Genomic DNA, 115,343 nt, shown 5'->3' on the forward strand with positions numbered 1-115,343 from the left:
AGAACGTCTCGGTGACGATGCCCTGGCTCAGGCAGACCAGTTCGGCCCAGCTGCGGAGTTCTTCGGGCAGGTCTTCGACGGTGAAGAGATTGTTGGGGTCGGGGAAGAGTGGATCGTACAGATCTGGTCCTTGGCTGAAGAGGCTTTCGTCGGAGCCGAAGGGAATGCGCCAGTCTTCGCGGAAGGTGGTCAGGTAGAGGTCGCGTTCGAGTGGGTTGTTCAGGACTGTGCCGTCCTGCAGGCGCAGGTCGTTGGAGGGGTTGCCGTCGGCGTCGCCCAGGAGGCCGATGAGGTGGCCCCGCCGAAAACCACTGACCAACACCCGGTAGTCCAGGATGCTGCCGCGGCGACGGACGGTCAGCGCCGAGCCGTCCTTCCAGGAAATAATCACCTGTGTGCCCTGGGCCACGACGCTACCTCCTCCGCTGAGCGGCTGCGTAAAGTGGGCCCCCTGCATGCGCTGGCCGTTGATCCAGATGGCCAGGAGGTTTGTGGCCGAGTCGGGGTAGACCTCCACGCGGTGGCCGTCGACGTTGGCGGCCAGGGCGGCGTTGACCGAGACGCGGTTGCTGTTGGCCCAGGGTTTATGGCGGACCTGGATTTCGAACAGGTCGCCGGGCAGCGTTGAGCGCACGGCCAGGTAGTCGCCAATGGCATGGAAGTCGTAGCCCAGGCGGTCGAAGGTGGTGATGTGCGGATCGCCCCAACTGCCACCGCGGGCCGGCGGACGATCACCCGCAATGGGTGGATTGTCGTTGGGATTGTCTGCGTCCTGGCAGGAGAGCGACAGCGAGAGTGTGCGTTGGACCTGTTTGGCGTCAGTGGTGAAGGTGAACGTAGCGCTGCCGGTCAGGCGCTGGCCGAGGCGCTCGTCGGTGCACGCGGTCTGGACGGTGAAGGTGGCGGCAGAATCTGGAGGGGTGATGGTGGCCTGTGTGGGGGTGAGGGTAAACGGTCCCTGCGTGTTAGAGACCGAGACGGTTACGGTGCCGGCGTCTTTGGCGATGGCCCGTACGGTCTGTTGCAGGCGGTCGCCTTTTTGGCCGATGAATTCAAGATGAGAAGGCTGAATGCTGAACTCCGGATTACACAAATCCACCTCTCCCAGATAGGAGAAGCCGAGCGGTAAGCGCAGGGAGAGCACGGGAATGTCGACCGAACTTACCAGGTGGGCTTTGCCGCCGTCAGGTGTGCTACAGTCAAGCTGGGCTGGATCGTAAGATACCTGAAACGTCTTGCCCCGGGGAGCGGCTTCGCCTAGCTTGTATAACTGATTGCTTTGCAGCTGGTAGAGCAAGATGGCTTCCGCCCATCGGTAGTAGCCTTTGAGCGTTCCAGAGACCAGATGCCGGGTGCGATCCACATAGGCCGGTTGCTCAAGTGCAATGTCGCCGATGTTTGTCTGCCAGAATTTGAAATCTTTTAGATCAATTTTGCCATTTTTGATTATATTCTGAAGTTTTGAAATCAGGTCTGACGAAGGCATCTGTTCGAGGATTTTTGAGACAAAGTCGACCAGTTCGCCCTGAAATACCAGTTCGGCAGAGGTACCCGTATTTACCGCAATACGACTTTTCGTGAGGTCCTGCTTTCCACCGATTGTGTTGACAATGGTGCCGTAGTCGGTAACGCCTTGGGGCGATATGGTCAGATAGGGGCGTAATCCTAAGCCCAGAAGGAATAGCACTTTGGTTTCTTCCGCGAAAAGCGGCGCAATGGTCGATCGTCTGGTCTGGACGAAGCCTAGGATGGGGCCGATGGTAAAGGGTGAGAGTTTGAAGTTGGCTTTGTAGTAGTTCAGAACATCTGTTTCAGCTTGATAGGAGATCAGGTCGAGCACCTTCATAGAGAAGGATCCTGAAATGTCTGCCTGTACAGCATCGCTCTGTAAGCGGATAAGCTTACCAATATTTGCGGAAGTATTCAGCGCGGCTTTTAGCTCGGCCGATAGTATTTCAAGGGTTTTAGATGATTGAGAGGGGGAGCTTCCAAGAATTTCTTCCTTGATGCCATCAAGAATACCATCAATGATGGTTATTCTGATAGCCAGTCCGACAGTATAAGTAAACAGTTGATGTGAATAGATCCCTAATCCGATGGGAATCAAATAAGTAGGTCCTTTTGTGGGCAGGTCAAGCTGGTAGGCTATTGAGACGCTGCCTTTTGCGTTAGCCGCAATGCCTGAGTTGAATTGAACTTTTTCGAGTAGCTGCGACAGGGTGTTGTAATCCAGGGTAACAAGCGCACGATAGAAATCCTGGGAATCTTTTACGATGTCCCATTGAGAGACATGCAGGGCTCCAGAGATATCGAGAGAGAATTCAGCTTCGATACTTCCTCCTGTTGCTTTCCATTCACACGTTACCTCAAAGGTATATCCCAGGCCTATTGTGCCGCTTCCGATGCCCGGGCGTTCCAGTTTACCGCTTAGCTTGCCGCTCAGCTTAACTTTGTAGTTGCACGGGGCTTTTTGAGGTTCACCGGTTTTGAACAGTTGCTCTTTTAGCTCGTCAGGCCAGATTGTGCGCATTGCATTGGGATTCACAGGGGAGATACCCTTGCGGGCGAGTTGTATCAGATCGGGGAAGGGATAGCTTACGTAGAGGGCTTCCAGGGGGAGCAGGCGAACGCCTAGCAGGACATAGCCATTTCGCCGGGCAATGACGTGTTCAATCTGTCCGCCGAGGCTAAAGCCTTCGCCTTTGCTGACAATTTTCTGCCCCGCCTGATACTGGCCCAGAGTGTCTTCCTGGAGGGCTACACCGATCATGAGGCCAGGTGGATCGAGCAGGGGACGTTCTGCCTGGTTCCATTCAAGATCTGTGAAGAGACTGCGTCGCCGGGCGATTGCTTCCGCGTGTAGCGGATAATTTACTGGCCAGACCACCTTTTCTTCCGGTACGACCACCACATCTGAACGGACCTGCACCAGGCGTATCAGGGCCTGCCCTGCATAGTAGGTGCTGTCTGGAAGCAACCGCGACCGCACTTCAAGGACCAGGAGACTGTCTTCGACGGCATGAGCAGCTGGGGCCTCTATATGTAGTTTACCGGTCCCTGCCCACTGCACCGACCAGCCCGATCCGACAGTGACCAGCTCCAGATAATCGGAGCTGCCGGCAAAGCGATTTCCTCTGGTATCTTCAACCCATACGTCCAGCGTGCGCACCTCGCCCGGTTCCATCGTCAGTTCCTGCGGGGCGATGATAATCGCTACAGCTCCGTCATGCTCAACCAGCGTCTGGCCCTGCAGCGGAGGGCCCAGCTTGATCGGTTGACGGGGCAGGTCGCCCCCGCTGCGCGGGCCTTCGGCCTGATAGGGCGAGGCCTGTGGTACCGCCGTTACTTCGTTGGACTCGCGCGACTCGCCGCGCACTCCTACGGCGGTTACGACAAAGTAGTAGGTCCGGTCGTTTTGCAGACCTGTGATGACCAGGGGCGAATTGACTGCCTCTAACTTGCGGCCTTCGAGCTTATTCTGCCAATTGTCTTTGTTGACGCCGGCTTCGGCTGCCAGATAGACATTGTAGGAGACGGCTCCACGAGCAGCAGCCCAGGTCAACACGACCGAACCGTCGCCGGGTACAGCAGCCACTTGGGTGGGAATCTCGGCAGTCAGCGGCCAGAGAAAACAGAGGGCCTCCTGGGAGACAGAAAGTCCCAGGCAGATCTCAGGAGGAGCGCCTACTTCCGCATTAAAGTACAGAGCAGTGGTCAGGGGACGTTGAGCGATCCTGCGTTCAAGCGTGTCGGTAGCAATTGTTTTGCCTAGGGCGTCCAGGCGTCGGAGCACATAGCGTGTGCTGTCGAAGCGTTGTAGCTCGAAGCGGACCGCCTCCCCTAACCGGCGTCCGGGATACTTGCGAGCGGCGATAAGAACGGCAAAAGAGACTCCCTGCCGAAGCGCTTCGTCTGTGAGGAGATCAAGGCCAGGTTCAAGCGCTCCAGCCAGCACAACGTTATCGGTCGAGACAATCAGCGTACGCGTGGTGTCAATCTGAGGGCTCAGTCGGCGTAATTGAGCAACGGTTTGCAATAAAGCCCGGCGAGAGAGCGCTTCGATGGTATCAGCCTGCGTAGTAGAAGGTGCTGTAGCAGCACGTGGAATGTGAAAGCGTAATAGACGATCATTTCCCAGACGGATCATTAGCTCAAGGGCGTCCCTGGAGGCAACAAGACCGACCCGAAGGGCAGCATCATCGGGACTAGGCGGGCGCGTAGTGTCCAGCGTGGCTGGTACGCTCAGGCTATGGCCCTTATTGTCGTCAAGTTCAACGGTTAACGTTGTGTTATCCGAAAAAACTCGGAGTCGATACCATCCGGGGGGTAATTCAGGATTGAGCCCCTGGGGAGTGCCCTGTTGGTCGTATTGGGTCACATAAAGTAAGCCAAGGGTTGCTGGATGAGCGAAGTTGTCAGGGAGGGGATCGATGGGGGCAAAGAGAGTGGTCAGTCTGGGGTCAAGATAGAGGACTATGGAAGCGGTATCGATGGCAACCTGAAGTTGGGCGGCCGCTTGCTGCAACAGCGCACTGCGTTGAGCAAGTGCTAGCGAGCAGGTGCTCCACAGAGCTATCCAGAGGAACGACTGCACCAGAAAAGTTCTGCGTTCTGCACGCATTCCTGGAGACAGCCGCACCATCATTGGTTTCAGACGAATGACTGACCGTACAGAGCAGATGCTCTTATTCTATAGGGAGGCTCGAATCGACACAATCACCCGCTTGGGGGATTTTGCAGGAGGCGGCTGACGGCTTCGGCGCGGTTGCGCGCCTGGAGCTTGCGATAGATATGGCGAATGTGCGTGCGGACGGTTTCCACGCTGATGTGCAAGCGATCCGCAATTTCTGCGTTCGACAGGCCCTGAGCCAACAGGTGCAGGATTTCGCGCTCTCGGGGCGTGAGCGTCTGTAATCCAGCAGCCGGGGCAAGCTGACGCCGGAACAGTTCTAAGGCGCGGCGGGCCACACCGGCCGACATCCAGGAGCCGCCCTGGTGCACAGTGCGAAGAGCAGTAATGAGATGTTCAGGTAAATCGCGCTTAACCAGATAGCCCGATGCACCGGCCTGAATGGCTTCTACAATGTGCTGATCATCGTCAAACACCGTTAGCACCAGGAATTCGGTGCGCGGTAACTGGGGGCGCACCGTACGAATCAGGGCAAGACCGGACTCGTCCGGTAACCCAATATCAACCAGCACAATATCGGGATGGAGCCGCCCAAGGGATTGACGAGCTTCTTCGACGTTGGCAAAGCTGCCAACCAGCACCAGGTCGTCGGTAGCTTCCAGGAGAAAGGATACTGTATCACGGACAATTGCTTCGTCTTCGACCAGGGCGATGCGAATCATAGCAACACGAAGCTGCTCAAAAAACATGCTACGTTGTTTGTAGGGCTTCGTCAATCCCCCGATCGGGGGAAAGCGGTAGCCGTAATTCCAGGCAGGTACCCCGGCCCGCAACGGAGTGGATCTGGAGCTGTCCCTGCAGGCGGGCGGCCCGCTCTTCCATAAAGCGCAGTCCGCGGCGCTGCACGGTTTGCGGATCGAACCCTTTGCCATCGTCGCAGAGGCGGAGGTGCAGGAAGTTATCCTTCAGTTGGACCTGCAGGGTAACGGTGGTAGCCTGCGCGTGTTGAAGCACATTACGCAGTCCTTCTTTGACAATGCGCACGACATGCAGGCGGCGTTCTGCGTCGATGGCCCGTTCGGGAATAGATTCCGGCAGGTCGAATCGGGCCTGTAGCCCACCGGCTTCGGCCATCTGGCGCACGGTTTCGCGCAGGTAGCCAAGCAGGATGGGTAGCTGGTCGTTGGCAGGATCAGTAGACCATAGCAGGAGCCGGAGTTGATCGAGCGCTGTGCGTGCCAGTTCGGCTGCCTGACGCAGGCGTTGCGTCAGTGCTTCTGGGGTGGGCAACTGACGCAGCGAAGTGGTGAGCAGAAAGTAGATGCTGGTCAGGGTAGCGCCTACTTCGTCGTGCAGGTCGCGGCTCAGGCGACGCCGTTCCTGTTCGAGTACCTGACGGGCCAGTAGCAGCCGTCGATATCGCTCTGAGAGTACAAAAAAGACCAGGCCGGCCGTCAACGCCAGGGCCAGCACCAACACGGCCAACCGAAAGCCATCGGTTTCCCATAGATAGGGCTGAAGCGTAAAGCGGACCGGTTGCGGCAAGCGGCCTGGCTGCCCATCAGGGCCAATCACCTCCAGGTAGAGTCGATACGTGCCAGGTTGAAGGCCGCTGAGCAGCAGTTGAGGGCTTGCGCCCAGATCGATCACCTCACGTCGTTTGCCTTCGAGGGTAACCCGGTAGCGCACGCCCTGCGGATAGGAAAGAAACAGGCCCCGAAAGACAAAGCCCAGCGTGCGCTCGGAAGGGGGAAGCACCAGGGGCTCTCCATAGTAAGGAAGCTCTTTCAGGCGCAGACTGCGGAGGCGCAGCACCGAGAGCACCACCGGACGTGGCGCAAACGGGTAGGGACGAATAGCCTGGGGATCGAACCAGACCAGTCCGTGGGTGCCTCCAAAATACACGTGGCCTTCGGTATCGGTGGCATAAGCGCCGCGGTTGAACTCGGTCATCCCAACGCCTTCTGCAGCGCTGTACACTCTAAAATGTACATGCGGCAGACTGTCGAGCGCAGCGCGCACGAGGCCTCGGTTGGTACTGAGCCAGAGATGGTTGTCGGTGCGGACAAGGCCGTAAACGGTACGAGAGGGCAGACCGTCCGATTCGTCCCAGCGGTCCCACTGGCCTGCATGGTGGCGCCAGAGTCCCTGGTTGGTACCCAGCCAGTGACCGTCTGCATCGTAATGCTGCCCCCATACGGCAAGTCGGGTAGGAAGCGGTACCGGATGCGCTTCGCGGATCTGGCCGCGCGCATCAAGATGCAGGCGAAAAAGCCCCTGTCCAGTCCCTACCCAGAGCGTGTCGCCAGCGCGCAGCAAGCTTCGGATGGGCGCATCGATCTGATAACGAGGCTGGAGAGCGCGGTCCTGCGCCTCCACGTAATAGAGCGTGCCATCGTAGCTACCGGCCCAAAGCCCTGCACCGTCCCGTAGCAGCGCTGTAAACGTATTTGGACCGGGAGTGCGGGAGGATGAAGGGAGGGGCAGCAATAGCTGCGGGCAGTCCACACAAACCAGGCCGTAGTCTGTGCCGGCCCAGATCTGGCCATTCGGATCTTCGGCGAGGGCCCAGACAAACGCGTTGGCAAGCGGAATGGTGCGTTCCAGGTGCCAGTCTTCATCCTGCCAGCGAAACTGATAGAGACCGCCGCCAATGGTCCCCACCCATAACCGACCGACGCGGTCTCGTAGAATGGCAGATACGTAGCCGCTGGTTAGCCCCTGGTTTCGATCAAGCAGGCGGAAATCAGGACGCCAGGGGTCCCATACATACACGCCGCCAAGCGTTCCGATCCAGATCCGCCCCTGTGCGTCGGCGGTAAGCGACAGGACGTAGCGCGTAAGCTGGGTTCGATAGGGAAAAGGAACGGTGAGCTGCTGAATCTTTCCGTCTGGTGTAATAATCCAGGCTCCCTCTTCCGTAGCAACCCATAGGCGCTGGGCATGATCGAGCGCCATTCCCCGGATCGGGGCGGGAAGAGGATAAGCACCCAGTGGATAGATCCGACAGAAAGCTGCCGTGCGATAGACATGGAGGCGCCCCTGGTAATACAGCCAGAGACGATGGTGGCGGTCTAGATGAAGGTAGGTAGCGCCCGGCGCGCTCATCAGCGCCAGCGCCGTAGTGTCGGGAGGGCGGCACCAGAGCGTATCCGTCTGTACCCACCAGATGGTGCCGTCAGAGGCGACCTGCCAGGCCTCCGAGGCAGGTGGTGCCGTGGTATCGGAGCAGGGAAAAGGGGTATTCGGTCGGTAGAGACGCGGACCGCAAGCCGTCCAGATCCAGGCTTCCCCATTGGGCGCTACCTTCAGCGAATAGGAGGCGAGCGCCCGAAACGTGTCGGCATCCGCGGGCTTTACCAGCAGGTGAGCGCCCAGACGGGCCCATATTCGTTGATAGCGGTCAACGTATAGCGCTGGAGCAAAGACCAGTGGCTGCAACGTGCCATCGGGTAGGCGGTATTCCTTCCAGGTTCGAACCGTTATGCCATCCCAGCGCGCAACGCCGTCCAGGGTACCCATCCAGAGAAAGCCCGTGCTGTCGGCTGCGAGTCCGTAAACCGAAAGCTGCGGCAACAGGCCTTCTAATGGCACCTCGCGAAGGCGGAGCGTATCGCCTGCTGCCAGCAGCCAGCCTGCCAGCACTAATAACCAGACCCCCATTACACTAACACGTAACGATGTAAGGTTTTACCCCACATAAGAATCAGGGACTTGCCGCAACGGAAAATATAACCTTCCTGTCGCGATCTCTCTGTCTTTTTTGCGTATATCTCGGTAGAACTAACGGAAAGTCAACGATGGAGGGCGCCATGCTGGAGATTCGACGCATCTTGTTTGCTGATGACTTTTCAGCGTGCGCAGAGAAAGCGCTGCCTATTGCACTGGCACTGGCCCGGGAACATGAGGCAGCGTTGCATCTGCTGCATGTGGTGGTCCCTTATGAGGATGCGCGTGGCCTTTCTGCATTGACCGACGAGCAGGAAGCGCAGCTCAAGCAGCAGTTGCAGGAGCGGCTGGCTGTTGCCCGTAAAGGGCAATCCCAGGAAGCAGCAGGAGCCCTGAAAACTGTCGTGGCCATTGAACGAGACATCGCACCGGCACCTGGAATTCTGGGATATGCTGAAGACCATGATATCGACGTGATTGTGATGGGGACGCACGGCCGCCGCGGCTTTCGCCACTTCCTGATGGGCAGCGTCGCGGAGGAGGTCGTGCGCCTGGCCCGGTGTCCTGTGATTACCACGCGCCAGCAGGTAGATCCGTGGCACGTGCATCCTCCACGCCGCATCCTGGTACCGGTAGATTTCTCTGAGCATAGCCGCACAGCGCTGCGCTATGGCCGGGAGCTAGCTGCGGCTTTTGGGGGGCAGATCACTGTGCTTTATGTGATTGAGGAGATCCTGCATCCCGCTTTCTATAACACAGGCGTCTTCTCCATTTACGATGTCATGCCCGACATTGAGGAGCGCTCGAAGAAGGCGCTGGAAGAGTTTGTCGTGCGCACCGACGGGCCGGAGGTGTCGGTCAGCTATCGGGTGGTGCATGGCCGGGCTGTGCGGGAGATTCTGCACGAAGCCGAACGCGAACCGGCGGATCTGATTGTGATGTCAACGCACGGGCTGACCGGCCTGCAACACCTGTTGCTGGGCAGCGTGACGGAACGGGTTATCCGGCAGGCGCCCTGCCCGGTGTTCGTTGTCAAGGCTTTTGGCAAGTCGTTGCTGCGCCCGGCTCAGGCCGCAGCTCCTGAAAAAGTAAAGACCACAACCTGACCTGCAGGCTTCAGAAGAAGCCGGGAGGTGGGCCATGACAGCACGTGTTCAGAACAAATGGCGGGTATCCCGGTCGCGATCCGAGCGGACGGCCCCCGTCGCAAAGGAGCCAGAGCGCCTGCGGCGCCGGGCTCCTTACAAGCTGCCTGAGGCAGATCTGCGGCCGTACTACCGGCTCTTCATCATGCTGGGGTTGACGCTCGCGCTTGCCCTGCTGATTGTACTGTTCCACATTCCATGGCGGCCCGAAACGGAAGTGGCGCTGGCTGTTACTGAACAGGAGGTGGTCCAACTGGAGGAAATCGTACAGACGCGTCAGGAGCTGCCTCCACCGCCTCCGCCACGTCCTGCTGTTCCGATAGCCGTGCCTGACGAGACCATCCTGGAAGAAGAGCAGGTAAGCTTTGACGTGTCGCTGGACATTAATGAGGCGATTACGGAGCTGCCGCCGCCTCCGCCGCCTCCTGAGCCTGAAAAAGAGCAGCCTGCTGAGGAAGAGCAAGAGATCTTTGTGGTGGTGGAAGAGATGCCCGAACTCATCGGGGGCATTGAACGGCTTTATGAATTGCTGGAGTATCCAGAGCTGGCGCGGAAAGCCGGCATGGAGGGACTGGTGGTGGTTCAGTTTGTCGTGGAGCCTGATGGAAGCGTGAGCAACATCCAGGTAGTGCGCTCAGCCGGGCGATTGCTGGACGAGGCCGCTGTCCGGGCCGTCAGGCAACTGCGCTTCAAGCCCGGGCGGCAACGGGGGCGCCCCGTGCGCGTCCGGTACGCCCTGCCCATCCGGTTCAGGTTGAAGGAGGCGCAGTCGTAACAACCCATGAATAGCAAAGCAATGTGGCGTAACATCCTGGTTCCTACAGACTTTTCGGGAGCCGCACGACAGGCGCTGCAACTGGCGGTGCGGCTGGCCGCACCAGACTGCACGGTCCATGTGATGCATGTGATCACACCGACCGAAAGCGATCCGTATAGCCCAGTGCGACTGCGGCCCGAAGAGCAAGCGCGGCAGCGGCTTCCGGAAGAAGTTACCGACGAGCTGTTACAACAGCTCATTCAGGATGTGGCGTCGGAGCATGCCTCAATCGCTCGCGCCTGGCGGCGCGCTTCGGATGTGGTGGGCGCTATTCTGGATTATGCCGATACGGTGGAGGCCGAACTGATCGTGCTGGGAACGCACGGCCGGCGAGGACTGCGGCGTTTTCTCTTAGGAAGCGTGGCAGAGGCTATCCTGCGTCGGGCTTCTGTGCCGGTACTGACCGTGCGCGAACAGGCCCGCGTTCCGGAAGGCATTCGGCATATTCTGGTGCCTACTGACTTTTCCAATGATGCTCGCATGGTGTTGCGCGAGGCGGCCCGCTGGGCTGCCCATTTTCAGGCACGGTTGACCTTGCTGCACGTGCTGGCCCCAGCCGTTGTGCCGGTCTCGGTTACTGAAGTAGCTGCTGTCTATGAGGTAATGCCAGGGTTGCAGCAGCGACTGGAGGAAGAGCTGGCGCGCTGGCTTGAGGTAGAAGTGCCCCCTTCGGTGCAGGCTGACTATCGAGTAGAGGAAGGACCGGTGGACCTGACGATCCTGGAACAGGCCCGTCAGCAACAGACCGATCTGATTGCCATTGCCACGCATGGACGTTCCGGCGTGGCTCGTTGGCTGCTGGGGAGTGTGACCGAACGGGTGCTGCGCCAGGCCCCTTGCCCGGTCCTTACCCTGCGCCATCAACCTGTGCCTGCAACGTCTGCCATGTACTAGAGCGCCGATCGTTTTAGCATTGTAGGGGAATCCCCTACAACTGCGGTCAGGAATTTACGTCAGGGGGGATGGTTTTTTGCTGATAGCCAGGCGGCTCGTACGCTCCTAGACTAGGAAGGCCTCCCATTGCGCCCGCATGGACGACAGAACAAGCGTAATCGCAGCAGCACTTGGCAGATACGGGTAGACGCAAACGGCATATGACAACGGCCTGGAAGGAGGACCCGTGGCAGGTGGTTGAGCATGATTTTCCGCGCTACGCCACGTCCGAAGTACAGTTACGTTTTCTGCTAAACTATGCCGTACTGGCGCCTTCGGTCCATAACACACAGCCCTGGCGGTTTCGCATTGTGGGCAGCGAAGTGGAACTCTATGCCGACCGCACCCGTGCGCTGGCTGTTGCCGATCCTGAAGATCGCCAGCTCATTATCAGTTGCGGGGCTGCGCTGTTTCATCTGCAGGTAGCCATACGACACTTTGGCTATCAACCCCAGGTGCGGCTGCTGCCCGATCCTGACGATCCAGATCTGCTGGCTTTCATTCAGCTAGGTCCCCCTGAGCCTGCCACGCTTCTGGATCACCGACTATTTCAGGCTATCAAAAAGCGGCACACGAACCGCCTGCCCTTTGAAGACCGCCCCGTGCCTGAAGCGGAACTACGCGCGCTGGAGCGAGCGGTTGAACAAGAAGGGGGGCATTTGATGGTGGTGCAGCAAAAGGAAAAACGCTATGAACTGGCCGAATTGATCGCCGAAGCAGATCGAAAACAGATCTCAGATCCCCGCTTCCGTCGTGAGCTAGCCGCCTGGACGCACCCTGCGCGTCGTGAGAGTAAGGATGGTCTTCCCCTTACAGCTAGAGGATTGCATGAATGGTTGGGACCTGCCGGACCGCTCGTGCTGCGCACTTTTCTATGGGCACGTGGCCAGGTAGCCCGCGACCGACAACTGGCTGAGGGCTCTCCCGTACTCCTGGTGTTGCTGACCGACCAGGACGATCCTCGGGCCTGGCTGCAGGCCGGACAGGCACTGGACCGACTGCTGCTGCAGGCCGCCGATTATGGGCTTTCAGCCTCTTTTCTGAATCAACCCATTGAAGTCCCTGAGGTGCGGGAGAAGCTGCGCACCTGGCTCTCCACCCAGGCGTGGCCGCAGACCATCCTTCGGCTGGGGTACGGTCCGCCGGTTCCCCCTACACCCCGACGGCCCGTCCACGAAGTGCTGCTCCAGAGTCGCTACGTTTAAGCAGGCGGCAACAAAGCGCTGCCGTCCGGGTACATGCTTCTAACAGATGGCCTTGTGGCATCTCAACACGTCAGGAATGGCCCGCACAGTATCATCGGTTTCCTCCGAAACCATTCAGGGCGACGGGCGCCCGCTGGAGCAGTCTATGTTTGTCATTCCGCAGGCAACTCGTCCGCGCCCCGTTCCACCGGGCCGCCCGTTAGACGATCCACGTCTGTATTTCAACCGAGAGCTGAGCTGGATCGATTTCAACTGGCGCGTACTGTATCAGGCGCTTGATCCACGCGTTCCGCTGTTGGAGCGCGTGCGCTTTCTGGCCATTACGTCGTCAAACCTTGATGAGTTTTTTCGCAAACGCTACGGTGGACTGAAACGGCAAGAAGCCGCAGGGGTGCGCCAGCTCTCGCCTGACGGACGCACGCCGACCGAGCAGCTTCGGCTGATTCGAGAAGCACTTCGGCCGATGTACACCTGCATGTACCGCCTGTGGTGCGAAGAACTGCGACCTCTGCTGGCCCGGGAGGCTGGAGTGCACGTGCTCGACTATGCGCAGCTCACCAGAGCCCAGCGTCGCTACCTGGCCCGCTACTTCGAAGAACAGATCTTTCCGGTACTTACGCCGCTCGCTGTTGATCCAGGGCATCCGTTTCCGCTTATCTCGAACCTGAGCCTGTCGCTGGCCGTGCTGCTGCGCCATCCCAAACAGGGGGGCGAACACTTCGCCCGCGTCAAAGTGCCTACAGATCGGGGACGCTGGGTACCGCTTCCGCAGCCCCTGCACTTTGTGCCTCTTGAAGAAGTCGTGCGGCACCATCTGCCTGAGGTGTTTCGCGGCATGGAAGTGCAGGGCGCCTGGGCTTTTCGCATCACGCGCAACGCCGACGTGCGTCGCGCCGAGGAGGAGGCCGAGGACCTGATTGCCATGATTGCGGAGGAGCTGCGCGAGCGGCGTTTTGCACCGGTTGTGCGCATGGAGGTCGAACGCAGCATGCCCGAGCGGGTGCGAAAGCTCCTGATGGAAGAGCTGGAACTTGACCCGGACGATCTGTTCGAGGTCGATGGTCCGATTGATCTCAGCGACTGCCTGGCGCTGGCTGCTCTGGATCTGCCGGCCTTCCGCTATGAACCCTGGGAACCTGTCATTCCGCCGGCACTCGCGCATGAGGGCGAAACGCAGGATCAACGCACGATCTTTGACATCCTGCGACAGCGCGATGTGCTCGTGCACCATCCCTACGAGTCGTTCGCGGCCAGCGTGCAACGCTTCCTGGAGGAAGCTGCCGACGATCCGCATGTGCTGGCCATCAAACAAACGCTCTACCGCACCTCCAGCGACTCGCCCATCATGAAAGCGCTCATGCGGGCGGCCGAACATGGCAAACAGGTCGCCGTGCTCGTGGAAGTTAAAGCGCGCTTTGATGAGGAAAACAATATCGAATGGGGACAGCAACTGGAACGGGCCGGGGTGCACGTCACGTACGGACTGGTGGGGTTGAAGACGCACGCTAAAGTAACCCTGGTGGTGCGTGAAGAAGACGGACGGCTGCGCACCTACGGCCACATTGGAACGGGCAACTATAACCCCGAAACTGCGCGCCAGTATGCCGATCTAGGACTGCTGACAGGGCGCGAAGACATTGGCCGCGACCTTGTCAACCTGTTCCATTTTCTAACAGGCTATGCACCTGAGCAGCAATATGAAAAATTACTGGTAGCACCGCGCGATCTGCGGCCAGCTCTGGTGCAGCTCATCCGTCAGGAAGTGCGCCACCACCAGCAGCACGGTAACGGCCGCATTATCGCTAAAATGAACGGTCTTGACGATGTAGGCATTATTCAAGAACTCTATCGCGCGTCGCAGGCAGGCGTGCGCATTGATCTGATCGTGCGCGGCCCCTGCCGGCTACGACCCGGGCTCAAGGGGTACAGCGAAACCATCCGGGTGCTCAGCATTGTCGGCCGTTTTCTGGAACACAGTCGCGTCTATTACTTTCACAACAACGGAAATCCGCTCGTCTATATCGGCAGCGCCGATTGGATGCGGCGCAATCTAGATGATCGGGTCGAAGTACTGGTGCCTGTCGAAGAGCCGCGGCTTCGGCAGCGGTTGATACATATCCTGCAACTGGCGTTGGAAGATTATCGAACGGCCTGGGAGCTTCAACCCGACGGTCGATACGTGCTGCGGACGCCCCGAAGCGAACAGGAAGCTCAGGGCTTTCAAGAACGCCTGATGGAGCTGGCCCGAAGCCGCGCCCGGACCTGATCAGTAGGAATGGCTTTTGCTAAATCGCTGACAAATTGATAGGATATAAGTAAACGCTGTATGGAAGTGCACGAGGCGCCGGCTCTGAAGCAGGAGGCGTTGTACCGGGCCCTGTTCGAGACCACCCAGGACGCCGTTCTGATTGCAGACGCTAAGACCGGCCAGATTCTGGAGGCCAATCCAGCAGCCGAACGGCTTTTTGGCTACGACCGCGCCAGGCTCTGCCGGATGCACCAGACCGAGCTGCATCCGGCCGAACTTGCCACCTCCTATCGAAAAAAATTCCGGCGTTTTGTAGAAGCCGGTGCCTTTCGGGAGCGTGGCCTGATCGTGCAGCACGCCGACGGCAGTTGGATCCCTGTGGAACTCTCCGGACAGGTACTGGAAGTAGGCGGCAGAAAATTACTCCAGAGCGTCTTTCGTGACCTGCGTGAACTGCAACGTCTGACAGAAACCGAAGCGCTCTATCGCACGCTTTTCGAAACCAGCCTGGCCGGCATCTACCTGCTGCAGGACGGACGCATCGTGGTGGCCAACCCGCAGGCAGCAGCCATCTTTGGCTACACGCCAGAGGAAATTATCGGGTTGCCTGTTGCAGCCGTTGTGGCCGAAGAAGATCGGGAGCTGGTAGCTGAAAACATTCGCCGTCGAATGACCGGCGAAGTGGAGGAGATTCGTTACCGGTTCCGAGGGCGACGCAAAGATGGCAGCCGGTTCTGGGTGGAAGTGCGGGGGCGACGCATCCTCTACAATGGGCGTCCGGCTATTCTGGGGACGGTGCTGGACGTCGATGAACAGGTGCGCACAATGGAACAACTGGCCCAGAGCGAAGCCCGCTATCGCCGGTTGTTCGAACATCACGTGGCTGGCTTTTATCGGACCACTGTCGATGGAAAAATCCTGCGCGTCAATCCGGCGCTGGCCCATATGCTGGGCTACGACGATCCCGCTGAGCTGGAAGGGCAGCCGGCCAGCATGCTTTATATGGAAGAAGCAGATCGGGTGCAGTTTCTGGAGGCGTTGCGTCGAGAAGGGCGACTTGTCAACTATGAAGTCCGCCTGCGGCGAAAGGATGGCCGCGTGCTCTGGGGCCTCGAAAACGTGCTGCTGGTCCAAGAGCCGGATGGCACAGAGTGCGTTGAAGGCACGCTGATCAACCTGACCGAGCTGCTGGAGCAGCGCCGGCGCTATCTGGGCTTGTATGAACATACAGAAGATGCCATTTTCTGGGTGCGGGTCACCGAAGACGGACAATTTTTAATTGAGGCAACCAACCCATCGCATCAGCGCAAAACCGGGCTGACGCCCGAGCAGCTCTGGAATCGCCCGCTGGATGAGGTCTTGCCTCCCGACATTGTGGCTCACGTAACCGGTAACTATCGCCGTTGCCTGGAAGCCGGGCATCCTATTGAATACGAAGAGACCCTGGATTTACCTGCAGGCCGTCGCACCTGGCTCACGCAGCTTGTACCCATCCCCGATCCCGATGGCCGCATCCGGCTGATTGCTGGCATTGCACGGGACATTACCGAACTGCGACGGCTGCAGGCATTGCTGGAGGAAGAAGGACTGTTTCTGGAACAGTTTGTCTCGGGCGCTTCTCGCAAAACCCTCTGCGTGCGGCTCTGTCGCGTAGCTGAACGATTCATTGAAGGGGCCCGCGCCTCGGTATGGCAATATGCGGAAGGTAGACTGCATCTATGTGCTGCCCCAGCACTGCCCGAAGCGTTTCAGACGCTCTTTGATGGACAACTCATTGGGTCCAATCAAGGATCGCTGGGCGCAGCCGCCTTCAGTAGACAGCCCGTCTGGGTTTCCGACATTGCGAAGGATCCCCGATGGAGTGCCTTCCGCGAGCAGGCGCTGGCCCAGGGACTGCGTGCCTGCTGGGGGGTGCCTTTCTTTGGACGACAGGGAGAACTGCTGGGCGTGTTGGGGCTGTGCTTCGATCAAGTGCGCGCTCCGACGCCTGATGAACAGGCCGTTGTAGCCCGTCTGGCCCATCTGGCCGGCGTAGGGCTGGCTAAAGTCCAACTGCAGGAAGAACGGGAACGGCTGGCCCGTGTTGTGGCGCAGATTTCCGAAGGCGTAGTGCTGACCGACACCGTAGGTACGGTAGTATGGATCAACGAAGCCTTCACCCGCCTGACCGGATACCGGCCTGATGAAGTGCTGGGCAAAAACATTGAACAGCTTCTGCACGGCCCGGAAACCGACCGCGACACGCTCCGACGCATGCGGCTGCGTCTGCTACGCGGGCGACCAGCGCATGCTCGTCTCTACCATTATCGAAAGGATCGATCGGGCTTCTGGGATGAGGTGCACATTGATCTGCTCTATGACGAGCATGGGCAGCATATCGGCTACATCGGGCTCATGGCCGATGTTACCGAACTGGTAGAAGCCGAGCAGCAACTGAAAACGGCGAAAGAGCGGGCAGAAGAAGCCAGTCGGCTGAAGTCGGCATTTCTGGCCAACATGAGCCATGAAATTCGCACGCCCTTGACCGGCATCCTGGGGTTCGCTGAATTGCTCGATGAAGAGCTGGGAGCACGCAAGCAAGAAGACTTGCGTGAGTTTACGCAGATCATCGACCGCTCCGCTCGGCGCCTGCTGACGCTATTGAATGACTTGCTGGACCTGAGCAAGATCGAAGCCAACCGCCTGGAACTGCAGTTGCAAGCCACCGATGTGGTAGAGGTTGCCCGGCAGGCCGTGCAGCTTATGCAACCGCTGGCCGAGGAAAAGGGCGTGCAGTTAAAACTGCAGGTCAGGCGCCCGCCATTAGCCTGGGCTGATCCCAACCGGGTGCATCAGATCCTGGTTAATCTCCTCTCCAATGCGATCAAGTTTACCGACGAAGGCCACGTGCAGGTGCAAATAGGACGAAAGCAAGGACGAGTGTGGCTAGCGGTCGAAGATACCGGCTGTGGTATCAATCCCTCGTTTTTGCCCCATCTGTTCGAGCCATTCCGGCAGGAACACGAAGGGCTGACGCAGACGCATCATGGCGTGGGGCTGGGACTGGCTATCGTGAAACGATTGGTCGATCTGATGGACGGCCAGATTGCGGTGCACTCTACGCCGGGGCAGGGAACATGCTTCGAAGTGCTCCTGCCACGCGCCCCTGACCAGGCATGCCACAGCTCATCCCGGTAATAGGGACAGCGCAACACCAGCATGCGTACCGAACCGGCATACTTAATGCGGACCGACCACCAGGGTGCGACGCACAACATGAGACTGCTGCTGCAACTCTAAGTAATAGCGACCCGCCGCCAGCGTTGGAAGATGCAGGCGTAGTTGCTGCCAGCCCTGTCCTATCAAGCGCGTCTCTTGCCAGACAAGACGGCCCAGCAGATCATATACCCGGATGTGCAGGGGAGCAGCGGTAGGACTCCCCAGACGCAGTATCAATCGTTGGCGCGAGGGCTGCGGATACAGGGTTGCTAAGGTCAGCGAAGTGGGCAGCGGCCGCACCGCTTCTGCGTTCGTAAACGCCTGGCGCACCTCAATGGCTACCGAGTCGTAGGCGACGGCCCCCCAGGCGTCCACCACAGCCAGCCAGACTGTGTAGCGGCCAGGAGTCTGGAAGGTGTGACGGGTGCGCTGACCGCTGCCGGTCGTCCCATCGCCAAACTCCCAGTAAAAGTTCAGGGCATCGCCATCAGGATCGGAAGAAGCAGACGCATCGAACGTGACTGTCAGCGGGGCCAGCCCCACGGTAGTGTCCACGCGCAGCGAAGCAACCGGAGGACGGTTTTGACGCGCTTCGCCCAACTGGCCCAGCCAGACCCCATTGAATGGCACGCCACCAAACATCTGAATAATATTGGCAAACGTCAGTTGCTGGCCATCATCAAACACGAGCCATCCATTTTGAGGGCTGGTTACCATGAGCTGCGTCCCATCCGGAGAAAAGACCGGTCGCAAAGGATCCAGCACCTGGCCTCCCGTACGCTCCGGAATACCCGCAGCAACCAGGCGTCCCTCCTCATAGTCAACTATGACAACATCTGTGGTGTCGTTTACCACCAGATTAAAGGCCACGATATCTGGATTCGTCGGGAAATAGATGGGATTGCCAATACTGACCTGAGGGGTCTGGGCTGGAATGAGGCTGTAAATTTCGAAGTTTTTCGCAAAGTCTACCTCGTATGCTGACCAGTAACGGAACTGTTGACCACCCAGTTGGATGCGGTTGAGTGCGTCGAACACAATGCGCGGGACGGCCGGATTGGGTGACCAGTTCACTACATCGGGAAACGCTATGGTTTTGATCTTCACGTACATTGTGCTGGTTGGCTCCAGCGGAAGCTGGTAAACCTGCTCGCCGTCCCAGAAGTACAGCGTGGCGTCATTTTTATAAGCCGAAACAATAGCGGCCACGCTACCGTCCGGGCTGATCGAAGCGTTCCAGAGGTCACCGGGCTGGTTCAGATAAAAATCAAAACGGTAAAGCTGACCGCTTCCAAGGTCTATAGCGGTCAGATACCCCTCAGCATCCACAAACCAGAGCGACCGTCCATCACGCGTACCCGAAAGCTGCGCTACATCTAAACGACCATCCTCGTATTGCGTAAAGCGTGCCCGGACCGTGTTGATCAGGGTGGCCTGCACGTTACTGGGATCCGTAACGTCCAGCACGCCTATTTCGCCGGCATACTGAGCGTACCACGGATCCCATAGCACGAAGAAAATTGCAGAAGCCTGCACTTGAGGAGCAGGAATGTCGTTTCCTTGATCGCTTCCCTGACCAACGGTCGGGCTGATGCCTACCGCGTCAAATGCCTGTTCTACCGCCTGCAACTCAGCTCCTTCACCGTAGAGGTCGCGTGCAGATTGTTCAAGGGCCTGCCGCAGGTCGCCAAACTGACTATTACGCGTCAGGTACTGGCTCAGCGCGCGGTAGTAGATCTGGCCGGCTTTTTCTGCACCAATCTGTTCGATAAGCAATGCTGCCGCTCGGTTAGGAATGCCGCTGTTGATATGCACGCCGCCATTGTCCGTGGTAATATCCAGGGTGCGGTACTCGGACATATGAGCTGGTTGCGGAGCCAGCACGTGGTTGCCGCCGGGGTTTTTCAGGTCGCGCAGCGCCTGTTTGCCGGTTTCCGGGCGGACAATGCCTTCGCCGATTTGAAAGTCACCGGTTGCCAGCACCGCAAAAACGTCGGCAAAAGACTCATTGAGCGCTCCTGGCTGAAATTGATAGACCAGATTCGCCGTGTGCTCGATGACGCCGTGGGCCATTTCATGTACGCCCACGTCCGGATTGCCGGCCAGTGGCAGGAAATCCCGCGCACCATCTCCGTAGGCCATAACTCGGCCGTTCCAAAACGCATTGTCTATGGGACGGCCATTTTCCGTTACGTGGATTACCGATAAAATCGTGCTGCCCTGATTATCGATAGCGTTTCGGTTAAACTGGGTATGGAAGAAGGTGAAGGCCAGATAATGATTCCAGTGCGCTGAGACAGCCACAGGATCGCGCCAGACATTGTCGGCCGACGAAACCAGCAGCACACTGGTGTTGCGGCTAAGGTCTTGCTGCTGCGCGTCTAGCACTACTGCGCCGCCCTGGGGTTCATAGGGAAGACGCGAACGGCTGAGGTCCAGCGAAGGAAGGTCCCAGATCATGTAGTAGCCAGAAGCTGGATCATGGTAGACCCGCAGGGTGCGGCTGTTGCCGCGCAGATCCTGCGCCCGGGCGTCTACAAAGTTACCCTGAAGGGGAGACAGGGCCGGAGATGCAAGGATTGGTTCATCTGGGATGGCCCCGGGTTCAACCGGCTTCAGCGAACAATGGGTGGCAAAGGCATGCAAAAGCGTGCCCGTCTGAGCGTCCACCAGGTAGGTGTACCGCTCGATCCAGTTAGGTCGAATGTCCACCTCATAAGCAAGCCGCCACCCGAGCTGCTCATGGCGAAACAGTACGAGCCGGGGAGACTGCTCGTCGAGTTTGAGCACGTTGCGCAGGAACGGACCAGGTGGTTGCCAGCGTCCCTGCTTACGCAGATCCTGAGCAGCCCGCTCATAGGCGTCGGTGGCTGTCAGACGAGGCGTAAGATCGGCAAGATCGGCAGGCGTTGGTTCATAGCTGCCGTTCAGAGCGTAGATTCGCCCGGCGTTATCTAGGTGCACACGTAGCTCTGCGGCCCAGACGGGATAGCCCTGGTACTGCTGCGCGTAGCGCAGGTGCGTGTATCCCAGAGCGTCTCGGCTGATTTTGACCAGCCGAAGTTCTTCCCGAGGGTTGTCCAACTGCAGCAGCCGGCGATTGCGATAGAGAAAATCGGCTACCTGATGGGCCAGGTCCTGGGGACGTTTGCCGGCTACCTGTTCCAGCTGGCCGATCAGCCATCGAACCGTTCCGTTGGGGGCCCGGTAAAGCCGGGGACTTTCTAACTCCTGCAACCGCAGTGGTTTTTTAAAGAGGAGCGGGGTGCGTGCCAGTTCTCCTACGGGACGACCATAGCGCAGCAGGGATCCGTGTCGTTGGCGGAACGCCTGCGAAAGCGCCTGAGGCGTTTTCAGAATGGGAAAATTCAGGCGCTTGGAAAGCGACGGAAGTGGTCGGCGGTCTTCGGGTGCTTTGAGCGATTGTGCCTGCAGGGGAAGCGCAAGTGTACCGATCAGGACACCTATCAGGAAAAGTCTCCGGCGGAGGCGCATCATGGCCGTTGAAGCTTCTGGTTAAGGGTTTCATACAGCGTTTGAAGCGCCCGAGCCGTCGCGTGCGTGTCAGCTACACCCCAGGCCCAGCGCAGCGTGTCGCGCGACGCGTACAGCACGATAAAGCGGGTATAGTTGGCGGGAGAGGTATAGGCAGGTAGCCCCTGCAACTGCTGGTAGACGGTTTCCAGGAATTGCTGCTGGGAGGCGTTCAGCTTCCATCGTCGTTGCAGGTGACGCGCCTGGCCGGGACGTTGCGCCCATGCTTCGACGGTACCGTTGGTATAGACGGTATATCCATGCTGCGCTCCGGTAAAGCCACCCCCTTCGCCCCAACTGAGCCAGGGCGCGTGGGAACGACAACGAACGCCGGTTAACAGCAACGCCAGACTGAAATAGTACATGAACTTCATCGCCAGACCACGCTGTGGACGATCTGCTGTCCGTCAAACTGCATGCGTAGTAGATAAAGACCAGAGGGCCAGCTGCCGCGTGGAACCATCCAGAACGAAACACCGGCTGGCGCCTGAACGGTCTGGCGCCAGCACAGACGGCCCAGCAGGTCGTAAAGGGTAAGGGTAACGGCCGTAGCCCGCGGAAGAGTTAGCTGCACGATCAACCGCTCTTGAGCCGGTCGGGGGTAGAGCGCTAGCTCTGGTCGAGGGAGCGTGGAGGCTTCACGAGACACCAGACCAATAAGGTTGCCCTGCGCTTCTACCTGTACCACAAAAACATACAGGTAGGGAATGGCGTCCGTGCGATAGGCTACGTATTTCAGGGTGCCATCTGGATGATAGGCGACCAGAAAAAAAGCATTGTCTCCGTAAAGATAGGTATAGCCCTTTTCCCCCTCAACACCATCCTGGTCCAGGTCTACGTCAATAATGGTAGGTTGCAGGAAAAACGGCTGGCCTCCTCCAAGATAAGCCCAGAACCCGTTTTCGCGTTGTGGATCGTAAGGACAGGTCGCCAGGTGGACGCTGGGGTCGTTCACAAATCGGCAGTAGGGATCAATCAGGGCGGTGCTGCCGTCTGCCAGCGTTGTCTGGTAGGCCGTTCCCTGCCACTCCAATTGCAAAAAAGTCTGAGCTGGAAGGGAGCGGCATTCGCCAGATCGGAGATCGCAGGTATAGCTGCCTTCTACCTGCCGGATCAGATAGCGCTCACGGTTTAGCGGAAGCTGGGCTTGGCTGGAGACGATCAGAAACAGCGCGTGCACTAGCAGCACGCTGATCCATCGAACGCCCCGCATGACCGGCCTGTGGCGTGGATTATTGATACCACCCTAACAGTAGGGTGAGAAGGCGAAGGATACAATCCCCCGTCCGGGGGATTTTGGAAACAGACAAACGAGCCGGACGGGCAAGAATAAAGCAGAATCTACCCGGACATAGCCTGCGGGGACACCTCTCGCAATAAAGAAAGGCAGCAATGCCGGGGTGCCTGAGACCAGAGAACAATCCCGGGTAGGGGATAGCTCTGGGGCTGGCAAACAATGCGGCCGAGAACATTGAACGAAGCCGTCTAACACCAGCACTGGACCGGCGATGCATTTTTAATTGTTCGTTCATGTTGCAATGCATACCATCCAGGGTCCTCTTCAGAGTAAGGAGCTTCTCTTTAACGCAAACCTGGAAAGAGCCATGAAGACCTCTCTGGTTGCTACGGTTACGCTGCTCGTCCTCCTGGTACCCTCCGTTCAGGCCCAGAAGACACAGGATGCCACGCAATGGGGGCTGGGGGTTAGCCTGATCGGTGGGGGAGTAGCCGCCAGCAGTGTCGTCAGTGAGGCGACCGATCTGTTTGTGCCCGTCGGTATTTATGTGCCTATTTATACGGCGCAATTACGGGTGGAGCCAGAAATCGGACTGCAACGCATCAAGGTCACTTCCGGTGAGACCGTTACCTACACCGTATGGCAGCTTGGCATTGGCATTTTTCAGCCCCAGTTGCCTGCCTCAGGAGTTCGCATCTATTGGGGCGGCCGCGTTGGCCTGTCTCTGGTTTCTTCTTCCGTTGAGCGTGGAGGGTTGCGTTCCAGCGCTTCGGGCACGGGCCTCATTGCCGGACCGGCGACAGGTGGAGAGTATTTTTTCTCGCCGCAATTTTCGCTGGGCGGGGAGCTGCAGTTGATGTACGTGCGCATCAGTATGGAAGGCGAGACGCTGACTTCACTGCGCACGCGTCCGCTGTTTTTTGTGCGGTGGTATTTTTAGCGGGTAATCCGCCCGCCAATCGCTTGCTTTTGGCGCTGTAACTTGCGTTTTTTGCGCAGTCAGGCACCAAGCAAGCGATTGATTCGTGAATACAGGCGGGTACCGCCCGCGTGTTGTCTGGGCGTGGGCGCTGTATGACTTTGCAAATTCAGCGTTTACGACGCTGGTTGTTACCTTCGTCTATGCGGCCTTTTTTACCCAGGCCATTGCGCCAGATCCTGTCTCGGGAACGGCCCTCTGGTCGCGGGCGGTGACAGCCAGTGGGATCATTGTTGCGCTGCTGTCGCCATACCTGGGAGCGCTGGCCGATCAGGGGGGATATCGCAAACGATTTCTCCTGGCCGTCACGGTGCTCTGCGTGCTGGCGACCGCAGCGCTGTATTTTCCACTGCCCGGGCAGGTAATGACCGCGCTGGTGCTGTTCACGGTGGCCAATGTTGCCTTTGAGCTGGGCAATGTGTTCTACAATGCGTTTTTGCCCGACCTTGCGCCGCCGCATCGGATTGGCCGCATTTCGGGATATGGGTGGGCGCTTGGGTATGTGGGGGGATTGCTCTGCCTGGTTGTAGCCCTGGTGGCGTTTATTCAGCCCGAGGTGCCTCTGTTCGGGTTTTCGCGGGACGATTATGCCAACGTTCGTGCCACTAATCTGCTGGTCGCGCTCTGGTATGGCCTGTTTAGCCTGCCCCTGTTTTTCTGGGTACCAGAGCAGCGTCCAGCGGTTCGTCCCGCAGTGCGCACCATCTTTCAACAGGCGACGCGCCAACTTGTCGGCACATTTCGCGAAGTGCGGCGCTATCGGCAAGTGATGCGGCTGCTACTGGCCCGGCTGCTGTATAATGATGGTCTCCTGACCATTTTTGCTTTTGGGGGGATTTATGCGGCTGGGACGTTCGGGTTTGAGGCTGACGAGCTCATTGTGTTTGGGATCGTAATCAATGTGGCGGCTGGCCTGGGGGCCTGGCTGTTTGGATTTGTGGATGATTGGCTGGGAGGAAAACGGACCCTTATGCTGAGCTTGCTGGGGCTTTCGGCAGCCTGCCTGTTGGCTGTGCTGACCACCAGCCGCACCCTTTTCTGGATCGCCGCACTGCTTATAGGCATCTGCGCCGGCCCGAATCAGTCGGCCAGTCGCTCGCTACTGGGCCGCTTTACGCCGTCTCGCAAGTGCAACGAGTTTTATGGCTTTTTTGCCTTTTCCGGTAAGGCTATTGCTTTTCTTGGACCGTTACTGCTGGGACTGGTTACCGACTGGACGGGAAGTCAGCGGGTGGGCGTCAGCACGGTGCTCCTGTTTTTTGGAGCAGGAATGGTGCTGCTGGCTCGCGTCGATGAAACCGAAGGCATGCAGTCTGCCCAAGAGACGGCACCGAACGGAACCTGACCGCGGAACCTGGCAAACAAGCTGCACGCTGTAAACGACAGACCACAGAGGACTATGACGAAGGTCTATCCGACTATTCGTGAAATTGCAGAAGCGCTGGAAGCCTGGGCACCGCCGGGCTCTGCCCAATCTTACGACAATGTCGGGCTGCAGGTGGGCGATCCGGAACAAACCGTACAGCGGGCCTTGCTGGCGCTTGATCTGACGCCGCCTGTGCTGGAGGAGGCTCGCGCTGTGAAGGCCGATCTTATCATCACCCATCATCCTTTGCTATTTCGACCACTTCGCCAGCTAACGCCAGGCAGCATGGTTTCGGCGCTGGCGCTTCGGCTGGCCGCCTCGGGCATTGCGTTGTATAGCATCCACACCAACCTGGATGCAGCGCCCGGCGGCGTATCGTTTGCGCTGGCTACGCATCTGGGGCTGCAGGAGGTACAATTCCTGGCAAAAATGGAGCAGGCGCTGTACAAGCTGGTGACCTTTGTCCCCGCGTCCCATTTCGACCAGGTGCGTGAGGCGTTGGCCCGGGCAGGAGCCGGACGCATCGGCAACTACGAAGCGTGTGCGTTTGCTGCGCCAGGGACCGGCTATTTTCGACCCGGGGATATGGCGCGGCCGTTTATTGGGGAGCCCGGCAAGCTGGAGTCGGCCGAGGAATTCCGCCTGGAAGTGGAAGTGGCCCGCTGGGACCTACCCCGGGTGGTAGCAGCCATGCGGGCGGCCCATCCCTACGAGGAGGTAGCCTACGACGTATATCCCGTTGAGCAACCGTATACGCGCGCTGGCCTGGGCGCTATTGGACAGCTTGATAAACCGGAGCCGCTGCGTGATTTTCTGCGTCGCGTTGCGGAGCGGCTGCATGCTGAAAGTCTGCGGTACGTTGGCGATCCGGAGGCGCCTGTCCAGAAGGTAGCAGTCTGCGGAGGAGCGGGCGCGGATCTGATCGGTCGCGCGCTGGCAGCCGGAGCCGATGCGTACGTAACCGCTGATCTGAGCTACCATCGCTTTTTTGAAGTGCTGGACAACGAAGGGCGTCCGCGCATGGCCTTGATTGATGCCGGCCACTACGAAACCGAAGCGCTGACGGAAACGCTGTTGCAGCATTGGCTGCAACAACACTTTCCGGCCGTTGAGTGGCGACGCACTACCGTGCGCACTTCGCCCGTGCGCACCTTTATTGCGACCAACGTGAGCAAGAAGTTTGCGTAAAGTCCACCAAACTTTAGCTTGGCGCCAGCGTTTCTTACCAGACAGGGTAACAGAGCCACTAAGCCTGGAGATCGCTTATGCCCACCACGATGCAGGAGTCGGCCACCATTGCCGAGCAATTGCGGGCGCTGGTTCGGCTGCAATTGATCGACACCCGGATTGATCAATTGGAGAAGTTGCGGGGTGATTTGCCCGATGAAATCCGGGACCTGGAAGATGAGCAGGCCGGGCTGGAGACGCGTCTGGAAAAGTACAAGCGAGAACTTAAAGAGTATGAGGTTGAGCGTCGGCGGGCTCGGCTGGACATTGAAGAAGCCGAGATGCTGATCAAACGCTACGAAGAGCAGCAGCTCCACGTGCGCAACAACCGAGAGTACGATGCGCTGACTAAAGAAATTGAAGCGCAGCGCCAGCGCATCGAAGCAGCCAGAGCCCGCCTGGAAGAATTGGAGCGGCTTTCGGAAGAACGCACTGCAGCGATTCAGGAGGCAGAGGTGCGGATGAAAGAGCTGGAGGAGTTACTGAAAAGCAAGCGAGCCGAGTTGCAAGAAGTGTTGGAGGATACCAAGCACGAGATGGAAGCGCTGCAGGCTAAGCGGGCTGAAGCGGAAAAGGCAGTCGAGCCGCGCTACCTGCGCGCTTACAGGCGGTTGCGGGCTCGCTATCGGGATGGCCGGGCGGTGGTGCCGCTGGAGCGTGGCGCAGCCGCCGGCTATGCCGTACCTCCGCAGCAACAGGTGGAGATCCGGCAGCGCAAGCGCATCATTGCCTGTGAGCATACAGGGCGCATCATCGTGGATAGCGAGCTGTTCCAGGAAGTGAGTCAGGAGCTGGGCTTTGCAAACGGGAATTCGGGATCTTCTTAATTCCGTTATGCATTAATGACAGCGGTGCGCTGGCCGGACCATCGCGTCGCCCGCTCTTTTGAAGCGCGCGGCGGCGAGGAAAGTCCGAACACCACAGGGCGCCCCGCCTCCTAACAGGAGGGCACTGCTCGGGTAACCGGGCAGTGACGGAAAGTGCCACAGAAAGCAGACCGGCCGATGGTCCCGCCGTTGGTGGGACGCAGGCAATGGGTGAAAGGGTGGGGTAAGAGCCCACCAGCGTCGCTGGTAACAGCGGCGGCTGGCAAACCCCGGGGGGTGCAAGGCCAAGCAGCGCCGCACCACCCACGTGGTGGATAAGGTGGCCCGCCGAAAGGCATCGTCTGCCGGACGATGCGGCGGCGCGGGTAGGCCGCTTGAGGCTGTCGGTGACGGCAGTCCCAGATAAATGATGGTCTCCCCGGAAAGCGGCATGGCGGCTGTCGCTCCGGGCAGACAGAATTCGGCTTACAGGCCAGCGCACGCCGCCATCTTCAAAAGATGAGGGGCTGTTCCTACCGGAACAGCCCCTCGCCTTTTTCTGAAGCTACGGTTCGCTTAACTCAGTTCTGTTCATTCTGCTGGTTGCCTGAAGGCGCAGGCGCTTCAGCAGGAGGCACGGCTGGCTGTTCAGCCGGAGGCAACGTAGGCTGGACCCGTTCTTGCTGCGCCCGCTGCTGAATGATGCTTTCGCGGCGCTCGGTCGTGTCGATCGTAAAGTTCGTCAGAATGCACAGCACAATAAAGAGGACAGCCAGCGTCCAGGTAGTTTTTTCCAGAATGTCGGGAGCCTGGCGGGCACCCAGCACCTGCTGCGCACCTCCTGCAGCAATACCAGCCAGCCCGCCCCCGCGTCCACTCTGCAGCAGTACGACCAGCACCAGCAGGATTGCTATTAGCGTAATTAGAATAATCAAAAACGTAAACATAAGCGTACGCGCATATTGCGTCGTGAAAAATGGTCTAGCAAAGATACGGTAGCTTCTGCAGATTATCCAACAACCTTGCCGTTTTTTTGAAGAAAAGCATCAGCGAGCAGCAGGGCTGTTGTTGATTTCATATCGGCAATTTCCCCCTGCCGCGCTTTCTGAATCGCCTCTTTTAGCGGCATGCGTACGACGTCCAGCCACTCTCCCTCGGCCAGTTGCTGCCGGCCTGGTTCCAGATCGCGTGCCAGGAAAAAATGGATGATCTCGTTGCTGTAGCCAATGCAGGGGTAAAGCGAAGCCAGATAAATGAGCGTGCGAGCGCGCCAGCCCGTTTCTTCTTCTAATTCACGGCGCGCTACCGCTTCCGGATCTTCGCCCGGGCGGTCTAACTTGCCGGCCGGGACTTCCAGAAAGAAGCGACGAGGTGGGTAGCGAAATTGACGCACCAGTACGGTGGTTCCGTCTGGAAACAGCGGCACAACGGCAGAAGCGCCCGGATGATTGATCCATTCGCGAACCGAATGGCGGCCGTCTGGCAGGGTTACTTCGTCCCGATAAACCTTAAGCAGGCAGCCATCGAAGACCTGTTCAGAGGTACGCGTTTGTTCCTGCACGTCAGGCATAGCTATCAGTGGTTTGGAGGAGGGTTTGCCTTCTACCCTGTTGTCTGTGTCGCCCATTGTCAGCAGGGGGTTGCGTAGGTCTGCAAAAAGTGATAAATCAGGTTATCCACGGTGGGAGTTGTCTCGGTCTGCATAGCGCAGCGCAAGCCTTCAGCGCCCAGCACGTCAAGGTACAGATTGTGGTACGCCTGAAGGCGTTTGCGGAGGCGGGACGCGTTCAATTCGCTGTGAAACTGCGTGCCGTAAACCGGTCGGTCTTTCAGTCGGAACGCCTGAAACGGCTGGGTATTGCGGGCCAGTTCAATGCCGCCGGGAGGAAGTGTAACGACACGGTCGCGGTGGCCCATGCTTACATAAAAACGCGAGGGTAAGTGGCCGAAGACCGGATCCTGGTGTCCTGCCCGGGTTAGATGGACTTCGCCAACGCCAAACTCGGCATGTGCCGGGTCGCGCACGACCTGACCCCCAAAGGTAACGGCCAGCATTTGATGGCCCCAGCACGATCCAAACATCGGCAGCTTACGGTCGGCCGCGGCGCGCAGGAGATGCTGGAGCGCCTCCGTCCATGGATACTGCTCGACGGCTGAAAATTCACCGGATCCCCCAATCAGCACGGCGTCGATGTGGTCGAGCAACTCGATGCGCAGCATGTCGCGCGTGACGTTTACGCAGCGAAGCTGGGTCGGATGCAGGCGACCACATTCCAGAAAACACCGCTGTTCCTGCCGCTCGATTTCAGGAAGGCGGCGTGCCTGGATGAGTAGCACCCGAATGGGAGCCGGCATGGGTCAGTCTTCAATCAGGTCTGCAAAATGGTTGCGGAGCATCCGGTAGAGACGATGTAGGGGCAGCCCTACTACGTTGTAGTAGTCGCCTTCAATGCGGCGAATGAAGACGGCGCCATAGTCATCCTGAATGCCATAGGCACCGGCTTTGTCAAGGGGGGAGCCAGTGGCTACATAGGCGTCGATTTCGGCGTCACTCAAGGGAGCGAATGTTACGTGCGTGGCTTCGTAATCTACCAGTTCGCGCTGGCTGGCGGGATGCACCAGGGCAACGCCGGTGTAGACCGTATGCGTACGGCCGCTCAGGCGGCGCAACATAGCGCGCGCTTCGGCTTCGTCGGCGGGCTTGTTAAGTACCATGCCATCAAGCACGACAATGGTATCGGCACCCAGCGTGAGGGCCTCTGGAAAACGGGCTGCCACGGTGCGCGCCTTTTCCAGCGCCAGTTGTTCCACCAGTTGCTCGGGCAATCGGTGATTTGTAGCGTTTTCGTCCAGATCGCTCGGGTGCACCTCAAAGTCGAGTCCGAGCTGCGCAAGCAGCTTCCGGCGCCGTGGTGACCGCGAAGCGAGAATAAGAGGAACGCGTAGTTTCATCGCCGTTTTGGTAAGAAAGTCCACCCGAACAGCAGTAGTAAGCTCAGCAGGAGGGTGGGCGTCAGCCAGTCGCCGGTTTTTACCAGGGGGGTAACCTGCGCGTAAAGGGGAACCTGGATCAAACGGGCAGCCGCCTGGTGCAGGGGGAGGGAGTGCCTTATGCGTCCCGAAGGAAGCACCAGGGCTGTCAGGCCATCGGCGCCTACTTGCACGACCGCACGGCCCGTTTCAATAGCGCGCAGGCGGGCAGCCTGTACATGCTGCCAGTAGACCGGACCGCGCCCCCACCATCCATCCTGCGTGAGCACTACCAGCAGGTTTGCCCCTTCTTCGGCCGAGCGACGGGCAAGGTTCCCGAAAAAGCTCTCAAAGCAGATAAGTACGCCCGGACGAAGGGGACCTACCCGAAAACGGGCCGGTGCCTGGCCGGGCTGATAGCCGGCTACTCCCCCGGCAGGTACGGCCAGTACCTGCAGGGTTGGAAAGATATCAACCAGCGGCACTTGCTCGGCAAAGGGCACAAGCCGCTGCTTATCATAGCGCGCAACAGGAGCATCTGGCACCAACAGCAAAGCGCTGTTAGTGTACGCAAAGCGAGACGCGGGACTATGAGTCGGTACAATGGCGCCGGTCAGCAAGGGAAGCTGGGTCCGGGCAACCCAGTTGCGGAGCCGGCCAAGTAGGGTCGTGTCAGGCAAGGCAGTTTCGGGCCAGAGGATCAAAAGCGGTTGCACGGAGGCAGTGTCCAGTGCCGATTCGGTCAGATGCAGCAGGTGAGCCAGCCGGTCGGGTCCTGGCATCTCGTCCCAGGCAGGAGCTGGAATGCCATGTTGCACGACCAGTAGCGGCACCACTGGAGGTCGAGCAGGCCGAGAAGGGCCGGGAAATAGCAAAGGGAGCACCAGCCATCCCAGCAGCAGGCCCATGCTTAGCAGGCGACGCATGCGCAGCAGGGCGTAGACCAGAACATTGGTGCCCAGCACCCAGAGCGACAGGCCAGGCGTACCCACCGCAGCGATCAGTCCATCCAGCAAGGGCAAGGGCAGCGTGGCGTAGCCAAGCTGGAGCCAGGGAAAAGGGAGGGGGCCATAGGTAAGCAGGGCTTCGAGTGCCGCCCAGCTCAGCACAAAGGCCGCCAGGGCAACCGGCTGTCCTCGGCGCAGCCGAACTGCTGTTGCTATCGCCGCAGGCCCTGCCATGAGCAATGCCAGGCAGATCAGACCAACTGCAGCGGCAAAAGCTGCCGCGGCTATGGCATGCTTGAGCGTCCAGTGCAGCGCCAGACCGACCCAGACCAACGTGGTTATCATGCCTGCCTGCAGGGCCTGCACGGGCGTGCGCACCCGTTCCAGGGCAAGCAGAAGCGGCACCAATGCGCTGAGCACCAGCCCGGGCACTGGCACAGGGGGAAAACTGAGCCCCAGGAGCATGCCGCTGAGCAGAGCAAAGCCCCAGAGGGGACGGTGCGGTATTTGACAGGGCCAGGCCTGAAGCCTAATTTGCATGATCTAAGCAATGTCAGTGAACTGATCGCGCATGATAACCCTGACCGTCTGCAATCATAAAGGAGGTACCGGCAAAACCACAACAGCGATTCATCTGGCGGCGGCGCTGGGGCTCAGCGGTCGTCGCGTGCTGGTCATTGATCTAGATCCTCAGGGATTTCTGACGCGGGTCATGGGGGTCCCCGAACCCCCTGAAGAGGATTCGGTGCTCGCCCTCTTCAATCCGTCGATTTCGTTGCGAGAGGTACGTCGCCATTCGGTAGGGGGATTCGATCTGCTTCCCTCCTCAACGGCTATGACGCGCGTGATGCGTCAGCTCAACCGGCCCACCGATGTGCTCTGGACCAAAGAGGCATTGGAGCAGAGCGGGCTGGATTATGATGTGGTCATTTTTGACACGGCGGCTGCTATTACGGTTTACAGTTTGAACGCTCTGGTCGCCAGCCAGCATGTGCTTGTGCCGGTAACGCCTGAATATCAGCCCGTGCTTGGCGCTGAGCAGACGGCCCAGACCGTACAACTGGTGCGCAAAAAGCTGAACCCGACGCTTTTCCCACCCCTTTTTCTCTTTACCCAGGTAGATGCCCGTAAACGGGCCCATCTGCTCTACCGGCGTTATCTGCGGCGGCGCTATGGGGATCGCGTGCTGGAGACAGTTATCCGCACCAGCGCCTCGCTGGCTCGTTCGTTCGAAGACGGCTCTACAGTGTTTACGCGGGAGCCGCACGCCCGCGGCGCACGGGATTACGCCAATGCTACCGATGAACTCATGCGACGTATCCAGCAGGATCGAGAAGCAGGGGCCGCGCAGATAGCGTGGAACGCGCCAGCGCCGCCTCTTCAGGAAATGCGTCCATAACGCGTGCGGGCCAGGCGCGTTTGCTGAGAGACGGCGCGCGCCTGGCGCAACGTGTGAATGCCGCGCTGCTCAAGCAGCGGCAGCAGCCGCAGGAAAAGCTCGGCCGTAATCAGGGCATCTCCCAGAGCAGAGTGGCGCCCGATGGGCTCAATCCCAAAGGTGGCCGCCAGTTCATCGAGCCCGTAGTGCTGGCGTTCCGGATCGACCACGGCTGCCAGCAGCATGGTGTCGAGCACCGGTTGCTCAAAGCGTATGGCTAACGTCTTTTCTTTCTCGCGAATGAATCGTAAATCAAAGGCTACGTTATGCCCGACCAACACCGTGTCCTGAGCAAAGCGATAAAATCGAGGCAGCACCTCTTCAATAGAAGGCTTGTCCTGCAGCAAAGCCGGTTGGATGCCGTGCACGCGCACCGCGTTCAGCGAAAGGGGACGACGCGGATTAACCAGTTGGTCAAAGGTTTCTTCGCGGCGAATGCGGCCGCCCACAATGCGCACAGCGCCAATGGCAACGATTTCATCCCCCTGCTCCGGGTGCAGGCCTGTTGTTTCGGTGTCAAAGACGGTGTAGAGCAGGCTGCGCAGGGGCCGGTCGTCAAGCGGCGTCGTTGCCGGGGTTTCTAGCAACGAAAAGTCGGCGTAAATGGGGCGGTTGATAATCAGCGGACCGGCCAACAGGGCACGCGCTGCACCTGCATGTGAAGGAGCAGCAGCCGGGAAGACCAGATGCAGGGTCTTGTCCTCAACCTGCAAGGTGGCCTGGTGGGTTTGCAGCAGGGTCTGAAACGAATCGGCCTGGACATAATCCATCACCCGTTTGGGGTGGAGAAAACTCCCATCAAGCGGCTGAAGCCACAGGTGTACCTGCGCGTTGTCTGACGCAATGCGGGCGCTTAGCTGCGTGCAGGACGTTTCTTGATGCAATTGATAGACCAGTTGATAGAGCAGCTCAAAGGCATCGGGCAAGCATACGCGCATCCAGGCCGCATGGGCAGCTCCCTTGAGCTGCAGCGAAACGCCAGCTTCCTGGGCCAAGCGCCTGCGTAAGGCTTGCAGCAGGTCAACGCCGCGGATGGTTTCAAGCGGACGGGAGGCGGGCGTCAGCGGACGCAGCAGCAGCACAAAGGTATCGAGCCGATGGACTGGGTCCTGAATTGGAGTTGCGCGCCCCTGCACGAAGTGGCCAGATGGCAAAAAGGTAGCAAAATGCACCGCAGGGTGAGGCTGCGGACGACGGATTTGATAAGCCAGCTCGTCCAGAACAAAGGCGATGAGCTCACGGTCGAGGCAGTGAAAGATCGAGCGCCCCAGGCCAATGGTCCCCGGCTGCTCAGGTGATTCCAGCAGGCGGCGGGCTGCTTCGTTGTAGAGGAGGATTTGACCGGATGCTCGGCATACCAGGACGGCTTCGGGCAGGTCTCCCAGTAAGGAGGCCAGCACCTTGCGTTCATGGTGGGCGTAGCTGGAAGAAGAGGCGGACGGCTGAAAGCGATGGCGGCGGGCCAGTTCCTCCACAGCCTCCTGCAATTGTTTAAGTTCAGGCGTCGTTGCCGGCGTAAGGGGAGGAAGCGGATGGCCGGCCAGGACCTGATGCAATGCGTCTGTAAGCTGCTTGATGGGGCGCACATGCGTCTGATACACATGGAGCCAGAGGGCATAGATGCCTCCCAGGACGAGCACCACCAGTACCAACAGGAAAGGATAGCGCGAAAGCAGCCAGGTCCGCTCTGATGGTGTTGCGCTCAGCCACCAGATCACGTTGGGGGCAGCCAGCAGCGATAGCCCCAGCAGGGCCAGGACAACGTAAGTTTTCCAGAAGCGGCGAGAAAACGGCATCATGCCGCCGCATTTGATTTTCGGCCTGTTCCGCTGTAAGATAGAAACAAATATTTGTTGCAAGTAGGAAAGGAAGTCCCCTGATCATGGTGGCAGAGCAGGCTCCACTGGTACCGGAAGCGCTGCTAGAACCGGTAGTTCGTCGGTTACGGGTGCTGGGCGATCCGGTTCGGCTACGGTTGCTGAACTTGCTGCGCACCCGAGGTGAGCTGAGCGTGCAGGAAATGGTAGATGCTCTGGGGGTTCGGCAGCCCAGCGTGAGCAAGCATCTAAATCAACTGGCCCGTGAAGGGCTGGTGCATCGGCGGCGGGAAGGGGTGCACGTGCACTACCGCCTTGCCGACCCCTCGCTGGCGGGCCTGTTTCTGCTGCTGTGCCGAAGCGTAGAAGCTCGCGTAGACGGAGCCATCAAGCAATCATGACCCGCGCGCGCCTTGTAGCCCTGTTTGTACTGGGCCTGCTGCTGATGAATTTTCCCCTGCTTTCGCTCTTTAGCCAGGATCACCTGGTGCTCGGGGTTCCTGTGCTCTACCTGTACCTTTACGGTACATGGGGGGTGATCATCGGGCTGCTTGTATGGCTGATGGAAGGGCGGCGGTCGCCGCCTACCGAAGAGAATCCCTGAGCCATGCTGCCGGGCGGCTACATTTTTCTCCTTGCGCTGCTGTACATCGGGCTGCTGTTCGCCATTGCTACTTATGGCGACCGGCGCGCCGAGCAGGGGCGAAGCATTATCAGTAGCCCGTACATCTATGCGCTTTCGCTGGCTGTTTACTGCACGGCCTGGACCTTTTACGGAAGTGTGGGGCGTGCAGCCAGCAGTGGCGTAGGCTATCTCCCGATTTATCTGGGGCCTACGCTGACGGCCGTGCTGTGGTGGATGGTGCTGCGAAAGATGATACGCATCAGCAAGGTCTATCGCATCACCTCTATTGCCGACTTTATTGCCTCTCGGTATGGCAAAAGTAGCGGACTGGCCGCCCTGGTTACTGTGATCGCTGTAACGGGCGGGGTCCCTTACATTGCGCTGCAACTCAAAGCCATTTCGGTAAGCTTCCAGGTGTTGAGCGGGCGTCCTATGCCCGCTCCTACCGAAAGTTTTCTGGATGATACGGCGCTTTACGTAACGTTGGCGCTGGCGCTGTTTTCCATTCTGTTCGGGACGCGACATCTGGATGCGACGGAGCGGCATGAAGGACTGGTGGCGGCCATAGCCTTTGAATCGCTGGTCAAGCTCCCGGCCTTTGTGGCGGTGGGCCTGTTTGTAACCTTTGGCCTGTACAATGGACCGGCCGATCTATTTGGCCATGCGCTGGCACGTCCGGAGCTTCGGCGATTGCTGACCATGGAAGAGGCGCTGGGCCCGGGTGCCTACGGCCAGTGGTTCTGGATGACGCTTCTGGCCATGCTGGCGATTCTGTTTCTGCCGCGCCAGTTTCAGGTGGCCGTAGTTGAAAATGTAGACGAACGGCATCTTCGTAAAGCGATCTGGTTGTTTCCCCTGTACCTGTGGCTTATTAATCTGTTTGTGTTGCCTATTGCCCTGGCCGGTCTAATGGCATTTCCCGGGGGGCAGGTTGATGCCGATATGTTTGTACTGGCGCTGCCGCTGGCTCATGGACAGGAGCTGCTGGCACTGCTGGCGTTCATCGGCGGGTTTTCGGCCGCTACCAGCATGGTTATTGTGGCCACGGTAGCGCTCAGCACCATGATCAGCAATGATCTGATCATGCCCATTCTACTGCGGATCCGGTTTTTGCGGTTGGCGCAGCGTGGGCGGCTTACCGGGTTGCTACTGGGTATTCGTCGCGGAGGAATTGTGCTGGTACTGGTGCTGAGCTACCTGTACTTTCACGTCATTGCGCATGCTTACGCCCTGGTATCCATTGGGTTGATTTCCTTTGCGGCAGTGGCGCAGTTTGCTCCGGCGATCCTGGGAGGAATGTACTGGCGTCGCGGAACGCGTGCCGGGGCACTCTGCGGCCTGCTGGCCGGTTTTCTGATCTGGGGCTATACGCTGCCGCTGCCCTCTCTGGTCGATGCCGGGCTGCTGCCGGTGTCTTTCATTGAAGAAGGGCCCTGGGGAATCGGCTGGCTTCGTCCGTACCAGCTTTTTGGGCTGGAAGGGTTTGATCCGATTGCGCATGCCCTGTTCTGGAGTTTGCTTTTCAACGTAGGCCTGTATGTAGGCGTATCGTTATTTACGCAGCAGCGGGTAGAAGAGCTGCTGCAGGCGCGGGCTTTTGTGGACGTGTTCCGGTTGTCCGGGCGTCCCGGCGAGGCTACCTGGCGGGGAACGGCCTACGTGGCCGATTTGCAGCAGTTGCTGCGCCGGTTTCTGGGGAAGCGGCAGGCTGATGAGGCGCTGCGGCCGGTGCTGGCGCAGGGGGCCAATACGGTGACGGCTACGGCCGAGGTGGTGCAGCACGCTGAGCGCCTGCTGGCCGGTGCGATTGGATCAGCGTCGGCCCGGGTGCTGATTGCCTCGGTGGTGAAAGAAGAGCCGCTAAGCCTGCGCGAAGTGATGGACATTCTGGACGAGACGCAACAAGTTATCGCCTATAGCCATGAACTGGAGCGTAAGTCGGCTGAGCTGGAACGGGCCACGAAGGAGTTGCAGGAAGCCAATGAACGCCTGAAAGAGCTGGACCGACTCAAAGATGAGTTCATTTCCACCATTACGCATGAGCTGCGCACGCCGCTGACGTCGATTCGGGCCTTCAGTGAGATTATGCATGCCAATCCAGGGTTGCCCGAAGCGCAGCGGCAGGAGTTTCTGGGAATTATCATCAAAGAAGCGGAGCGGCTAACGCGGTTGATCAATCAGGTGCTGACGTTGCAAAAGCTGGAGTCGGGTGTGATGGAGCTGAATCTGGAGCCGGTGCGCATGCAGGAGGTGATTGAGGAAGCGGTCGAGGCAATTCAGCCGCACGTGCAATTCAACAGGATTACCCTGAGGGTTTCGGTGCCGGAGACCCCCTGCTACGTGCTGGGCGACCGTGACCAGTTGGTGCAGGTGGTGCTGAACTTGCTATCAAATGCGGTTAAATTCTGCAATCCAGAGGAGGGGCGGATTGCTGTTCGGCTGACTGTGGAGCCAGACCGCGTGCAGGTAGACGTAGAAGATAATGGACCGGGCATTGCACCGGAGGATCAGGCAACGATTTTTGATAAATTCCGGCAGGTGCACACGAGTGCGGGCAAGCGTCCACCAGGAACAGGGCTGGGCCTGGCCATTGCGCAGCGCATTGTGCAGTATCACCATGGCCGCATCTGGGTGGAAAGCGAACCGGGCGCGGGTGCCACGTTTTCGTTTACGTTGCCGCGTTTGCCGGAATCTGACGGTACGCCCCAACGCCTGCAAGATACTTCCAAGCTGGATATTTAACGGACGATGACGACAAGCCGGACGCCCTATGTGTTGATTGTCGAAGACGAGCCCAGCATCGCGCTGTCTCTGCGCTTTTTGATGGAGCAAGAAGGCTATCGGGTGGAGGTAGTCGAAGACGGTGAAGCTGCCCTGGAAGCCTGTCGGAAGACGCCACCCGATCTGGTATTGCTGGACGTCATGCTGCCGGGCATGAGTGGCTTTGAAGTATGCCAGCGGCTGAAAGCGCGGTCGGATAAAAAGGCCATTAAGGTGGTGTTGGTAACAGCGCGGGGACGAGAGGCTGACCTGGAGAAAGGGCGGGCTGTTGGTGCCGATGCCTACATTGTCAAGCCGTTTGCCATTCGCGACGTCATGCATACGGTGCATCACCTGTTGAACCGATCTGGCGAAGCAGGGAAGCCTTGAAAACACCTGAAACAGATAGACTGGCAGCTGCCCTGGAGGCCCTGCCGGTAGGGGTGGTTATTTGTGATGCGGAAGGAAGGGTAGCGTGGGCGAATCAGAGAGCCCGGCAGTGGCTGGCTGTACCGGTAGCAGATCTGTCAGACTGTAGCCTACCGGCGTTGCTGGCAGGTCTTTCCTGGCCACCTGGGGAGGCCGCGTGTCACGTCCGAGGCGCTACGGGCCAGCTTCTGGCGGTTCAGGCATGGCCGCTGGCCTCGGCAGGCTTTGTCGTGCAGCTTCAGCCGGTCCATGCGCAGGCAAGCGACTGGCAACCCTTGCTGTTGCGGCAATTGCTGGAAGGGTTGCGCCGGCCGGTGGCGAACATTCGGGCTGCTATTGAGACGCTCACCGCCTATCCAGATATGGCCCCGGACCTGGCCGCGCAGTTTCAGCACATCATTCTGGAGCAGACAGAAGCGCTGACCCGGCTGCTGGAGACCACGGTTGCGGCCTATACCCGGTATGTGCAGACCCACTGGCCGCTGGAGTGTATGGCAGTCGGGGAGCTGCTTCAGATGATGGCAGACGCTCTGGCGCAGCAGATGCTCAGCGTGCAGATCGAAGCGGGCCATAACCTGCTCATTATGGTGCGGGCAGACCGTCGGCTCTGGCGCCAGCTCTGGGAGCGCCTGGGACGACAATTGCGTCAGCTTGTTAGAACAGGCGCAAGCTGTTCCCTTTCGGCTACGACGGGTGATGGACTGGTCTGGATTGAGCTGCAATGGCAGGGACGGCGCCTGCAGCCGGAGCGGTTGCAGCGATGGCTGACGCAGACGCTGTCGCTGGATGAGCAGGGCCTGTCGCTCACGCTTGCCGAAGTGCTATCCTGGCACGAGGCAGATCTCTGGGTGCAGAGCGAGGCAGACGGCCACCGGCTTCGCCTGGTATTGCCGGCAGTGCGGTCATAGCTATTATATTCCCTTAAAAGAATATAATATTCCCTCTTGCATTTCTTGCAAAAATTTTTTATTACATCTCACAGATCCTTCAAGGGGAGCAGGGCGGCGGAGTCAGGATGAAATTGCTATTTATTCTTCTACGGGAATAAAAAGTGCAAGGAGCCATGGGTGTTCAGGAACCGGTCAACGCTACAGCAGCCTATTCGGGGCGCGGGTTGGTCTTCGAGCCACCGGAAGCGTTTCGCAAAAGGGCTTTCATCAGCTCAATGGAGCAGTATCGGGAACTTTACGAGCGCTCCATTAAAGATCCCGAAGGCTTCTGGCGCGAGCAGGCGCAACGCATTACCTGGTTCGAGCCGTTTCATACGGTCAAAAACACCTCGTTTGATCCCTCGAATCTCTACATTCGCTGGTTCGAGGGCGGCAAGCTAAATGCCGCGTACAACTGTATTGACCGGCATCTGGAAAAACGGGCCGACCAGGTGGCCTTCTACTGGGAGCCGGACAATCCGGATGAGGAGGGCAAGGCAATCACGTACCGCCAGCTTTATGAAGAAGTCTGCCGGCTGGCCAACGTGCTGAAAAAGCATGGCGTCAAGAAAGGCGACCGCGTAACGATCTATCTGCCCATGATCCCGGAGGCCATCTATGCGATGCTGGCCTGCGCGCGGATCGGGGCCATCCATTCGGTGGTCTTTGCCGGTTTCTCCCCCGATTCCCTGGCTGACCGCATCCTGGATGGCGAAGCCACCTACCTGATCACAGCGGACGAAGGGCTGCGGGCCGGACGGCGCGTGCCCCTGAAGCGCAATGCCGACCAGGCGCTGGAACGCTGCCCGGATGTCAAGACAGTGCTGGTGGTGCGCCGCACCGGGGGCGACATCAACTGGGTGGAAGGCCGGGATCGGTGGTATCATGAAGAGATTCAGACGGTCTCGGCCGAGTGCCCTCCCGAAGTGATGGATGCGGAAGACCCCCTCTTTTTCCTCTACACGTCGGGCTCGACCGGTAAACCGAAAGGCGTGGTGCATACAACCGGTGGATATCTGGTCTATGCTTCGCTCACGCATCAGTTTGTCTTCGACTATCACGAGGGCGACATCTACTGGTGTGCAGCTGACATTGGCTGGATCACGGGGCACAGCTACATTGTCTATGGTCCCCTGGCCAATGGCGTAACGGAAGTGCTTTTTGAAGGAACGCCCACCTATCCAGATCCCTCGCGCATCTGGCAGGTGGTGGACAAGTACCAGGTGAACATTCTGTACACTTCGCCCACAGCTATTCGGGCGCTCATGCGCGAAGGAGATGAGTGGGTGAAAAAAACAAGTCGAAAGTCGCTTCGGTTGCTGGGAACGGTCGGAGAACCGATCAATCCGGAAGCCTGGCTCTGGTATTACCGCGTGGTGGGCGAAGAGCGCTGCCCGATTGTGGACACCTGGTGGCAGACCGAAACGGGCGGAATTATGATCACGCCACTGCCCGGTGCTACGCCGCTCAAGCCGGGTTCGGCTACGTTGCCGTTCTTTGGGGTGCAGCCGGCCATCGTGGACAACGACGGAAATATCTTGGAAGGCACAGCCGATGGCATGCTGGTCATTCTTGACTCGTGGCCAGGCCAGATGCGCACCGTCTACAGGGCGCATGATCGATTTGTGCAGACCTACTTCACGCGTTTCCCGGGCAAGTACTTTACGGGAGACGGAGCGCGTCGGGACGAGGACGGCTACTACTGGATCGTAGGCCGGGTCGATGACGTGATTAACGTGTCCGGCCACCGACTGGGTACGGCTGAAATCGAAAGTGCGCTTGTGCTGCACGAGGCGGTGGCCGAAGCAGCCGTGGTAGGCTATCCGCACGAAATCAAAGGGCAGGGCATTTATGCCTTTGTAACGCTCAAAGCAGGCTATGCGGCAAGTGACCAGCTCCGCCAGGAATTGATTCAGCATGTGCGGAAGGTGCTGGGGCCCATTTTCACGATTGATTTGCTGCAGTTTACCCCAGCGCTTCCCAAAACGCGCTCCGGTAAGATCATGCGCCGCATCCTGCGCAAGATTGCCGCGAACGAATACCAGGACCTGGGGGATACGTCCACACTGGCCGATCCGTCGGTCGTTGAGGAACTGGTGCAGAATCGGCTCAACCGCTGAGGGGGCACGTAAAACGGCGCCCGGTTGCGAGGCCGCCAACCGTCGAACCGGGCGCCGTTAGGTAGGTGCACGGACTCCGCATCCTGGTGGCCGCCCTATGGGGGAGGGGGGCGGCCACCCGCGGAGCGCCGTGCGTTTAGACGAGTCCCTCCCCGCGAGAACCAAACCAAGGAGGTGACTCATGAGACGCTTCAAACATCGTACGCCAGGCAGAAGCCGGGGTTTCAGCCTGCTTCTGGTGTTTCTGGCAACCCCACTGACCCTCTGGGCCCAGTCGTTCAAACTCAGCGGGTTCATTAAAGCAGAGTATCTGTACGACACGCGGCAGGTAGCTGCGGCCCGCGAAGGAGAATTTCACCTGTTTCCGCTGCCCCGATCCGAGGCCACAGAAACGGACAACTTTGGGGCGTTTGTGTTCTTTTCGCGCCTGCGGCTGAATATAGGGGAGCTCCCACAGGCGCTGGGAGCGCAGGTGACAGGCTATTTTGAGGCCGACTTCTTCGGGCCCAATAATGGGCTTGAAAGCACCTTCCGCCTGCGGCGCGGCTTCGTGCGGCTTATCTGGGATCAGGCTGAACTGCTGTTCGGCCAGGAGTGGTCCCCTCTGTTTACGCTGGCGGCTTTTCCACGAACGGTAGCTACGACAACCGGCGCTCCCTTCCAACCTTTCGCCCGCCAGCCGCAGATTCGAGCTACGCTGAAAGGACAGGGCGTTCGCTTCATCGGCGCCCTGGCCTGGCAGCGCGATGCGTTCCGGGACATTAGCTTTAATGGCATTTCCGGAGTCAAGCAGCAGCAGATGGCCGCGCTGCCGGCGGTGCACGCGCATCTCCAACTGCTCGGCCAGCGAGGCAGTGTTATAGGAGCCGGCACCTACCTGAAGTCATTACGGCCCGTAGCAACCGGCGACCGCTTCTTTGCATGGGCCGCGCAAGCTTACTTCACGCTAGCAGGGAAAAATGCAATGCTGCGGGGCAAGGTAACCTACGGCGGCGATCTGACCGATCATCTGATGACAGGCGGATACGTGTATGCCCCCAGTGCGCAGCGACAGGGGGATTACTACGCCGGAGCCTTCAAACCACTGCAGGTGCTCTCAGGCTGGATAGACATTGATGGGACCGGACAGGTCGCCCCGGGCCTGTTCGTGGGCTATCTCGTCAACCAGGGAGCCAACGGGGACCTGGACGGACCCGTGATGGCTACAGCCGTGCGTGGACCGAACATAAAACAACTCTGGCGGCTGGCGCCCCGCCTGAACCTGAATCACGGAGCGGTTCGCTTTGCCTTTGAGCTGGAAATAACCTCGGCGGCCTATGCCCGCCGCTTTGACGCGCGCTACAAACCCATAGGCGATACGGAGACCGTTACGAACGTTCGAGGCAATTTCACCGTGTTCCTGTTTTTCTAACCAACCTCTGGGGAGGAAGCCATGGAGCAAATGGATCGCAAAACGTACTGGCGGGAAGTGCGCAAGCGTACCGCCTGGCTACTGGTTGTCTGGTTTTTCGTCGGGTACGTGCTCAGCATCTTCCTCGTCGAGCCGCTCAACACGCTGAAAATTGCGGGCGTCCCGATGGGGTTCTGGATGGCGCAGCAGGGAAGCATCATGATTTTCATCCTGCTGATTCTGGCTTACGCCATCATGATGAGCAAGCTGGACCGAGCTGCAGGGGTCGAGGAAGAGGCGGGTACGACCGCACCGCCTTCGCAGGCGCACTGAAAGGCTCCCGTTGAACCAATCCGGAGACACGAGCCATGAGCATTATCGGTTGGACTTTCTTCTGGGTGGCGATTACATTCGCCGTCTATATCGGAATCGCCATCTGGAGCCGCGTAAAGGACACAGCCGGCTTTTACGTAGCTGGCCAGGGAATTCCCAGCATTGCGAACGGCGCTGCCGTTGCCGCCGACTGGATGAGTGCGGCCAGCTTTATCTCCATGGCCGGGCTGATTTCGTTCATGGGCTATGACGGAGCGGTCTACCTTATGGGATGGACCGGAGGCTATGTGTTGCTGGCCGTGCTGCTGGCACCGTTCCTGCGCAAGTTTGGCAAGTTTACGGTGCCCGACTTTGTCGGCGAGCGCTACTACTCCAATGCGGCCCGTGTGGTAGCCGCTATTGCTGCCCTGTTCGTTTCCTTCACGTACGTGGCCGGGCAAATGCGCGGCGTGGGCGTGGTCTTTAGCCGTTTCCTGCAGGTGGATATCGTCTGGGGGGTCATCATTGGAATGGCGATTGTCTCGCTCTATGCCGTGCTGGGCGGCATGAAAGGGATCACCTGGACCCAGGTAGCCCAGTATACCGTACTGATCATCGCCTACTTGATCCCGGCCTTCGCCATTGCCTACACGCTCACGGGCATTCCGCTGCCCCAGTTGGCGCTGGGAAAGGTGTTGCCTCAGTTGGACCAGCTTCAGTATGAACTCGTTGGCAACCTCTACAGCCAGCCGTTCAAGGGAAGCTGGGACATGCTGAACGTCTTCTGCGTGACGTTTGCGCTGATGACAGGAACGGCTGGCCTGCCGCACGTCATTGTACGCTTTTACACCGTGCGGCGCGTGGTAGACGCGCGCTGGTCGGCTTTCTGGGCGCTGTTCTTCATTGGACTGCTGTATCTGACAGCGCCAGCCGTGGCCATGTTTGCACGCTACTACATTCTGAACGCGTTTAGTGAGCTGGGGCCGACCGGCATGCTCGACCTGAGCTGGGTTCAGAACTGGGCGCAAACAGGGCTGATTCGCACGAGCGAGTGGAGCGAAGGCATGACAGCAGCCGCGCTGCTCAGCACCATTGACCGTGATATCATTGTGCTGGCCACGCCAGAAATCGCCAACCTGTCGGCCTGGGTGGTCGGATTAGTGGCAGCCGGTGGACTGGCCGCAGCGCTTTCGACCGCTTCGGGACTGCTGCTGGTCATCGGCTCGGCCATGGCGCATGACATCTATGGCCAGATCATCAACCCCAGCGCACCCGATCACGTGAAGCTGACAGTTGCCCGGGTCATGATCTTTGTAGGTGTCGTGATTGCTGGACTGCTGGGCATCTTCCCACCGGGCTTTGTGGCGGAGGTTGTGGCCTTTGCCTTTGGGCTGGCTTGCTCCAGCTTCTTCCCGATTATTGTGCTGGGCGTGTTCTGGAAACGGTGCACCAAGGAAGGGGCCATCGCGGGCATGCTGACCGGCCTGATCTTTACCTTCACGCTGATTGTGCTGATGCGCGCCGACCGGGTGCTGGGGCTCGAAGAGCCTATTTTGAGCACCTTCCTGGGCATCAATGCGCAGGGTGTGGGCACGATTGGCATGATTCTGAACTTTATCGTGACGATTCTGGTCTCGCTGCGCACGCCGCCTCCGCCGAAGGAGGTGCAGACGCTCGTGGAGCAGATTCGCTATCCACGGGTGCTGCGGGCCGAAGAGCTGGAATCGGCCTGAGCGAACAGATCAGGGCGGCGGTGCCCTCTGATGCCGCCGCCCTTTTTTTACTTTAGCCAGCAGCGATGGTAGATTTAGCAGCATGACCGGAATCAATCTGAAGCGGCACCTGCTCATTGCCAGCGGACTGCTCGTGCTGGCGATCGCCTTTGTTGTACTGCGCTACCGGGATACGTTTAGCGTTATGCTGGAAAACCTGCGCGCCATGCGCGAAGGGCGCGCGCTGGCTGAAACGCTACGCAGTCCCCAGGATCTGGTTGACTACCTGGCCGGGCAGCCGCATACGGTTTCTCTGGTAGCATTCGACCTGGAGGCGCCAGATTCCGGGCTGTACTTTCAGGCAGACGTGGCGCGGCCCGTCGCCGGACTGCCACGTTTGCTGCTGCTGGCCGGATATGTGCAAGCCGTCCAACAGGGAAAACTGAATCCAGAGGAACGGGTAGCTCGCCGCACACTTGATCGGTACGTGCTGCCGTCGCTGGGCGCACAGATCCACCAGCATGCGCTGACACTCCTGGCAGCAGACGATTCGTTGCGCCTGGAGCAGGTCATGCACCTTTTGCTGCAAGGAAATGACCCGGCTGCCCACGACTATCTGCTGCTGCGGCTGGGGCCGTCTGCCCTGTCGAAATTACCAGAACGACTGGGCGTACCTGCCCTTGAACCGCCGCTGCCTGTGCTCGGGTTGTTTCTAAGCTGGCATGCCCTTCCAGTGGTGCAGCAATACGGCAGGGCCCCCTACAGATTAACCCGGCAAGTGGTGCGCGATACAATGCTGCATCGCACTCTGGCGCAACAGTTTGAACAGCAGGGATCCGGGCTCAGTCTGTGGGACCAACGTGACCGGGCGCAGGCGACCTATCCCAGAGGGACGGCGCAGGCCTACGCCCTGCTGCTGCAACGCATTGCGACCGATACCTCGACCTGGGGGCGCAACATGCGCCGCTATCTGGAACGCCCCCTGCCTGACACCCTGCAGGTTAACCTGAAGACACTGGCGGTCGAAAGTGGCTTATTTCCGGGACTGGTCAGTGTGGCGGCTTATGCTCGGCGACATGATCGTTCGGGCGTGCGTATTGTGGTCCTCTTGATGGAGCAAGTGCCTATGGCTGTGCTTTACCATCTGGCTCAAACGCGCCTGGAACAAGGTCTGGTATTGCAATTGCTGGGCGATGACGTTTTCTTTAAGCAGGTGCGCAGACGATTGCCGTCGTGATGATGCTGCACCGGGATAGGTGAGGGGAAGGGAAAATTTTAGCTTTTCTTTAGAAAAGCGCTTGTAGCATGCAAGGTAACCGACAGGGCGGCAACTTTTGAAAGCATGCCCTATCTTATAATCCGTCTCCTGAACAGAAGGCCGTTCTCCAACTTATCAGGAAGCGTCATGATCGAAAAAAAGCAAACCCGTCGCGGCATCAGCGTAACCTTCAAGTTGCCAGCCGAGGTTGCGCGCGAAAGTGTGGCTGTCGTAGGCGATTTTAACAACTGGGATCCGGCTGCCCATCGCATGCGCCTGTACCGGAATAAAGGATATTGGAGTAAAACGATTGTGCTCAAGCCCGGCACATATCAGTTTCGCTATCTGGTAGACGGCGAACGTTGGATCAACGATGATCAAGCGGACGGCTATACGCCCAGCCCCTTTTTCAGCGAGAATTGTTTGCTGCACATAAGATAGCATACCCGGTAGATGTTTAACCAGGTAGCTATTCTATTTTTTGTTGGGCACTTTGACTTCAAACGCTGACGGCAATTGACTGAACGCTCGATAAGGGGGGAGTAGATAGAGTTAGAAAAGTAAGTGTTGAAACAGTATAAAATCGCGTAAACAAAAATAGCATAGCCTCACCCACATGGTGAGGCTATGCTGCCACGTCCAAGTGGTCAGGGGCGGAATCGAACCGCCGACACCGGGATTTTCAGTCCCGTGCTCTACCAACTGAGCTACCTGACCCTCTGCAGCGGCCAAATATACACTGCTTACCGCACCAGAAGCAACAAACGTCGGGCAGGCGTGCGGGTTTCACGAAGGTTTGAAAGCATCTTTTCCGCGTTTGCATGCGAGCAGCATGCGCTCCGATCAGGTCCGACCACAATGGACAATTAAGAGCGCAAACCCTCTGCTGGAGAAGACCAGAGGGCGCCCTTTCCTGCCCATGCTGCTACCGCGCCTTTCCTGTCCGTTGCGGCTTACCGCGCCCCCCACATCAGTTTGGTGCGTAGCGTTTGAAAATAATGCCGGCCTGGCAGTTTGACCAGGTTAACGGTGTGCTGGGCTTTCCGGATCGTGATGCGCTGGCCTTCGCGATGGATAAGCTGGCTGTGGCCGTCAGCAGCCAGCACATATGGCTGGCCGCCTGTGTACACCCGCACGTCAATCTCGACCGAAGCCGGCAGCACTATAGGGCGCAGCGTCAGCGTATGCGGAGCAATAGGCGTCAGGATTACCACTTCACAGTTCGGGGAAACAATGGGCCCCCCTGCCGACAGCGAGTAGGCTGTTGAACCGGTGGGCGTAGCAAAGATGAGTCCATCGGCCCAGTAGCGATTCAGCGGTACGCCATCGACGGTGACCTCAATGGTGATCAGCCCCGCCAGCCCGCTGCGGTCGATTACAAATTCGTTCAGAGCCCAGGGGAGGGCCGGGGTGGATCCATCTTCCAGCTCGGCTTCGAGAACCATGCGGGCTTCCAGGTGGAAATCGCCCGCCTCAATGGTGCGAATAGCCTCGCGTACCTGCTCAACTTCTACATCGGCCAGAAAGCCCATGCGGCCGATGTTAACGCCCAGCACAGGGGTACCCCGGCGGCCTGCCAGATGAGCACTCTGCAGCAACGTACCATCGCCTCCAAAAGAGAGCAGCACGTCCACTTCGGCCGCCAGATCATGTGCGGTCAGCGCTGCTGCTTTACTATCGGAAAGCAGCTTGCGTGCAACCAGACCGCGCGCTACGGCCGGGTGAAGGCGGGCCTCCAATCCCTGCGCCTCCAGCCAACGAACCAGCGAAGCAACGGGCTCCCAGAGCTGTTCTTTCTGCGTATTGCCGGTAATGCCGTAGATCATTGGCAGGTGACGGGTTCGATTCCCTTAAAAAGTACAGGCATCGAAGGTGATTGCAGATATTGCGCTGAATTTTTCGGCAAAAGTTTATTCAAAAAAATCAGATGTTGCAAAAAATAGGTCGTGGTGTCTTATCTCGAAAAAACATTTCTATCATGCTGAGCCGAGTCTGGAGCAGCACAACGCTGGGGATCGACGCCATTCCCGTTGAGATTGAGACGCACATCGAGCCCGGCATGCCGCGTTACACAGTGGTGGGGTTGCCTGACGGAGCGGTGCGAGAAAGCCGTGATCGCATTCAGGCGGCACTGCGTAACAGTGGGCTGCCGATACCTCGCGGGGTTATCACCGTGAATCTGGCACCAGCGGACCTGCGCAAGGAAGGAGCTGCCTTTGATCTGCCGATGGCGCTGGGATTGCTGGCGGCCGGTGAAGGAAGTCCGAGTCCAGAAGCCTTAGATCCGTTCGTGATTGTCGGGGAGCTGGCGCTGGACGGCAAAGTGCGGCCGGTGCGAGGCGTACTGCCCATTGCCATGCAGGCCCGGCGTGATGGTCGTAAAGGTATCATTGTGCCTCGAGACAACGCCGAAGAAGCGGCGCTGGTGGAAGGACTGGACGTGTATCCGGTTACCTCACTCCAGGAAGCCGTAGAGCTGTTGACCGGTGCAGCGCCGCGCAAGCCATTTCAACAGGATCTCCAGTTGCTGTTTGCCGAAGCGCAGACGTACGAGGTGGACTTTGCGGAGGTGCGGGGACAGGAAAATGTTAAGCGGGCGCTGGAAGTGGCAGCAGCCGGCGGACACAACGTGCTAATGGTAGGGCCGCCGGGCGCCGGTAAAACAATGCTGGCTAAACGATTACCTACGATCCTGCCGCCCATGACCCCGGAGGAAGCGCTGGAAACCACTAAAATTCATTCGGTAGGTGGCAAGTTGAATGGGGCAGGATTGGTGGCCCGGCGGCCTTTCCGTGCACCGCATCATACGATTTCGGATGCCGGGCTCTGCGGGGGAGGCGCACATCCGATGCCGGGAGAAATTTCTCTGGCCCATAATGGCGTACTGTTTCTGGATGAGTTGCCCGAGTTCAAACGCCAGGTTCTTGAAGTGCTTCGCCAGCCGCTTGAGTCGGGGCAAATTACAATCAGCCGGGCGCGTTTTACGGTCGAATATCCCGCGCGATTCATGCTGGTGGCCAGTATGAATCCCTGTCCGTGCGGGCATCTGAATGATCCGCGGCGCACCTGCGTGTGCACGCCTCCTCAGGTGCAGCGCTATTTATCAAAAATCAGCGGACCACTGCTGGACCGTATTGACCTGCACATTGAAGTGACGCCTGTGCCCTTTGAGGAGCTCAGTCGCAAGCAGGAGGGAGAGTCATCCGCATCCATTCGGGCTCGGGTGGTAGCCGCGCGAGAGCGACAGGCTGCGCGGTTTCAGGACGTGCCCGGGATTTATTGCAACGCACAGATGCCAGCGCGTCTGGTGCGCCGTTACTGCACGTTGGACGCCGAAGGGCAGCAGCTTATGAAAATGGCCATTCACCGACTGGGATTAAGCGCCCGGGCCTATGATCGCATCCTGAAAGTGGCCCGAACCATCGCAGACCTGGCCGGCAGCGCCACAATTCGGCCGGAGCACCTGTCGGAAGCGATCCAGTATCGCTCCCTGGATCGGGAATCATGGTTTATGCCGTGATCAGCGACGTGGACTTACGTCGGGCCGCTCCGTAGCCATCAAGATCGTCATGCCGAGCGCTTTAGCTGTGCTGGCCACGTACGCAAACTGTTCCACCGTGGCTTTTCGGTCGGCCCGGAGCACCAGGGTATTACGGTCACCTTTAACAGTGCGAAGCGTGCTCAGCAGGTCTTCGCGTGCGACCTGCTGCTGCTCAACGTAAAAACGGCCATCTTCCGTAATCACAACTGTCACATAACGGGCCTGGGTAGGAGCTCCGGCCTCGACGCGGGGTAAGTTGACGCGAATGCCAAACTGAGGAATGAAGCTGGAAGTAAGCAGAAAGAAAATCAACAGCAACAGCACAATATCGGCCAGTCCGGCCAATGCAAAGGAGGTCAGGGGCTTGCGCGAGGTGGAGAAATTCAGGGGCATGGCCTGATGCAGACTTAAAGGAGGGTTTCAGGTTGACGGCGCGGGCGTGGTACCGGCTCCTGCAATAGATCAATGAAATCGGTTGCGGACCGCTCCATGTCGTTAACAAGGCGGTTGATGCGCGTCAGCAGAAAATTATGGCCAAACAGGGCCAGAATCCCGACCACCAGACCAAAAGCGGTGGTGAGCAGAGCTTCCCAGATGCCACCAGCCAGCACGCTGGGGTTTACGTTACCCTGCAGATTCTGGATCTGCTGGAAGGCTTCAATCATGCCGGTAACCGTGCCGAGAAAGCCCAGCATTGGAGCAATGCCTGCGATGCTGGCCAGAATGTCCATGCGTTTTTCCAGCTCAAAGGCCTCATACTTGCCGGCTGCCTCTACCGCGTCGCGGATCTCTGCAATCGGACGCCCCAGGCGCTCCAGCCCCCGCCGTAGAATGCGGGTGATAGGCTTGTCTTGCGCCTCACAGTAAGCCAGGGCACCGCGAATGTCGCCCGCCTCTACGTAGTCGCGCACGCGATCCATAATCTGACGCGGGTCAATCTGGGCCCGCTGCAGGGTTATGAGCCGCTCGACAAATAAATAGATGGTAAGGAGCGACAGGAGCCCGATGGGAAGCATAACCCACCCCCCCTGAACCAGAATGTCCAGCAGCGACATGGATGAGGCAGGTGGGGCCAGGGCGCTTAACGTATCGGCTGGCAGCGAGACAGCTTGCAACAGCACCATAACAGACGTCGGTTATTGGATTGTGGAAGGTAGGCGTAGCACCCAGGCATCCGGAGGCAGCACGTTGCTAAGCTGACGTTTAGCCGCCAGCGCTTCCTCCGGTGAACCATACCGTCCAACCGCCACGCGGTACCGAGTGGTTCCGTTCATTGGAGTGGCCACGACCGTTACGGGTAGATCCTGGTTTGCCAGGGCGCGACGATAACGATCGGCCAGCCGCTCGGCGGCTGCCTGGCTTGTCACCGAACCAACAATCAGTGCGTAGCTTCCTGTAGGAGGCCGGGCAGGAGGTGCCTCCGTAGTCGGAGTCTCGGGTTCGGCCACAGCCGTATCGACTGGAGGAGGCAGGGCGGCGACAGTCGTTTCAGGGGGAGCCAGCCTTTCCGTTTCAGTCTGGGGAGGAGCTGGGGGGGGCACTTCTGGTTCTGATGGACGAGAAAACAGCAGGAACCAGACCGCCACCGCGCCAAGCATCACCACCAGCAGCGCAGCAGGAACCCATATTGGAAGACCACGACGGCGCTCTTCTTCAACCCGAATGCGAGGAGGACGGGGAGGCCGCAGGGGCGGTTCTGGAGGCGAAGCAGGAGGGGGTTCGGGTGCCGCTTCAGTGGGTGTTGGTTCGGGCTCGGCCTCCGAAGTGACTTCCGGAGACGGGGTAGGTTGCGCTTCAGCTTCATGAGGAGGTTCCTCAGGGGCGGCTTCTTCAGCCGGAGTTTCCTGGGATTCGGCAGGGCCTTCTACTTCATAAAAAGGAGAAGTAGGGGCTGCAACTTCTTCCGAGGTACTTTCTTCTGGCGGGATAACCTCAGTTTTGCGATAGGACTGGGCTGCAGGTGGCTCTACGGTAACCGGTTCCAACCCGGCGAAACGGTGGTTGACGGCCTGGGCCAGCGCTGCGTCTGGTTCAAACCGCAGCCCTTCTTCACTCCGGATGAGATGGCCCAGCCCGGGCAAGCTAGTCTGGCCTTCCTGTTCCAGTTGCTGCTGGAGCTGGGCAACCAACTGACGCAGAGCCGCTTCGGCGGCTTCTGGAGCGCAACCAAGTCGTTCGGCCAATTGATTAATCAGAGGCTCAGACATGCGACCGTTCAGGGTTGGTGTAGGTCAGGAGGTTTCAGGAGTAAAGGCAGGCAGATCGCGCGGTGGATGCAGCACGACCCGTCCATCCGGCAGCCGCTCGGTCGTGCTGCTGCGATGGTCCACGTAAAAGGTTCCCAGACCGGGAACGTGTACCGACTCGCCGCGCATCAGCGCATCTTGCACCAGCTCAGCCAGCGCTTGCGCTACTTGTTCCGGGGTAGGCGTTTCCATAGGGCCTCGCGTTAACCGTTCGTTTCCTAAAACTACAACCAAAATTGTACAGAATCCAAGACTACCAGCGAATTCGCATACCCGCGCTGAGGACGGCAGAGGGCTCCGGATAATGGAGCCAGCGAGTGCGGTAGCGACGAGGGGCCAGGTTCTCCAGGCGAACAACCAGGCCAATCGAAGGCGTAAGCTGATAGCTGGCTTGTAGGTCAAGATCCAGGTAGGGCGATAGTCGCTGCTGCCGGTTTAAGGAAGCATAACGCACGCCTTCGTAGCGTCCCATCCACTGAATGAAGCCGCGTTGCTGCGCAAACCGGTAACTGAGCAGCACAAGCGCCTGCCAGGTTGGTTCATAGGGAGTTCGTTGATTGATTTCGGATAGGCGTATCTGCTGATAGCGCAGGCTTACGGTTCCCTGCAGGCCGGAGGGCAACGTCAATGCGGCTCCGGCGCGGAGGTACCAGTGACGCTGCTTCGCATAGCTCAGTCGCGTTACGGAAGCAATCGGCGGAAAGGATCGCCGGGTCTGGTAGACGTAACGCTCCAGCGGCGCATGGACGAATCCTGCCGCCGTCTGCAACCGGATGGTTCCAAGGAAAAACTCGCTGCCCACTTCCAGGTCGATGCTGCGCAGAGCAGGCTGAGGAACCACCTGGTCGTCCAGCACAGGCGTTTCCTGCAGCAGGAGGTCCAGGCGATAGGCCTGCAAGGAGGGTTGCTGGCGCAGGTACAGGCGCGTGCCCGGGGCCGGGAACAGAGTCAGCTCCAGTACAGGTGACAGGTACAGCGCCCGGGTTGTGGTAGGGTCGGCTTGCAGACCCAGCACACGACTGCCCACCGTCAGGTGCAGGGCGGGTGAAAAATTAAACTGCCAGGCGATGCCCACAGCGACCGAGCGCACCTGAGCGGCGGTTGCTGGAGTAAGGGTGGCCAGGTGACCCTGAAGATCAAAATGGAGAGTCCCCGAAGCAAAAGGAGCACGTAGCGTGCTGCGCAGGTCCAGACGTTGCTCGCGGCGGTCGACTTCAGGCGAAGGTGGTGCGCTTCCACCCAAAAAGCCCGTTGGATACAGCGTTGCGTAGCGATTACTGCTCAGGCGAAGCTGCAGATAGCCTTCGAAGTCTTCCTGGGCAGCGGGAGCTATGCGCAACAGGGCGTAGCCAGCCTGGATTTCCCGTCGGGGGGCGCTGTAGGGAAGATCGCGGACCAGCCCGTACAGGCGATAAGTGTCGAACGTGCCGCCCAGCTCCAGGCTGGCCTGGAGCCGTCCGAAGTAGGTAAAACCTGCTTGAAGGTCGAGCAAGTCGTAGGGAGTTTCTAATTCGGGGCGTTCGGTAAACGGCCGAAATCCACTGCTTCCAGTGTAAACCAGCGATCCATAAGCAGTGAGCGTATGGGTAAGCGGATGTTCCAGGAAACCGTTGAACGAGCGGGTCAGGTAGCGTCCCAGCGTGCTTTCAAAAAGCCCCCGGGCTGGATTGCCGCGACCTATTGTGGCAATGGCAGGAGGCTCTGGTCGCTGCAGGGATACCGGGGTCAGCGAAGCGGCGGCCTGACGGTAGGGTTCCACGTAAGGCTGGCGATCCGGGGGAATCTGGGGAATCAGCGGAGGCGGATTAAAGCCAATGAGCGGTTGACGTTGCAGGGAAGGAAACGAGATTTCCAGCGTACCTCGAATCTCCACTTCGCGCGGAGCCAGGTCCGGTAGCATAATCCGGGCCGTATCAGACACCTGGGCTACGGCCGAAGCAGTGGCCATCCAACCCAGCAACAGCATACCCAGCGTGCGGTGCATGGTTTACAGCGTGGCTTTTTCCTGGGCGGCAATACGGGCGAACGACGTATTCGGAAATTCAGCAATAACCAGTTCATAGAGTCGGGCAGCCTCTCCTCGTTGACCCAGAGTGAGGAAAGCCCGAGCCTGCGTCAGGTACCCTCGGGCCAGCCATTCGGCATAGCCCGGAAAGAGGGTGGGCAGTCGGCTCAGCTCTTCAATGGCCCGGTGGGGATCGCCCCGTCGTAGCAGCAGCGCACCGAGACGATAGAGCGCCTCAGCTCCCGTTTCGTCCTGGGCGCGGCTAACAACCCTCCGGTACAGGCGTTCGGCTTCGTCGAATTGGCCCGCGGCGTCAGCCAGCCGAGCGTGCGCAAGCAGCAATACAGGTGGCAATGCATTTGCGGCAAAGTGCGTTTGCGCCTGCGTCAGGACCTGACGCGCTTCGTCCAGGCGTCCGAGCTCCAGCAAGGCAACGATCTGGCCATAGAAGGCACGGGCCATCAAGTCTGAGCGTTGCGCAGCCAGCGTTACCAGCCGTTGATAGCTCTGCAGGGCAGCTTCGTAGCGTTCCTGTTTTAGCTGCGCCGCGCCTAGCAGCAGCCAGGCCTCGGGCACGCGTGGGTGTTCTGCGTAGGTAGCCAGTAGTTGTTGCAGCGTGCGTTCGGCCTGATCATACAGCTCCTGTTCCATGTAGAGCGTGGCCAGATAGTACAGGGCCTCGCCCATGAGATCGGGTGCATGATCACCGCGCACGAAGGTTTCGAGAGCCTGCATGGCTTCTTCAGAGCGGCCGCTGCGGTAGAGCGCTTCCGCTCGCCGGAAGCGCAGCTCATCCACGATGCGCGTGTTCGGATAGGCCGTGGCGAATGAGTCGATCAGGGCTTCGGCTCGCGCCTCCTTGCCGGCTGCAATGAGCGCGAAGTGAATGCTGGTAGCCGCATCGGCGACGAACGGACTCCGGGGGTAGCGCTCCAGCACGCGTTTGTAGGCGTTGATGGCTGCTTCCAGTCGGCCTGCATTGAACAGGGCATCTCCAATGCCATACTGGGCTTTAGCAGCCAGCGGGTCGTCGGGGGCCAGTTCGATAAGACGACGATAGGCCGCGATGGCCTGATCGTACTCCTGATTCAGGAAATGGATGTAGCCGATCTGGTAGAGGGCTTCTTCGCGCCATGTGCTCTCTGGATGCTCTGCAAGCAATTGGTTAAAGGTGCGCAGCGCTTCCTCATAGTTCCCTGCGTTATAGTATGCCTGTCCGATCTGATAGCGGGCATAATCGCTTGCTCCTTCGGTAGCGGCCTGCTGGTAATAGCGAATGGCTTCAGGATAACGCTTGAGCGCGTAGTAACTGTCGGCCAGGCGAAGCAGCGCGTCGAGCCGGTAGGGAATGGCTTCGTCAGCGCGACGGTACGCCTGCAGAAACCGCTGAAAGGACTGGATCGCGGCTTCGTAGCGTTGCTGTCGGAAATAGACCCAACCGAGCGCGTAGTGCGCTGCTTCGACGTGCGCACCATTGGGAAAATGGCGCAGATACTCCTGAAAGAGGGCCTCGGCGCGTTCCAGTTGATCCAACTGATAGAAACTTTCGGCCGCCCAGAAAAGCGCATCGCCTGCTTTCGGACCGCGTGGATCCTGCTGGTAAAGCTCCATGAATGCGCTGCTGGCTGCCGCATAGTTCTGCTGACGGTAATGCAGCCAGGCTTTTTGAAAAGCAATTTCAGTGCGCAGCCGGGGCGAGGCAGCTTGCAGCGCGATCGCGCGGTCGAAACTTTCCAGCGCTTCATCAAACCGGCCGAGCGCTATAGCCGTGTAGCCACGCATGCGAAGCGCATCCCCTAACAACTCGCTGTCGGCATAGGTACGCACCAGAAAATCGAAGGCGTCATGCGCTGCCTCCCAGCGACGCATCTCGTACAGGAGAAGCGCCCGCTCAAACTGGGCATGCGGCGCCAGGGGACTGTCGGGCCATTCGAGCACTACGGTTTTGAAAAGCTCAAGGGCCTGCTGCGGTTCGTGGGCCAGTTTTCGACAGACGGCTTCGTAGTAGGTGGCCTTCATGGCCAGCGTATCGCGCTGTCCTTCGCGGACCTGCTGGAAGTGGTCAGCGGCCCACTGGTACACTCCTTCGAAGTAATAATTCCAGGCCAGACCATAGAGCGCCTGGCGGTAATAGGGGCTGGCCGGGTTTTCCAGAACCCGCCGGTAGTAGACAATAGCATTTTCGCTATCGCGAAGCTGATTGTAGGATTCAGCCAGGAGCAACCAGGCTTGCTGGCGTGCCTGGCCATGCAAATCGGGAAGCCGGCGTTCTACCTCTTCGATGGTGCGGCGATAGTCCCCTAATTCATAGTACACCTGAGCCAGCGCCAGCCCCAGATGTCGGGCTTCAGGAGCATTGGGGTAGCGGGCGGCCAGTACTTCAAACGTGCGCGCAGCTTCGTCGTAGGCCCCTGTTTCCACTTGCGTATAGGCGAGTGCCAGCAGGGCCTGTGGTGCCAGACGGGTGTGCGGGTAGGTGTCGGCAAGCCGACGATAGTAGCCCATGGCTTCGGACGGACGTGCCAGCCGTTGAGCGGCTTCGGCCATCCAGAACAGGGCGCGGGCGGCCTGCGCGTCGGGCACGCCGGGGCGCAGGGCCTGGCGGAAGGCCTGGCGCGCCTGCTCATACTGTCCCATGTCGAAAAAGTACTTACCCAGAGCAAGCTGAGCTTCGTAGACCAGCGGATGCGTTGGATAGCGCGCAGCAAATAGACGGAGCAGGGCGGCAGCCTCGTCGGTCTGGCCAAGAGCCAGACGCGCCTCCGCTTCATAAAAAAGAGCCTCAGCCGTGCGGGTGTCGTTCGGATAAATGCTGCGAAATTGAGCAAAAGCCTGGGCTGCCTGCGTGTAAAAACCATCGCTGTGAAGGGCCAGCGCATGGGCAAAGGAAGCCTCTGGGCCCGGTGGAGCCGGCTGGGCGTAGAGTATAACCGGTACGGACAATAGAACGCTCAGAAAACTGAGCCACCCGGCAGTGCGCAACATGGTCGGTGTGGTTATTTCCCGCGTCGCTTAACCAACGCAAAACGTGTGGTCAAAATTATGTTGGTGAACCAACGCGCTACTGTTAACAATGTTGTAATTGTCCCTTATCTACTGGAACGTTCGGCCTTCTCTCAGGAAAAATACAGCAAAGCTGGGGCAAAAAGCGGATTCATCTTAAAACAGGAGGAGATCTATGGTTGAGCAGGCTGATAAGGTGCGGAAACCGCAGGCGGAGACGACGGGCGCTCAGGAACGCCCTACTCCTCTGGAGGCGCTGGAGCAAACATCCACTTCAGGAATAGCGGCGCTGAAGCAGTGGGTGCAAGAAAACCAGGGAATGGCCATGGCTATAGCTTTTGCTGTGGGCGTGTTTCTGGGCGTGCTCTGGCGGCGATAATTCTGGAAGGTGAACCCTAAACTGGGAGGAGGTAGCCGTGGTAACGCAGAAAAAACGCGCGCAGACTGCTTCTTCCGCTCCCGAAGCCAAGGAGGGGCGGCGCGAGCCTGATGAAACGACGCGCCAGGAACTGATCGATACGTATGAGAAAATGCGCCAGGAGTTAAACGAGGCCTTGCAGCGTTTGCGGGAACAGTTGGCCCGTCTGGATACGCAGGCGGCTGCGCAACGCGCGCGCGACTGGATTGCTGAGAATCCTACCGTGGCGGTGTTGCTGGCTATGGGAGTGGGCGTGCTGGCCGGTCGTCTGGCGACTATCGCCATGCAACCTGCCCCACCGCCTCTGAGCGAGCGGGCGCGCCGCCAGGCGGAACGGCTGGCGCGTCAGGCCCGCAAGCGGGCGCGCCGGTTGCGTCGACAGCTTGCGGAGCAGGTGGAAGATCTGAGTGAAACGGTGGTCGAACGAGCCCGCACGTTACGGAAAGAATTGCCTGAACAAGCTGCCGAACTGAGCGAACGTATCCGAATGCAGGCGGAGACGCTCAGCAAGCTGCTGGCTGAGCAGGCCTCGGAGGCGGCGGAATCACTCGAGGCTACCGCCCGTCACACCTCCAAACGCCTGAAGCTGGAAGCGCGCCGCGGATTGGAGACCGCTGAAACGCTTCTGGGAGCAGCGACAACCGCTGTCGCTGTTGCTGCTTTGAAAAAGCTGAACGACTGGATGCGGCGCCTTCGCTAATTTGCCAAAAAAATCTGTTCGGATTACACGCAGTCGGCACAATTGCTGTATCTTTGCAGAGCGTTCGGGGGCAACAGTCGTTGTCCTCGAACGCTTTTGTGAGTATAGAAGCTTACTTGTGGACAAACAGTGAGTATTCTAGTTGTTGGAACGGTTGCGCTCGATTCGGTCGAGACGCCCTTCGGTGCTGCGCATCGGCTGCTAGGAGGTAGTGCTACCTATATCGCGCTGGCTGCCAGCTATTTCTGGGCTGACGTGCGCTTGGTAGCAGTGGTCGGGCGCGATTTCCCGGCAGCCTATCGGCAGGTGCTCCAGCGGGCCGGTATTGACCTGGAAGGATTGCGCCTCAACGAGGAAGAAGATACCTTTGCCTGGGGTGGACGCTATCATTATGATCTGAATGACCGCGACACGCTTTACACGCACCTCAATGCGCTGGCCTCGTTCGATCCCGTTTTGCCCGCCACCTACCGCAATAGCCAGATCATCTGTCTGGGCAATCTGGATCCGCGGCTGCAGCAGCGGGTGCTCGATCAGGTGTCCAGTCCGGCTTTTGTAATCTGTGACACGATGAACTATTGGATCGAGCACACGCCTGAAGCGTTGCACGCAGTGTTGCGTCGCGTCGATTGCCTGGTGGTCAACGATGCCGAGGCGCGCCAACTGGCCGCGGAGCCCAATCTGATTCGGGCAGCCCGTAAGATTCAGACAATGGGCCCGCGCATTGTGATCATCAAAAAAGGCGAGCACGGTGCGCTGTTGTTCTTCGAAGAGGCGATCTTCAGCGCGCCGGCTTATCCACTGGAGGATGTGTTCGATCCGACGGGGGCCGGTGATACATTTGCGGGGGCGATGGCGGGTTTTCTGGCCACGCAGCGGCGTTTTGATGAGGCCGCGCTCCGGCAGGCGGTAGTATACGGCAGTGCACTTGCCTCTTTTGTGGTGGAGCGTTTTGGACCGGAGCGCTTGTTGGCACTCACGCCAGAAGAGATTGCGCAACGGGTGGCTGCTTTGCGGCAGCTGACCGCGTTCCCGGAATGCGATCTCCGGCCGTTGCTCGTGCAGTCCGGACTCAATCATGCAACCTGAACCCATCCACCTGGCTCATACAACGATTCCGGTGGCGCCGGGCCGGTCACGCGGCATCGTGCGTCTGGTGAATGCTGTCTTCTACGCGCACCACGGCGTAACGCAGGAAGAACATCGCATTGGTGGACGCTACGAAGTGGACGTCGCGATGGAACTGAACGTGGACGAAGCGGCCAAAGCCGATGCCCTGGAAAAGACAGTGGATTATGAAGGAGTGTACCGCCTGGTGCGCGAGGTTGTGACCGGCAATAAATTTTATCTGATCGAACGATTAGCTTACAAGATCGCGCACCGTGTGTTGGAAGTCTATCCCATCGTGGAAGCGATAGAAGTGACGGTGCGTAAGCCAAATCCGCCGGTAGGAGGGGCCTGCGACCGGGCAGAGGTGACGTACAGCTACCGGCGGGGCAAATCCTGACAGAGCTATGGCTGCGGAAACGACGCTGACGCTGGATGCACAGCGGGCGCTGGACGTTGCGCAGACCGAAAAGCTGTTGCGAGGGGTGCTGATTCCACCGCGTCCTGCCTTACTGGTTGCCGTACTGGAGGAGCAGGGAAGGCCAGAGCCTGACCTAGAGCGCATCGCCAGGCTTATCAGCGAGGACGTCGCGCTGGCTGCCAGCACGCTCAAACTGGTCAATTCTCCACTTTTTGGCCTGGCGCGTCCGGTGGTAGATATCCAGCATGCCGTGCGGATGCTGGGCCTGAGGAACATCACCAGTCTGATTACCGGATTGCTCCTGCACCAGGCGTTTCGCAATCAGCGCGGCGCCTTTATGGAGCGTTTCTGGCGAAAAGCGGAGCGCATGGCGTACACAACTGCACTCATTGCGCGCTGGTGTGCTCGGGTAGCGTCTGAAGAAGCGTATGCGCTGGGGCTTTTCTGCGATTGCGGCGTGCCCCTGCTGTTGCAACAATTCCCGGCCTATCCCGGCATCTATGCAGCAGCAGAGCGGGAGGCCCATACGCGTCCCTTTATCGAGGTAGAGCATGAACGCCTGGGGACCGATCACGCAGCCGCCGGATTTCTGCTGGCGCGTTCCTGGAAACTGCCGGCCGATCTTTGCCAGGCGATTCTGCGCCACCATGACGCGATCGATTATTACCAGCGAGAAGCGCCCGATCCGACCGTCGATAAGCTGGCGCTGCTGCTGACCGCTCAGCATGTGTTGCGGCTTTATGCAGAGCAGCCTCCTGCCGCCGAGTGGCAGACCGTAGGTGCCTCGGTCCTGGCCTACCTGGGCATAGAGGAGGCAGCTCTGTTCCAGTTGATTCGCCTGCTGCGTGAATCAAACGAAAAGGCCTGATTACTTACAGGGCAGGTACCTGCTGCGTCAGGCAGTGCAGAGCCCCCAGGCCTCGAATGATGGCGCGGCAGTCGATGGGCACAACAGTTCGATCTGGAAAGCATTGCTGCAAAAGCTGCTGCGCTTTTTCATCGTGCACGTCGCCGTAGGCAGGCATGAGCACGAGCTCATTGGCAATGTAGAAGTTCGCATAGGTGGCTGGTACGCGTTCGCCCGCTATTTCCAGAGGGGCGGGCATGGGCAGTTCCACGATCTGCAGGGGCCGGCCGTCTGAAAAACGAAAAGCGCGCAGCCGCTCCAGATTGTCCTGGAGGGGGTCATAGTTTGGATCCTGAGGATTGGTTTCAACGACGGTTACGACGACGTCTTCCGCAACAAAACGCGTCAGGTCGTCCACGTGTCCGTCGGTGTCGTCGCCTGCAAGGCCTTGTCCCAGCCAGAGAATCTGGCGGATTCCCAGAAAGTCTTGCAGCCGTTGTTCGATGGCGCTGCGGTTAAGATGCGGGTTGCGGTTCGGATTCAGCAGGCACTGCTCTGTGGTCAGCAGGACGCCGGCACCGTTCGTGTCGATAGAGCCGCCTTCAAGGATCATGGCCCCTTCGAAAATGGGGACATTGAGCGCTTCTGCCATGCGTCGCGCTACCCGGGCATCTCGATCCCAGGGCGGATACTTGCCCCCCCAGCTATTGAAGCCCCACACGGTGGCTGCCAGTGTGCGTTGTTGCGGGTGCACCACAAAGAGGGCTCCGTAATCACGAATCCAGGCATCATCCGTAGGGATGTGGAAAAACCGTACCGGTCCGCAGACCCCTGCTTCGTCCAGCAGTCGCCGCACGTGCTGCTCGTGCGCTGCGTCATTGACGTTGATGTAGACAGCCTCGCGGCGGCTGAGCAGGCGCACCACCTGGGCTATGGTGCGTTCGACTTGCTCCAGTTCGTCGGGCCAGGTTTCGCGGTTGTGGGGCCAGGAGAGCCAGGTAGCGCGGTGCGGGGCCCACTCCGGGGGCATCCGAAACCCCCGGGCTGCCGGTGTGGGTTCAACCGTCGGGGTCCAGGAAGCGGCGGGTAAGTGCGGCATAGGCATCGGTCCGTCGGTCCCGTAAAAACGGCCAGGTCGTGCGAAAACGTTCGATAAAGGCAAGGTCCAGTTCGACCACCAGCACAGCTTCTTCATCCACGGGCGCGCGGGCCAGCACGGTACCGTCCGGGGCTGCTACGAAACTCTGCCCCCAGAAATGGATACCCTGAGATGAGGCGCCCGGTGGGGCAGGCTCAAACCCGGTTCGGTTGACGGCCACAACGTAGCAGCCGTTCGTGACAGCATGGGCGCGTTGGACCAGCTCCCACGCCTCATGCTGGGCTGCCCTTTCGGTTGTTTCTTCTTCTGGAAGCCAGCCAATGGCTGTCGGATAGAAAAGAATCTGAGCTCCCTGCAGGGCGGTCAGACGAGCAGCTTCCGGAAACCACTGATCCCAGCAGATGAGGGTGCCAATGCGCACACCCGCTGTGTCAAATACGCGAAAGCCCAGATCGCCGGGCGCGAAATAATACTTTTCTTCAAAAAGAGGGTCGTGAGGAATGTGCATCTTGCGATATTTTCCCAGATACCCCTGCTCTGGATCAAGCACAACGAGCGTGTTGTGATACAGCCCATCCGTGCGCTTTTCAAACACGCTGGCCAGGATAGAGACGTTTTGCTCGGCTGCCAGCGCTGCCAGGTATTCGGTCGTCGGGCCTGGGATGGGCTCAGCCAACTGAAAGTGCTGTGGATCTTCGTGTTTGCAGAAGTAAGGTGTGCGAAACAGCTCGGGCAGGCAGACAATGCGAGCGCCCTGCCGGACGGCCTCCCGGATGCCAGCCGCAGCCCGCTGCAGGTTCTGCGCCGGATCTTCACTGCAGCGCATCTGGACAAGCCCGACGTTCAGCGTGTTCGCCATGGCGCGCAGGTAGCATGGGTGCGGGCTGCTCAATGCGCAACGGCCTGTAGGGTTTCCGTAGGCCCTGTTGGAGTAGCAAGGCAAGCGGAAAGAGCGGGGCGTCGAAGCCTGGCGCTTCAGAAAAAGCGAATAAAAAAAGCCCCTGCCTGCTGGCAGGGACTTACGCTGTGCGAAAGGGGGGACTCGAACCCCCACGGCCTTACGGCCACGAGATCCTAAGTCTCGCGCGTCTACCAGTTCCGCCACTTTCGCACATTCTCCACGGACGTCTTAAATATATTGCGGAGCGAAGAGAGGTTCCAGAGGCAGGTGCGCGGTAAACCCAAAAATCGCTATTTTTGAAACGGACTTTAAACGACAGGCGAGTCCCATGAAACGAACGCTGCGCTTGCTCCCGTTGCTGAGCCTGGTGCTCTTTTTCGGATGCGCAACCGGCCGGCCTGCCACTACGGTACAGGCTCCTGCTGCGCCACCTCCTCCCCAGACAGTACCTGAAGCACCGCTTGCGCCTCGTGCCATGCCGACACTGGACACGGTGCGCGCCGGGCGCTTCGACAACGGTAAAATGTGGACATTTGACGATCCTCCCATTGATTACTTCGCTGAGGCCTACGGTTTTCGGCCCGATTCGGCCTGGTTCCGGCGGGCGCGGCTGGGAGCCCTGCGTATTCCAGGCTGTTCGGCGTCGTTCGTCTCGCCCAATGGGTTGGTCATGACCAATCATCATTGCGGGCGGGAAGCGATCGTAGCCGTTAGCCGTCCGGGCGAAAACTTGCTGGACAACGGCTTTTATGCCCGTTCGCTTGGCGAAGAGCGCCGCGTCGAAGACTACTACGCCGATCAACTCATCGAAATCCGAGATGTGACCGATGAGGTCTATGCTGCATTGGCCGGTGCGGAGACGGATGCCGAGCGGGCTATGGCACGCCAACAGGCTATTGATGCGATTGAAAAACGATTGTTGGAAGAAAAAGGGGGAGAAGAGGCAGGCTATGTGGTCGAAGTCATTGCGCTTTACAATGGCGCTAAATATTCGGCCTACATCTTCAAGCGCTATCATGACCTGCGGTTGGTGATGGCGCCGGAGTTGCAGATGGGGTACTTCGGAGGGGATCCGGACAACTTCACCTATCCGCGCTATGCACTTGACGTAACGTTCTTCCGCATTTATGATGAAAACGGTGCACCTCTGCGCACGACCCACTACTTCCGCTGGAGCCGTGACGGGGTTGAAGAAGGTGATGTCGTCTTTGTTATTGGCAATCCTGGATCGACCAGTCGGCTGCAAACCGTCGCGCAGCTTGAGTTTCGGCGCGACATACTTGAACCAGCCATCCTGCGGCTGATCCAGACGCGCATGGCTGCGCTGCAGGACTACCTGCGCGAGTTGCCTGAAGGACCTGAACGGGAGGAAATTCGCAACGAAGTCTTCGGTCTCAGCAATGCAGAGAAGCTTTACACCGGCCGCGTCAAAGGACTGCGGGACCCCTACATTATCGCGCGCCGCCGCGACGCAGAGCGGCGTTTCCGAGAGGCGCTGCGCCGCGACTCGACGCTGGCGCGTACGTACGATCCCCTCTTTGAGCGTATGGCCGAGCTGGTGGCGCAGCAGCGGGACTATGCAGCCGAGTTGCAAGCATTTCTGGCCTTCAACCCGAACAGTGGGCTGAGCAGTACAACCGTGCGCCGCGCCATCCTGGCCTATCTCTACGTAAATCAACAGCAGGCCGGTGCTTCCGACGAGCAGCTTGCAGAATTGCGGGACGAAATGCTGGGGATCGCGGATCAACCCGTAGGGGTGCAGTGGCGCTACCTGAAGGCGCGTCTGGAAGACTTTGTGCGCTACTTTGGCGAGGATAGTCGACTCGTGCAACAACTGCTGCAAGGACGTTCGCCCGAGGAAGTGGCCCGCCATATCATTCACAACTCGGTGCTACGGGACTCGGCGCAGACCGCGCAAGCGCTGGCCCAGGGCACACTGACCATGGAGGATCCAGCGGTGCAACTGGTGGCAACTGTATGGCCGCGTTTTCAGGCGTTCCAGAGTGCCTGGGCCGGTATCTCGGCGCAGCAGCAGGAAATTGCCAGCCAGCTCGGGCGGGCCCGCTATGAGGTGTACGGCACTTCGGTACCACCCGACGCTACCTTCTCCCTGCGCATCGCCGATGGAGTGGTCAAAGGGTACACGTACAATGGTACGATGGCGCCACCCTACACGACGTTCTATGGGCTCTACGACCGCTACTATGCCTTTGGGCCGGGTACGGACTGGGAGCTGCCCGAGCGCTGGCTGCATCCGCCCGAAACCTTTGATCGCTCCACGCCGCTGAACTTCGTAGCCACGGCTGACATCATCGGAGGCAATTCTGGATCGCCTGTGATCAATCCGAAACTGGAAGTGGTCGGACTGATCTTCGACGGCAATATTGAGAGCCTGCCGGCCGACTACATTTACATGCCAGATCGTGGCATGCGGGCTATTGCCGTAGACGTACGAGGAATTCTGGAGGCGCTTGACGAAATCTATGATGCCGACCGACTGGTGCTGGAGCTGACAACCGGACGGCTGGTGCGCTCCGAAGAAGAAGCTGATGCCTTGATGAACCGCGGGCGTGAACAATGAATCGGTCTTACTGGATTGTTGCGCTGAGCCTGACGCTGGCTGCGCTGAGTCTCCAGTGTGCCGGGCCGCGCGAAACCGCCCGTCTGGTGGCAACACCTCCTCTGGTAACGGAGGCAGAAACCACGGCGGTAGTCAGGGTGCAGCGCGTCGGGAAGGCCTCCTGGATAGGAAGGGACACGGTACGGAGCGGACGGTTCGATACGGGACGGCTCTGGACGTTTGAAGCGCCTCCGCTGGACTACTGGGAAGCAACCTACGGCTTTCGTCCCGACTCCGCCTGGCTGACGCATGCGCGCATGGGAGCACTGCGGCTGGTCTTTGAAAGCGGCCGCTGCTCGGGTGCTTTTGTTTCCCTCTACGGACTGGTCGTAACCAACCATCACTGCACCTGGGAAAGTCTTGATCTCATTGACCGCCCCGGAGAAGCCTTGTTGGAAGAAGGATTCTATGCGGCGACCCTGTCGGAGGAGCGGCGGCTGCCCGGCCTGTATGCCGAGCAGCTTCTGGAGGCCCGCGACGTGACGGCTCAGATTGCCCGGGGTCTAGAGGAGATTCGCGACGACGTAGCACGGGAACGCCTGCGCAACCGCCGCCTGGAACGCCTCAAGCAGCAACTGGAGGCGGAAGTCCGATCGCGAGACACCACGCTACACGTAGAAATTGTTCCGCTGTACTACGGGGCGCGCTATACCGCCTACATCTGGCGTCGCTATTACGACGTGCGTCTGGTCATGACCCCCGAGTTGCGTGTCGGCTATTTCGGGGGGGACTATGATAACTTCACGTATCCCCGCTACAGCCTGGACATCAGCTTTCTGCGCATTTATGGAGCAGATGGACAGCCCCTGAAAAGTCCCTGGTACTTCCGCTGGAATAGGGAAGGTGCTCAGCCTGGCCAGCTTGTCTTTGCCATAGGCCATCCCGGCGCCACGCGGCGTCACATGACTGTGAGTCAGCTTGAATTTGAACGCGACTACACGCTGCCGCAGCGGCTCCGGCTGCTGCGACGCCGCGCACAGATTCTGGAACGTTATCTCCACCAACAACCAGACTCGGCCGACATCTATGGGTTGCGCAGCGTGTACTTCGCACTGAAGAACACTATCAAAGCCACGGAAGGGCAGCTTCAAGGGTTGCGCGATCCATACCTGCTGGCGCGCAAGCAGGCAGCCGAGCGGGCGCTACGCGACAGTATGATGGCTAACGATTCGCTGCGCAACCGCTACGGCAATGTGTTTGCGCAGCTCGAAGCCCTGCAGCGCAGCAAGGCAGCGGCAGCTCCGCAAACCGCCGCCTTCCAGTTTTTTGGAACCAGCACGCTCCTGAGCTCCCATATCCTGCTGCGCGCACTCTTTGGTTATGCGCACGACGTAATGCGCCGACGGGGTGCGTTCGCAGCCCGCCTGGCTGAGCTGCGGCGGGAGGCGCTCAAAATCCGAAATTGGCCCGACTCGGTCGAAGTGGGTTATATCACGGCTCGCCTGGAAGAGCTGCGCGACTATCTGGGACCGCAGCATCCGAGCGTGCAACGCCTGTTAGGCGATCGAACACCGGCCGAGGTAGCGCGCGATCTGGTAGCACGTACGGCACTGAAAGACTCGGCTGCCTTTGCGCGGCTGCTGCAGGAAGGATACCTGCAGAGCGGTGACGCATCGGTGCCGGTAATCGAGGTGCTCGGACCCCTGTACTTTACGCTTGGCCAGCAACTTGATCAGTTCGAAGCGCGCGAGCGTTTCCTGAATGCACGCCTGGCGGCGCTCCGCTTTGCCGTTTATGGGCGCACCGTACCTCCCGACGGAACGGGCACGCTGCGGATTGCCGATGGGCGCATTGAAGGCTACGCTTACAATGGGACGCAAGCGCCAGCGTTTACTACGTTTTACGGCATGTATGATCGGTTCTACAGCTTCCGGGGACGGAGTGGCTGGAGCTTGCCGGCGCGGTGGCTGACGCCTTCCGAAGCGTTTGAACGGGCAACCCCGCTTAATCTGGTAGCTAGCACGGACATTTCAGGAGGCAGCTCTGGGTCGGCCCTGATTGATCAGGAACTCCGTCTGGTGGGCGTCATCTTTGACAGTAATCTGGAGGGACTGGCCGGCAGTTATATCTACATGCCGGATCGGGGCATGCGCGCTGTAGCGGTCGATAGTAGAGGCGTGCTGGAGGCCCTTCGCGACCTTTACGGAGCCGATCGACTGGTGCTGGAGTTGACGGCCGGGAAGCTGGTGTCGGATGAAGCGGAGGCAGAAACGCTCATGGAGATGAATTAGCGGTATCTTCTAGTGCGGCCACAATCGCAGGCGTTACGTCGCGCAGGTCATGGGCATGGCGGAAGCAGGTTGCCCCCCGTCCATAGACAAACAGGGGAACAGGATTGCGCGTGTGCGTGCGGACGCGCAGGTCTTCCAGGTTACCATGGTCGCTGGTAACAACAAGCAGATGACATTCAGGGTCAAGGAGTGCAACCAGTTCGGTAAAGAAGCGGTCCAGCGATGCGAGCACCCATTGAGCTTCGCTTGCGTCTTGCCGGTGACCGGCCTGATCGGTCAGGAAGTACTCAAAGAGCGTGAAATCGTGGCGTTGGGCCAGGGCAAGTAGCTGGCGGGCTGCTCTGGATTCATCAACAGGCGTAATCGGAAAACCGGCTGTCCGCAGGCGCCGGCCTGTCAGGTCGGCTGCTACCGCTTCACCACGCTCCAGGTCGTCCAGCGTGCGCAATCGGACGCCTGCCTCCCGACAGCAACGAGTGGTGACGCTCCAGCGGTCACGTTGCTGAGCATAAGCAAAAAAGGGAGGTGGATAGGCATTAGCAAACGCCACGGAAAAGCCTCGTGTTTTCAGACGTTGGAACAGATTGTATTGAGCAAGCAGGGGGCGGGTTCGAGAGTGGGCAAAGGGGCCGTAGTGGCGGCCTGCAATGCGTGGCGCATTGAAGCCGGTTAGCAGAGCGGTCTGGCCGGTGCCGCTTTGCGGCAGGCCGGGCACGCCCAGCGTAGCATCCAACGATCGGAAGACGTGCCGGGCGCTGTGAAAAAATTGCGCCTGGCAGGTCCAGCACTGACCGCGGCTGAGCTGGGCAAGCCCGGGCCAATCGGTTGCCAGTGGATTATGCGAATGGGGCGGGCCCAGCCCAACCCCATCCAGGAAGACAAACAGCACGTGCAGTTTCAGTCGGTTGGTGAAGTGCGACGAGCTGCTTCGACTACCCATTCAAAATCGACAGATTCGCGGATAGAATGCACTTCTGGTAGGGTACGGGTACTGATATCAAAAACCGATAGATGCGTCTGCACTGCCCACTCAAGCGCGGCTTGCTCCGGCGTTTCGGCGCGGGGCTCGACAAAGACCGCCACATGCGCCAGCGCCGTTTGCAGAAGCGCGCGCTGGCGGTCACGCTGCGCACTTACGCGCTGTTCCATGAGAAAAGGAGAAAGCAAAAGGCCTCCTGCTCGCAACGTAGCCGTTGCAACAGGCCGCATAGGCGGTAGTAGCTGGGCAAGTCCGGTATGAGCAACCATGATGGCCGGGTAAGGACGGGGGGCATTGTGGCAGAGCTTCTGCACGGCTATATCAAAACCAGACAACGCACCGGTTACCGGAATGCAGCCCGCTTCGATCAGGTGTAACGTCAGGTTCTGCGCGCGTTCGTGCGATGCTTCGGATATCGGGGGGCGCGCCAGCAAGGCAACCATGGGGCGCTCAAGCAGTTTCAGGTTCCCAAAGGCAAAGAGTAAAAAAGGACGTTGCGGTTCAGGGAGCCTTTCTAACCTGGAGGGCCAGGGTTCGTCGTGGGGTGTTAAGACGCGAACGCGCCTGGTGATCAGCTGGGTCAGCTCAGCTTTTGCCTGTTCGCGCATCTGATGCAGGAGCGCAGCGTTGAAGAGCTGAGCGAGTCGCTGCGCTCCTCGTGGACAGTGACTCAGTGCGGCGCGCAGGGCTTCTGGAGAGTAAGCGTGCAAGGCTTCAAAATGGCCGATGGTGCGCACGGCCCATCCTGCTGCCGTCCAATCATCCGGCAACAGCCGGGCTATTGTCAGGGCGAAAAGTGTCGTGGCCGTCACGGCATCTGTGCGTTCCTGCCAGGGAAAGTAGCTGGTTGCTTTCTGGAATGCAACCAGACATAGGCTTTTTTTGCATATACTTTCCTGCAGTATCGTCGATACTTGCTAATAGGATAAGCTAAGCCAGCGATGAACTGGAAAGGATGGGCGCAGATGCGCCGCTGGTGGGCGCACTGGAAACAGCGTATCGGGCCGCAGGGTGACTGGGCGCTGGTGCTCAGTGGCGGAGGAGCCCGTTCGGCCTATCAGGCAGGCGTGTTGCACTATATTGCCGAGGCGTTTCCAGACCGGGCTTTTACGATCCTGACCGGCGTGTCGGCCGGGGCGATCAATGCAGCGCAACTGGCTAACCATACGGGAACGTTTCCGGAAGCGGCTGTGCGTCTGGTGCAGACCTGGCAGGCAGTCCGCCTGGAAGATGTGATGGAGCCCGAATCGCGCTGGAAGGTGCTGCGTACGCTGCTGCGCCGGGCCCGATCGAACGGAGAGCAGCCGCTTCCCGAAGACACGTTGCGCGGCCTGGTGGATAATGCCCCGCTGCGTGCATTTTTAAAACGGCACCTGCAAACGACCGATGGAAGACTGCATGGCGTGGCTTTTAACCTGAAACGCGGTACGCTGCGGGCCTTTGCGGTAACGACCACAAACTACTCAACCGGCCAATCAGTTACCTGGGTGGAGGGGCGCAACATTCAGAACTGGGAGCGGCCAGACCGACGCGGAGTGCAGACCGAACTGACGGTTGAGCATATCCTGGCCTCTGCTGCGTTGCCGCTGGTTTTTCCAGCCATTCGGCTGGGCGATGCCTGGTATGGCGATGGGGGAATTAGTCTGCTAACGCCGCTGGCGCCGGCCATTCATCTGGGGGCCCACGCTATTCTTGCGATCTCAACGCGCTACAAGCGAAGTCAGGCAGAAGGGGATGCGCACGACGTAGCAGGTTATCCACCGGCCGCCCAGATTCTGGGCCTTATGCTCAACGCAATCTTCCTGGATACGCTGGACCAGGACGCAGCAATGCTGGCGCGCATTAATCGACTGGTGGAAAAGTTGCCACCGCATCGCCGCGAGGGGCTTCGTCCCATTCGTCTTTTAATTCTGCGTCCTTCTATAGATCTGGGTAAGCTAGCCGCAAACTATCGTCCCCCGCTCAAGGGGGCCCTGCGTTTTCTCACCTGGGGGCTAGGGGCTACAGAAACAAAAACCCCTGATTCGCTCAGCATGATGCTGTTTGATCCGGACTACATTGCGCGGTTGCTGGAAATCGGCTACCAGGACGCGCAGCGCCAGCACGACCGCATTGCCGCCTTTCTGGAGGAGGCGCCGAGGCGGCCACCCGGCAACGGACAGCCAGGTAGTGCGTCGCCAGCGATCAGTGGCGCGGAAGCACCACCCGCAGCCCGATAAAGGAAGGAGGAGGAGCGGACAATTCGCCGGTGCGCGGGTCGCGTACCGTGACGGCCGATGCGCCAGACGGTTGCAGCGTGCCTTTTGCGGCTACTGCCCACTCGGCTACGTTGCCGTCTAAATCATATAGTAGCGGAGCCTCTGGATCTCTGGCATTGCCCGGTGGACGCGACCCGACGGGCAGGAGCAGCTCGTCGGGGCGAAAGCCAGCCAGCACATCTTCCAGCTGCCGGCGTTCATCGGGGTTGGGCGTATAGCCCAGCCAGTAAGCCAGCGTATTTTCGGAGGGTCCGGCCTTCTTCTGCAGCGTTTCTAGCTCACGCTTTGTAGGCAGTCGATACGGCTGGCCAGTCTGGCGACGGAGCCAGGCCACGTAAGCGCGGGCTTCGTCGGCCGTAATGCCGCTGGCCGGGTAGTTTTCGGTGCCTGGAGGTACCGGGTAGTCGGGCTTGAAAGCCCGAAACTGCGCGCGGGTAATCTCAAAGCGACTGACCAGAAGCGTGTCGCCCAGCGGGACCATCTCTGGTAGCAACCGTCCCTGATGTTCGACGCCGTAGAGGCCGTCAGCCGTGCGGGCAATCTGACGGGCCCGCAGACGCAGCGCCAGCGGAGCATCTTCAGGCAGCACGCGCTGGCGCAGACGTTCCGCCATCGACGTGCGTCCAAACAGATAGGTATCAGCCCAGGCCAGGTCTTCTTCCATTTTACGCCGCTGGTGAGAGGGACGCCGGAAGCTATGGGGTTCGTCAGGATACAGGATAAAGCGAACCGGGGCCTTGCCTAACTGCTGGAGCGCTCGATAGTGCTGCCATCCCTGCTCGGTAGGTACGGCCGTGTCTTTATCGCCAAAGTGAATCAGCGTGGGCGTAATGACCCGGTGCAGTCGGAAAAGGGGACTCTTGGCGATGTAGTGATCCAGCCGCTCCCAGGGAGGGCCTCCAAAGTAAGAGTCGTCAAAACGCACCCCAAAGGCACAGTTGCCATAGTCGGAGATCCAGTTGACATCGCCAGCACCTGGCATGGCCACCTTGAAGCGCTCGGGATACTCGACCGTCAACGCAATGGTCAGAATCGCTCCGTTAGACCAGCCCATCACCCCCAGGGAATCCGGGTCAACCAATCCCTGGGACACGAGATAGTCGATCCCCTGGATAATGTCGGGCAGTTCCAGTTCATAGTAGCGTCCTTTGATGGATTCGACGAATTCCAGGCCATGGTGACCGCTTCCGTGGTAGTTGGGCCGTAGTACGAAGGCGCCTCGTTGCGCCCACAGCGGCGGATAGACGGTCCAGTCGGCGCGCCAGGCATCTAGATCAACTCCACTGGGGCCGCCATGAATGACCACCATCAGGGGATAGCGACGGCCCGGCCGGTAGTTGAAGGGGTAGTAGAGGATGCCGTTGACCGTGTCGCCTTCAGCGCCTTTCCAGTAGATTACGTCAGCGCGGGGAATGGGGTAGTCTTTAAGGTACGTGTTGAGTTGCACGAACGGACGGACGTCGCGCAGGCGACCGCGTTGATAGGTCCCCACCAGGTATTGCGGGAGCAAATCGGCTCGTGAATACACAAAGGCAATGGTGTGACCATCCGGACCGATTCGAATCGACGTGCTATGGCGCAGACGCGCGTCCAGAACGGGATGGGCGCGCCAGCCGTCGGCCGTCTTTTCATAAAAGCGGGGTTCCATGCGGGGACCGGCTGCGAGTTGCACATGCACGCCCCCTTCCGTTACCTGATACCCTCCGTAGCCGACACCGGCCTCCCAGCCCAGCGGGACTTCCCGGTAGGTGCGGCGTGCAACGTCAAAGTAGTAGAGTTTGGTGATGCCAGCTCCCTCGTTTTCCGGATCTGAAGCAAACTCGTCACTTGCATAAAAGCCCGCGCCATCGCGGGTCCATACAAATCGTTCGGGATCAAAATAGCGTTCAGCAAAAATTTCGACCGTCTCATTGCGATGGAGGTCCAGCAGATACTGGCGCGGCTGGTGGCGTGCATCAGCATCAACCGGATGCGGATCAATGCTGTAGACAAGGTAACGCCCGCTTGGATCGACAGAAAATTCCAGAATTTCCCCTTCGTTCTCGGTCAGCCGTTCGATTTTCTTCGAGTCGATAGCGATGCGGAAAAGCCGTACCGGATAGAATTCGGTAGTGTCTTCGATAGCCTGGGCGTCGTCTTTTCGCTTTTTGCGTAGCTGTTCGTCATAGGTAGGCGTCTCACGTGCAGCGAAGACGAGCCGTGTGCTGTCGAACCAGGCAAAAGATTGGACGGGCACGTCCAGCTCGGTGAGGCGATACGGCTCGCCGCCAAAGGTGTCGAGCAGCCAGATCTGGCTCCCCTGCGTCGGGTCATTGCTGTGGATCTTTCGGGAGGACAGAAAAGCGATGTAGCGGCCGTCCGGGCTCCATCGGGGCGCACGGTTGTTACCGCTGCGCGTAAGCTGCACCGTCAGGGGCAGACCATCGGGACCCTGACGGTCGAGGTAGGTCAAAAACAGATCGGTTTCAAAACGATCCTTGTCGAAGTTGGCCTTGCGTCGCACCCAGACAATGCGCCGGCCATCCGGGGCGATTTCCAGGTCCGTGAGTCGTTCCTGCCGCAGGATGTCTTCGATGGTCCAGGTGCGTTGAGGTTGCGTCTGGCCAGGCGCCGCCAGCAGCAACCAGCAGATCAAACCAAGGCCCAATTGCCGCGTCATCGTTGCAGAAAGCGTTTTTCTTTATCGGACAGACTAATCTACGAAAGCCGACATTTCAATGGCGCAGCACAACCGATAGCACAGGTAGCGGAAAAACATTTTTTCATGGAAGCGAGCGCCGGGACCAAGGTGCACGCCAACCTGGCGCAGGTGATCGACCGGAAGCGTACCCAGAAAGTGCCCCCACCGGGCACTCCGGACCGCGACATACCCGTCATTGAGCCCTTCGTGTCGGTAAATGTAGCGGGCAAGCGGGGCAATGCAGGGAGTAATAGGCACGTTGGTCCCGGGACCGGCCATACCGGCCCAGGAGAAATAGGGAATGTCGGGACAATCAGGTACTTCCGGGTTGAAAACGTCGGTGAGGTAGGCTGGTGTCAACTGAGCTACTGCCTCTAGTAGGGCGGCCGGTTCGTCAGGGAGCAGCAGATGGCTGAGGCGTCGGGCCAGGCGATCCAGCCAGCGTCGGATGACTTTGGGACGCTCCAGGATGAGTTGGGCGAGGGCGGTGCCTCGGTGTGGCGTGGCAATGGTGGTTAACGAAGCGACATGGCGATAGCCGTCGAGGCAACTGATCAGGTAGCGGGCGTCAAGCCCACCCATGGAGTGTGCGATCAGGTGAGCTTTCGGGGCCCGCGTCTCTTCTAGGATCGTTTGCAGATGCTGGCGCCAGCGTTCAGCCCGCCGGGCAATCGGGGCGTACGGCGCCACGTTCGGTGCGTAAGCGCGGATGCCGTGCTGGCGCAAATAGGTGGCCACTGGGTGAAGTTGACTTTTGCGCCAGGGGAAAACCAGGGCCCCCAGGCCATGCATCAGCAAGACGGGATAGTGCAGGGGCACCACCGGGGGATCCGGAAAAGATGGCGTGCGCAGCCAGGTTGTGGAAGAACCCATAGGGCGGTATCATCATCTTTGCCTGCAGCCTGCATGATAACGATCAAGTTTCCAGGAAGCAAAGCGGCAAGCGTCTTTATTATGCGCTCTGGCATCTGCTCGTTTGGCCTGCCCTCCAGTGCTACCATATCGCTCGGAGACGCATGAGGGCAATGGGTGCGTAGCCAGAGAGTGCCTCTTCGGAGCTACAGTCCCTGCAGCAGCCAGAGCAGTAAAGCGACGGCAAGGGGGACGCGTACATTGTCATTGAGCGGGAGAGGCAGTACCTCTAGGATGGTGGCCAGCAAGGCGGCTAAGATGCCATGTCCCATCGGCACAGGAAAAAACCAGGCGGTAAGCAGGGCGGTGCCAAAAAAAGCGAGCGAGCCTTCGAAGGTCCGATGACTGCCCGGCCAGTAGTGACGCCCGAAGCGGCGTCCCACAATGGCGGCTGCTGCATCGCCAACCATGAACACCGCAAAAGCGGTGGCGGCTACCGGTAGGGGAAACAATGTAGCGAGCAGGGCACTGGAGAGCAAAACCCAGGTGGCTCCGTTGATCGCAATAGGGCCGCCAGGTGGGGGTAGCTCCTCGGGACGCATCATGCTGCCAAAGACCTGGCGAATGAGCTGGTGAAAAGCCGGCCACCGGGCCCGTAACAGGTCGGCACCGAGCGCCACCAGGGCCAGAGGCCAGAGCACCGCCAGGGCGGTCGAACGCGACACCTGGAGCATGCCGACGGGAATGCTTAGCGCCAGCAGGTGTAAAGCCTTGCGGAGCAATTCGCCTCGATAGGTCAGGGCGGAGACCGGAGACACGTTTGCCATGGTCCTTTCGGGTCGGTATTGAACCGATCAACGAGACGTCTCCTCTTTCGGTTCGGATGTTGGGATTTAACGAAACGGGAACCCACTTGGACATTGGTCAATAGGCTGAACGCTTTCGCACAGACTTCCGATTTCTATGGCAGATTTTCCCGCGCTTCAGAATGATCTATTGTTGCGGGCGGCGCGACAGGAGCCCGTCGAACGCACGCCTGTCTGGATCATGCGCCAGGCCGGTCGTTATTTGCCGGAGTACCGAGCGCTTCGTGCCGACGAGGCCTTTTTCGACGTGGTGCGCACGCCGGCCCTGGCTGCTGAGGTGACCCTGCAACCGTTGCGGCGCTTTCCGCTCGACGCTGCCATCATTTTTTCGGATATACTGGTTGTGCCGCAGGCGATGGGGCTTCGGGTGGAGATGATTCCAGGGCGTGGCCCGTACTTTCCGGACCCACTTCGGACGGTTGAAGACCTGCGGCGGCTCCGGCGGCCAGATGTGCAGGACGCGTTGCACTACATGTTGGAAGCGATTACCCTGACGCGCAAGGCGCTGGCCGGCAAGGTGCCGCTTATTGGCTTTTGCGGGGCACCCTGGACGCTCATGGCCTACATGATTGAAGGAGGCAGCAGCAAGACGTTTGCGCGGGCTAAAGGCTGGCTTTACCGGCAACCAGAGGCCAGCCATCGACTGCTTACGCTGCTAACCGACGTGCTGGTGGATTTTCTAATTGCCCAGATTGATGCCGGCGCGCAGGTCGTGCAGGTGTTTGATTCCTGGGCGGGCGTGCTGAGCCCGGATCTGTTCCGTGCGTTTGCGCTTCCGTATTTGCGGCGCATTGGCGAAGCCGTCAAAAAGGCGCGGCCCGAGGTTCCCCGCATTGTGTTTGCCCGGGGAGCTCACGCATCGCTTGCGGAGCTGGCAGACGGCAGCTATGACGTCGTGGGACTCGACTGGACGGTTGACCCGCGACAGGCGCGGAAACTGACGGGCGGGCGTGTGGCGCTGCAGGGCAACCTGGATCCCTGTGCGCTGTACGCCGACCCTGAAACGATTCGTCAATTAACGCACCAGATGCTGGATGCCTTTGGGCCGCGCGGCCATATCGCTAATCTTGGCCACGGTTTGCATCCTGATCACCATCCCGATCACGTGCGTGCTTTTGTAGAGGCCGTGCACGACTACGTGCCGGTTACGTCTACCTGATGGCCGGAAGCACAATGGTAAACGTGCTGCCCTGTCCCGGGGCACTTTCTACCTCAATGCGTCCACCCATGCGTTCCACAATTTGCCTGGTGATGGCCAGCCCCAGGCCACTGGAGGGTTCGTCGCCTGTAGGTTGAGCTGAAAGGCGCTGGAAGTAGCCAAACAACCGCTTACGATCTGCTTCGGTCAAACCAGGACCTTCGTCTTGAACGCTCAACCGCACCGTACTGGTATGGCGATGGAGTCGAACAACAATGCGTTTGCCAGCAGGCGTAAACTTGAGCGCATTGCTTAGCAGGTTGGCAAGCGCGCGGCGTAGCTGTTCGGGATCGGCTTCCACAAAGCAGGGCATATCCGGAGGCCCTGCAAAAGTAAGCTGCTGCTGTTTACGCGCAGCGCATAGTTGATAGAAGCGGACGGTTTCGGCTGTCAGGGCGGCCAGGTCCAGACGTGTCCGGCGGAAAGTGACGCGGCCGCTTTCGAGCGCGGAGGCCGTGATTAACTGCTCAAGGGTATCCAGCATGCGACGTCCGGCCGCTTCGGCCAATTCGAGCAGCTCCTGGTGGGGACTGGAAGGGGGAAGTTCTTCGCGTACTGTCTGGATCAGCCCCTGAAGGCTGCTCAGCGGATTGCGCAGGTCATGGGCCGTGGCACCCAACAGATGTGTTTTCAAGGCATTAACTTCTTGCAGGTGCTGCTCGGTTGCTTCGGCGCGGGCCCGGGCCAGCAGGGCTTGCTCGCGTTCGCGCGTGAGCTGGCGAATACGGGCTCCCAGAGCCAGAGAAAGCAGGAGCGCTTCCGCAGCTGAACCTATTTGAGCGCTATAGCGGGTTGCCGGCAGGACAGGGAGCAGGCCCCACCAGACGGCTACGTATACTAGCAGGCCCAGTACAAAAGGCAGGGCGGCCAGCAGATAGTAGCGGGCCAGGGGATGTCGCCGGCGGTGCACCTGCCAGGCTGCTCCCAGGCTAAGCAGGGCTACCGTTGCAGCGAGCAGGGCAGCCATCCGTTCTGCCACAACCCAGTAGTTCAGGAGTCCCATCCATGCAGGCAATGCCAGCGCGCCCATTAGCATGCGCAGCAAGCGGTGATAGCGCGGCGCATAACGGGCGGTCTCCAGAAAGGCAATCGTAAAGCACAGATAGCTAAGTCCAGCGCCCAGCAGAAGATAAAAGTCAAGACTGTGCGGGTAGGTGCGGTTGGCAGGCCAGAACAGATCTGCCAGATACCCGGAAGCAGATAGCCAGAACAACGCCAGCAGGGCGGTCAGCATGACATAGTACAGGTAGCTGCGCTCACGCACCACAAGAAACAGAAACAGATTGTACAGCGCCATGGCTAACAACAGGCCCGCCAGCACTCCCTGCACGACGCGGTGAGCGCGCTCGGCCGCCAGCGCTTTATCGATGGGATAAAACTGGATGGATATCGGAACACCGGGCGAGATGTAGCTGACGAAGCGGTGTCGGATGCGCAAATACAACTGCTGGGGGACATCTGGCGGCAGGTGAAGCGACAGATAAGGTGGCCGAAAGACTGCAAGATCCCGTTCCTGAAGCGGCACCTGATATCCGGTGCGCAGGGTGTCGTGTGGCGGCAGGCGGCCCTCCATGAGCACATAGCCAACTACCTGGTCGACAGGAATCTTGATCAACCAGTGTGAGTACCCTGCCGGCGCAACGAGATTCAGGCGAAGCCAGTAAGTGCCAGGAGGTAGATCGGGGTGCAGGTGGCCGGGCGTGGTCCACCGGTCTAGCTGGATTACCTGAGCGAGCGTCAGGGTATCGGTGGGGTCAATCAGCAGGGAGGTATATTTTTCCTGTACGGTCAACGTTGCGTTACGGTCGAGGCGAAGGATAGGCGTGGGAGAAGTATCGCGGAAGAGCGGCAAAAAGCAAAGTAAAAGGAATATATATCCGGGCGGCATTACGGTACAGCTCCCGCCAGGAGACCGGCTTTGGTGATGTAATACAGCTCCTACCCGCAACTGAAGCGGAAGGTCCTCGTTGGATAGTTTACCTACGGAGATTATGGAGGGGAAGTGAGACCATGTTGCAGGTAGCGGAACTCCCTGTGCTTTACCTGGACAACCACTTGCTGGTTGTCAACAAGCCTGCCGGGTTGCGCAGTCAGGGGGATCGAAGTGGAGCGCCAACTGTACTTTCGTTGGGGAAGGCGTTGATTAAGGAGCGTTTCAATAAGCCGGGTAATGTCTATCTGGGATTGGTGCACCGGCTGGATGCGCCCGTGTCGGGCGTAATGGTACTGGCGCGCACGTCAAAGGCAGCAGCCCGCCTGATGCAGCAATTTCGGGAACGGACGGTGGAAAAGATCTATCTGGCATTGGTAGAGGGCGAACTGGAGGGAGAGGGGGTCTGGGAGGATTTTATTGCACCGGCGCGCGATCATATGCGACTGGTCTCGGCCGATCATCCCTGGGGTAAGCGGGCAGTGTTGCGCTGGGAGGCATTGATGACACGTAACGGGCTGACGCTCGTGCGATTGATTCCTGAAACCGGTCGCAAGCACCAGATTCGGGTACAACTGGCTTTTCGGGGATATCCCGTTCTGGGAGATCGCCGATATCGGGCGCGCCGGTGGTTGGCTCCCGGACAGATGGCGCTGCATGCCTGGAAGCTGTCGGTTACGCACCCGACGCGCCGGGAACGCATGCAATGGACGGCTCCAGTGCCCTCCTGCTGGGACAGCGCTTTTCGGCTGAAAGTTGACCGGTTACTGGCTTACCTGGAAGCGTCCGGTCCCGAAGGCATGCGATAGCCCTGCACCGCTTCTGCACAGATAGCCGGTGCGGGCACGACGCAGACCTCGTCTTCACGGAACGGATCGACTACAATGGGGATGTGCTGGTACGTTTCGAACCGACCAGCACCTCGCTGAAACTGCCGTCCAATGGCCTTGCATAGCCGTCGATAGGCCGCGCGCCCGACTAGGATGTAGCGCGCTTCATGTCCAGCTTCTTGAAGCTGCCGCAGACTGTCGTGAATGAACGGCAGCATTTCGTCATCATTCGGCGTATATTCCAGAATCGTCATAAGCCCCAACCTGTGTGTAGACGTAGGCCATGTTGGACGATCATGCGCGCGTCAACCGGTTACGCGAGGAACCGCGTACCGATATTCCCATGGCGCATCGCGTGCAACGCTTTGTTGAAGCGCTGCAGCAGCGCATCTGCAAGGCCATAGAAGACGTCGATGGCGCCGCACAGTTTCGCCGGGACTCCTGGAATTACCGCGAAGGGGGCGGTGGACTGACCTGCGTGCTGGAAAACGGTGCCGTTTTCGAAAAAGCGGGGGTCAACACTTCAGCGATCTGGGGCCAGCTTACAGAGCGAGCAGCTCGGGCTATTGGCGTGCATCCGGCTCCGTTTTTTGCGACAGGGCTCTCGCTGGTGATTCACCCGCGCTCGCCTTACGTTCCCAGCGTACACGCCAACTTTCGCTACTTTGCGCTCGGGGAAGACCTGTTCCATCCGGAAGATCAATGGTTTGGAGGGGGAGCAGACCTGACTCCTTATTATCCCTTTCTGGAGGACGTGCAGCACTTTCACCGCGTCTGGAAAGAGGTATGTGATCGGCATCCCGGGGTGGCCGACTATGCGCGCTTCAAGGCAGCCTGTGATGCCTACTTTTATTTGCCGCATCGCGGTGAGATGCGGGGGGTAGGCGGGATTTTTTATGACTATTTGCGCGACGATCCCGAAGGCGCCTTCTTTTTTACCAGAGAAGCCGGGCGGGCTTTTCTGCGCGCCTATCTTCCCATTGTTGAACGCCGCAAGGACCTGCCTTATGGGGAGCGCGAACGGCACTTCCAGCTGCTGCGACGGGGACGCTACGTAGAGTTCAATCTAATCTATGATCGAGGCACGCGCTTTGGACTGGAATCGAACGGGCGTACGGAAAGCATTCTGATGAGTCTCCCGCCAGAAGTTCGCTGGCAGTACGATTGGCGTCCGGTACCCGGTTCTCCAGAAGAGGCCGCGCTCTGGTTTTTTCAGCCCCGCGACTGGCTGTCGCTCACAGAAGCCGATGTGCCCCAGCCGTAGCGTTGGTTTTTGAAATCTCCGCATGCCGAGGCTGGTGTTAACAATTTGCTAGCAATTTGCTAACTTATGGCCGGTTTTATGCGTAAACTGGCGGGGTTTCTGACAGTGGGAGTCTATGGACAACACCGCGGAAGCGCAACGCGCCTGGCGCACGCCAGAGATTGAAGAGCCAACGAACCGGTATGTAATTCATCCGCTGAGCTGGGCACTGGTGCAGCGGCTGGCGCGGTGGGGGGTACATCCGAACACGGTATCGCTGGTGGGGCTGGCACTGGGGGCCGGCGCGGCCGTGGCCTATTACCACTACACCGCCTGGCAGGCCTCGGTGCTGGGCTTTTTGCTGATGATAGGGTGGCACGTCATGGACGGTGCCGATGGGCAGTTGGCCCGGCTTACAGGACGCACCTCTGAGATTGGGAAAGTGCTTGACGGGCTCTGCGACCACGGCACGTTCGTGCTGATCTACCTCAGTCTGGCCCTGGCAACGTATCCATCAGCGGGCTGGATGGCCTGGGTGCTGGCTGTGCTGGCCGGAGGCAGCCACGTGGTGCAGGCAAGCACCTATGAATTTCAGCGGCAGTCGTACGACTACTGGGTGCATAACAAACGGAGCGCGCGGCCAGTAACGCCCGAAGCGTTCTACAAAACGCTTGCGCAGAAACGAGGACTGGCCCGCTGGATGGGGTGGCTCTACTGGACGTATCTGCGCGTGCAGTACGGCGTAGGGGCTGCCGACCGGGAGCTGATGCAGTTGCTGGAAAAGGCACTGGCGCAGCTTGGATATCCTGAGAAAGTGCGGCAGATGTACCGTTTCGTACATCGGCCGCTGGTGCGGCGCTGGGCGCTGATGAGTTCAAACTATCGTACGTTGGCTATCTTTTTCGCCTGCCTGTATGGCAAGCCGCTGGCTTTTTTTGTGTTTGAACTGGTAGGACTCAATCTGATCTTCCTGGTACTGGTCATCCAGCAGCGCATCCGGAACCGGAGGTTCCGATCCTGGTTGCGCCGCCAGTTAGAAGCAAAGCCAGCGGACGTCTGGCTGTCAAGGTAAACCCACGATCATCCTGAGCGAGAACTGTCTATGAGCGAAGCTGTTTTCATTCGGCCTCCAGAGGGTAAGTTGCTGGTGCTGACGCCCGGCCTGGGCGCGGTGGCCACAACGTTTATGGCAGGGGTCGAAGCCGTTCGGCAGGGACGCGCGCGTCCTTATGGATCGTTAACCCAGATGCAGACAATTCGGCTTGGACGCCGATCGGCTGGACGCAACCCCCTGATCAAGGAATTTCTTCCGCTGGCAGAACTTGAGGATCTGGTCTTTGGCGCCTGGGACATTTTCCCAGACGACGCCTATGAGGCGGCTGTGCGGGCTCAGGTGCTTGAGGCGCAGGACCTAAAGCCCCTGGAAGATTTCCTGCGCACGATTCGGCCAATGCCGGCCGCTTTTGACCGGCGGTACGTGCGTCGGCTAGACGGGCCCAATGTGAAGCAAGCCCGTACCAAAAAGGAGCTGGCCGACATGCTCCGCGAGGACATCCGGCGCACAATTGAGGAGACCGGGGCCAGTCGGGCGGTGATGATCTGGTGTGGCTCGACCGAAGTGTACACCCGACCCTCCGAGTGTCATCGCTCGGTGGAGGCCTTCGAAGCTGGCATGGAAGCGAATGACCCTTCTATTACGCCTTCTCAGCTCTACGCCTATGCCGCTATCATGGAGGGCGTGCCGTACGCCAACGGTGCGCCTAACCTGTCAGCCGATGTGCCGGCGCTGGAGCAACTGGCCATAGAAAAGGGCGTCCCGATTGCTGGAAAGGACTTTAAAACCGGCCAGACAATGCTCAAGACAGCACTGGCACCGGCGCTCAAGGTGCGCATGCTGGGCGTGCGGGGCTGGTTTTCGACAAACATTCTGGGGAACCGCGACGGCGAGGTGCTTGACGACATCGACAGTTTCCGGGCGAAGGAAGTAACCAAAGCCGGCGTGCTCGACACGATTCTGCAGCCCGATCTGTACCCAGAACTGTACGGCGATCTGTACCACAAGGTACGTATCAACTTTTACCCGCCCCGCGGGGATGCAAAAGAGAGCTGGGATAACATCGACATTTTTGGCTGGATGGGCTACCCGATGCAGATCAAGGTCAACTTCCTGTGTCGGGATTCCATTCTGGCTGCGCCGATTGTGCTGGATCTGGCCCTGTTCCTGGATCTGGCAGCGCGGGCAGGTTTGAAAGGCATCCAGGAGTGGCTGTCGTTCTATTTCAAAAGCCCACATGTGCAGGAAGGACACGTGCCGGAGCACGATCTGTTTATCCAGCACATTCGGCTGAAAAACACCCTGCGCGTACTGGGTGGGGAGTCGCCGATTACGCACCTTTCAGAGGAATTTGAGCTGTACGAAAACCTGAAATGATGCAGAATGGCACAGGCCCCCGGACGGGTATCGTACTAGCTGCCGGACTGGGCTCGCGGCTGGCGGGCGCTCGCCCCGGCTTTCATCTAAAGCCCCTGACTCCGGTAGCAGGTATGCCGTTAATCCTGCGGACGCTGCGCAGCGTAGCGCTGGCCGGTTGCCGGGACGTGGTCATCGTGGTGGGTTACCACGGGGATGAGGTCCAGGAAGCGGTGACGCAGCACTACCGAGGACCGCTGCGGGTGCATTTTGCTTACAATCCGCATTACGAATTGCAGAATGGTCTTTCTGTGCTGGCCGCGCGGCCTTACGTCCACGAAGCACCTTTTCTGCTTACGATGGCCGACCATGTGCTGGGGGACGAACTCATGATGCTGGTGCGCACGCACCGGCCACCCAGCGACGGCGCTACGCTGCTGGTGGATTACCGGATCGACCAGGTTTTCGACCTGGACGATGCCACCAAGGTGCAGGTTGAGCATGGTTGGATTGTGGACATTGGCAAGCACCTGACCGATTATAACGCCATTGATACGGGCGTCTTTATCTGCACCTTTGCCCTGATGGAGGCGCTGGAGCGCGTCTATCGGGAGCAGGGGGATGCGTCGCTGTCCGACGGCGTGCGCCAGTTGGCACGGGCGCGTCGCATGGCTGCTCTTGATATTGGCGACAGCTTCTGGCAGGACGTTGATACGCCGGAGATGCTTGCCTACGCTGAGCGTCGCCTGCTAGAAATGACCCCGTCTGTTCGGTCATAAACAGCAAAAGGGGAAGGTCGCCGAGACCTTCCCCTTTTGCTAAAAACACTTCGCGTTACACGTTAACGACGCGTGGACCGGCCTCCGCTACTTCTCGGGAGCATCCAGCGCGATATTTTTCAAAGTTCTGAGCAAACAGCCGGGCCAGGCGGTCGGCCATTTCATCGTAGGCTGCCGGATCACTCCACGTGTTGCGGGGCTGCAGGATTTCCTCCGGAATGCCAGGGCAACGCGTGGGAATGGCAAACCCGAAGCGTTCGTCCACAACCGTTGGCATTTGCGCCAGCGTGCCGTCGTGAATGGCATCAATGATAGCCCGAGTATGGGCCAGCTTGATGCGGCGGCCTACGCCGTAAGGTCCCCCTGTCAGGCCTGTATTGATCAGCCAGGCCTGCGTGTTATGGCGCCGCATGCGCTCGGCCAGCATTTCTGCATATTTGAACGGATGCCATACGAGAAAAGCCGCGCCGAAGCAGGCCGAAAAAGTTGCCTGGGGCTCCGTTACGCCGACCTCAGTGCCCGCTACCTTGGCCGTGTAGCCGCTGATGAAATGATACATGGCCTGTTCGGGCGTTAGCCGCGCCACGGGGGGAAGCACGCCGAAGGCATCGTACGTCAGGAAAATGATGTGGCGGGGATGGCCTCCCATGCACGGGATTTTGGCGTTGTCAATGAATTCGATTGGATAAGAGGCCCGCGTGTTTTCGGTAATGGAGGCGTCGGCATAGTCTACCTCGCGCGTTTCCGGGTCAAAGACCACGTTTTCGAGCACAGTCCCAAAGCGAATGGCGTTGTAGATCTGCGGCTCCCCTTCGGGAGAAAGATTGATCACCTTTGCATAGCAACCTCCCTCAATGTTGAAAACACCCTCGTCGGTCCAGCAGTGCTCGTCATCACCGATGAGTCGACGTTTGGGATCGGCCGACAGGGTGGTCTTACCAGTACCGGAAAGACCAAAAAACAACGTTACGTCCCCGTCTGGACCTTCGTTAGCGGAGCAGTGCATGGAGAGCACGCCGCGGAGAGGCATCAGATAATTCATAACCGTGAAAATGCCTTTTTTCATTTCACCGGCGTACTCGGTACCCAGGATTACCATTTCGCCCCGCTCGAAGGAGAGATCCACACTGGTTTTGGAGGTCATGTGAGAGGTGTAGCGGTTGGCAGGGAAACGCCCCGCGTTGTAGATGACGTAGTCTGGTTCTCCAAACTGGGCCAATTCCTCGCGCGTGGGGCGAATCAACATGTTATGCATGAAGAGGGCATGGTAAGGGCGCTCGCAGATGACGCGCACTTTGATCCGATACTTGGGCGCCCATCCAGCAAAGCCGTCAATCACGTACAACCGGTCCCGCGTGTTCAGGTAATCAATGGCACGTTCACGGTTGATCAGAAAGGTATGTTCGTCAAGCGGAATGTTAATGGGCCCCCACCAGATGTTTTCCTGGCTGTCGGGATGTTCGACAATGCGTTTGTCGGCCGGGCTGCGCCCTGTTTTGGCACCAGACGTACAGGCCAGCGCGCCGCTGCTGACAATAGCTGCACGGGCATCATAGCGAACGGCTTCTTCGTAGAGCACGGCCGGCGAGGGGTTGCGCAGCACATGCGGCACGCGCAGTCCGTAGGCTGTCAAATCCATCGTCATAGTCATTTTTGACATGAATTCAAAGCATCACCTGCGCATTTCGTATTATGCTTAAGCATAAGAAAAGCACTCCTCGGCTTTGTTAAACATCTGTTTAAGAATTCCTGAGATTCTACAGGATCTCGGCGTTTGGGCGAAACTTCAAACAGTTACTGGAACCGGTCGATGACGGCCGGTTCTAATCAAAAGTTCTGAACAGAAAAGGTGAGGGTATGACGCCTCGGCAGTTTCTGCAGCTTTATCGGTATGACGACCGTCTGGTTCGGGGAGGGTATTTCTCCTCGGCACCGCTTCCGGTCAACTCTGGTGAAACGGTAGGCGTGGTGCTGCTCAACCTGGGCGGCCCGGAACATGTGGAAGATGTGGAGCCCTTCCTGTACAACCTGTTCATGGATCCTGCTATTATTGATATTCCTCTGAAAGGAATTGCGCGCCACTGGCTCTGCCGGCTGATAGCTCGGCTGCGGGCAAAAAAAGTGGGCAAGGACTATGAGCTGATCGGAGGCGGATCCCCACTCAACCGACTGACGCGGGAGCAGGCGCAGGCATTGGAGCGGTTGCTGAACCGGCGCTTTGGGCAACCGGCCGGCGTACACTTCCGGACCTACGTGGCCATGCGTTACTGGCACCCCTTCAGCGAGGAAGCGGCCCGGCAGATGCAAACAGAAGGGGTGGATAAGGTGGTGCTCCTGCCTCTCTATCCTCAGTACTCTAAGACCACCACTGGTTCCTCTCTCCTTTACTGGTGGATGTTGGAGCAGACCGGAGAAATTCCTCGGTGGCCTACTACGTATATCTACGAATACGCCGCCCATCCCAAATACATTCAGGCGCTGAGCGAGCGCATTGACGAAGCGCTGCAGCGTTTTCCTAAGGGAATGCGGGCAGAGGTCCACCTGGTCTTCAGTGCGCATGGCACGCCGCTCCTTGAAATGAAAGAACGCCGCGATCCCTACTGTTGCCTGATTCATTCTACGGTGGACCGTGTCATGGCCTATCGCAAGCACGATCTGCCTTACCACGTCTCTTTCCAGAGCAAAGTGGGACCGGGGGAGTGGTTGACGCCAAGCACGCCTGATAAGCTTGCCGAGCTGGCGCAGCAGGGCGTTCGAGCGGTGCTGATGGTTCCGGTGGCATTTGTGACCGATCATATTGAAACGTCTTTTGAACTGGACATCGAAGTGCGGGAGGAGGCAGAGCAGTTGGGAATCACCCATTACGAAGTGATGCCTGCGCTGAACTGTCATCCCCTGTTCATTGAAGCGCTGGCAGAAGTAACGGTAGCGCAGCTTCAGCTACCCATATCTCCTGCAACGCCTGGCGCCTCGGGAGATGGCGTTTCGACCGCCCCCGCTTATCCACTTCGGCCGCTTGACGAGCTGCCGCGGTATCATCCACGGGTGCGCAAAACGCGCTGTCACCAGTGCGAACACATCACAGAGGCGCGATGCTGGATTCCATCCGAGTGTGAGCCAGCGCGCGAACGCGCCGAAAGCACGGCGCCTCCGAAACCTTCCGTTTCGTCCAAACGGCCTGCTTCGTGAGACATGATGCAGTTGTCGGAGAGCCAGGCGCTTTTCAAAGCGGCGCAACAGGTCATTCCCGGAGGGGTTAATTCTCCAGTTCGAGCTTTTGGCAGCGTAGGAGGAACGCCGCCTTTTATTGCACGGGCGCAGGGCGCCTACGTGGAGGACGTAGACGGTAACCGATACATCGATTACGTAGGCTCCTGGGGGCCTATGCTCTTTGGACATGCTGATCCAGACGTGGTGCAGGCCATCCAGGAGGCAGCCAGTCGGTCCCCTTCGTTCGGAGCTCCCACCGAGCTGGAAGTGCGTGTGGCCGAACTGATCTGTGAGCTGGTGCCCTCTATCGAAATGGTGCGCCTGGTCAACTCCGGTACGGAGGCCACGATGAGTGCGGTTCGGCTGGCACGCGCCTATACCGGGCGCTCCAAGATTATCAAATTTGAGGGCCACTACCATGGGCATGCTGACTTCTTCCTGATTGCGGCTGGAAGTGGTGCGCTCACGTTTGGGCAGCCCAATTCGCCCGGCGTTACACCCGGTACGGCGCAGGACACGCTGCTTGCCCGCTTCAATGATCTGGCGCACGTCGAGCAGTTAATCGCAGCCAATGCCGGTGAGATAGCCGCCATTATTCTGGAGCCAGTAGCCGGCAACATGGGCTGCGTGCCGCCAGAGCCCGGCTTCCTGGAAGGTCTGCGGGCGCTGTGCGATCGGCATGGCATCGTGCTCATCTTTGACGAGGTAATGACGGGCTTCCGCGTGGCGCGGGGAGGCGCGCAGGAGCGCTATGGCGTGCGTCCTGATCTGACGACGCTGGGCAAGGTCATTGGGGGGGGCCTGCCGGTCGGAGCCTACGGCGGACGCCGGGAGATCATGGAGTATGTTGCTCCTCGGGGACCCGTTTACCAGGCCGGCACCCTCTCAGGTAATCCGCTGGCTATGGCAGCGGGCTATGCTATGCTGCGTAAAATTGCCGATACGCCGGACCTGTACGAACGGCTGGAGACTTTTGGCGCAGCGCTGGAAGCCGGCGTCCGAGAAAACTTGAAAGGACTGGGACTGGACCTGTACTTCACACGGGTGGGCGCTATGGCGACGCTCTTCTTTACGTCCGAGCGGGTCGTGGACTACGAAACAGCCCGTCGCTGCGACACGCGGCGCTTTGCTCGGTACTTTCATGCTATGCTGGAAGAGGGGATCTACCTGCCGCCCTCGCAATTTGAGGCGTTCTTCTTTTCAATAGCCCATGGCGAACGGGAACTTGAGCAGACGCTCAGCGCCCAGCGCCGGGCGCTTGCGCGCGCTTTCGCCGACGACGGCGACGCGGCGTAGCTGCCTGGCTCTCGTGGTCTGAAATCGGTTCGACAAAGCGCAGGTCGATCTGTCGAGTAGCCGGATCGGCTCGCACGACCATCACCTCCACCACATCTCCGGGCCGGTACCGCTTACCGGTGTACAGTCCACGTAACGTGTACCGACGCTCGTCATACTCATAGTAGTCGTCGCCCATGTCGCGCACGTGCACGAGACCTTCTACCCAGACGTCTTCAAGTTCGACAAACACGCCAAAGTTGGTTACGCTGCTAACAACGCCTCGAAAACAATCGCCCACGTGCTGCTGCATGTACTGCACCTGCTTGAGCCGAATCGAATCGCGCTCAGCTTCTTCGGCGGCGCGTTCACGTTCGGAGCAATGCTGGCAGCGCATTTCCAGCGCGTCTGCGTCAACAGCCGATGCGCTGGTCCCTTTCTTTAGATATGCCTTCAGCAGACGGTGCACCATCAGGTCGGGATACCGACGAATCGGACTGGTAAAATGCGTGTAAAAGTCAAATGCCAGTCCATAGTGGCCAATGTTCTGCGTGGAATAGCGGGCTTTGGCCATAGCCCGGAGGGCTGCCTCTTCAATAACAGGTTCCTCGGGCGTTCCCTTTACATGTTGAAGCAGTTCATTGAGCGCTTTCGAGGAGACGCTCCCATCTTCTATCTCCAACCGGTACCCAAAAACGCGCACGTAGTGCGCAAGCTGGCGAATTTTTTCGGCGTCAGGCCGGTCATGGATGCGGTAGACAAAAGGAGGGGCTGCGGGACGCTTGCCAATGGTCTCAGCCACCAGCCGATTGGCCAGCAGCATAAACTCTTCGATGAGCTGGTGAGCAGCCAATCGGGCTTTGCGATAGATGCGTACCGGATTGCCTGCTTCATCTAGTTCAACCTTTACTTCAGGCAGATCGAAATCAATTGCGCCGGCTTGCATGCGGGCTGCGCGCAGCCGTTGCGCCAGCTCATGGGCCAGTCGCACCGGCTCGGCCAGTGGATGATCCGCGCCGTCGATAATGCTCTGCGCTTCTTCGTAGGTGAAGCGCTGGCGCGAATGGATAATGGTTTCGCGGATCTGGTAGCGAACCACCCGGGCGGCAGGCGTCAGCTCGATGAGCACCGAATACGTCAGCTTATCTTCGCCCGGCCGGAGCGAGCAGACCTGGTTCGAAAGCTTTTCGGGGAGCATCGGAATCACACGGTCTACAAGGTAGACACTGGTGCCGCGCTGGTACGCCTCCTCATCCAGCGCAGAGCCGGGACGAACGTAATAGCTGACGTCTGCAATGTGCACGCCAACTTCGATATGGCCATTAGGCAGGCGCCGCAGGTGAAGCGCATCGTCAAAGTCTTTAGCGTCGGAGGGGTCAATTGTGAAGACCTCACGGTCGCGCAGATCCAGCCGGCGGCGGTATTCGCGTTCAGGGATCGTTTCCGGAATGCGCGCTGCTTCCTGAAGCACGGCTTCGGGAAAGCCGGTGCGCACATCTTTGCTGAGCGCCAGCGCCAGCACCTGCACCCGCGGATCACTGGCTGGACCAAGCACTTCAAGCACGCGCCCTTCAGGCGACCCTTTGGGGTCGTCGAAGCGATCAATAGAAACCACCACCTTGTCGCCGGCATGGGCGCCGTTAAAGGCTTCGCGAGGCACATAGATGTCGCGCGTCAGGCGCGGGTCATCGGGCACCACCAAGGCGAAAGCCCCCCGAGGATGGAAGGTCCCCACGGTGCGGGTCCGCCGGCGCTCTAACACCTTGAGCACTTCTCCTTCGCGGCGACGGTCGCCGCGGGCCGGCGCGGCCAGCCCCACTAGTACGCGATCGCCATCGAGCGCCGTGCCCATGTGCGCCTCGCTGATGTAGATGTCCTCCTCTTCCTGGCCTTGAATTTCCACAAATCCATAGCCCTGAGGGTGCACGCGCAGGATGCCTTCTACGCGGTAAGGCCGGCGTTCGTAGGTGTAACGTCCTCCTTTGACGCGGGCAATTAGATGTTGATGCTCTAGCTCGGAAAGCACTTCCCAGAAGCGCTGGTAAGCTTCATAGTCCCGCAGCGCCAGCAACTTGGCCAGCTCTTTAGGTCGGTATGCTCGGTGGGCATTATTACGCAACAGCGAGAGGATGGCCCGCCGGATTTGCAGTCGGGTAGGCGAGCGTTTGGGCTTTGCCGCGCTTGCTTTTTTCTGTGAGGTCGTTTTTTTCTTGCGTGCCAAGGATGCTTGCAGCGATCTATTTCAGATTAGCGGTGCTGTTCAACGTTCGCCTGCTCCGAGTTGTTGCCGACCTGGGTCAGAGGAGGAACCCTGTCGGAGGAACGATCTGGAAACAACCAGCCAAACAGCCGATCCAGCAGGCGACGCCAGGTAGGAAAAGCGGTCTGATAGGAAAGGCCAGCGCCCGTAACACTGGTAAGCGTATAGTCGTTCAGCACGTCGTCCTCCCGGCGGTAGAAGACCTGCACCGAAACGTTAGGCGTTAGCCGCACCTCCACAATAAACTCGCCTAACAGATTCTGCTGGCCATCGGCGGTGCTTTCGCCCCGGTAGACTCCCTGGCCGCGGATGATCAGGCGTTCGTTTAGTAGACGGAGCGCAATACCGTAGGTAACGTCCAGTCGCTGAGCCCCTTCGCCCTGCACACCCAGCAGCAGGTCCACGTTGGGCAATACCTGGCTCAGATAGCGGTTGAGCTGGCTGGCAATCAGTTGGGAGAGGCTATTGAAAGCCAACTGGTTGCCCGACAGGGTGAGCGTTTCGGGATCTGTTCGTTCGGTGGTCAGCAAGAACGAATTGGTTAGCAGGACGCTGGTAGCATATTCAGCAGCCCGCTCCGGCTGATTAAGCAACGCTTCGAGCCCTTCATATCCTGCCAGCGGTTCGTTGATGGAACGATCAATGGCCAGGCGGAGGCTGACCTGAGGAGCCTCAACACGTCCGGTAATGCGCATCTGCACCACAAGTGGGATGAGCCCTGTTCCCTGGCCTAATGCGCCGGGCAGTCCAGCGCGGGAAGCGCGCGTGCGATAGGCTGCTTGCAGGTCGAGTCGGGCGTTAATAGGATCGCCGTCCCAGGTGATCGTGCCACCTTCGATTAAAAAGCGCCGAACGAAAATTTCACCGGCGGTGAACAGGTAGTCTCCCTCGGTGACGTCCAGTTGTCCAAAGGCCTGAAAGCTTCCCTCCTGGCGGATAATTTGTAGCCGCCCGCTCCCCCGCGCATTGATTACATCCCCCAGCAACGGGTCAATGACGAGCCGGACAGTGGTTCCCTGCGGAGCCAGCAGGTTCAGGTCAAGATCCAGCCCATCCAGGAAGGGACGTTCACCGGGTGGGCGCCGCGCGAGCAAGTTGGCGCGGCGGGTTGGCCGTTCCGGAATGCGTCCTGTTGAATCAGCGAAGATGATGAACGCTTCGTCTGCTTCGGTGCCGCTTTCGGCCAGCGGAATGTAAATTTCACTTTCCGGCAATACTTCAGCTTCTGCGGTCTGCAACAGTGCGTCGTAGAGTGGTCCGCGAAGCGTAAACAGCCCGCGTCCCCATATTTTCCCGTAAAAGGGCAGGTCGCGGCTGTAGGTTACGTTCATAACCTGCAGGCCTTCCAGGCGGGCCATGAGTCCAAAAGAAAAGAACCGGTACTCATTGAAATAGATGCGTCCGTTAACGTAGGCCTGTCCCCCTGTTGGATCTTTCAGCCGCACGCCGTCCAGCAAAAAGCCTGTTTCGTCGACCAGCACCGGTCCTTCAATGGTATAGCGCAGGTTGAAGCGGGGAATGTCAAAAGCACCTGCGTGGAGCTGCATGGCTGCGTTGAACACGGGACGCCGGAACGATCCGGTGATGCGCCCGCGGCCCACGAAGTAGCCCCGTACGTTCGCGATTAATTCAGGGAAGATGTAGGTGAAAAAGAAAGCGTCGGCGTGTCCGGTTTCCAGGCGCAGGTCGAGCTGGCCGGCATCGCGGGGCGAAGGGAGGCGCAGCGTTCCAAATAGATGCAGCCGATTGGCGGCACCGATGGTAGGGTCCGGTTCGAGGCGGGCGTCCAGGGCTATCAGGGGTGATCCGGGCATGTAGTGGCTGACCAGTCGCAACGTGCCAAGGGGGTGCTGGTCGTAGCGGAGTTGATTGATCCGCAAAAAGCCAGCCAGTTGAGGAGTGCCCAGGGCGCTCACCAGGCTGAGCCGTCCTTCCAGATGTCCGCTTAGCTTACGCGCACGCCCCAGTGCCCGGGTGAGTTCTGCCAGCGCAATGCCGCGTAAAGCTATGTGCAGGGTATCCGTGATCTGAGCAGAAAGCAGTCCCTGCAGTTCAATCTGCCCGGCTGTTGTGTCGGATGAAGGAGGGTTGCGCAGCGCAAGAGGATGGATGACGATAGCATCGGCGTAGAGGTCAAGCCGAGCCGGATGCTCCAGGTACCAGCGGTAGCCGTTTACCTGCCAGAGAAATTCCTGCAGGGTCAGACGGTTGAAGCGGGAAAAGAAGTCCAGCGTAGCGGTTAACCGCAGCGTTTCCCCGGCTGTGTCTGGACGGCTGCTCAGGCTAAGCTGGGCACTTCCTGGCTGAATATAGCCCACCAGTCGAATGTTTCGAAGCTGTTGCAGGTGGGCACTCTGCCATTCCAGCAAGCCGATCAACGAACGGTCCACCATGCGTCCTGTGGCGAGCTGAAGGCGCCCCTGCACCTTCTGTTGCTGCAGGGTACCTACGTGGAGGGTGTCGGCCTGCCACGTCAGAGCAAGCTGGAGCGTGTCGGCATCGGCCCGGGCCCAGAAGGTGCCTGTCAGGTTGGTCTGAATGGCGGGAGTTCCCAGCAGAGGAGGAAGCCAGTCCAGTCGATGGATCTGGAAGCGCGCCTGTAGAGATAGCGAAGGGAGAGGGGGGGGGATTGTAGCAGGCGCAAAGGGACGGGGGAGTCGATAAAAGGGCTTTTCTATCTGACGATAGAAAGCGGTTGCCATTGCCTGGAGCCAGTATCGAAAGAGGCGAGCGATCTGGGGGGGAGGAAGGTTGCTCGTAAGATGGGCCGTCAGAAAGTCTCCTTCAATGTGAAGCTGCTGCCGGTCAGAAGCTTCAGGGGTCAGTTGCAGGTGGACCGAGGCTGGAGGAAGCGGCCAGGATTGGCCGGCCTGCCAGGCGTAGGAGGAGTCGAGATGCAGATGGGCGGTCGCGGTCAGATGCGACCAATCGGTACCGGCGCCTTCTACCGAAAGCGTTGCATTGAGGCGCGTGCGCAGGGTATCGGTGGATAGATAGGGGCTCAGGTCGAACTGACGCGCCACCGCCAGCATCCAGAAACGCGCGCTGTCTGGATCAGCCTGGTGAAAAGCAGTGGCGGTCAGGCTTCCTGTAGGCTGGGGAAGCGAAAAGGTGGCCCAGAAGCGCGTGTCATTACGCTGCAGCGTAAAGGAAAGCGAGTCGTCCGCACCCCCTCCAAAAGGCCTGGGATCCAGGCGAAGATGGAGGTCGAACTGACGCGTCCCCTGTCCATGCAGCTCGGCGATGCCGTTCAGGATGGTTGGCAGCGGACTACCTGGCCCCAGGCGGGCAAGCTGGACGTGGCGCAGTCGAAAGCGTGCCTCATAGGTAACAGCACCGGTCGAGTCGTTCCGAGTCAGCCAGAAAGGGCCCGCTAAAATGCCAGGAAGCCCTTGCAGATGCACGCGTCCTTCCAGATGGCGGAAGGTTACCGGAGCGGATATGTTAAGCAGACCACGCGTCTCCAGACGTAAGGCGAGCGGCGTGGACGTATGAAAGGCAGAGGGAAGAGGAAGCGTGGGCCAGAAGGCTACCAGGTCGGCCGTTCGTAACGCAGAGCCGGTCAATAGCAGATCAAAATCGAGCGAATCGGGGAAGCCGAACAGGGTTCCTTCCAGACGAAAATGACTGCTGCCCGCCGCCAAATCCAGGTGCTCCAGTACCAGGCCGTTGAGGGTTCCGTGCAGTTGTCCTGTGATTTCTAAAGCCTGGCGGAAGGGAAGGGCAGGAAACAAACGATGGAGCGCATCCGCGTCCAGGTTCCCGCGCTGCAACTGGAGTTGTAGCGCAGAGGTGGCAAAAGGAACGCGCGGAATTAGCTGGCCGCTGAGCGATAGCTGACTTTCGCCTAGCGACAGCTCCAGGCGAGGCAGGTACCACCGTCCGTCTTGATAGAGAAGCTGTCCCGACAGATGATGCAGGCGTTGCCGGGGATGTGTCAGGGACGCACTGAGCTGCAGCAAATCAACCAACAGACGGTCGGGATAGTACTCCAGCGTGGCGTGAAGCGTCAGACTATCCAGACGCGACCGGGTGTAATCGAAGAGCTTTTGTTGTTGTACCAGGCGAGGCGGTGGACCGGTGCGGTGGGTTTGAACGACCCCATTATGCAGGCGAAATTCAGCAATCGTCAGACTCCATTGCGGGCGTGCAGCAGGAGCGGTTGTGTCCTGCAGTTGCGCAAAATTCCAGTGCCCATGCGCATAATGCAAAAACAGTTGGGGATGGTACAGCTCCACGCGGCGAAAGGCTAAAGTGCGGCGGAAGATGAGACGCCAGGAGGGGTGAAGGGCGAGGGAGTCAACCGTTAGCAGCAATTGGCCGTCGGGCGTATAAAGTTGCACGCGCGTAGCATACAGCCCCCGAATCAGGTCTCCGTCCAGGCGTTCGATTTGAAGCCGACCGTTGAGGTACGTTTCAAAAGCTATTTCCAGTTGCGTGCGCACAAAGTCCCGGCCGACGCGCGTGCGCGTCAGCGCTATAAAAAGAATCAGCCCAACGGCCAGCAGGCTGGCCGTCAGGAGCAGCAGCCTACGGACAATATGTCCAAGAATACGCAGGGGCAAGGTGGGGCATCGCAGGTTTTAGTAGGCTACGGCTGTCTGGCGGCTTGCGCACGCAAATTGCCAGGCCGCTTGCAGCGCTTCTTCGGGCACGTCGTCGGCCAGGTAGGCTTCGCCCAGGCGGCGCAGGAGCACAAAGCGAAGTTGTCCGGCCAGCGTCTTTTTGTCTACTTGCATAACCTGGCGCAGGGTTTTGAAATCCAGGGTTTCCGGTAAGGGAGGAACCGGAAGCCGCTGGAGCAGGGCGCGGATTCGGGTCAGCGGAAGATCTGGATGGCGCTGGTGCGACAGCCAGAGGGCGGCCAGCATGCCGAGGGCCACGGCTTCGCCGTGGGTGAAATGGCCATAGCCGGCTACGCGTTCAATCGCATGGCCAAATGTATGGCCAAAGTTCAGAATAGCTCGCGGTCCGGCTTCTCGTTCGTCCTGCACCACGATACGTATCTTGACAAGGACAGCCCGGGCGATCAGGTCCGGAAGCAGGGAAGGGTTGCGTTGAAGGACGTCCGTCCAGCGCATCTCTAGCAGCGAAAACAGCGCCGGGTCTCCGATCAATGCATGCTTGACGACTTCGGCCAGGCCACTGGTCCACTCTCGCTCGGGCAACGTCTGCAAGAGCGACGGATCCGCTAAAACAAGGGCAGGCTGGTAGAAAGCTCCGATCAGATTCTTACCCAGGGCATGGTTGATACCGGTCTTGCCCCCGATAGCACTATCGACCTGGGCGATCAGCGTGGTAGGAAGCTGCACCAGCGGCAGTCCGCGCAGCAGGGTGGCGGCAGCAAACCCGGCCAGATCCCCGATCACGCCGCCGCCAAAGGCCAGCAGGGGAGTGCGTCGGTCAATACCCCAGCGCAACGCTTCGTCGTAGATGCGTTCCAGGTAGGGGAGTGCTTTGGTAGGTTCTCCGGGTGGCAGTACCAGCACGTAGGGGGTCCATCCTGCCGTTTTCAGGATAGCCTGGAGCGATTCTAAATGAAGGTGCGCAACGTGCTCGTCGGTCACAAGGAAACAGCGGCCTCGGGGCACTGCAACGCGCTCCAGCCATACCGGAAGCGTCTCCAATGAGTCGATCACGACCGGGTAGCACCGGCCATCCGGTAGTTCTACGTAATGGACCACGGCGGCAGTTTGTAGGTTATTTCATAAACACAGACGTCTCCGTAGAAAACCCGCGAGCCGGGCGACTGGTCCCTGGAATTTAGCGAAATGCCGGGCGGTTCGACAGATCGGCCATTTTTTCTTGAGTGGACGACGCTGGCGCATCGGATCGTAGAAGCGGTCCTGCGGCCGGGTGAAGTCGCGGTTGATGCAACTGTAGGGAACGGACACGACACCCTGTTTCTGGCCCAGCGCGTAGGACCCGAGGGCCACGTTTATGGCTTTGACGTGCAGGCAGAGGCCCTGGCGCGGACGCGCGCGCGTCTGGAAGCGGCTGCGGTGCACGAGCGCGTAACGCTTTTTCTGGCGGGGCATGAACACATGGCGGAGAAAATTCCCCGCGCATGGCACGGACGCCTGGGCGCTGTCATGTTTAATCTGGGATATTTGCCGGGTGGAACCAATCGCACCTGTATTACGCGGCCTGAAACAACGCTGCCAGCGCTTGAGGCTGCTTTGTATTTGCTACGCCCCGGGGGGGTGCTCACGCTTGTTGCCTACCGAGGGCATCCAGGCGGTGCAGCAGAAGCCGAGGCAGTGCAGCAATGGGCAACCAGACTGCCACCAGACCGCTACGTAGCGGCCCGTTATACCTTCTGCAACCGCCAGCGTCCAACGCCAGAACTGATCGTGGTACACAAAATGGTTAGTGCATGACCACCAGACGACGCGTCCAGGATTGCCCCGGGGTTTCGACGCGGCACAAATACAGGCCGGTTGGCCAGGTCCGGGTGGGAATGGATAAAGGATGCGTCCCGGCAGGTAGCATTCCTTCAAAGGGCCGCGCTATTTCCTGGCCCAGCAGGTTGTATACTCGTACCGTGATTGATTGAGGCGCAGAGAGGTGCAGCGTCAACGTGGTCTGCCCTGCAGCCGGGTTGGGATAAGGGCCCCACAGGCGCACCGTTGGGGTCTGGGGTAGCGGCTCACCGGCTACCGGTCGAAGCGTTGCCACGCTGTAATAGGCACCGCTGGGCACCTGGGTAAGAACAGGCGGAAAGCCCTGCGAAACGGTCAGTGTGGTCACAATTTCCGCCTGAATTATCTCCGCAGGATTCGATTGTAACCAGTCTGCAGAGAGCCAGATATAGCTGATGAAGATATCCAGGGGCTGAGAAAACCCGCTTACGCCACTGACCCGGACCGTACGTTTCAGACGAAGGGTTTCGCGTGAGCCAGCAGGTGTGGTCAGCGTGCCGTACCCATCTACTTCCCAGAAAATCTGTACCGTAGCGCCCTGAAGCTGATCGCGGTATTGTTCATATGTCTGAATGGCGGTGCTATCGCCGGTGATTGCCGTTAAAAACCGGGCGATAGCTTCCAGGTCGGTCGAAGGCGTTGATGGCCATTGCCAGCTTACGCCCTCTGTCAGGGGAAACTTCAGGTTAAGAAACGGTTCATCCAGCACCAGCGTTGAGTCACCTGTTGCCAGACCATAGTAGTAGTTACCGTCGTCCTGAAGCAGGCTTCCATAAATGTAGGCTCTGAGCAGCACCGCATGGTCAGCCTGGGTAAAGGCTGCGGCTCCAGGCAGGGTATTGTCGTACGGCAGGTAAGGAATGGAGAACGTAGTGGGTTGCTGATAGGACAACGTCGTAAAATCCCAGGTCTGAGACGGGCCATTTTTGCGGATAAGTGATTGCAGGGCCAGTCGGGTCTGAGCCTGCTCATCCTGCGTATTCCCGAAGTTTACATTATAAATTGTGCTGGCATAGGCTTTCCCTATCAGCGTCTGAAAATGATTGGCGTTTAACGTAATCTGCGCATGCAGCGGAGCCGATTGCCACCAGCCAAACAGTCCGAACAGTAGCCAGTATGCACACCGCCTCATAATAAACAGCAGCAAAAACTTTGGACAGGTATCTGTTCAAAGGTAAGAAAAAGCCCGTTGCGCAACAAGATGTGTCTGGTACTCTGGGCCTATCGACAGCATCCCCGTTATTGGTTGGTGCTGGCCGCCAACCGTGATGAATTTTATGAACGGCCAACGGCGCCTGCGCATTGGTGGACCGAAGCGCCGCATGTGCTGGCCGGACAAGATCTGGAAGCTGGCGGTGCCTGGCTGGGAATTTCCCGCCGGGGACGCCTGGCACTGGTTACCAATTACCGGGAACCCGACCGACGCGCCGCTGGCCGGCGTTCTCGGGGCTGGCTAACCCGCGATTTTCTACTGGGCGATGAACCGCCGGCGTCCTACCTGCAGCACGTGCTGGCTGGTTCTACTGCTTATAACGGATTCAACCTGCTTGTGGGCGACGCCGAAACGCTCGTTTATGGATCCAACCGCAGAGAAGGTATCGACGTCCTGGCACCTGGCCTGTACGGGTTGAGCAATCACTTACTGGGCACGCGCTGGCCAAAAGTAACGCGCGGGTTGGAGCGCTTCAGACGTATTCTGCAAACCGATCCGGTTGACCCTGAAGCGCTGCTGGCGCTGCTGGCCGACCGCACACCAGCGCCAGATGAAGCCCTGCCTGAAACAGGCCTGGGATATGCATGGGAGCGCCGGCTGTCTGCTATCTTTGTGGCTACACCGCTGTACGGCACCCGGAGTTCGACCGTACTGCTCTGGAGCTGGGAGGGGACGCTGACGTTTGTGGAACGCACCTTTGGACCAGGCGGCCGTCCCCTCGAAACGCGATATTATCAGACCGAGATAGCGAGCAGTGCAGGCGCCTCCCCGCGCACGTCCTGACTGCTCGGGCAGCCAACCGTACGATAGAACCATGCGACTCTGTCTATTACGTCATGCGGAGGCGCAGCCGGCGATGCCCGGCCAGCCCGATGCGGATCGTCCGCTTACCGAATCGGGCGAGCAGACAGCGCGCCGGATAGGAGAAGCGCTGCGGCGCATCCGGCTGGCTCCAGGCACCATCTATACCAGTCCATACCGACGCGCGCAGCAGACGGCGTGGGCTGTGGCCCACGCGTTGGGCGTTCCGGTCATCGAAGACCGATTGCTGGCGCCCGGCTGCGGTCCGGCTGAACTGGAGCTGCTCCTGCATGCCTATGCGCCAGAGGAGACAGCGCTTATTGTCGGACATCAGCCCGATCTGGGGGAACTGGTGCGGTGGCTAACCGGGGCAGCCATCCGACTGCCCGCCGGTGGACTGGCCGTTGTGGATATGCCGGCATTGCGCGAACGGGCAGGGACACTGCACGGCCTGTATGACCCTGCGTGGTTGGCCGCTGTTATGACAGGTAGGACCACTTAACGGACGTTTCTTCCGGGCTTGACTGGCTTTTCACCAGGGGTCCTTTCGGTCTTTATTTAGATAAAGTACTATTTAGTAGAAAATGATGCTGTTGTCCAATAACCAAACCGATGCACGCCATGAAAGCCAGCTCGCGTCGTGATTTTCTGAAAGGTCTCGGGGTAGCCGCTGCTGGTGGCCTGATCACCTCTGGACTGTCGCTAGAGGCAGAGGGGCGTGGCCGGCGGCAGGCACGCTCTGCTGCAGGACCCATGGGGCGTCGGGTGGAACGAGTGGCGGCCGATCCGTCCGACATTCCACCTCCGATCCACCGGGACTGGCCCATCACGCACAACATTACGTTGCGGGTGGAAGAGGTTGTGGCGGAAATCGAGCCGGGCGTAACGTTCAACTTCATGACCTACAACGGTCAGATTCCGGGCCCCATGATTCGCGTGCGTCAGGGGGATGTGGTCAACCTGACGCTGGAAAATCCGGCAACCAATCGGCTGCCCCACAATGTGGACTTTCACGCTGTTTACGGACCCGGAGGCGGGGCCGCGCATACGCTTGTAGCGCCAGGCCAGTCGAAAACCATCCGTTTCCGCTGCCTGTATCCAGGGGCGTATGTGTACCATTGCGCGGTGCCCGATCTGGACTACCACATCTCCAGTGGCATGTTCGGGATGATTCTGGTCGAGCCACCTGAGGGGCTACCGCCGGTAGACCGGGAGTACTATCTGGGGCAGCACGAGCTCTACACGGATAAGCAGCCCGGGGAGCCCGGACACCACAACTTTGATTTTGATAAGCTCTTTGCCGAGAAGCCTACCTATGTGCTGTTCAATGGGGCTAAGTATGGATTGACGGCCGAGCGTTATGGTGCCCTGAAGGCCAAGGTGGGCGAGACGGTACGCATCTTCCTGGCGGTGGGAGGCCCCAACGTGACCAGCAACTTCCATCCGATTGGGAACGTGCTCTCCTACGTCTGGCGGGAAGGAGCTATTCTGAGCAACCCGGAGCGTAATGCACAGACAGTTGCGGTGCCGCCCGGGAGTTGTGGCATCTTCCATATGCGGCTGCCAGTGCCCGGTCCGGTTAAGCTGGTCGATCATGCCCTCACGCGCGTGGCCCGTAAAGGGCTGCTGGCCGTGCTGGAGGTCGAAGGGCCCGAGCAGCCAGACATCTACAATCCGAATCCTGCATAAGTCCTAAATAACGGAGCGCACAGCCATGATGACGCGAATGATTCTATTGCTGGGCCTGCTGGTAGCAGGTGGGGTGCAGGCAGAGCCTGTCAAGAAGGTTGTTATTGAGCCAGTAGGCGATGAGCTCAAGTTCAAGCAGACAACCTTCACCGTGGCACCGGGTCAAACCGTGCAGCTCATTTTCAAAAACACAGCGAGCGTCATGCCGCATAACGTGGTGGTGCTGAACACCGACAGTCCAACCGTAGTGAATCGGGTTGGCACGGCGGCCCTTACAGATCCAGACTATGTGCCTGATGATCCAGCCATTCTAGCCTTTACGAAGGTGGCCCAACCGGGCCAGACCGTAGAGGTAACGTTTAAGGCGCCAGACAGGCCCGGCCGCTATCGTTACATCTGCACGTTTCCCGGGCACTACACCCTGATGCAGGGAACGATGGTCGTCTCCGGCAAGGCGACCAGTTGATGGGGGAGGTTAAGCCTGCATCGCCAGGCAGGGGCGGATGCCATGGCATCCGCCCCTTTTTATATAGGGATGAACCAGGCAGCTCAGCTGGTGGTTAGCAGCGTTTTCAGCGTACGAGCGTTCAGGACAGCGTGGCCGTCGATGTCATTATTGAAGTACACGTACACGTCGCGGCCTTCAGCCAGCCAGTCGTGGATGCGGTGGGCCCACTGTTGGAGCGTTGCCTCCTCATAGCTGCCTGCATAACGTCCGCTGGTGCCATGGAACCGAACGTAGACAGCAGGACCAGTGGTCCACAAGGGTACCTGAAGGCGCGACCAGTCGTGCAGGCAAAAAATCAGCCCCTGCTGAGCCAGAAACGCCTGTACGGATTCGGTGAACCAGCTTCGATGGCGAAATTCGAAGACATGCAGATAGCCGGGTGGTAACAGGGCTGTGAAGGCCTCCAGACGCTCCAGATCGGCATGCAGACCGGGAGGAAGCTGGTAAAGAATAGGGCCCAGATGCTCCTGAAGCGGCTCGATGGCCTGAAAAAAAGTCTGAAGCGCCTCGGCGCAGTCGCGCAGGCGACGCTGGTGCGTAATGAGGCGACTGACTTTTACCGCAAAGCGAAAGCCTGAGGGCGCTTGATCATGCCAGCGTTGCACGGTAGTAGGGCGTGGGAGGTGATAGAACGTGCTGTTGAGTTCGACGGTATCGAAAATTTGCGCGTAGTACCCCAGCCACTGACGGGAAGGCACCTCTTCCGGATAGAACACGCCCCGCCAGTGGCGGTAGGCCCATCCTGAAGTGCCAATCCAGGCGCGTCCCCTCATGCAAAATCGGCAGCTTGTTCGGAACCGCCTATAAAACCGGCCGTTGCAAGCCTGTGTTCACGGTATTGTTTCACTGACCGGTGCCCTCTCGTTGGCTGCACGGCATTTCTGCCTGACAGAGCGAAGGACTTCCGGTCCCAGTACACAGGTTTGTTATGTCTCAGGGTACCGTCAAATGGTTCAGCGCCGAGAAAGGCTACGGCTTTATTGAGCAGGACGGTGGGGGCGAAGATGTCTTTGTACATCGGACGGCCGTAGCCGGGCTGGGCTATGGCGAAGAGCTGCGTAAAGGGGAGCGGCTGAGCTTTGAGATTCGCCGCACGCCCAAAGGACTCCAGGCCGTCAACGTGCAACGGCTGGACAGGTAAACACCCGCGCAGACGACAAGGCCCGGCGTCACGCTGGGGCGCCGGGCCTTTGTACAACGCCTATCGATTCGGGCGGGAAGACCAGTGGATGGCACCTATGCGCCAACCATCAGGGGTGCGGTGGAGTACCAGCAGCTCCGCACTGGACAGGTCATATGACCGCTCCCGAAACGTACCCTGCAGGCGAGACACGGTGCTCACGTAGGCCAGCTCACCCGCTACCCGCACCTGTTGCCAGACAATGCTGCGTCGCATGGCCTGCAGGAAGGCCACGTCTCGACCATAATGATGACCTAAGTATTCGGCTTTGGACTCGCGGCGCCCCCCTTCTAAGATGATCACCTCCTCCAGGAGCAACTGCGCCACAGTGGCACGGTCGCCCTGAGCAAGCGCTTCATGAAAGCGCGCGACGGTCTGCTGAACCGCAGCCGTGTCGGAAGGCACCGGGGCCAACCATAACCCTATCAGGAGCCAGCTAAGACCCAGCATAAGCGATAACCCGTTCGTGTGAGAAAAAGTCTCTAGATTATACACACTAAACCTGTACAAAGGAAAGATAATGGGAATGGCTTCCGAACGTGTCCGAAAACGGTATGTTCATGCCCTGCGATTCCAATGGCTGACCCCCGCCTACGATACGATTATAAAGACGACTACCCGCGAGCAACGCTTCAAGCAGGCATTAATTTCGCAGGCTCAGCTGGGGGCAGGCCATCAGGTTCTGGATGTGGGGTGTGGAACCGGCACTTTGGCTATCTGGATTAAGCAGCGGCATCCGGATGTCTCCGTAACCGGTATCGACGGAGAGCCGGCAATTCTTGCCATTGCGCGTCAAAAAGCGCAAAAAGCTGGCGTCTCGGTTGTTTTTAAGCAGGCCCTTGCTTATTCGCTTCCCTTTCCAGATCACTGTTTTGATCGCGTTTTTTCAAGTCTGCTGTTGCACCACATGGTCTGGGAGGACAAGGTGCGTACGGCCCGTGAAGTTTTTCGGGTACTGAAGCCGGGAGGGACGTGGCATGTCGCAGACTGGGGAGCACCAGCGCACAGGATCATGCGGCTGCTGTTTTTTTCCATTCAACTGCTGGATGGATTCGAGCAGACACGAGACCATGTGACCGGTCGGCTTCCCGAACTGTTCGCACGTGCTGGTTTTCAGGAAGTGCAGGTGGGGCCTTCGTTTTCTACCCTCTATGGTACCCTGACCCTTTACCAGGGACGCCGACCCCTTGCGTAACACGCGAGGTTCAAAAAGCGGCCGTCAGGTATGGTGGAACGCACTGCTGGAGCGAAGCATGATCCACATGTTTGCCATGTCGGCACCAGAGGCAGGTGCATTCTGTCTCGCGGCATGCTTGCTCCCGCAGCGTTGGAAAAAGACGGTGCCGGGCTACCCGGTACAGCCGCTGTTTGAATTTCGAAGGTTGGTATTGGCGACGCAGCTCCTGCAGCACATCGGACTGGCTGAGGTGCTGCAGCATCCAACGGTAACCGTGGTTGCCTAATTGGTTATAGAGCAATCGGTTGACCAGGGAGGTTTGCAGCCAGGGCACAAGGTACTGCCGGCACCACGCATTGTAGTCAGCTTGTTCCAGAATAGCCCGCGCAGCCAGGTAGCCAGACCAGAGGGCATAGCGGAGCCCGAATCCCCAGAGGGCATCTTGAAAGCCTGCCCGTTCGCCTACAAAGTAGACGCGGTTGCCGCGGGTCCAGGTGTCGCGTACGGCGAAATTGACATATCCGCCAAAGACGCGCGGATTACGGACAGGCATGCGCACGACGCGGCTGACCGTCTCCAGGGTGCGTTCGAAGTACACGCGTGCCAGCGGAAAGTCGTCGAACAGGCAGGTTGCCAGTGTAGCTCGTCCCCGATGCACCAGCAGATACGCGTATCCCCGGGGCGCGATGCGGTCGTCCAGAAAGCCGTAGCAGGCGTCCGGATGGTCGGTTTCAAAGACCAGTCCCCGGGCGATGGCGTCTGCAGCGTAGGGACCGGTAGCTACGATGACAGGGCCTCCGGTAATTCGTTCTACGCGCTGGCGAAAGTGGAGCGCAGCGCCTGCCTCCAGGGCCTGCTGCTTTAAGCCCTGGTCCAACGATCCGGGATGGGGCCCTCGCGTGATCAGGTAAAACCAGGGGCGTTGGGTTCGGATCGGAAAGCCCTCCAGCGAAGGATCATAAAAAACGCCTTCGGTGTACGGCACGCACTGAAAATTCGTTTCAAGGCCCAGAGCTGCCAGAAAGTCGAGCACATCCTCGTCAGTGGACCAGTTCTCCAGTCCCTGAAAGTCGCCGTGAAAGCGGGCGCCCACATCCGGGGCCTGTTCAAAGACGTCGACCTTTACGCCGGCGCGGGCCAGCGTTATCGCGGCAGTCAGGCCGGCAGGACCTGCGCCAATCACCTGTACGTCGGCTCGGGTATTCATGCGTTTGCTCCCTGTTCGATAAGCTGAATCGTTCCTTTCAGGCGTCCTCGCATGCAGGAGAACGTGTACGTACCGGCGGCGGTAGGGGGTAGCTCGATGCGGGTTGCCGAGGTCTCTTCCAGCAAGACCTTCCGTCCCCAGGACAGCAGGTGCAGCCGGCGGGCGCACAAGGGTGCGTCCGGATCCCGATGGAAGACGAGCCGGAGGGGATGGTGGGCAAGCGCCTGGATCCGTCGTGGCCGGAACCCGTCTGGCCCTACCTGAATGTGGGCTTCCTGAAAGCCGTCAGGTCCGGGGTGAAGGCGCATGCGGCGTCCGGGCCAGGGACCCAGTAGCAGAGCCAGGGTCAGCATCCCGCCCAGGCCAACGAGAAGCAGCGCAAGCATGGCGTCTGGTCGTTGTCGGTCCGTATCCATAAAGAAAGACGCCCGCCGGGCGTCTTTCTTACAGAAGCCCTCTGGTGAAGCCGCGTTATTTTTCCACTTTCAGGAAGCGGGCATTGATCGAGACAATCACTGTGCTGGCCGACATAAACACAGCCGCTACGGCCGGTCCGAGCAACAGGCCCAGCTTATAGAGCACGCCGGCTGCCAGCGGAATAGCAATGATGTTGTAGCCGGCTGCCCACCAGAGATTTTGTACCATTTTGCGGTAGGTGGCGCGGCTTAGCCGGAGGATTGAGACTACGTCACGGGGATCGTTGCGGACCAGCACGATGTCGGCGGTCTCGATGGCCACGTCGGTACCTGCGCCGATCGCAATCCCTACGTCAGCCTGTGCCAGGGCAGGCGCATCGTTAATGCCATCCCCGACCATCGCCACGCGCAGGCCGCGCTGCTGCACTTCCCTGACTTTGGCGGCTTTCTGATCGGGAAGCACCTCAGCGAAGTAGTCGTCCAGGCCAATTTCACGGGCAACCCAGGCGGCCACGCGGCGGTTGTCGCCCGTGAGCATCAGAACCTGCAGGCCCATCTGTTTGAGCTGGCGGACCGCCTCTCTGGATTCTGGCCGGATGACGTCGGCCAGCGCAATGGCGCCCGCAACCTGGCCGTCGCGCACGACAAACACAACGGTTTTGCCCTGTTCGGCCAGGGCATCGACCCGGGGGTCCTGGACGGCCAGCCCATGCTCGCGCAGGTAGCCCGGGCTAACAACCAGCACTTCCTGACCGTTAACGCGGGCGCGCGCCCCTTTCCCGGGAATGGCCTGAAAGTCGTCCGCTGCAAGCGGCTGCTCCACCGCTTCGACAATCCCACGGGCAATCGGATGTTCGGAATGCTGCTCTACCGCTGCCGCCAGGCGAAGCAGTTCTTCTTCGGAAAGACTATCCTGGAAAACCAGCGTGTCGGTAACGCCAAAACGTCCTTCGGTCAGGGTCCCGGTCTTGTCAAAAATGACCGCTTGCAAATTGCGTGCGTTTTCAAAGGCGGTGCGGTCACGAATGAGCAAGCCGTTCTGGGCAGACAGGGCGGTGGAGACCGCCACTACCAGGGGAACGGCCAGACCCAGCGCATGCGGGCAGGCAATTACCATGACCGTTACCATCCGTTCCAGGGCAAAGTCGAAGGGCTGCCCTATCAGCAGGGTCCAGACGGCCAGCGTCAGGCCGCCTCCACCTAGCGCCACAATGGTCAACCAGCGGGCGGCTCGGTTGGCCAGGTCCTGCGTGCGTGATTTGGCTTCTTGCGCCTGGCGCACGAGCTCAATTACCTGGGATAGGTAGCTCTCAGCGCCGGTCTTCTGCACTTCAATGGTCAGCGATCCTTCGCCGTTGATGGCACCGCCAATGACGGTATCGCCAACCTTCTTTTCCACAGGAGCTGATTCTCCGGTCAGCAGGGCCTCGTTGACGGTCGTGTGCCCTTCGACAATCACGCCGTCGGCCGGGATTTTTTCGCCGGGGCGTACCAGCACCCGGTCGCCTGGATGCAGTTGATCAAGCGGGACGTCCTGGATCGTTCCGTCAGGCAGCACCTTGTGCGCTTCGGAAGGCATCAGGCGCGCCAGCTCTTCCAGGGCACGGGAGGCGCCCAGCACCGAGCGCATTTCGATCCAGTGTCCCAGCAGCATCACATCGATCAGGGTGGCCAGCTCCCAGAAAAAGATCTTGCCAGCCAGTCCAAACACGACGGCGCTGGAATAGAGATAAGCGGTCGCAATGGCGATCGCAATGAGCGTCATCATGCCCGGATTGCGCTGGCGCAGCTCGTCAAACAGCCCTTTCAGAAAGGGCCATCCACCGTAGAAGAACACGACGGATGACAGCGCCCAGAGTACCAGCAGGTCGCCCGGAAAACGCAGGGCGTCGCCCAGCCCCAGAAACGACTGGATCATGGGCGAAAGCGCCAGGATAGGAATAGTCAGCACCAGCGAGATCCAGAAGCGGCGCCGGAAGTCTTCTACCATGTGCGCGTGATGCGCGTGGTGGTCGTGATGGGCATGATGGTCAGGGTGGGCATGCGCGTGGTGGGCTGCTGCAGGCGTCGCCTTGTGGGCGGTGTGGTGGGCATGATGATCGGGCGTGTGGCCTTTATGCGTATGATGCGCGTGTTCCGTATGGGAACGATCCGGGGTAGTCATGGCCATTGCGGGTTGGGTTTTTAGCAGGCACAGTCAAAGTAACTATGATCCAGACAGAAAGTACAGGCGGCCTCCAGACGCCGTCGGAGTTGGCGACGCGCTCGGTGAAGCCGCACGTGCAGGTTGTTTGGCGTAATGCCCAGTTCCTGGGCTACCTCTTTCGGTCGTTTCCCATTTAAGTCGATTGCCTCAATCAGATGGCGGTAGGCCGGTCGAAGCGTTGGCAACAGTTCCTGAAAACAGCGACAGATCATCTGGCGGTCTTCAGGCGACAGCGATGCCTCTTCGGCAGCCTCTGCGTAGCGTCGATACGCCTGCTGTTCACGTCGATGTTTGCGGTACGTGTCGGCAATAGCTCGCTGGACAATGCGATAGAACCAGGGAATCAGCTTCTCCCGACTCCGCAGATTGGGGGCTGCCTGGAGAGCTTTCAGCAGGCTGTCCTGCAGGATGTCTTCCGCTAAATGCGGGTCATGGACTTTGTACTGGATATAGGTTAGCAATTGCTGGCCTCCGCGGGCGAGCAACGTTTCGAGTTCAGGATATTGAATCTTACGGGTAAGCATGGCTAGGCTCGGGGATGGTGAACAGGGGTTGGACGATAACGCCGGCCCGGGCGTGGCACAAAAGCGGGAATCTGGGCAAGGTAAGCGGCATAGGCAGGGCCAAATCGGGCGCGCAACTGCTGTTCTTCGCGGCGGGCCAGTCCGACATACAGGCTGACCAGTACGGGAAAGAGCACCAGCGTGATCAGGGTAGGCCACTGAATCAGAAAGCCGATCAAGACCAGGATAAACCCTGCGTATTGCGGATGTCGGATGCGGGCGTACGGGCCGGTAACAGCCAGCGTGCCGTTGCGCTGCGCCTGGTAGAGCACCTTCCAGGCGGCAGCCACAAGCCAGAGTCCACTTCCAATTAATCCATAGCTCAGCAGATGAAGCAGTCCCAGATGGGAGGCTCCTTCAAGCCCCAGCAGAACTTGCCAGAGGTGGCCGTTTTCATGGGCAAACAGATCCAGTTGGGGATAGCGCGTTCCTAACCATCCGTAGAGTAAATACAGCGTCAGCGGGACGCCATACATTTCGGTGAACAGGGCCACAATGAAGGCCGAAAAGACACCGAAAGCTCGCCAGTCAGCCCGCCGCTGTGGCCGGGCAAACCAGAAGGCGAATCCAATAAACAGCAAAGACGCAAGAATTACTAAAGGCCATAGGCCATAGTCATAGCGTTCCATGGCGGATGCCGGTTGGTGCGGTCATGTGTTTTCATGAGGATAGACGTCGGGTTGATTAAATCCTTACACTTAGTGAACGGGCTGGACGGTCAGGGTGCGCAGGCGGATCGTACCGGATCCCCGGAGATAAAGACCCGCTGGACCAGGTCGGGCGGCTGAACCATGGCCATGCACCCGCATTTGCCCATTTACATAACCGCGAAAGTGGGTGCCGTAGGCGATGGCCCGCACCTCAAGCCAGCCCGTTTCAGGTAGCGGTGCTTCGTCGAAGAGACGCTCCTGTCCTGCAACGAGGCGGCCCTGACGAATGCGGGCAGGACCGATTTCCAGAAAGTCATAGTTGTTTGCATCCTGCAGGTGATAGACCAACCGGACAATCCCCTGCAGACTGTCGCGATGAAGTCGTACCGTGATCTCGGTACCGGACAGCGTGCCCGGACCTGTGAACAGCAATGTTTGATCGGCGAGCGTCAGACGCAGTTCGTCAGGGCCTGCTTCCAGGCTTAGCTCTGCAAGGCTTCCGGCGTGCACAGTGAATGAGTCGGCTAGCACCTGTTCTGCGCCAGGCCCCGGCATCCAGTGCCAGCCACCATCAGGTTGTTGCTCGAACTGCGCAGCGGCCAGTAAGAGGCGAAGCTGTCGGGCCAGGGAGTCACGCTCCGCCTCCAACTCATGCACGGTGGAAACGCCCAGGCCATGTGCAAAGACGAGCTCGGCACCGCGCTCGCCCGTCTGATACAGAAGCCACAGCCCCCCAAGGCCAACCGCTACCAGAAGACCATGCAGCCAGCCAGCGCGTGCCAAAGGATGCCGCCACCAGGCCAGTCCCAACCGGATCAGGGCAAATATGCCAAAAAACCACAACGTACGCTCGGCCCAGTCGGCATGGGCAGAAACGGCTGGAATGACAGATGAGGGTAGGTCAAGGCCGTCGGCGGCTGCTCGCCCGGTCAGGTAAGCCACCAGCGCGCCCAGCGCACCGAGCCCATACAACACGGCCGTCACCCACACCAGTGATTTAGGGCGACGTAGCAGCAACGTCACGAAGTCAAAGCCGACGGCCAGGAAAAGCAGCGCAATTGGAAAATGAACGACCAGGGGATGCAGGTTAGGTGCCCACTCAGGAAGCATTGCCGTCTTCGGGTAGGTGAACAGATACGACTCAGATTGCCATAAAAAAATCGTGAGGGGCTATGGGCAGGCTGTATGCAAACTTAAAATTTGTTAAGCTACCATAGACAGGCCCGGCAGGGCGCATGCCGGCGAAGGGAAGCGTCGGAGCGAAACCCAATGGGGCGCCCTCCGGTTCGATCCAGACCTGTTGGCAGCTAACCGGAAGCCATCATGCAGGAGGTATACATTGTAACGGCCGTACGCACGCCTATCGGAAGGTTTGGCGGTGCGCTCAAGGATTTCCACCCGGCTGATCTGGCTGCGCACGTCATGAAAGCAGCGCTTGAAAAAGCAGGGGTGGAGGGAGAAAAGCTGGATGGATACATCTTTGGTCATGTGCTCCGGGGAGGACATGGCCAGCTTATTCCACGCCAGGCCGCGCTAAAAGCAGGCATTCCCAAGGAAGTAGATGGCGTGGCTGTGGACATGGTCTGCTCATCCGGAATGATGAGTGTCATGACGGCGGCCACTATGATCCGTGCGGGCGAAGCCGACTTGCTGCTGGCCGGTGGCGTGGAGTCGATGTCGCAGGCAGGGTTTTATCTGTCAGCACGGGCCCGCTGGGGGTACAAGTTTCTGCTGGGAGCTCCTGAGCAACTTGTCGATCTGCTGCTCTATGACGGTCTGACCGACCCTATGAGTGGGGAGGCAATGGGTGAGCAGACCGAGCGCCTGGCTGCTGAGCACGGCATCACCCGTGAAGCGCTCGATGAAATTGCCTTGATGTCCCATCAGCGGGCAGCCGAAGCGACCACCCGCTGCTATTTTGCCGAGGAAATCATTCCCATTACCTACCGTGAGCGGCGGGAGACAAAGACGCTCGACCGGGATGAAGGCATTCGGCCTGACACGACGCGGGAAGCGTTGGCTGCCCTGAGGCCGGCCTTCAAAAAGGACGGGGTGCTAACGGCGGGCAACAGTAGCCAGATCAGTGACGGTGCCGCTGCCCTGCTGCTGGCCAGCCGAGCGGCCGTTGACCGTTACGGGTTGCAGCCCATCGCACGTCTGCTCGGAGGCGCCTGGGCAGCCGGTGAACCATGGCGCTTTCCGGAAGCACCCGTTCCGGCGGTCCGACGGCTGCTGGATCGGCTGGGACGCCGCATTGAAGATTTTGACCTGTTTGAGAACAACGAAGCCTTTGCAATTAACAGCATTCTCTTTCACCGCATGCTGGGCGTGCCCTACGAAAAGCTGAACGTGCATGGAGGAGCTATTGCGCTGGGACATCCTATTGGCTGCTCTGGTGCGCGCATCATCGTGACACTTGTGCATGCGCTGCGTCAGCACGGAGGCGCGCTGGGACTGGCTGCGATCTGCCATGGTACAGGAGGGGGGACGGCAGTAGCCGTAGAACGCCTTGCATAGCAGCGGCCCATCCTCTGACGACAGGGGCCTTCGAGCCGTCGGGGACGTCCCAGCAGCTAACGCCCCCCTGTTAGGGAGCGCGGCCAGCCATGCTGTCGGTTAATTAACGGCGCTGGCAAAACGAGACGGCCTGCTTCCGGCTGATCGTTTTCCAAGCCAGCGTGCTATGTTCATTGCAGGAGAACTATTGGGCCGGCCGTAGGCCTGTGGCAGGCCGGCGCTGGCTGTCCGCAACTCAGAACCGCAGCAACGAATGGCGATGGTAGCGAAACGCCTGGTTCGGGTTGGGCTCGGGCTAGTCCTTATTCTGTTTATTCTGGCGGCGATCGGGTACGTCTGGCTGCATACCCCTTCTATTCCGCGGGCTGAACTGGAGCAACTGTACGCCAACGTCCGTTCGCAATTTCTGGATCTGGAAAGTGGCACGCGCATCCATTTCCGGGACGAAGGGCCGCAGGATGCTCCCTTGGCCGTCGTGTTGCTCCATGGTCTGGCCAGCTCCTTGCATACCTGGGAAGGATGGGTAAAAATGCTTGCAGACCGCTACCGCGTGGTCACGCTTGATCTGCCCGGGCATGGGCTAACCGGGCGCACCGTCGAAGATCAATACGACCGCGTCGAGATGGTGGCCGCCATTGCCGCCGTGGTCGATCAGCTTGGACTCGAACGTTTTGTAATCGGCGGCAATTCGATGGGAGGAGAGATGGCAATGGCGTACACGCTTGCCCATCCTGAGCGGGTTGTTGGGCTGATCCTTGTAAATTCGGCGGGATTGCGCAGGCGCTCTTCCAACCAGCAGGTACCCATCGGTTTTCGGATAGCTCAGCTTTCCTGGGTGCGCCCCCTGGTTCAGCACATTACGCCCCGAGCCTTGATCGCGCATAGCGTTGCAGCCGTCTATGCCAATCCTGACCAACTGACGCCTGAGGTGGTGGATCGTTACTGGAAACTGCTGCGCATGGAAGGGTCGCGCCTGGCGCTGATGAAGCGCTTTGTGGTAATGGTTGAAGAGCCGCCGTTGCCCGTGGAGCAGATCAAGCAGCCGGCCCTGGTGCTGTGGGGACGCGAAGATCGCCTGATCCCTCTTGCTATCGGCGAGGTGCTGGCGCAACGTCTGCCACATGCCAGGCTTGTCGTTCTTGACGGGCTGGGCCATGTGCCTCAGGAGGAAGATCCGGTGCGTTCACTGCTGCCCGTGGAAGATTTTCTGGTAAGCCTGCTTCAGTCCGACGGACAGACCGAGAGCAAGAATCCGTAAACCTCTTGTCTCCTCTTTGAGGCTGTTTCGCATTCCCAGACGGTACGTGGGGCGTGGGAGAAAACACCACATGCTATGGACGCTATGCCTGGCTATCGCTTAAATTGGTGTGGCCAGGAGAGCGAGCGTACAACGGTTCTTTTTTCGGGCGTGCGACTAAGGTGGGCGGAGGGCTCGACATAGTCAAAATGCGCGGCTGGAAGTAGCGCTACCCCTGCCTGACGATGCTTTACCCACTGATGCGCAGCGTTTGCAGGCGCTTGAAAAATGTGCAGGCGTTTCATCGTGCGCGTAATTGAGGAACACAGGTTCGCCTGCCACATGCTCCGTGAGTAAAGTACCTGTATGGATGGGACGACAAAAGGCGGGCCTCTTGCTGTGAGCAATATGGCGCCCCTCCCCGCGTCTTTCTTTGCGCGACCGACGCTGGAAGTGGCCCGGGATCTGCTGGGGCGATGGCTGGTCCATGAACATCCAAGCGGCGTCCGTCTGGTAGGACGGATCGTAGAGACCGAAGCCTATCGGCAGGACGATCCGGCCTGTCATGGGTGGCGCCTGGTTGACCCAACCACGGGTGCTGTGCGTCCGAAAGGGCGCGCCTACGATCTGTTTGCGTCGCCCGGTACGGCCTATGTGTATCTGAACTACGGCATGTACTGGCTGCTCAATGTGGTAACTGAGCCGGAAGGCGTGGGTGCAGCGGTGCTCATTCGGGCCGTAGAGCCGGTGGAAGGCCTTGCCTTCATGCAGACCCGGCGCCCGAGAGTGCGCCGACCCTATGAGCTGACGAGTGGACCAGGGCGCCTTACCGTGGCCTTTGATATCGACGGACGGTATCACCGAAAACCGCTAACAGCACCGCCGCTCTACTTTGCCCCGGGAATGCCCGTCTCGGATCAAGAAGTGGGCACTTCTTCCCGCATTGGCCTATCACGGGGCACCGACCGCCCCTGGCGCTTTTTTATCCGAGACAACCCTTATGTGTCTGGCCGACGGCTGCAGCAATAGTAACGAAACGCTTGGGCCGCCACTTGCTTGTCACCAGGAGGAGCCTGAGCGGGACGGGCACTTTGAACGCGAATCAGGCGTTCCCTTCAGTCCTGAAATGACCCAAGGGTATGCAGACAGCCCACCAATGAGCACCTATAAATCCTCCGAGCAGATTCGGCAGTCGTTTCTGGACTTCTTCCGGGAAAAAGGCCACGAAATTGTCCCGAGCGCGCCGCTTGTGCCCCAGAATGATCCGACCCTGCTGTTCACCAACGCAGGCATGAACCAGTTCAAAGACGTGTTCCTGGGCACGGGCACGCGTCCGTACAGGCGGGCAGCTAATACCCAGAAGTGCCTGCGCGTCTCCGGCAAGCACAATGATCTCGAAGAGGTGGGGCACGATACGTACCACCACACGTTCTTCGAGATGCTGGGCAACTGGAGCTTCGGGGATTACTTCAAGCGCGAAGCCATCCGCTGGGCCTGGGAGCTGCTCGTTGAACGCTGGGGATTGGACCCGGATCGGCTCTACGTAACCGTTCATGAAGGGGACGAAGCGCTGGGGCTGGCGCCCGACACCGAAGCAGCCGACCTATGGAAGTCGGAAACGTCCATCGATCCTTCACACATCAAGTTCTGCCCGACCAAGGACAACTTCTGGATGATGGGAGACACCGGCCCCTGTGGTCCCTGTAGCGAAATTCACATTGATCTTCGCCCCGATGAGGAGCGGCAGCGCGTGCCGGGCATCACGCTGGTCAATGCCGACGATCCGCGCGTTATTGAGATCTGGAACCTGGTTTTCATCCAGTACAATGCGCTACCGGACGGCCGCCTGGAGCCGCTCAAGGCAAAGCACGTCGATACCGGCATGGGGCTGGAACGTATTGTGGCGGTGCTTCAGGGCAAAACCTCAAACTACGACACCGATCTGTTTGCCCCTATCCTCCAACGGGCGGCCGAGCTTTCACCACGCCCGGAAGTGCGCGGCTACGACGACCTGCGCGTGGAGGACGAGCGGGAACGTGAACGCATCCGGGTAGCCCTGCGTGTTGTGGCCGACCATATCCGCGCCATCGCTTTTGCCATTGCTGACGGGGTGGTGCCGGGCAACACCGGCCGCGGATACGTCATTCGGCGCATTCTCCGACGGGCTGTCCGCTACGGGTACCAGACGCTGAATTTCCGCGAACCTTTTCTCTACCGGCTTGTCGAGCCGCTGGCCCATAAGATGGGCAACGTCTTTCCGGAAATTGAGCGGCATCGCGCCTATGTAGAACGGGTCATCCGGGCAGAGGAAGAAAGCTTCCTGGCAACGCTGGGTACCGGCCTGGCCTTCTTCGAACGCCTGTTGCCCTACCTGAAGGCGGCTGCCGAAGGGCGCCCGATAGAGGCGATTCGCGAAGATCTGCAGCGCGACAGCCAGGCAATTGACCTCCTTCAGAAAGCGTATGTGGATACAGCCGACCGAAAGGCAATGGTGGAAGCCTTTCTGAAAAGTGCGGCGGAAAAGAACGTGCCTGGCGAAGTGGCTTTTCTGCTGCATGACACCTATGGCTTTCCGATAGACCTGACGCAACTCATGGCCCGTGAGGAGGGGCTGGGCGTGGATATGGCGCGCTACGAGGAGCTGATGCAACGCCAACGCGAACGGGCACGGGCCGCCTCTACCTTCGGAGCAGTGGTGCTGACAGCCGACGACGAAGAAGCCGGTTGGAAGCGCATCAGCGAAGGGGAGGATTCCGTCTTTGTGGGCTACGACACCACGCGCGTTGAAGCAGCACGCATCCGGGCCCTGCGCACCGTCGAAACGCCCCACGGGCCACGCCATGAGCTGGTGCTCGACCAGACACCTTTTTACGCAGAAAGTGGCGGTCAGGTAGGGGATACAGGCGTGCTGCGCGTGGGCGACGAGGAGATTCAGGTCCGGGACACCCAGAAGCTCGGCGGCCACATCGTCCACTATGTAGATCGACTTCCAAAGGAGCCGGATGCGCCGGTCGAGGCTGTGGTGGATGCGGCGCGCCGCAAGCGTATTGAAAAGCACCATACGGCCACGCACCTGCTGCACGCCGCGCTGCGTGAGATCTTAGGAACGCATGTGCAGCAGAAGGGCTCGCTCGTAGCACCCGACCGACTACGCTTCGACTTTAGCCACTTTGAGCGCGTAACGCCTGAACTGCTACGCCAGATCGAAGCCCGGGTCAATGAAGTCATTCAGCGAAACGTGCCGCGCATCGAAGAACGCGACGTACCCTTTCAGGAGGCCATTGCGCGGGGCGCCATGGCGCTTTTCGGGGAGAAGTATGGCGACCGCGTGCGTGTGATTACCTTTGACCCGAACTTTTCCATGGAACTCTGCGGCGGCACCCATGTGGCAGCGACCGGCGAACTGGGCGTATTTCGCATCATTTCGGAAGGATCGGTGGCCTCGGGCATTCGGCGCGTGGAAGCGTTAGCCGGACAGGAAGCGCTCAACTGGATTAACCAGCAGCTCTCCGAACTGGAACAGGCGCGCGGGCAGTTCAAGAGCCTGCAACGGCCGTTGGATGAGGAGATTGCCCTCCTGCTGGAAACGCAGCGTCGGCTGGAAAAAGAGCTGGCAGCCCTCCGACGGGCGCAGCAGAAAGCGCGGCTGGCAACGCTGGTCGAACAGGCACATCGCGTAAACGGGCTGCGGGTGGTGACTGGCGAAATGGAGGCACTCTCTATGGACGAACTGCGCGAACTGGTGCAGGCGCTGCGGGACCAGATGGGCCGGGAGGGAGTGGCCGTGCTTGGTACCACGGACCCCGAGAAGCGCAAGGTGTATCTGGCGGCCGCGGTGACCGACGACGTGGTAGGACGGGGCGTAGAGGCCGGTCGGCTTGTTGGCGAGGTGGCTCGGATCGTAGGCGGAGGCGGCGGCGGACGCCCAACGCTGGCCACGGCCGGCG

At 59.3% G+C, this 115,343-nt stretch carries 91 protein-coding genes, 2 tRNA genes and 1 other RNA gene (1 of these 94 running past the window's edge); 51 read left to right on the top strand and 43 right to left on the bottom strand.

Annotated elements, in window-relative coordinates; translation table 11 throughout:
- The 3 genes from BUA15_RS00005 to BUA15_RS00015 all read right to left on the bottom strand — a co-directional run.
- Positions 1–4,621: VWD domain-containing protein (locus BUA15_RS00005; protein WP_178139361.1), on the bottom strand; the 4,621-nt coding region annotated here is incomplete at its 3' end.
- Positions 4,622–4,716: 95 nt separating this feature from the next.
- On the bottom strand, positions 4,717–5,352 hold the full coding sequence (locus BUA15_RS00010) for a LuxR C-terminal-related transcriptional regulator (RefSeq protein WP_072714545.1): 636 nt from the start codon (positions 5,350–5,352) through the stop codon (positions 4,717–4,719).
- A 28-nt stretch (positions 5,353–5,380) separates the two neighbouring features.
- Positions 5,381–8,293 carry a sensor histidine kinase gene (locus tag BUA15_RS00015; RefSeq protein WP_072713760.1) on the bottom strand — a complete coding sequence of 971 codons (2,913 nt, stop codon included), beginning with the start codon at positions 8,291–8,293 and terminating at the stop codon, positions 5,381–5,383.
- A 149-nt stretch (positions 8,294–8,442) separates the two neighbouring features.
- Between BUA15_RS00015 and BUA15_RS00020 the strand changes: the two genes are divergently transcribed.
- From BUA15_RS00020 to BUA15_RS00045, 6 genes are all read left to right on the top strand, one after another.
- Positions 8,443–9,405, top strand: coding sequence for a universal stress protein (locus BUA15_RS00020; RefSeq protein ID WP_072714546.1), 963 nt, complete (start codon positions 8,443–8,445; stop codon positions 9,403–9,405).
- Between the two features lie 34 nt (positions 9,406–9,439).
- Complete coding sequence (locus BUA15_RS00025; RefSeq protein ID WP_084660480.1) at positions 9,440–10,219, top strand: energy transducer TonB; 780 nt, start codon at positions 9,440–9,442, stop codon at positions 10,217–10,219.
- 6 nt (positions 10,220–10,225) lie between these two features.
- Positions 10,226–11,155: a universal stress protein gene (locus tag BUA15_RS00030; RefSeq protein WP_084660481.1), complete on the top strand. Its 930-nt coding sequence runs from the start codon at positions 10,226–10,228 to the stop codon at positions 11,153–11,155.
- A gap of 200 nt (positions 11,156–11,355) precedes the next feature.
- The gene (locus BUA15_RS00035; protein ID WP_072713765.1) at positions 11,356–12,399 is read left to right on the top strand and encodes an Acg family FMN-binding oxidoreductase; all 1,044 of its coding nucleotides are present in this window, start codon (positions 11,356–11,358) and stop codon (positions 12,397–12,399) included.
- A 76-nt stretch (positions 12,400–12,475) separates the two neighbouring features.
- On the top strand, positions 12,476–14,665 hold the full coding sequence (gene ppk1 / locus BUA15_RS00040) for a polyphosphate kinase 1 (RefSeq protein WP_072713767.1): 2,190 nt from the start codon (positions 12,476–12,478) through the stop codon (positions 14,663–14,665).
- A gap of 60 nt (positions 14,666–14,725) precedes the next feature.
- Positions 14,726–17,824 (top strand): PAS domain S-box protein, encoded by a 3,099-nt coding sequence (locus BUA15_RS00045; protein ID WP_072713769.1) that lies wholly within the window; start codon positions 14,726–14,728, stop codon positions 17,822–17,824.
- Positions 17,825–17,866: 42 nt separating this feature from the next.
- Here the strand turns inward: BUA15_RS00045 and BUA15_RS00050 are convergent, their stop codons facing one another.
- Genes BUA15_RS00050 through BUA15_RS00060 form a run of 3 tightly spaced genes read right to left on the bottom strand, consistent with a single transcriptional unit; the run spans position 17,867 to position 22,592 of the window.
- Positions 17,867–21,343 (bottom strand): M4 family metallopeptidase, encoded by a 3,477-nt coding sequence (locus BUA15_RS00050; RefSeq protein WP_084660482.1) that lies wholly within the window; start codon positions 21,341–21,343, stop codon positions 17,867–17,869.
- Entirely contained in the window at positions 21,340–21,744 is a 405-nt protein-coding gene (locus BUA15_RS00055) for a hypothetical protein (protein WP_178139362.1), read from the bottom strand. The genes BUA15_RS00050 and BUA15_RS00055 overlap by 4 nt, the downstream gene beginning before the upstream one ends.
- 5 nt (positions 21,745–21,749) lie before the next feature.
- Positions 21,750–22,592 carry a T9SS type A sorting domain-containing protein gene (locus BUA15_RS00060; RefSeq protein WP_072713774.1) on the bottom strand — a complete coding sequence of 281 codons (843 nt, stop codon included), beginning with the start codon at positions 22,590–22,592 and terminating at the stop codon, positions 21,750–21,752.
- A gap of 391 nt (positions 22,593–22,983) precedes the next feature.
- Between BUA15_RS00060 and BUA15_RS00065 the strand changes: the two genes are divergently transcribed.
- From BUA15_RS00065 to rnpB, 5 genes are all read left to right on the top strand, one after another.
- Positions 22,984–23,556, top strand: coding sequence for an outer membrane beta-barrel protein (locus BUA15_RS00065; protein ID WP_072713776.1), 573 nt, complete (start codon positions 22,984–22,986; stop codon positions 23,554–23,556).
- A gap of 85 nt (positions 23,557–23,641) precedes the next feature.
- Positions 23,642–24,940, top strand: a complete 1,299-nt coding sequence (locus BUA15_RS00070; protein ID WP_072713778.1) for an MFS transporter — start codon at positions 23,642–23,644, stop codon at positions 24,938–24,940.
- Between the two features lie 54 nt (positions 24,941–24,994).
- Positions 24,995–26,149 carry a Nif3-like dinuclear metal center hexameric protein gene (locus BUA15_RS00075; protein WP_072713780.1) on the top strand — a complete coding sequence of 385 codons (1,155 nt, stop codon included), beginning with the start codon at positions 24,995–24,997 and terminating at the stop codon, positions 26,147–26,149.
- Positions 26,150–26,226: 77 nt separating this feature from the next.
- Positions 26,227–27,015: a zinc ribbon domain-containing protein gene (locus BUA15_RS00080; protein ID WP_072713781.1), complete on the top strand. Its 789-nt coding sequence runs from the start codon at positions 26,227–26,229 to the stop codon at positions 27,013–27,015.
- Positions 27,016–27,040: 25 nt separating this feature from the next.
- Positions 27,041–27,499, top strand: an RNA gene (gene rnpB / locus BUA15_RS00085) — RNase P RNA component class A.
- A 76-nt stretch (positions 27,500–27,575) separates the two neighbouring features.
- Here rnpB and secG read toward each other — a convergent pair.
- The 5 genes from secG to lnt all read right to left on the bottom strand — a co-directional run bounded on the left by secG (position 27,576) and on the right by lnt (position 31,451).
- Positions 27,576–27,941: a preprotein translocase subunit SecG gene (gene secG, locus BUA15_RS00090; RefSeq protein WP_072713783.1), complete on the bottom strand. Its 366-nt coding sequence runs from the start codon at positions 27,939–27,941 to the stop codon at positions 27,576–27,578.
- 62 nt (positions 27,942–28,003) lie between these two features.
- Positions 28,004–28,564, bottom strand: a complete 561-nt coding sequence (locus BUA15_RS00095; RefSeq protein ID WP_072714548.1) for an NUDIX domain-containing protein — start codon at positions 28,562–28,564, stop codon at positions 28,004–28,006.
- 59 nt (positions 28,565–28,623) lie between these two features.
- Positions 28,624–29,349, bottom strand: coding sequence for a type 1 glutamine amidotransferase (locus tag BUA15_RS00100; RefSeq protein ID WP_072713785.1), 726 nt, complete (start codon positions 29,347–29,349; stop codon positions 28,624–28,626).
- A gap of 3 nt (positions 29,350–29,352) precedes the next feature.
- Positions 29,353–29,946 (bottom strand): Maf family protein, encoded by a 594-nt coding sequence (locus BUA15_RS00105; protein ID WP_072713787.1) that lies wholly within the window; start codon positions 29,944–29,946, stop codon positions 29,353–29,355.
- Positions 29,943–31,451 (bottom strand): apolipoprotein N-acyltransferase, encoded by a 1,509-nt coding sequence (gene lnt / locus BUA15_RS00110; protein WP_072713789.1) that lies wholly within the window; start codon positions 31,449–31,451, stop codon positions 29,943–29,945. The genes BUA15_RS00105 and lnt overlap by 4 nt, the downstream gene beginning before the upstream one ends.
- Before the next feature lie 31 nt (positions 31,452–31,482).
- Here lnt and BUA15_RS00115 point away from each other — a divergent pair, with 31 nt between their 5' ends.
- Positions 31,483–32,310, top strand: a complete 828-nt coding sequence (locus BUA15_RS00115; protein WP_072713791.1) for a ParA family protein — start codon at positions 31,483–31,485, stop codon at positions 32,308–32,310.
- Here BUA15_RS00115 and BUA15_RS00120 read toward each other — a convergent pair.
- Entirely contained in the window at positions 32,292–34,148 is a 1,857-nt protein-coding gene (locus BUA15_RS00120) for a 3'-5' exonuclease (RefSeq protein ID WP_245771859.1), read from the bottom strand. The two genes, BUA15_RS00115 and BUA15_RS00120, sit on opposite strands and share 19 nt — an antisense overlap.
- An 83-nt stretch (positions 34,149–34,231) precedes the next feature.
- On the opposite strand from BUA15_RS00120, the gene BUA15_RS00125 reads away from it, so the two are divergent.
- The 11 genes from BUA15_RS00125 to BUA15_RS00175 all read left to right on the top strand — a co-directional run bounded on the left by BUA15_RS00125 (position 34,232) and on the right by BUA15_RS00175 (position 46,142).
- A complete protein-coding gene (locus BUA15_RS00125; protein WP_072713793.1) occupies positions 34,232–34,567 on the top strand; it encodes an ArsR/SmtB family transcription factor in 336 nt (111 codons plus the stop codon).
- Entirely contained in the window at positions 34,564–34,770 is a 207-nt protein-coding gene (locus BUA15_RS00130) for a hypothetical protein (RefSeq protein WP_072713795.1), read from the top strand. Before BUA15_RS00125 ends, BUA15_RS00130 begins: the two co-directional genes overlap by 4 nt.
- Before the next feature lie 3 nt (positions 34,771–34,773).
- Positions 34,774–37,533 carry a sensor histidine kinase gene (locus BUA15_RS00135; RefSeq protein WP_072713797.1) on the top strand — a complete coding sequence of 920 codons (2,760 nt, stop codon included), beginning with the start codon at positions 34,774–34,776 and terminating at the stop codon, positions 37,531–37,533.
- Between the two features lie 6 nt (positions 37,534–37,539).
- Positions 37,540–37,941: a response regulator transcription factor gene (locus BUA15_RS00140; protein ID WP_072713799.1), complete on the top strand. Its 402-nt coding sequence runs from the start codon at positions 37,540–37,542 to the stop codon at positions 37,939–37,941.
- On the top strand, positions 37,938–38,888 hold the full coding sequence (locus BUA15_RS00145; protein WP_072713801.1) for a PAS domain-containing protein: 951 nt from the start codon (positions 37,938–37,940) through the stop codon (positions 38,886–38,888). The genes BUA15_RS00140 and BUA15_RS00145 overlap by 4 nt, the downstream gene beginning before the upstream one ends.
- A gap of 155 nt (positions 38,889–39,043) precedes the next feature.
- The gene (gene acs / locus BUA15_RS00150) at positions 39,044–41,029 is read left to right on the top strand and encodes an acetate--CoA ligase (RefSeq protein WP_072713803.1); all 1,986 of its coding nucleotides are present in this window, start codon (positions 39,044–39,046) and stop codon (positions 41,027–41,029) included.
- Between the two features lie 181 nt (positions 41,030–41,210).
- Entirely contained in the window at positions 41,211–42,440 is a 1,230-nt protein-coding gene (locus BUA15_RS00155) for a hypothetical protein (protein ID WP_072713804.1), read from the top strand.
- Between the two features lie 21 nt (positions 42,441–42,461).
- On the top strand, positions 42,462–42,752 hold the full coding sequence (locus BUA15_RS00160; protein WP_072713805.1) for a DUF4212 domain-containing protein: 291 nt from the start codon (positions 42,462–42,464) through the stop codon (positions 42,750–42,752).
- Between the two features lie 35 nt (positions 42,753–42,787).
- Positions 42,788–44,464 carry a sodium:solute symporter family protein gene (locus BUA15_RS00165; protein ID WP_072713807.1) on the top strand — a complete coding sequence of 559 codons (1,677 nt, stop codon included), beginning with the start codon at positions 42,788–42,790 and terminating at the stop codon, positions 44,462–44,464.
- Positions 44,465–44,546: 82 nt separating this feature from the next.
- Positions 44,547–45,680, top strand: coding sequence for a serine hydrolase (locus BUA15_RS00170; protein WP_072713808.1), 1,134 nt, complete (start codon positions 44,547–44,549; stop codon positions 45,678–45,680).
- A 168-nt stretch (positions 45,681–45,848) separates the two neighbouring features.
- Positions 45,849–46,142, top strand: coding sequence for an isoamylase early set domain-containing protein (locus BUA15_RS00175; RefSeq protein ID WP_072713810.1), 294 nt, complete (start codon positions 45,849–45,851; stop codon positions 46,140–46,142).
- Between the two features lie 203 nt (positions 46,143–46,345).
- Here BUA15_RS00175 and BUA15_RS00180 read toward each other — a convergent pair.
- Together BUA15_RS00180 and BUA15_RS00185 are read right to left on the bottom strand one after the other, a co-directional pair.
- A tRNA-Phe gene (locus BUA15_RS00180) sits at positions 46,346–46,418 on the bottom strand.
- Between the two features lie 236 nt (positions 46,419–46,654).
- Positions 46,655–47,527 (bottom strand): NAD(+)/NADH kinase, encoded by an 873-nt coding sequence (locus BUA15_RS00185; protein ID WP_072713811.1) that lies wholly within the window; start codon positions 47,525–47,527, stop codon positions 46,655–46,657.
- Between the two features lie 152 nt (positions 47,528–47,679).
- On the opposite strand from BUA15_RS00185, the gene BUA15_RS00190 reads away from it, so the two are divergent.
- Positions 47,680–49,221, top strand: a complete 1,542-nt coding sequence (locus tag BUA15_RS00190; protein ID WP_072713814.1) for a YifB family Mg chelatase-like AAA ATPase — start codon at positions 47,680–47,682, stop codon at positions 49,219–49,221.
- Here BUA15_RS00190 and BUA15_RS00195 read toward each other — a convergent pair whose 3' ends face one another.
- The 6 genes from BUA15_RS00195 to BUA15_RS00220 all read right to left on the bottom strand — a co-directional run bounded on the left by BUA15_RS00195 (position 49,222) and on the right by BUA15_RS00220 (position 56,478).
- A complete protein-coding gene (locus BUA15_RS00195; RefSeq protein ID WP_072713816.1) occupies positions 49,222–49,635 on the bottom strand; it encodes an ExbD/TolR family protein in 414 nt (137 codons plus the stop codon).
- Between the two features lie 14 nt (positions 49,636–49,649).
- A complete protein-coding gene (locus tag BUA15_RS00200; RefSeq protein ID WP_072713818.1) occupies positions 49,650–50,366 on the bottom strand; it encodes a MotA/TolQ/ExbB proton channel family protein in 717 nt (238 codons plus the stop codon).
- A gap of 12 nt (positions 50,367–50,378) precedes the next feature.
- On the bottom strand, positions 50,379–51,449 hold the full coding sequence (locus tag BUA15_RS00205) for an SPOR domain-containing protein (protein WP_072713820.1): 1,071 nt from the start codon (positions 51,447–51,449) through the stop codon (positions 50,379–50,381).
- 24 nt (positions 51,450–51,473) lie between these two features.
- Complete coding sequence (locus BUA15_RS00210) at positions 51,474–51,680, bottom strand: HU family DNA-binding protein (protein ID WP_072713821.1); 207 nt, start codon at positions 51,678–51,680, stop codon at positions 51,474–51,476.
- 61 nt (positions 51,681–51,741) lie between these two features.
- The gene (locus tag BUA15_RS00215) at positions 51,742–53,472 is read right to left on the bottom strand and encodes a porin family protein (RefSeq protein WP_072713823.1); all 1,731 of its coding nucleotides are present in this window, start codon (positions 53,470–53,472) and stop codon (positions 51,742–51,744) included.
- Positions 53,473–53,475: 3 nt separating this feature from the next.
- Positions 53,476–56,478: a tetratricopeptide repeat protein gene (locus tag BUA15_RS00220; RefSeq protein ID WP_072713824.1), complete on the bottom strand. Its 3,003-nt coding sequence runs from the start codon at positions 56,476–56,478 to the stop codon at positions 53,476–53,478.
- Positions 56,479–56,671: 193 nt separating this feature from the next.
- On the opposite strand from BUA15_RS00220, the gene BUA15_RS00225 reads away from it, so the two are divergent.
- The 5 genes from BUA15_RS00225 to BUA15_RS00245 all read left to right on the top strand — a co-directional run bounded on the left by BUA15_RS00225 (position 56,672) and on the right by BUA15_RS00245 (position 60,010).
- A complete protein-coding gene (locus tag BUA15_RS00225; RefSeq protein WP_072713826.1) occupies positions 56,672–56,875 on the top strand; it encodes a hypothetical protein in 204 nt (67 codons plus the stop codon).
- Between the two features lie 37 nt (positions 56,876–56,912).
- On the top strand, positions 56,913–57,614 hold the full coding sequence (locus tag BUA15_RS00230; RefSeq protein ID WP_072713827.1) for a hypothetical protein: 702 nt from the start codon (positions 56,913–56,915) through the stop codon (positions 57,612–57,614).
- Positions 57,615–57,743: 129 nt separating this feature from the next.
- Positions 57,744–58,703: a PfkB family carbohydrate kinase gene (locus BUA15_RS00235; RefSeq protein ID WP_072713828.1), complete on the top strand. Its 960-nt coding sequence runs from the start codon at positions 57,744–57,746 to the stop codon at positions 58,701–58,703.
- On the top strand, positions 58,693–59,121 hold the full coding sequence (gene folB / locus BUA15_RS00240; RefSeq protein WP_072713830.1) for a dihydroneopterin aldolase: 429 nt from the start codon (positions 58,693–58,695) through the stop codon (positions 59,119–59,121). Before BUA15_RS00235 ends, folB begins: the two co-directional genes overlap by 11 nt.
- A 7-nt stretch (positions 59,122–59,128) precedes the next feature.
- A complete protein-coding gene (locus tag BUA15_RS00245) occupies positions 59,129–60,010 on the top strand; it encodes an HDOD domain-containing protein (protein ID WP_072713832.1) in 882 nt (293 codons plus the stop codon).
- A gap of 4 nt (positions 60,011–60,014) precedes the next feature.
- Here BUA15_RS00245 and BUA15_RS00250 read toward each other — a convergent pair whose 3' ends face one another.
- The 3 genes from BUA15_RS00250 to BUA15_RS00260 form a co-directional block, all read right to left on the bottom strand.
- Positions 60,015–61,019: an agmatine deiminase family protein gene (locus tag BUA15_RS00250; RefSeq protein WP_084660484.1), complete on the bottom strand. Its 1,005-nt coding sequence runs from the start codon at positions 61,017–61,019 to the stop codon at positions 60,015–60,017.
- Between the two features lie 28 nt (positions 61,020–61,047).
- Complete coding sequence (locus tag BUA15_RS00255; protein WP_072713835.1) at positions 61,048–61,947, bottom strand: carbon-nitrogen hydrolase; 900 nt, start codon at positions 61,945–61,947, stop codon at positions 61,048–61,050.
- A 168-nt stretch (positions 61,948–62,115) separates the two neighbouring features.
- A tRNA-Leu gene (locus tag BUA15_RS00260) sits at positions 62,116–62,199 on the bottom strand.
- 118 nt (positions 62,200–62,317) lie between these two features.
- Here BUA15_RS00260 and BUA15_RS00265 point away from each other — a divergent pair.
- Entirely contained in the window at positions 62,318–64,570 is a 2,253-nt protein-coding gene (locus BUA15_RS00265; RefSeq protein ID WP_072713837.1) for a S46 family peptidase, read from the top strand.
- Positions 64,567–66,840 (top strand): S46 family peptidase, encoded by a 2,274-nt coding sequence (locus BUA15_RS00270; protein WP_072713839.1) that lies wholly within the window; start codon positions 64,567–64,569, stop codon positions 66,838–66,840. Before BUA15_RS00265 ends, BUA15_RS00270 begins: the two co-directional genes overlap by 4 nt.
- Here BUA15_RS00270 and BUA15_RS00275 read toward each other — a convergent pair.
- Both BUA15_RS00275 and BUA15_RS00280 read right to left on the bottom strand, forming a co-directional pair.
- Positions 66,824–67,780: an alkaline phosphatase family protein gene (locus BUA15_RS00275; protein WP_072713840.1), complete on the bottom strand. Its 957-nt coding sequence runs from the start codon at positions 67,778–67,780 to the stop codon at positions 66,824–66,826. The genes BUA15_RS00270 and BUA15_RS00275 overlap by 17 nt on opposite strands.
- Positions 67,738–68,631 carry a DNA-processing protein DprA gene (locus BUA15_RS00280; RefSeq protein ID WP_072713842.1) on the bottom strand — a complete coding sequence of 298 codons (894 nt, stop codon included), beginning with the start codon at positions 68,629–68,631 and terminating at the stop codon, positions 67,738–67,740. Before BUA15_RS00280 ends, BUA15_RS00275 begins: the two co-directional genes overlap by 43 nt.
- Before the next feature lie 129 nt (positions 68,632–68,760).
- On the opposite strand from BUA15_RS00280, the gene BUA15_RS00285 reads away from it, so the two are divergent.
- The gene (locus BUA15_RS00285; RefSeq protein WP_245771860.1) at positions 68,761–70,038 is read left to right on the top strand and encodes a patatin-like phospholipase family protein; all 1,278 of its coding nucleotides are present in this window, start codon (positions 68,761–68,763) and stop codon (positions 70,036–70,038) included.
- On the opposite strand, the gene BUA15_RS00290 is transcribed toward BUA15_RS00285, so the two are convergent.
- The 3 genes from BUA15_RS00290 to BUA15_RS00300 all read right to left on the bottom strand — a co-directional run bounded on the left by BUA15_RS00290 (position 70,004) and on the right by BUA15_RS00300 (position 74,436).
- Positions 70,004–72,736, bottom strand: coding sequence for a prolyl oligopeptidase family serine peptidase (locus tag BUA15_RS00290; RefSeq protein WP_072713844.1), 2,733 nt, complete (start codon positions 72,734–72,736; stop codon positions 70,004–70,006). The genes BUA15_RS00285 and BUA15_RS00290 overlap by 35 nt on opposite strands.
- A gap of 33 nt (positions 72,737–72,769) precedes the next feature.
- Positions 72,770–73,630, bottom strand: coding sequence for an esterase/lipase family protein (locus BUA15_RS00295; protein WP_072713846.1), 861 nt, complete (start codon positions 73,628–73,630; stop codon positions 72,770–72,772).
- Between the two features lie 185 nt (positions 73,631–73,815).
- Positions 73,816–74,436 carry a diacylglycerol/polyprenol kinase family protein gene (locus BUA15_RS00300; protein WP_072713848.1) on the bottom strand — a complete coding sequence of 207 codons (621 nt, stop codon included), beginning with the start codon at positions 74,434–74,436 and terminating at the stop codon, positions 73,816–73,818.
- Positions 74,437–74,572: 136 nt separating this feature from the next.
- On the opposite strand from BUA15_RS00300, the gene hemE reads away from it, so the two are divergent.
- Positions 74,573–75,634: a uroporphyrinogen decarboxylase gene (hemE, locus tag BUA15_RS00305; RefSeq protein ID WP_072713850.1), complete on the top strand. Its 1,062-nt coding sequence runs from the start codon at positions 74,573–74,575 to the stop codon at positions 75,632–75,634.
- Here the strand turns inward: hemE and BUA15_RS00310 are convergent.
- Complete coding sequence (locus BUA15_RS00310; RefSeq protein ID WP_245771861.1) at positions 75,627–77,465, bottom strand: sensor histidine kinase; 1,839 nt, start codon at positions 77,463–77,465, stop codon at positions 75,627–75,629. The two genes, hemE and BUA15_RS00310, sit on opposite strands and share 8 nt — an antisense overlap.
- A 218-nt stretch (positions 77,466–77,683) precedes the next feature.
- Here BUA15_RS00310 and BUA15_RS00315 point away from each other — a divergent pair, with 218 nt between their 5' ends.
- A complete protein-coding gene (locus BUA15_RS00315) occupies positions 77,684–78,412 on the top strand; it encodes an RluA family pseudouridine synthase (protein WP_072713852.1) in 729 nt (242 codons plus the stop codon).
- Here the strand turns inward: BUA15_RS00315 and BUA15_RS00320 are convergent.
- Positions 78,376–78,687 (bottom strand): family 4C encapsulin nanocompartment shell protein, encoded by a 312-nt coding sequence (locus BUA15_RS00320; protein ID WP_072713853.1) that lies wholly within the window; start codon positions 78,685–78,687, stop codon positions 78,376–78,378. The two genes, BUA15_RS00315 and BUA15_RS00320, sit on opposite strands and share 37 nt — an antisense overlap.
- 29 nt (positions 78,688–78,716) lie before the next feature.
- Between BUA15_RS00320 and hemF the strand changes: the two genes are divergently transcribed.
- From hemF to BUA15_RS00340, 4 genes are all read left to right on the top strand, one after another.
- Positions 78,717–79,697: an oxygen-dependent coproporphyrinogen oxidase gene (gene hemF / locus BUA15_RS00325; protein ID WP_072713854.1), complete on the top strand. Its 981-nt coding sequence runs from the start codon at positions 78,717–78,719 to the stop codon at positions 79,695–79,697.
- 115 nt (positions 79,698–79,812) lie between these two features.
- Positions 79,813–80,748 (top strand): CDP-alcohol phosphatidyltransferase family protein, encoded by a 936-nt coding sequence (locus BUA15_RS00330; protein WP_072713855.1) that lies wholly within the window; start codon positions 79,813–79,815, stop codon positions 80,746–80,748.
- 30 nt (positions 80,749–80,778) lie between these two features.
- The gene (locus BUA15_RS00335; RefSeq protein WP_072713856.1) at positions 80,779–82,107 is read left to right on the top strand and encodes an inositol-3-phosphate synthase; all 1,329 of its coding nucleotides are present in this window, start codon (positions 80,779–80,781) and stop codon (positions 82,105–82,107) included.
- The gene (locus BUA15_RS00340; RefSeq protein WP_072713858.1) at positions 82,104–82,865 is read left to right on the top strand and encodes a phosphocholine cytidylyltransferase family protein; all 762 of its coding nucleotides are present in this window, start codon (positions 82,104–82,106) and stop codon (positions 82,863–82,865) included. Before BUA15_RS00335 ends, BUA15_RS00340 begins: the two co-directional genes overlap by 4 nt.
- A gap of 55 nt (positions 82,866–82,920) precedes the next feature.
- On the opposite strand, the gene pckA is transcribed toward BUA15_RS00340, so the two are convergent.
- Entirely contained in the window at positions 82,921–84,516 is a 1,596-nt protein-coding gene (gene pckA, locus BUA15_RS00345; protein ID WP_072713860.1) for a phosphoenolpyruvate carboxykinase (ATP), read from the bottom strand.
- Positions 84,517–84,722: 206 nt separating this feature from the next.
- Between pckA and hemH the strand changes: the two genes are divergently transcribed.
- The gene (hemH, locus tag BUA15_RS00350; protein ID WP_072713862.1) at positions 84,723–86,054 is read left to right on the top strand and encodes a ferrochelatase; all 1,332 of its coding nucleotides are present in this window, start codon (positions 84,723–84,725) and stop codon (positions 86,052–86,054) included.
- A gap of 6 nt (positions 86,055–86,060) precedes the next feature.
- Entirely contained in the window at positions 86,061–87,371 is a 1,311-nt protein-coding gene (hemL, locus tag BUA15_RS00355) for a glutamate-1-semialdehyde 2,1-aminomutase (protein WP_072714551.1), read from the top strand.
- Here the strand turns inward: hemL and rnr are convergent.
- The 3 genes from rnr to aroB are packed head-to-tail and all read right to left on the bottom strand — an operon-like array spanning position 87,313 to position 95,294.
- On the bottom strand, positions 87,313–89,571 hold the full coding sequence (rnr, locus tag BUA15_RS00360) for a ribonuclease R (protein ID WP_072713865.1): 2,259 nt from the start codon (positions 89,569–89,571) through the stop codon (positions 87,313–87,315). The two genes, hemL and rnr, sit on opposite strands and share 59 nt — an antisense overlap.
- Positions 89,572–89,597: 26 nt before the next feature.
- The gene (locus BUA15_RS00365) at positions 89,598–94,175 is read right to left on the bottom strand and encodes a translocation/assembly module TamB domain-containing protein (protein ID WP_072713867.1); all 4,578 of its coding nucleotides are present in this window, start codon (positions 94,173–94,175) and stop codon (positions 89,598–89,600) included.
- A gap of 18 nt (positions 94,176–94,193) precedes the next feature.
- Positions 94,194–95,294 carry a 3-dehydroquinate synthase gene (gene aroB, locus BUA15_RS00370; protein ID WP_072713870.1) on the bottom strand — a complete coding sequence of 367 codons (1,101 nt, stop codon included), beginning with the start codon at positions 95,292–95,294 and terminating at the stop codon, positions 94,194–94,196.
- Between the two features lie 87 nt (positions 95,295–95,381).
- Between aroB and mnmM the strand changes: the two genes are divergently transcribed.
- Positions 95,382–95,990 (top strand): tRNA 5-(aminomethyl)-2-thiouridylate-methyltransferase MnmM, encoded by a 609-nt coding sequence (gene mnmM, locus BUA15_RS00375; protein ID WP_084660485.1) that lies wholly within the window; start codon positions 95,382–95,384, stop codon positions 95,988–95,990.
- On the opposite strand, the gene BUA15_RS00380 is transcribed toward mnmM, so the two are convergent.
- Entirely contained in the window at positions 95,980–97,164 is a 1,185-nt protein-coding gene (locus BUA15_RS00380) for a T9SS type A sorting domain-containing protein (protein ID WP_084660503.1), read from the bottom strand. The two genes, mnmM and BUA15_RS00380, sit on opposite strands and share 11 nt — an antisense overlap.
- Before the next feature lie 69 nt (positions 97,165–97,233).
- On the opposite strand from BUA15_RS00380, the gene BUA15_RS00385 reads away from it, so the two are divergent.
- The 4 genes from BUA15_RS00385 to BUA15_RS00400 all read left to right on the top strand — a co-directional run bounded on the left by BUA15_RS00385 (position 97,234) and on the right by BUA15_RS00400 (position 100,201).
- Positions 97,234–98,028, top strand: a complete 795-nt coding sequence (locus BUA15_RS00385; protein WP_072713872.1) for an NRDE family protein — start codon at positions 97,234–97,236, stop codon at positions 98,026–98,028.
- Positions 98,029–98,059: 31 nt separating this feature from the next.
- Positions 98,060–98,548 (top strand): SixA phosphatase family protein, encoded by a 489-nt coding sequence (locus tag BUA15_RS00390; protein WP_072713874.1) that lies wholly within the window; start codon positions 98,060–98,062, stop codon positions 98,546–98,548.
- 119 nt (positions 98,549–98,667) lie between these two features.
- Positions 98,668–99,735, top strand: a complete 1,068-nt coding sequence (gene nirK, locus BUA15_RS00395) for a copper-containing nitrite reductase (protein ID WP_072713876.1) — start codon at positions 98,668–98,670, stop codon at positions 99,733–99,735.
- Between the two features lie 25 nt (positions 99,736–99,760).
- Positions 99,761–100,201 (top strand): plastocyanin/azurin family copper-binding protein, encoded by a 441-nt coding sequence (locus BUA15_RS00400; protein WP_072713878.1) that lies wholly within the window; start codon positions 99,761–99,763, stop codon positions 100,199–100,201.
- Between the two features lie 83 nt (positions 100,202–100,284).
- On the opposite strand, the gene BUA15_RS00405 is transcribed toward BUA15_RS00400, so the two are convergent.
- Positions 100,285–101,016: a DUF72 domain-containing protein gene (locus BUA15_RS00405; RefSeq protein WP_072713880.1), complete on the bottom strand. Its 732-nt coding sequence runs from the start codon at positions 101,014–101,016 to the stop codon at positions 100,285–100,287.
- A 155-nt stretch (positions 101,017–101,171) separates the two neighbouring features.
- Between BUA15_RS00405 and BUA15_RS00410 the strand changes: the two genes are divergently transcribed.
- Positions 101,172–101,384 (top strand): cold-shock protein, encoded by a 213-nt coding sequence (locus BUA15_RS00410; RefSeq protein ID WP_072713882.1) that lies wholly within the window; start codon positions 101,172–101,174, stop codon positions 101,382–101,384.
- A 60-nt stretch (positions 101,385–101,444) separates the two neighbouring features.
- On the opposite strand, the gene BUA15_RS00415 is transcribed toward BUA15_RS00410, so the two are convergent.
- Entirely contained in the window at positions 101,445–101,873 is a 429-nt protein-coding gene (locus tag BUA15_RS00415; RefSeq protein ID WP_072713884.1) for a YybH family protein, read from the bottom strand.
- A gap of 76 nt (positions 101,874–101,949) precedes the next feature.
- Between BUA15_RS00415 and BUA15_RS00420 the strand changes: the two genes are divergently transcribed.
- Positions 101,950–102,618, top strand: coding sequence for a class I SAM-dependent methyltransferase (locus tag BUA15_RS00420; RefSeq protein WP_072714554.1), 669 nt, complete (start codon positions 101,950–101,952; stop codon positions 102,616–102,618).
- A gap of 10 nt (positions 102,619–102,628) precedes the next feature.
- Here BUA15_RS00420 and BUA15_RS00425 read toward each other — a convergent pair whose 3' ends face one another.
- From BUA15_RS00425 to BUA15_RS00450, 6 genes are all read right to left on the bottom strand, one after another.
- A complete protein-coding gene (locus BUA15_RS00425; protein WP_072713885.1) occupies positions 102,629–103,807 on the bottom strand; it encodes an NAD(P)/FAD-dependent oxidoreductase in 1,179 nt (392 codons plus the stop codon).
- Entirely contained in the window at positions 103,804–104,193 is a 390-nt protein-coding gene (locus BUA15_RS00430; protein WP_178139363.1) for a cupredoxin domain-containing protein, read from the bottom strand. The genes BUA15_RS00425 and BUA15_RS00430 overlap by 4 nt, the downstream gene beginning before the upstream one ends.
- 85 nt (positions 104,194–104,278) lie before the next feature.
- Entirely contained in the window at positions 104,279–106,387 is a 2,109-nt protein-coding gene (locus BUA15_RS00435; RefSeq protein WP_072714555.1) for a heavy metal translocating P-type ATPase, read from the bottom strand.
- 20 nt (positions 106,388–106,407) lie between these two features.
- Positions 106,408–106,953: an RNA polymerase sigma factor gene (locus tag BUA15_RS00440; RefSeq protein WP_072713887.1), complete on the bottom strand. Its 546-nt coding sequence runs from the start codon at positions 106,951–106,953 to the stop codon at positions 106,408–106,410.
- Between the two features lie 2 nt (positions 106,954–106,955).
- Complete coding sequence (locus BUA15_RS00445; RefSeq protein ID WP_072713888.1) at positions 106,956–107,621, bottom strand: methyltransferase family protein; 666 nt, start codon at positions 107,619–107,621, stop codon at positions 106,956–106,958.
- A 69-nt stretch (positions 107,622–107,690) separates the two neighbouring features.
- Positions 107,691–108,752, bottom strand: coding sequence for a DUF2231 domain-containing protein (locus BUA15_RS00450; protein ID WP_072713889.1), 1,062 nt, complete (start codon positions 108,750–108,752; stop codon positions 107,691–107,693).
- A 213-nt stretch (positions 108,753–108,965) separates the two neighbouring features.
- Here BUA15_RS00450 and BUA15_RS00455 point away from each other — a divergent pair, with 213 nt between their 5' ends.
- The 4 genes from BUA15_RS00455 to alaS all read left to right on the top strand — a co-directional run.
- Positions 108,966–110,159, top strand: a complete 1,194-nt coding sequence (locus BUA15_RS00455; protein ID WP_072713890.1) for a thiolase family protein — start codon at positions 108,966–108,968, stop codon at positions 110,157–110,159.
- A 259-nt stretch (positions 110,160–110,418) separates the two neighbouring features.
- Positions 110,419–111,417, top strand: coding sequence for an alpha/beta fold hydrolase (locus BUA15_RS00460; protein ID WP_072714556.1), 999 nt, complete (start codon positions 110,419–110,421; stop codon positions 111,415–111,417).
- Between the two features lie 387 nt (positions 111,418–111,804).
- Entirely contained in the window at positions 111,805–112,425 is a 621-nt protein-coding gene (locus BUA15_RS00465; RefSeq protein WP_072713891.1) for a DNA-3-methyladenine glycosylase, read from the top strand.
- A 127-nt stretch (positions 112,426–112,552) separates the two neighbouring features.
- Positions 112,553–115,343, top strand: the 5' portion of a protein-coding gene (gene alaS, locus BUA15_RS00470; protein ID WP_072713892.1) for an alanine--tRNA ligase. Its footprint extends 71 nt past the window's final position; the window shows 2,791 of its 2,862 coding nt (coding positions 1–2,791); the start codon lies at positions 112,553–112,555; its stop codon lies off the right edge, out of view.

The sequence above is a fragment of the Rhodothermus profundi genome, from assembly GCF_900142415.1.
GTDB classification, from domain to species: domain Bacteria; phylum Bacteroidota; class Rhodothermia; order Rhodothermales; family Rhodothermaceae; genus Rhodothermus; species Rhodothermus profundi.

Excerpts from the sequence above, each read along its gene's own strand:
- BUA15_RS00050 (WP_084660482.1), bottom strand. The coding sequence starts at position 21,343 with ATGATGCGCCTCCGCCGGAGACTTTTCCTGATAGGTGTCCTGATCGGT.
- BUA15_RS00220 (WP_072713824.1), bottom strand. The coding sequence starts at position 56,478 with ATGTTGCGCACTGCCGGGTGGCTCAGTTTTCTGAGCGTTCTATTGTCC.
- BUA15_RS00115 (WP_072713791.1), top strand. The coding sequence starts at position 31,483 with ATGATAACCCTGACCGTCTGCAATCATAAAGGAGGTACCGGCAAAACC.
- BUA15_RS00385 (WP_072713872.1), top strand. The coding sequence starts at position 97,234 with ATGTGTCTGGTACTCTGGGCCTATCGACAGCATCCCCGTTATTGGTTG.
- BUA15_RS00155 (WP_072713804.1), top strand. The coding sequence starts at position 41,211 with ATGAGACGCTTCAAACATCGTACGCCAGGCAGAAGCCGGGGTTTCAGC.
- BUA15_RS00245 (WP_072713832.1), top strand. The coding sequence starts at position 59,129 with ATGGCTGCGGAAACGACGCTGACGCTGGATGCACAGCGGGCGCTGGAC.
- BUA15_RS00335 (WP_072713856.1), top strand. The coding sequence starts at position 80,779 with ATGAGCGAAGCTGTTTTCATTCGGCCTCCAGAGGGTAAGTTGCTGGTG.
- BUA15_RS00035 (WP_072713765.1), top strand. The coding sequence starts at position 11,356 with ATGACAACGGCCTGGAAGGAGGACCCGTGGCAGGTGGTTGAGCATGAT.
- hemL (WP_072714551.1), top strand. The coding sequence starts at position 86,061 with ATGCAGTTGTCGGAGAGCCAGGCGCTTTTCAAAGCGGCGCAACAGGTC.
- mnmM (WP_084660485.1), top strand. The coding sequence starts at position 95,382 with ATGCCGGGCGGTTCGACAGATCGGCCATTTTTTCTTGAGTGGACGACG.
- BUA15_RS00410 (WP_072713882.1), top strand. The coding sequence starts at position 101,172 with ATGTCTCAGGGTACCGTCAAATGGTTCAGCGCCGAGAAAGGCTACGGC.
- BUA15_RS00445 (WP_072713888.1), bottom strand. The coding sequence starts at position 107,621 with ATGGAACGCTATGACTATGGCCTATGGCCTTTAGTAATTCTTGCGTCT.
- lnt (WP_072713789.1), bottom strand. The coding sequence starts at position 31,451 with ATGCAAATTAGGCTTCAGGCCTGGCCCTGTCAAATACCGCACCGTCCC.
- BUA15_RS00100 (WP_072713785.1), bottom strand. The coding sequence starts at position 29,349 with ATGCCGGCTCCCATTCGGGTGCTACTCATCCAGGCACGCCGCCTTCCT.
- BUA15_RS00105 (WP_072713787.1), bottom strand. The coding sequence starts at position 29,946 with ATGAAACTACGCGTTCCTCTTATTCTCGCTTCGCGGTCACCACGGCGC.
- BUA15_RS00140 (WP_072713799.1), top strand. The coding sequence starts at position 37,540 with ATGACGACAAGCCGGACGCCCTATGTGTTGATTGTCGAAGACGAGCCC.
- nirK (WP_072713876.1), top strand. The coding sequence starts at position 98,668 with ATGAAAGCCAGCTCGCGTCGTGATTTTCTGAAAGGTCTCGGGGTAGCC.
- BUA15_RS00010 (WP_072714545.1), bottom strand. The coding sequence starts at position 5,352 with ATGATTCGCATCGCCCTGGTCGAAGACGAAGCAATTGTCCGTGATACA.
- BUA15_RS00080 (WP_072713781.1), top strand. The coding sequence starts at position 26,227 with ATGCCCACCACGATGCAGGAGTCGGCCACCATTGCCGAGCAATTGCGG.
- BUA15_RS00420 (WP_072714554.1), top strand. The coding sequence starts at position 101,950 with ATGGCTTCCGAACGTGTCCGAAAACGGTATGTTCATGCCCTGCGATTC.
- BUA15_RS00200 (WP_072713818.1), bottom strand. The coding sequence starts at position 50,366 with ATGGTGCTGTTGCAAGCTGTCTCGCTGCCAGCCGATACGTTAAGCGCC.
- BUA15_RS00405 (WP_072713880.1), bottom strand. The coding sequence starts at position 101,016 with ATGAGGGGACGCGCCTGGATTGGCACTTCAGGATGGGCCTACCGCCAC.
- BUA15_RS00250 (WP_084660484.1), bottom strand. The coding sequence starts at position 61,019 with ATGCCCCCGGAGTGGGCCCCGCACCGCGCTACCTGGCTCTCCTGGCCC.
- BUA15_RS00430 (WP_178139363.1), bottom strand. The coding sequence starts at position 104,193 with ATGCTTGCGCTGCTTCTCGTTGGCCTGGGCGGGATGCTGACCCTGGCT.
- BUA15_RS00330 (WP_072713855.1), top strand. The coding sequence starts at position 79,813 with ATGGACAACACCGCGGAAGCGCAACGCGCCTGGCGCACGCCAGAGATT.
- BUA15_RS00255 (WP_072713835.1), bottom strand. The coding sequence starts at position 61,947 with ATGGCGAACACGCTGAACGTCGGGCTTGTCCAGATGCGCTGCAGTGAA.
- BUA15_RS00135 (WP_072713797.1), top strand. The coding sequence starts at position 34,774 with ATGCTGCCGGGCGGCTACATTTTTCTCCTTGCGCTGCTGTACATCGGG.
- BUA15_RS00045 (WP_072713769.1), top strand. The coding sequence starts at position 14,726 with ATGGAAGTGCACGAGGCGCCGGCTCTGAAGCAGGAGGCGTTGTACCGG.
- BUA15_RS00465 (WP_072713891.1), top strand. The coding sequence starts at position 111,805 with ATGGCGCCCCTCCCCGCGTCTTTCTTTGCGCGACCGACGCTGGAAGTG.
- BUA15_RS00435 (WP_072714555.1), bottom strand. The coding sequence starts at position 106,387 with ATGACTACCCCGGATCGTTCCCATACGGAACACGCGCATCATACGCAT.
- BUA15_RS00185 (WP_072713811.1), bottom strand. The coding sequence starts at position 47,527 with ATGATCTACGGCATTACCGGCAATACGCAGAAAGAACAGCTCTGGGAG.
- BUA15_RS00055 (WP_178139362.1), bottom strand. The coding sequence starts at position 21,744 with ATGTACTATTTCAGTCTGGCGTTGCTGTTAACCGGCGTTCGTTGTCGT.
- BUA15_RS00460 (WP_072714556.1), top strand. The coding sequence starts at position 110,419 with ATGGTAGCGAAACGCCTGGTTCGGGTTGGGCTCGGGCTAGTCCTTATT.
- BUA15_RS00270 (WP_072713839.1), top strand. The coding sequence starts at position 64,567 with ATGAATCGGTCTTACTGGATTGTTGCGCTGAGCCTGACGCTGGCTGCG.
- hemH (WP_072713862.1), top strand. The coding sequence starts at position 84,723 with ATGACGCCTCGGCAGTTTCTGCAGCTTTATCGGTATGACGACCGTCTG.
- BUA15_RS00295 (WP_072713846.1), bottom strand. The coding sequence starts at position 73,630 with ATGGGTTCTTCCACAACCTGGCTGCGCACGCCATCTTTTCCGGATCCC.
- BUA15_RS00265 (WP_072713837.1), top strand. The coding sequence starts at position 62,318 with ATGAAACGAACGCTGCGCTTGCTCCCGTTGCTGAGCCTGGTGCTCTTT.
- folB (WP_072713830.1), top strand. The coding sequence starts at position 58,693 with ATGCAACCTGAACCCATCCACCTGGCTCATACAACGATTCCGGTGGCG.
- BUA15_RS00380 (WP_084660503.1), bottom strand. The coding sequence starts at position 97,164 with ATGAGGCGGTGTGCATACTGGCTACTGTTCGGACTGTTTGGCTGGTGG.
- BUA15_RS00175 (WP_072713810.1), top strand. The coding sequence starts at position 45,849 with ATGATCGAAAAAAAGCAAACCCGTCGCGGCATCAGCGTAACCTTCAAG.
- BUA15_RS00210 (WP_072713821.1), bottom strand. The coding sequence starts at position 51,680 with ATGGAAACGCCTACCCCGGAACAAGTAGCGCAAGCGCTGGCTGAGCTG.
- ppk1 (WP_072713767.1), top strand. The coding sequence starts at position 12,476 with ATGGCCCGCACAGTATCATCGGTTTCCTCCGAAACCATTCAGGGCGAC.
- BUA15_RS00300 (WP_072713848.1), bottom strand. The coding sequence starts at position 74,436 with ATGGCAAACGTGTCTCCGGTCTCCGCCCTGACCTATCGAGGCGAATTG.
- BUA15_RS00390 (WP_072713874.1), top strand. The coding sequence starts at position 98,060 with ATGCGACTCTGTCTATTACGTCATGCGGAGGCGCAGCCGGCGATGCCC.
- BUA15_RS00095 (WP_072714548.1), bottom strand. The coding sequence starts at position 28,564 with ATGCCTGACGTGCAGGAACAAACGCGTACCTCTGAACAGGTCTTCGAT.
- BUA15_RS00225 (WP_072713826.1), top strand. The coding sequence starts at position 56,672 with ATGGTTGAGCAGGCTGATAAGGTGCGGAAACCGCAGGCGGAGACGACG.
- BUA15_RS00195 (WP_072713816.1), bottom strand. The coding sequence starts at position 49,635 with ATGCCCCTGAATTTCTCCACCTCGCGCAAGCCCCTGACCTCCTTTGCA.
- BUA15_RS00165 (WP_072713807.1), top strand. The coding sequence starts at position 42,788 with ATGAGCATTATCGGTTGGACTTTCTTCTGGGTGGCGATTACATTCGCC.
- BUA15_RS00160 (WP_072713805.1), top strand. The coding sequence starts at position 42,462 with ATGGAGCAAATGGATCGCAAAACGTACTGGCGGGAAGTGCGCAAGCGT.
- BUA15_RS00455 (WP_072713890.1), top strand. The coding sequence starts at position 108,966 with ATGCAGGAGGTATACATTGTAACGGCCGTACGCACGCCTATCGGAAGG.
- secG (WP_072713783.1), bottom strand. The coding sequence starts at position 27,941 with ATGTTTACGTTTTTGATTATTCTAATTACGCTAATAGCAATCCTGCTG.
- acs (WP_072713803.1), top strand. The coding sequence starts at position 39,044 with ATGGGTGTTCAGGAACCGGTCAACGCTACAGCAGCCTATTCGGGGCGC.
- BUA15_RS00075 (WP_072713780.1), top strand. The coding sequence starts at position 24,995 with ATGACGAAGGTCTATCCGACTATTCGTGAAATTGCAGAAGCGCTGGAA.
- BUA15_RS00340 (WP_072713858.1), top strand. The coding sequence starts at position 82,104 with ATGATGCAGAATGGCACAGGCCCCCGGACGGGTATCGTACTAGCTGCC.
- BUA15_RS00320 (WP_072713853.1), bottom strand. The coding sequence starts at position 78,687 with ATGACGATTCTGGAATATACGCCGAATGATGACGAAATGCTGCCGTTC.
- pckA (WP_072713860.1), bottom strand. The coding sequence starts at position 84,516 with ATGACTATGACGATGGATTTGACAGCCTACGGACTGCGCGTGCCGCAT.
- BUA15_RS00120 (WP_245771859.1), bottom strand. The coding sequence starts at position 34,148 with ATGATGCCGTTTTCTCGCCGCTTCTGGAAAACTTACGTTGTCCTGGCC.
- BUA15_RS00425 (WP_072713885.1), bottom strand. The coding sequence starts at position 103,807 with ATGAATACCCGAGCCGACGTACAGGTGATTGGCGCAGGTCCTGCCGGC.
- BUA15_RS00060 (WP_072713774.1), bottom strand. The coding sequence starts at position 22,592 with ATGCGGGGCGTTCGATGGATCAGCGTGCTGCTAGTGCACGCGCTGTTT.
- BUA15_RS00290 (WP_072713844.1), bottom strand. The coding sequence starts at position 72,736 with ATGACGCGGCAATTGGGCCTTGGTTTGATCTGCTGGTTGCTGCTGGCG.
- BUA15_RS00315 (WP_072713852.1), top strand. The coding sequence starts at position 77,684 with ATGTTGCAGGTAGCGGAACTCCCTGTGCTTTACCTGGACAACCACTTG.
- BUA15_RS00170 (WP_072713808.1), top strand. The coding sequence starts at position 44,547 with ATGACCGGAATCAATCTGAAGCGGCACCTGCTCATTGCCAGCGGACTG.
- BUA15_RS00415 (WP_072713884.1), bottom strand. The coding sequence starts at position 101,873 with ATGCTGGGTCTTAGCTGGCTCCTGATAGGGTTATGGTTGGCCCCGGTG.
- hemF (WP_072713854.1), top strand. The coding sequence starts at position 78,717 with ATGTTGGACGATCATGCGCGCGTCAACCGGTTACGCGAGGAACCGCGT.
- BUA15_RS00285 (WP_245771860.1), top strand. The coding sequence starts at position 68,761 with ATGAACTGGAAAGGATGGGCGCAGATGCGCCGCTGGTGGGCGCACTGG.
- BUA15_RS00400 (WP_072713878.1), top strand. The coding sequence starts at position 99,761 with ATGATGACGCGAATGATTCTATTGCTGGGCCTGCTGGTAGCAGGTGGG.
- BUA15_RS00205 (WP_072713820.1), bottom strand. The coding sequence starts at position 51,449 with ATGTCTGAGCCTCTGATTAATCAATTGGCCGAACGACTTGGTTGCGCT.
- BUA15_RS00450 (WP_072713889.1), bottom strand. The coding sequence starts at position 108,752 with ATGCTTCCTGAGTGGGCACCTAACCTGCATCCCCTGGTCGTTCATTTT.
- hemE (WP_072713850.1), top strand. The coding sequence starts at position 74,573 with ATGGCAGATTTTCCCGCGCTTCAGAATGATCTATTGTTGCGGGCGGCG.
- BUA15_RS00190 (WP_072713814.1), top strand. The coding sequence starts at position 47,680 with ATGCTGAGCCGAGTCTGGAGCAGCACAACGCTGGGGATCGACGCCATT.
- BUA15_RS00065 (WP_072713776.1), top strand. The coding sequence starts at position 22,984 with ATGAAGACCTCTCTGGTTGCTACGGTTACGCTGCTCGTCCTCCTGGTA.
- BUA15_RS00440 (WP_072713887.1), bottom strand. The coding sequence starts at position 106,953 with ATGCTTACCCGTAAGATTCAATATCCTGAACTCGAAACGTTGCTCGCC.
- BUA15_RS00275 (WP_072713840.1), bottom strand. The coding sequence starts at position 67,780 with ATGGGTAGTCGAAGCAGCTCGTCGCACTTCACCAACCGACTGAAACTG.
- BUA15_RS00125 (WP_072713793.1), top strand. The coding sequence starts at position 34,232 with ATGGTGGCAGAGCAGGCTCCACTGGTACCGGAAGCGCTGCTAGAACCG.
- BUA15_RS00025 (WP_084660480.1), top strand. The coding sequence starts at position 9,440 with ATGACAGCACGTGTTCAGAACAAATGGCGGGTATCCCGGTCGCGATCC.
- BUA15_RS00020 (WP_072714546.1), top strand. The coding sequence starts at position 8,443 with ATGCTGGAGATTCGACGCATCTTGTTTGCTGATGACTTTTCAGCGTGC.
- BUA15_RS00015 (WP_072713760.1), bottom strand. The coding sequence starts at position 8,293 with ATGGGGGTCTGGTTATTAGTGCTGGCAGGCTGGCTGCTGGCAGCAGGC.
- BUA15_RS00215 (WP_072713823.1), bottom strand. The coding sequence starts at position 53,472 with ATGCACCGCACGCTGGGTATGCTGTTGCTGGGTTGGATGGCCACTGCT.
- BUA15_RS00130 (WP_072713795.1), top strand. The coding sequence starts at position 34,564 with ATGACCCGCGCGCGCCTTGTAGCCCTGTTTGTACTGGGCCTGCTGCTG.
- BUA15_RS00030 (WP_084660481.1), top strand. The coding sequence starts at position 10,226 with ATGAATAGCAAAGCAATGTGGCGTAACATCCTGGTTCCTACAGACTTT.